Origin of the sequence: Streptomyces sp. 3214.6 (genome assembly GCF_900129855.1) — a bacterium.
Lineage (GTDB): Bacteria > Actinomycetota > Actinomycetes > Streptomycetales > Streptomycetaceae > Streptomyces > Streptomyces soliscabiei.
Window position 1 is genome coordinate 2,571,471 of the sequence record NZ_LT670819.1, and the last position, 115,343, is coordinate 2,686,813.

The following is a 115,343-nucleotide window of genomic DNA, read 5'->3' on the forward strand; positions in this document are numbered from 1 at the left end:
CCGACGTACAGGGCCGCCGGAATCCCGGCGACCGCCAGCGCCAGCACCTCGTGCGCCCCCGAGACGCCCGAGCCGCAGTACACGCCCACCTCGGCGCCGTCCTCCGCTCCCAGCGCCTTGAACCGGGCCTTCAGCTCCTCGGCGCTCAGGAAACGGCCGTCCGAGGCCACGTTGTCGTTCGTGGGCGCGGACACGGCGCCCGGGATGTGTCCGCCGACCCGGTCGATCGGCTCGACCTCACCGCGGTACCGCTCCCCCGCGCGGGCGTCGAACAGCACTCCGGCGCGGGCGAGCGCCGCGGCCCCGTCCGCGTCGAGCAGGCCGTCGGCGCCCGGCTCGGGCTCGAAGTCGCCCTGCACGCGCGCGGGGACGTCGACGGAGAGGTCCCCCTGCCACGACGGCAACCCGCCGTCCAGGACCCGCACGTCCGGGTGCCCCGTCCAGCGCAGCAGCCACCACGCGCGTGCCGCCGCCCAGCCCTGCCCGCCGTCGTACACGACCACCGGCCGGCCGGCGAAGACACCCGCGCGGCGCATCGCGGCGCCGAACTCCGCGAGGTCGGGCAACGGATGACGGCCGCGCCCGCCCGGCGCTCCCGCGAGCTCCCGGTCCAGGTCGACGTAGACCGCGCCGGGCACATGCCCGGCCTCGTAGGCGGCCCGGCCGTCGAAGGACGGCTCACCGGCCGCCTTCGCCACGCTGAGCTGCCAGCGGACGTCGAGGACGACGGGCGGATTCTCCCCCGCCAGGTCGCCGGCCAGTTCCGATGCGGTGATGATGGCGTTCATGGCCACCATCCTCGCGCACGGAGTGGCCCCATCGCTCATGTCCGGCTACTCTGCTCGGCCGGACAGGCTCGATCACGGGGCGTGCGGGATCGAGCACATGCCGTACAGGCGATCGACATACGGCGACAACCGCCCGTAAACCGATGAGAACCCCCCCATCAGGCATTCTCCGAGGGCGGAAGCGACGCGGCCCCCACGAAGGGCCGAGGAGAGAGTGACGATGACCGAGGCAGGTGGGTCGGCCGGCCCGATCGGTGCAGCACACACTCGGTATGCGCCCGGCACACCCTGCTGGGTGAGTCTGATGGCGCACGGGTTGACCACGACGCAGGAGTTCTACGGTGAGCTGTTCGGTTGGGAATTCCAACCCGGTCCGCCGCAACTCGGTCCCTACGCGCGGGCGCTGCTCGACGGCCGTGAGGTGGCCGGCATCGGCCAACTGCCCCCGGACCGCCATCTCCCCGTGGCCTGGACGCCGTATCTCGCCTCGGACGATGTGGACACGACGGCCGAAACGGTCAGGCTGTGCGGCGGCACGATCGGGGTGGGTCCCCTGGACGCCGCCGAGGACGGCCGTCTGGCGATCGGCTCCGATCCCTCCGGCGCCGTCTTCGGCATCTGGCAGGCGGCGGCCCACGTCGGCACGGCCGTCACCGGCGTGCCCGGCACGCCCGCCTGGTACGAACTGGCGACGTACGAGACCGCGAGCGTCCGCAAGTTCTACGAGACGGTGTTCGGCTACGACGAGGAGGCGATGGTGGCGTCCGCCGACTTCGACTATCTGACCCTGCACGTGGCGGGCCGCCCCGTCGCCGGCATCCACGGCGTGGGCGGCGCGCTGCCGCGGGACCTGGGGCCGCACTGGACGACGTACTTCGAAGTGGCCGACACGGACGCGTCCCTCGCCCGTGTCGCCGCGCTCGGCGGGCAGGTCCTCGGACCGGCCGAGGACAGCGCGCGCGGCCGCGTCGCGACCGTGGCCGACCCCGAGGGCGCCCATTTCTCGCTGATCCAGGTGCCGCGGTGAAGGACCACCCCTGAACGTTCCGCATCGGCAGCCCGTCCGGTCGCCTTTTCGGCATGGAGGTGCGGGTCGCGAATCCCGTCGGGATTGCCCATGGGCATTCGTAGCGCTTTTGGCCACAGCGGAGGATGAACCGGAAGAACTCGGCGAAGAATCGCAGGCGCTCGTTCTCTCCGTCGAGGAAATGGTGGAAGAACGGTGGGGAAGCTCGGAGTCCGGCGTGTGGGTCCGATGGGCGACTTCCCAGTACGCAGCGTCGGCGGACATGGAGCGGGCACGGAGCGGACGCCAGGAACAGGTTCGGCTGTCTGCTGGGGCTGCCGGAAACCCGCGAACGCGAGCTGGTGGAAGGGTGAGCCCGGCGCCTCGGCACCGGCACGAACCGGCTGACGCCGTGGGGCTTGTGCCGGCCGCCGGTCATGGACGCGCGTCGAGTGCCCACTCGTTCGTCATGACTTCGCGGAGGATGTCCGCCACGTCCTCGGCGCGCTCGTTGGTGAAGAAGTGTCCCCCGGGCAGCTCGTGCACGCGCAGAGTCGAGGTGGTGTGCCGCTCCCACGCCCGGACGCCGGGCGGGTCGGTGACCGTCCCCGCGGGCCGGGGCGAGCGCTTCGGCCACCTGGTCCGCGAGGACGTGCACATCGGTGAAGAGAGGCTCGCGTCCTCGTTCCGCCCGCCCCGGGTAGCGCACGCACGCCGTCCGGGCGGTGCCGGCCAGCCGCGCCGCAAGGTCCCGGTAGGAGTCGGCGGAGCCGCCCGAGTGCGGGAAGAAGAGGACCGTCCAGGACGTGGCGGGTGACGCGACGGAGGGAAAGGACCGTATCCACGGTTCGGCATCGAGCACGGCTACCGCTCTCTGGGAGGACGACGGACGACGACGCGGATCAGAGGGAGTTGAGCAGGGCCAGGGTCTGCTGCAGCTCGTCCCGCAGCGCCCGTCCGGCCGCCTCGGCATCCCCCTGCACAACGGCGTTCACCAGGACGGCGTGTCCCGCGTCGCCATGGTTCGGATTGTCGGAGCGCAGGCTGAGCAACTCGACGAGATCGAGCAGCCGTCTCTGGAGCACCGGCACGAACTCGGTGAACAGGCTGGTGAGGACCGGGTTGTGGGCCGCGGCGACCATGACCCGATGCAGGGCGATGTCGGCCTCGACGAACTCGGCGTTGCCGGCGTTCGCGGCGTCACGGCGTCTGGCCAGGGCATCGTGGAGGGCGGTGATGTCGTCCTCGGTCCGGCGCTGCGCGGCCAGCTGCGCGGCCTCCACCTCGAGGAGCATCCGCACCTCGTAGACGTCCGTGATGACCGCTTGGCGGAGCTGGGTGGACCAGTCCTCCTTGGGTTTGGTCGCGATGACGAAGACTCCGGCACCCTGACGTGCCTGCACCAGTCCCGCGCCGGCCAGTGCGCGCAGGGCCTCGCGGACGGTGGAGCGTCCCACGCCGAGGGACTTGGCGAGGGCGGTCTCGCCAGGGAGTTTCGTTCCCACGGCCCACTCGCCGCCGGTGATCTGCTCGCGCAGGTGTTCCGTGGCCTGTTCGACCAAGGGGGACGGCCGCAAGGCACCTAGTGACATGTGAGGTTCACCTTTCCACACCTCTCAGGTTGTCTGAGGAGCTGAGTTGTCGTTACTGTACCTCGCATGCTGCTGCACGAGCTCCTTCTCCTCGGCTGCCGCTGCGGGGCCTGACACGACCGGCACCCCGCAGCGGGGTTCGGGGCTGCGCCGGTCGCACGATGGCCGACCGAAAGAAGTTCAGCACACCATGGCTGCTCCCTCTCAGAGCACGGCGTTTCCCACCCTGCGCACCCCCGCCGGTGACGTCCCGGCGGACGCGCCGCGCTGGAACCCCCAGCGTCCGAGCGCGATGCCGCACCACCGTTACCAGCCCGCGCACCAGCGGGTCGCCCTGCCCCTGACCGAACGCACCTGGCCCTCGCGCCGGCTCGAGCGGGCCCCCCTGTGGGTGCCGGTCGATCTGCGCGACGGCAACCAGGCGCTGGCCGAGCCGATGGACACCACGCGCAAGCGCCGGATGTTCGACCTCCTGGTCACCATGGGCTTCAAGGAGATCGAGGTCGGCTACCCGTCCGCCAGCCAGACCGACTTCGACTTCGTACGGCACCTGGCCGACAGCGGCACCGTCCCCGACGACGTGACCGTCTCCGTGTTCACCGCGGCCCGCGAAGACCTGATCGACCGGACCATCGCCTCCGTCGAAGGCCTCCCCCGCACCCTCGTGCACCTCTACACCGCGACCGCGCCCACCTGGCGGAACGTGGTCCTGTCCCGCTCCCGTGCCGAGGTCCACCGGCTGATCCTGGACGCCGCCGGCTACCTGCTGCGCAAGGCCGAACAGCGGCCGGGCGCCGACATCCGGTTCGAGTTCTCCCCGGAGGTCTTCAACCTCACGGAACCGGACTTCGTCCTGGAGGTGTGCGACAGCGTGACCGAGCTGTGGGAGGCGAGCCCCGACCGGCCGGTGATCCACAACCTGCCCGCGACCGTGGAGATCGCCACGCCCAACGTGTACGCGGACCAGATCGAGTACATGGACCGTCACCTGGCGCGCCGCGACTCGGTGATCCTCTCCGTCCACCCGCACAACGACCGCGGCACCGGCGTCGCCTGCGCCGAACTCGCCGTGCTGGCGGGGGCGCAGCGCGTCGAGGGCTGTCTGTTCGGCAACGGCGAGCGCACCGGGAACGTCGACCTGGTGACCCTGGCCCTCAATCTGTACGCGCAGGGCGTGAACCCGATGGTCGACTTCTCCGACATCGACGCGGTGCGCGAGGTGGTGGAGCACTGCAACCGGCTGCCGGTCCACCCCCGCCACCCCTACGGCGGCGACCTCGTGCACACCGCCTTCTCCGGCACCCACCAGGACGCCATCGCCAAGGGCATGGCCCACCACGCCAAGCAGGCCGCCGAGCAGGGCCTCGCCGCCGAGGAGGCACCGTGGGCGGTGCCGTACCTGCCCATCGACCCGGGTGACATCGGCCGTACCTACGAGGAGGTCATCCGCATCAACTCCCAGTCCGGCAAGGGAGGCATCGCCCACCTCCTGCACACCCATCACGGGCTGGACCTGCCCCAGTCGATGCGCCCGGACTTCTCCCGCGCCGTGCAGCACGTCACCGACTCCACCGGCCAGGAGCTGAGCCACAAGGAGCTGTGGGAGCTCTTCCGCACCACCTACATCGCCCCGGCCCTGCACGGCCCCATCGCCCTGGCCTCCTGGAACGCCACGGAACCCGCCCCCGGCGAGCACCGGTTCACCTGTGCCCTGCGCACCGGTGGGCAGGAGCACTCCTGTCACGGCACCGGCAACGGACCGCTGTCCGCCCTCGCCGACGCACTGCGCACCGTGGGCATCACCGTCGACATCCTCGGCTACACCGAGCACTCCACCAGCACCGGGCCGGGCAGCCCCGCCGTGGCCTACGCAGAGTGCCGGGTGAACGGCATGACCCGCTGGGGCGCGGGCTGGGACACCTCCGTCCTGACCGCGTCGGTCCACGCCGTCATGGCCGCCGTCAACCGCTGCGAACAGGCCTCCTCGTGACCACAGCACCGGTACTCCACGCGCAGGACGTGGAGGTCGTCCGCGACGGCAGCGCGATCCTGAGCGGTGTGTCGCTGACCGTACGGGCCGGCGAGCACTGGGCGCTGCTCGGCCCAAACGGCGCGGGCAAGACCACCCTGCTGGCTCTCCTCGGGGCGCTCGCCCACCCCACGCGCGGCACCGTCGAGGTGCTGGGCCACCGGCTGGGACGGGTCGACATGCGCCAACTGCGCTCATCCGTCGGACATGTCAACCCGCGGCACGACCTGCGCTCGGCCCTCAAGGTCCACGACGTGGTGCTGACCGGCGTCACCAACTCCCTCGAACGCATCCCCCGATGGACTCCGGCCCCCGAGCAGGTCGCCCTCGCCGACCGCCTCATCGAGCTGCTCGGCCTCGGCGACCGCCGCGAGGCACGGTGGCCGACCCTGTCCCAGGGCGAGCGGGGCCGTGCGCTGATCGCCCGGGCGCTGATGCCCAGTCCGCGGCTGCTGCTGCTCGACGAACCCGCGACCGGTCTGGACGTGGCCGGCCGTGAGCAGCTCATCGAGCGGCTCGACACGTTGCAGCACAGCTATCCGGACCTCGCCTCGGTCCTGGTCACCCATCATCTGGAAGAGCTGCCCCCCGGGACGACGCATGTGCTGTTGCTGCGCGACGGGCGCCCGCTGGCCTCCGGGCCCGTCGAGGACGTCCTCACCAGCGACCAGGTCAGCAAGTGCTTCGACCATCCCATCCGGCTCACCCGCACCGACGGACGCTGGAGCGTGACGGCCCGCCGCGCGCCCCGGCCGCCCGCCGGCTGAGGCGGCCGGGAGCGGTGGTGCGCGTCCACCGGCGCGCACCACCGCGGCCCCGTCCCTCAGGCCAGCGACTTCGCGGCCTTCTCCACGGCGTCCTGTGCCAGGTCCCAGTCGCCGCCGAAGTGGTCCGCCAGCGCGTGCAGCCAGCGCTCGACCCCGAAGCCGACACGGCTGGTGGACGCCGGTTCGCCGGTCGGCAGCGAGATGGCGCACCGCTCACCGAAGAAGAGGAAGTGGGTGTTGACCGAGGCGATCGCCAAGCCCTTGTAGACCTACTCGTACTTGACCGGAAGCAGCTGCTGGAACGTGGCACGTTCGCCGGACTGGTCGAAGAAGGGGTCGGAGGCCGCCCGGCGTTCCAGCGGCAGGCCGATCTCGCCGGCCAGGGCGTCCAGGAAGCGCGTCGAGCGATCGAGGTGGTCCGTGACCTGGTCCGGGCTTCCCGGCGCCACGACCTCGCGCATCCGGAACGCCTTGAGCCGGCGGAGCCCGTCGAAGTGGTCCTCGTTGCGGAAGCGCTGCGCGACCACGGTCACCAGCTCTCCGTCCGGGGACACCTGCCGGTCGCGGTGGTGGAGGTACACGCCGTAGCAGGCGCTGGAGGGGAGGGCGAGGCCCGCGCCGCGCAGCGCCCCGGGACCGCACTCCCCGGCCAAGGCCTGCTGTTCGATCTGCCCGGTGCCGGCGGCGGCGACGTCCAGGGGCGAGGAGATGAGGGCGAGCTGGGGGAAGTTCCGGTAGACGTCGAGCGCGGCGAGGTCTGTGACCGGCAGCAGCGCGGGCACGGTCAGGGCGGTGGCGCCCGATGCCCTGGCCCACCGGGTGCAGAGGTCGTCCAGCGTCTCGGCGAGACGGGGCGGTGCGGGCGGTGACGCTCTCCGACGGGACGGTGCTGGAAGCCGACGTGGTGGTGTTCGCCGCGGGCGTCCGGCCGCGTGACGAACTGGCCGACACCGCCGGGCTCGAGCGGGGCGAGCGGGGCGGCTTCGTCGTCGACGATCTCTGCCGCACCGCCGACGAGCGGGTGTGGGCCGTCGGCGAGTGCGCCTGCGTGCGAGGACGCTGCCACGGCCTGGTCGCGCCCGGGTACCGCATGGCCGACAGCGTCGCGCGCCAGCTGGCGGGGCGGACCCCGGAGCCGTTCGACGGCACCGACACATCGACCGCGCTCAAGCTGCTCGGCGTACGGATCGCCACCTTCGGCGCCACGCGTCCCGACCATGGGCAGACGCTCGAAGCGGTCTCCACGGAGGACACCGACCGCTACATCGCCCCGCGGCACGCGATCACGCTGGCGGGCAAAGCCGCCGCGCACAGATCCGGGTTCTTGACGCGCCCGTGGCGGGCGGGGAGCCCGGTGCGACGGACGCCAGCCTGTCGATCATGGTCGGCCGGGACGCGGAGGACTTCGCAGCGGCGAAACCCGTCTTCGAGGCCCTCGGCAGGACCATCACGCACTGCGGTCCGAACGGCCGCGGCCAGACGGTGAAGGCCGCCAGCCAGCTGGTCCTCGCGATCAGCCTGCAGGCGTGCGCAGAAGCGGTGGTCTTCCTCGAGAAGTCGGGGGTGGACCTCGAAGCCGCCCTCGACGTCATCGGCGGCGGCATGGCGGGCTCCACCGCCCTCGCCCGCAAGAAGGCCAACCTCCTCAAGCGCGACTACACGCCCAGCTTCCGGATGGGCCTGCACCACAAGGACCCGGGCATCGTCACCGACACCGCCCGCGCGATCGGCGCCGCCATCCCCCTGGGCAGCGTCGCCGCCCAGCTCGTGGCATCGGCCGTGGCCCGCGGAGAGGCGGACCTCGACCACTCCGCCCTGCTCCGCGGCGTCGAACTCCTCAGCGGATACGACCACGAGGAGCAGTGACACGTCACTCAACACCCGTGCGGGCGGCGACAGTTCCGGTCTTCAGGTCTCCCGCGTGAGCTGCGTGCGCGCTCAGTCGGAGGTCATCGGCAGGACGTCCGGTGAGAGCGCGCCGGCATGGGCCGAGGCGCTCGTCATGCGGCGCAGATGGTGCCGCCGGCACAACACCTCGTAGCCGACCTCCGCGGTCAGGCCGTTCACGTCACCGACGACGACCTGTTCGCCTTCCACCACCATCTCACCGCCCACGGTGCGGGCATTGTGCGTGGCCCGCGCCCCGCACCAGCACATCGCCTCCACCTGGAGCGTCTCAAGGCGGTCCGCCAGCTCGATCAGCCGCCGCGAGCCCGGGAAGAGCTTGGTGCGGAAGTCGGTGGTGATACCGAAGGCGAAGACATCAAGGTTCAGGTCGTCCACGACCCGCGCCAACTGATCGATCTGCTCCGGTGCCAGGAACTGCGCCTCGTCCACGATCAAGTAGTCGACCTTGCCGCCCTGAGACACCCGGTCGACCACATAGGCATACAGATCCATCCCCGTCACCGCCTCGACCGCGTCGGTCACCAGCCCCAGCCGTGAAGAGAGCTTGCCCTCCCCCGCGCGGTCGTCCCGGGTGAAGATCAAGCCCTGCAGTCCCCTCGCCGACCGGTTGTGCGCGAACTGCAGAGCCAGCGTCGACTTCCCGCAGTCCATGGTTCCGGAGAAGAACACCAGCTCGGGCATGGGGAGTCGAGCGCCTTTCGGTGAAGGTGAAGGTGAAGGTGAAGGTGGGCTGGAGAAACGGTTCCGGGGCTTCAGGAGCGTACTTCGAGCAGGGGGACCAACTGCTCGGCAGGGGTCATCGAGCCGTGGTTGCCGACCATCGCCGACTCCTTGGGCTCCCGTTCGGAGGCGATGATCAGGACGTCGTCCCGGGCGGCCGCGACCACATCGCCGAGGCGCGCGTACACCCGCTCGTCGATCCGCGGCCCGAACCAGCCCGCGGCGATCGCCTCCTCCCGGGAGGCCACCCAGAACTGCTCGCCGAGCACCTCGCGCCAGCAGGTCAGGACGTCGTCCTCGGCGCCCGGTACGGCGTAGACGTGACGGGCGCGGCCCTCGCCGCCCAGCAGGGCGACCCCGGCGCGCAGCTCCCAGTCCGCGTCGAAGTCGATGCGGTGCTCCTCGTCGAAGGGCACGTCGACCATGCCGTGGTCGGCGGTGACGTAGAGCGCGCTGCGCGGCGGGAGTTGCTCGGCCAGGCGCTGGACGAGCCGGTCGACGTACATGAGCTGGCCGCGCCAGGTGTCGGAGGCGACGCCGTAGCGGTGCCCCGCGCCGTCCAGTTCGGCGTAGTACGTGTAGACGAGGGAGCGGTCGCCGGCGGCGAGTTGCTCGGCGGCGAGGTCCATCCGCTCCTCGCCGGTGAGACGCCCGTGAAACGTTCCGCCGCTGAGCGCGACCTTGGTCAGCGGGGTGTTCTGGAACGCCGGGGACGACACCTGGGCGGCGTGCACGCCCGCCTCGTGGGCGAGCTGGAAGACCGTGGGGTACGGCTGCCAGGCGGCCGGCGCGGTCCACGGCTGCCAGCGGAGCTGGTTCATCAGCTCGCCGGTGGCCGGGTTGCGCACGGTGTAGCCGGGCAGGCCGTGGGCGCCAGGCGGGAGGCCGGTGCCGACGGAGGCGAGGGAGGTCGCGGTGGTCGCCGGGTAGCCGGCGGTGAGCGGGCGTCCGGTGCCGCCGCGCGAGCCGGCGAGGAGCGCGTGCAGATAGGGCGCCTCGTCGGCGTGGTCCTTGATCTGCTCCCAGCCGAGGCCGTCGATGAGGAAGACGCAGTTGCGGTCGGCCGGGGTCAGTTCCGGGATCGCCGCGTTCGTGCCGGGTACGCCCATGCCCGCCGCCAGGGTGGGCAGCAGGTCGGCGAGGGAGCCGGAGCCGTACTCGGGGACGGGGGCGGAGCCGACGGCCAGCGGTTCAGGGTAGTCCCAGGGGGCGAACTGAGCCATCAGCGGGTGACGTCCGCGGTGGCCTCGGAGAGCGACTGCGCGAAGGCGAGCGCCTGGCGCACCGTCTCCGGGCCGTCCCCGGCCTCGCTGACGCGCAGACTCAGGTCGTCCGCCGTGGAGTTGCCGGTGTAGCCGTGGTCGGCGTCGCAGTTGGGGTCGCCGCAGGCGGCCGGTTCCAGGTCGATGCGGGAGACGGCGCCCCAGCCGATGGTCAGCACGACCTCGCGCGGCAGCGTGCCCGGCGCGTACGACTCCGGGTTGGCGACCACGCGGCTGAGCACGACCGAGGAGATCCGGCCGAGCTTCACGGACTCCGTCGACGTCGTGGCGTACGGCGTCGGGGAGGTGGTGTCGGCGGCCTGTTCGTCGGTGTGGCTGACGATGAAGCGGTTGCCGGTGAGCACCAGCACGGTCACGTGCCGGCGCACCTCGTTCTGGTCGAACGTGGTCTCCTGGTGGACCAGGAACGACCGGATCGGCTCGCCGCCCACAGCGGCCTCCACCGCCTCGGCCACGAGGGCCGGGTAGTAGCCGCTGCGCTCGATCGCCGCGCGCAGCCCCTGGGTCGTCGTACTGGTCTTGGCCATGCCCTCCATCCTACGGGGACCCACTGACTGCGAGGCACCGCTCGCGGCTGCTTCCGTCGGTCGGCGACGTCCGCCTGCGGCGCGCTCTCCTCAGTACGTCGGCGGGCTCAGTACGTCGGCAGGGTCCTCGGTCCGAGGTCGTCGCGCGCGGGCGGAGGCGCGAGGCGTACGGAGGCGCCGAGGACGCTCAGGCCGTGCGGGGCGACGACGACCGGCTCCAGGGTCACCGCGACGACCTCGGGGTGGTCGTCGACCAGCCGGGACACGCGCAGCAGCAGCTCCTCCAGGGCGGGGGTGTCGACGGGTGTCGAGCCGCGCCAGCCGAAGAGGAGGGGGGCGGTGCGGATGGAGCGGATCAGCGAGGTCGCTTCGCGGTCGGTGACCGGCACCAGCCGGTGCGCCATGTCGCCGAGCAGTTGCGAGGCGGCCCCGGCGAGTCCGAAGGACAGCACGGCGCCGGCCGCCGGGTCGATGACCGCGCGGACGACGGTGTCGACGCCGCGCGGGGCCATCGACTGCACGACCGGTCGGAGCTCCTCCGGCTTGCCGAAGAGTTCGGTCAACTCGGCGTACGCCCGGCGCAGTTGCTCCTCGTCGGCCAGGTCGAGGCGGACGCCGCCCAGGTCGGCGCGGTGGCGCAGATGCGGGGCGGTGGCCTTGAGGGCGACGGGGTAGCCGAGGGCGGCCGCGGCGCGTGCGGCCTCGTCCGGGGTGGGCGCGGGGATCGCCCGGCGGGTGCGGATGCCGTAGCGGCAGAGCAGTTCGCAGGTCTCGTCGGCGCCGAGGGTGAGGCCCTGTCCGCGCGCGAGGAGCCCGCCGATCAGTGCTGCGGCGCCCTTCTCGTCGATGTCCTCGTACTCGGGGACCTTGCCGGGGTCGGCCGCCTCGCGCCGCCACTGGGCGTACTTCACGGCCTCGGCGAGGGCGCGGACGGCGCGTTCGGCGGCGGGGAAGGCGGGGATCAGGTGTGCTCCCTCGGGCGCTTCCACGGGGGCCGGCCATCGGGTTCCGGTGGCCTCCGCCGCAGCACGCGCGTGGGGGGTCGCTTCGGCGCGCGGCGCGGTGCTCGCCGCAGCGGACAGGGCCGCCGCGAGCCCGCCGAGTTCCACGTGGACGACGAGCACCGGCTTGGCGGGAGCGGCGGCCGCGGCCGAGCGCAGGGCCTGCGCGAGTGCCGCGTCCCCGGGCGAGGCCTCCCCGATCGCCGGGATCGCCGTCACGACCACCGCGTCGCAGGTCTCGTCGGCCAGCGCCCGCGCGAGGGCCGCGTGGAAGTCCTCCGCGGACGCCTCCGTCGTCAGGTCCAGCGGGGGCAGCGGGCGCAGGCCTTCGGAGAGGCAGGCGTCGTACGTCAGCAGGCCCAGCGACTCGGAGTTGCCGAGGATCGCCACCCGCGGTCCCGTCGGCAGCGGTTGGCGGGCGAGCAGCAGGCCCGCGTCGACCAGCTCGGTGATGGTGTCCACGCGGATCACGCCGGCCTGCCGCAGCAGCGCCGACACCGTCGCGTGGGGCAGCCGCGTAGCCCGCACGGCGTGCCCCTGCGGGGCGGAACCGGCGCCCTGGACGACGACCAGGGGCTTGGCGGCCGCCGTGCGCCGGGCGAGGCGGGTGAACTTGCGCGGGTTGCCGATGGACTCCAGGTACATCAGGGCGACGTCGGTGTCGGGGTCGTCGTACCAGTACTGCAGGACGTCGTTGCCGGAGACGTCCGCGCGGTTGCCGGAGGAGACGAAGGTGGACACGCCGGTGACGCCGGTGACGCCTGCGCCGCGCCGGTGGAGGCGGGACAGCAGGGCGATGCCGATGGCGCCGGACTGGGCGAAGAGCCCGATCCGGCCGGGCCTCGGCATCTGGGGGGCGAGGGAGGCGTTGAGCCGCACCTGTGGGGAGGTGTTGATGACGCCGAAGGCGTTGGGGCCGATGATCCGCATGCCGTACGCGCGCGCGTGGCGGACGAGTTCGCGCTGGCGCTCGCGCCCGTCGGGGCCGCTCTCGGCGTACCCGGCGGAGAGGACCACGAGTCCCTGCACGCCGTGCTCGCCGCACTCGGCGACGGCCTCGGGCACGTGCTCGGCCGGGACGGCGAGGACCGCGAGGTCGACGGGCCCCGCTATGTCGCGCACCGAGCGGTGGGCGGGCACGCCGTCGAGCTCCTTCAGGTCCTCGGGGAAGGCCTTGTTCACGGCGTACAGGCGGCCGGTGAAGCCGGCCTCCCGGAGGTTGCCGAGGACGCTTCGGCCGACGCCGCCGGGCGTGCGGCCGGCGCCGACGACGGCGACCGAGCCGGGTGCCAGCAGCCGCCGTACGGAGTGCGCCTCCGCGCGTTGCTCCCGCGCGCGCTGCACGGCGAGGGAGCGCTCGGTGGGTTCGAGATCGAACTCCAGGCGGACGACGCCGTCCTCGAAGCTGCGCTTCTGGGTGTAGCCGGCGTCCGTGAACACCTTGATCATCTTGGTGTTGGCGGGGAGCACCTCGGCGGCGAAGCGGCGGATGTCGCGCTCGCGGGCGACCGCCGCGATGTGTTCGAGGAGCGCGGAGGCTACGCCGCGGCCCTGGTGGGCGTCCTGCACGAGGAAGGCGACCTCGGCCTCGTCGGCGGGCGCGGAGGCGGCCATGCCGTCGGCGCCAATGCGGTCATAGCGTACGGTTGCGATGAACTCGCCGCCGACGGTGGCCGCGAGTCCCACCCGGTCCACAAAGTCGTGGTGCGTGAAGCGGTGGACGTCCTTCGCGGACAGGCGCGGGTAGGGCGCGAAGAAGCGGTAGTACTTCGACTCGTCCGAAACCTGCTCGTAGAAGCTGACCAGGCGCTCGGCGTCATCGACGGTGATGGGGCGGATGCGTGCGGTGCCGCCGTCGCGCAGCACCACGTCGGCCTCCCAGTGGGCGGGGTACTCGTGCCGGTCCGACGCGCTCTGCATGGGGCCCAGAGTACGGCTCGCGTCCGACAACGGCGCGAGGCAGTCTGTGGAGGACGGATGCCGGATCGAGGCCGCGATCCGGCGACCGCGTGGGACGGGTCGTCATGGACCCGTCCCTCACACGCTTCACGTGTGGAACACTGGTCTAGACAACCTGAACCTGAAGGGCAGCATCACATGGCTGAGCGCCGCGTCAACGTCGGCTGGGCCGAGGGCCTTCACGCCCGCCCCGCTTCCATCTTCGTCCGGGCCGCCACGGCCGCAGGTATCCCGGTGACGATCGCCAAGGCCGACGGCAACCCCGTCAACGCGGCCTCCATGCTGGCCGTGCTCGGCCTGGGCGCCCAGGGCGGCGAGGAGATCGTCCTCGCCTCCGAGGCCGAGGGGGCGGACGTCGCTCTCGACCGTCTCGCGAAGCTGGTCGCCGAGGGTCTCGAGGAACTCCCCGAGACCGTCTGATCAACCACTGGTAATTGAGGGTTGCGGGGCTCGTCCGAATTATCGGGCGAGCCCTTCGCATTTCTCGTTCCCGGGCAGCAGAAATAATCCCCCGCGAATTATCTCCTCTTTGTATACGGCTCTCGTGTTAATGCCGCACGCTCGTCATGTTTACTGGAGGTTGCGAAGTCCTCACACGGTCGATGCGCTCCGGTCCGCCGGAAAAGCGCAGTCGGTGCGCGGCCGTCGTGCGTTCGGTGTGCAGCGCCGTGATCGCCCGCGCGCGCTCCTGGTCGCCGCGCGCCACGGCGTCCACGATCGCGCCGTGCTCCGCCCAGGACTCCACCGGGTTGACCGGCGCCTCCACCGCGTACATCCAGGCGATCTTGTGGCGCAGCTGGGTGAGCATCGACGTCAGGGCATGGCTACCGGAGGACTGGGCGAGCGTCTCGTGGAACCAGCCGCCCAGGGAGCGCAGATCCTCGCTGGTGCCCCTCCTGGCCCGCTCCTGGCCCAGCCGGACGAGGCCACGAAGCACCTTCAGATGGGCCTCCGTGCGCCGCTGGGCGGCCCGGGCGGCGCCCAGCGGCTCCAGGAGCATGCGCATCTCCAGCACGTCCGCCGCCTCCTGCTCGGTCGGCTCCGCGACGCACGCGCCCGCGTGCCGCCGCGTCACGACGAAGCCCTCGGCCTCCAGCGTGCGCAGCGCCTCCCGGACCGGGACGCGGGAAACGCCGTAGCGGCGGGCGAGGAGTTCCTCGGTGAGGCGGCTGCCGCGCTCGTAGACACCCGAGACGATGTCGTCCCGGACGGCCGTGCACACCGAGTGCGCCGGAATACGCATGACGGACCTCCGCCTTAATCCCCGTGAAACGTCGACGATTGACGTGTGTTCCGTGACTCTATTGCAATGAGCGGGAATTTCCGATGGCGGGCCGGAATCCATGGATATTTTTTGGACAGCAGGGCATCGAAAACGGCGAAAGCCCCGGCCGGGAGGGCCGGGGCTGGACGATCTGTCGCCGTGCGCCGTCAGACGTTCACACCGTGCTGGCGGAGGTAGGCGACCGGGTCGATGTCCGAGCCGTACTCCGCCGAGGTGCGGGCCTCGAAGTGCAGATGCGGACCGGTGACGTTACCGGTCGCGCCGGACAGGCCGATCTGCTGGCCGGGAGTGACCTGCTGGCCCACCGAGACGCCGATGGACGACAGGTGCCCGTACTGGGTGTACGTGCCGTCGTTCATCTTGATGACCACCTGGTTGCCGTACGACCCGCCCCAGCCGGCCTCGACGACGGTGCCCAGGCCGACCGCGTGCACCGTGGTGCCGGTCGCGGCGTGGAAGTCGATGCCGGTGTGACTGCCGGAGGACCACAGCGAACTGCTGGCGTGGTAGCCGGTGGAGACGTACGAACCCGTGATCGGCGGCACGAAGGCGTTGAGCCGCTTGCGCTCGGCCTCACGGGCGGCACGCACGCGTGCCTCGCGCTCCTCGACGGCCTTCTTGGCGGCCGCCTCGCGCGCGGCCTGCTCGTAGGCGGCCTTCTTCTGCACGGCGACCTGGTCGTCGATCTGGTCGGCGACGGCCTCGCCGGCGGTGACGACGGGGATCAGCCCGGTCTGTTCGGGGGTGGGCTCGGCGGCGAAGGCCGGGGCGGAGGCGACGGTGGCCATGACACCGGTGGTGGTGAGCGCCGCGACGCCCGCGGCGCGTGCGGTGGTGCGCTGCATCCGGCTGGGCCGACGGTGCTTCCCGGTGGCGCAGGTGAACGCCATGAAGTGGGGGGTGTCCTTTCCTTCCCTCTCGCCTACCGGGTTAGCTGACGGGTTCGGAGCAGGAAGGTCTCCTACGGACCCCCTCGCGGCTCGCGCGGGCGTCCGATTCACCCCAGGGACTTCACGTGGGTCCCCGGCTCCCCTGGCTCGCGCCGTACGGGGACTCGGCGATGACTGTCCGCTGCCGCGGCTGCGGCGCACTGCCTGACGAACAGCCCGGACGAAGCTAAGCGGGACGGGTTTCAATCCTCAAACGAATCCCGGTTTTTGTAGCGCATGCCACAGGGCAGACAGGCAACCTTCGCCTCAATTCGGACGCGCAGTGGCCCTGGTGACGTTTCCGTCGGCCAGGGCCCCTGCGCGTGCGTGCCGTTGGCGCGCCACCGCGCCCGCCGGTCCGCCTACTCGGCGGACACGACCTTCACCGCGCCGATGCCGAGGGCCTCCACCGGCTCCTTGATCCGGGCCGCGTCACCGACGAGGACTGTCACCAGCCGGTCCACCGGGAAGGCGTTCACGGCCGCCGCGGTGGCCTCCACCGTGCCCGTCGCGGCGAGCTGCTGGTACAGCGTCGCCTGGTAGTCGTCGGGCAGGTGCTGCTCGACCTGGTCGGCCAGCGTGCCCGCGACGGCCGCGGCGGTCTCGAACTTCAGCGGCGCCACCCCGACCAGGTTCTGCACCGCGACGTCACGCTCGGCGTCGGTCAGGCCGCCCTCGGCGAGGGTGCGCAGCACCTTCCAGAGGTCCTCCAGGGCGGGACCGGTGTTCGGGGTGTCCACGGAACCGCTGATGGCGAGCATCGCGGCGCCCGAGCCGTCCGGCGCGGACCGCAGGACCTGCCCGAAGGCGCGGACACCGTAGGTGTAGCCCTTCTCCTCGCGCAGGACGCGGTCCAGGCGGGAGGTGAGGGTGCCGCCGAGGCAGTACGTGCCGAGGACCTGCGCGGGCCACACGCGGTCGTGCCGGTCGGCGCCGATCCGGCCGATCAGCAGCTGCGTCTGGACGGCGCCGGGGCGGTCCACGATGACGACCCTGCCGGTGTCGTCGGCGGTGACCGGCGGCACGGGCCGCGGCTGGGCCGAGGAGCCCGTCCAGGCGCCCAGGGTGTCGCCGAGGAGGGCGTCCAGGTCCACGCCGGTGAGGTCGCCGACGACCACGGCGGTGGCCGTGGCGGGGCGCACATGCCTCTCGTAGAACGCGCGCACGGCGGCGGAGTCGATCTTCTCGACGGTCTCCACGGTGCCCTGGCGCGGGCGCGACATGCGCGCGGTGGCCGGGAACAGCTCCTTGGAGAGCTCCTTGGCGGCGCGCCGCGAGGGGTTGGCGAGCTCGTGCGGGATCTCGTCCAGTCGGTTGCGGACGAGGCGCTCGACCTCGCTGTCGGCGAACGCGGGTGCCCTGAGGGCGTCGGCGAGCAGACCGAGGCCCTTGGGCAGGCGCGAGGCCGGCACTTCGAGGCTGAGGCGGACGCCGGGGTGGTCGGCGTGCGCGTCCAGGGTGGCGCCGCAGCGCTCCAGTTCGGCGGCGAACTCCTCGGCGGAGTGCTTGTCGGTGCCCTCGGAGAAGGCGCGCGCCATGATCGTGGCGACGCCGTCGAGGCCGGCCGGTTCGGCGTCCAGGGGCGCGTCGAGGAGGATCTCGACGGCGACGACCTGCTGGCCGGGGCGGTGGCAGTGCAGCACGGTCAGGCCGTTGGCCAGCGCTGCGCGGTCGGGCGCCGGGAACGCCCACGGCTTGGCCTCGCCCGCCGCGGGCTGGGGGTGGAAGTCCATCGTGGCGAGCTCGGTCACCGGGCCGCCTCCTCGTTCTCGTCCTGGTCGGCGGGGGCTTCGGCGGCGGTCGGCTCGTAGACGAGCACCGCGCGGTTGTCGGGGCGCAGTCGGGCCTTGGCGACCTCCTGCACCTCCTCAGGCGTCACGTCCAGCACCCGCTGGACGGCGGTCAGGGCGAGCTGCGGGTCGCCGAACAGGACGGCGTAGCGGCACAGTTCGTCGGCGCGGCCGGCGACCGTGCCGAGCCGGTCGAGCCACTCGCGCTCCAACTGGGCCTGGGCGCGCTCCATTTCCTCGGCCGTGGGGCCCTCCTCGGCGAACCGGGCGAGCTCCTCGTCGATGGCGGTCTCGATGACGGGCACCTCGACGTCACCGGACGTCTTCACGTCCAGCCAGCCCAGGGAGGGCGCGCCGGCGAGCCGCAGCAGGCCGAAGCCGGCCGCCACGGCCGTACGGTCGCGGCGCACGAGCCGGTTGTACAGGCGGGAGGACTCGCCGCCGCCCAGGATGGTTAGCGCCAGGTCGACGGCGTCGCACGCGCGCGTGCCGTCCTCGGGCAGGCGGTAGGCGGCCATCAGGGCGCGGGCCGGCACCTCCTCCTCGACGATCTCGCGCAACTGCTCGCCGATGACGTCGGGCAGCGAGCCGTCGCGGGGCTCGGGCTTGCCGTCGTGGCCGGGGATGGAACCGAAGTACTTCTCGACCCAGGCGAGGGTCTCCTCGGGGTCGATGTCGCCGACCACGGACAGGACCGCGTTGTTGGGCGCGTAGTACGTCCGGAAGAACGCGCGCGCGTCCTCCAGGGTCGCCGCGTCCAGGTCGGCCATCGAGCCGATCGGCGTGTGGTGGTAGGGGTGGCCGTCCGGGTAGGCGAGGGCCGTCAGCTTCTCGAAGGCCGTGCCGTAGGGGACGTTGTCGTAACGCTGGCGGCGCTCGTTCTTGACGACGTCGCGCTGGTTCTCCATCGAGTCGTCGTCGAGCGCCGCGAGCAGCGAGCCCATGCGGTCGGCCTCCAGCCAGAGGGCGAGCTCCAGCTGGTGGGCGGGCATGGTCTCGAAGTAGTTGGTGCGCTCGAAGCTGGTGGTGCCGTTGAGCGAGCCGCCCGCTCCCTGGACCAGCTCGAAGTGGCCGTTGCCCTTGACCTGTCCGGAGCCCTGGAACATCAGGTGCTCGAAAAGGTGAGCAAGGCCGGTGCGACCCTTGACTTCGTGTCGTGAACCGACGTCGTACCAGAGGCACACCGCCGCGACGGGGGTCAGGTGGTCCTCCGAGAGCACCACGCGCAGGCCGTTGGCCAGGCGGTGCTCGGTCGCTGTCAGGCCCCCGGAGCCTGCCTGGGCTGTGGCCGTGTGACCCATGGGCATGTACGTCCCTTCCGATCGCGGACGCGGTCGTCGAAACCGCGGTTTTCCTGCCGGTCCTGCCACTGTATGCAAGCGTGTGGACGGTCGGCGAAGTTCCCGCGGGACATACGCCGAGAGCGAGATCGCGTAGCCTGCGGGCAGCCGTGCAGGAGGTGCCTCTGCGTGCGGGGCCCGACGGCCGACGCCGGGTCCTCGCCCGCGCTGTCAGTGGCACGGTCCACAATGGTCCGCGTCAGATCCCGTCACACGCCCCAGCAAGGAGCCGGCAGCGATGGCCCGCCGCAGCACGAAGACCCCGCCGCCCGACGACTCGTACGAGGAGCGGATCCTCGACATCGACGTCGTCGACGAGATGCAGGGCTCCTTCCTCGAGTACGCGTACTCGGTCATCTACTCCCGCGCCCTGCCGGACGCCCGCGACGGCCTGAAGCCGGTGCACCGCCGCATCGTCTACCAGATGAACGAGATGGGCCTGCGCCCCGAGCGCGGTTACGTCAAGTGCGCCCGGGTCGTCGGCGAGGTCATGGGCAAGCTGCACCCGCACGGCGACGCGTCGATCTACGACGCCCTGGTGCGCATGGCCCAGCCGTTCTCCATGCGCGTGCCGCTGGTCGACGGCCACGGCAACTTCGGCTCGCTGGGCAACGACGACCCGCCGGCCGCCATGCGGTACACCGAGTGCCGCCAGGCCGAGGCGACGAGCCTGATGACCGAGTCGATCGACGAGGACACGGTCGATTTCGCGCCGAACTACGACGGTCAGGAACAGGAGCCGGTGGCGCTGCCCGCCGCGTTCCCGAACCTGCTGGTCAACGGCGCCTCCGGGATCGCCGTCGGCATGGCCACGAACATGCCGCCGCACAATCTGGGCGAGGTCATCGCAGCCGCCCGCCACCTGATCCGCTACCCGGGCGCCGACCTGGACGCCCTGATGAAGTACGTCCCGGGCCCCGACCTGCCCACCGGCGGCCGGATCGTCGGCCTCTCCGGCATCCGGGACGCCTACGAGAGCGGCCGCGGCACCTTCAAGATCCGCGCCACGGTCTCGGTGGAGACGGTGACGGCGCGCCGCAAGGGCCTGGTCATCACCGAACTGCCCTTCACCGTCGGCCCCGAGAAAGTCATCGCCAAGATCAAGGACCTGGTCGGCTCGAAGAAGATCCAGGGCATCGCCGACGTCAAGGACCTCACCGACCGCGCGCACGGCCTGCGTCTGGTCATCGAGATCAAGAACGGCTTCGTGCCGGAGGCGGTGCTGGAGCAGCTCTACAAGCTGACGCCGATGGAGGAGTCCTTCGGCATCAACAACGTGGCGCTGGTCGACGGCCAGCCGCTCACGCTCGGCCTCAAGGAACTCCTGGAGGTCTACCTCGACCACCGGTTCAACGTTGTGCGGCGGCGCAGCGAGTTCCGCCGCGGCAAGCGCCGTGACCGGCTGCACCTGGTGGAGGGCCTGCTCACCGCCCTCGTCGACATCGACGAGGTCATCCGGCTGATCCGCTCCAGCGAGAACAGCGCGGAGGCGAAGCAGCGCCTGATGGAGCGTTTCTCGCTCTCGGAGATCCAGACCCAGTACATCCTGGACACCCCGCTGCGCCGGCTCACCAAGTTCGACCGCATCGAGCTGGAGGCGGAGAAGGAGAGGCTCAACGCGGAGATCGCCGAGCTGACCCGGATCCTGGACTCGGACGCGGAGCTGCGCAAGCTGGTCTCGGCCGAACTCGCCGCGGTGGCGAAGAAGTTCGGCACCGAGCGCCGTACGGTCCTGCTGGAGTCGTCGGGCACCACGGCCACCGCCGTACCGCTTCAGGTGGCGGACGACCCGTGCCGCGTCCTGCTGTCGTCCACGGGCCTGCTGGCCCGCACGGCGAACGGCGAGCCCTTCGGGGAGAACGCCGAGGACGCGGACGGCCGACGCACCAAGCACGACGTGATCGTCTCGGCGGTGCCGGCCACCGCGCGAGGGGAGATCGGCGCGGTCACCTCCTCGGGCCGGCTGCTGCGGATCAACGTCGTCGACCTGCCGCAACTGCCGGACACGGCGACGGCGCCGAACCTGTCGGGCGGCGCTCCGCTCGCGGAGTTCGTCTCCCTGGAGGGCGACGAGACGGTGGTCTGCCTGAGCACGCTCGACGAGTCGTCCCCGGGCCTGGCGATCGGCACGGAACAGGGCGTGGTCAAGCGGGTCGTGCCCGACTACCCGACCAACAAGGACGAGCTCGAGGTCATCACCCTGAAGGAGGGCGACCGGATCGTCGGCGCCGTCGAGCTGACCACCGGCGAGGAGGACCTCGTCTTCATCACCGACGACGCCCAACTGCTGCGCTACCAGGCCTCGCAGGTGCGCCCGCAGGGCCGGGCGGCGGGCGGTATGGCGGGCATCAAGCTCACCGAGGGCGCGAAGGTGATCTCGTTCACGGCCGTGGACCCCGCGGCGGACGCGGTGGTCTTCACCATCGCGGGCTCGCGCGGCACGCTGGACGACTCCGTGCAGACGACCGCCAAGCTCACCCCCTTCGACCAGTATCCGCGCAAGGGCCGCGCCACCGGCGGTGTGCGCTGCCAGCGGTTCCTGAAGGGCGAGGACTGTCTGTCGCTGGCCTGGGCGGGCCCCGTCCCGGCCAAGGCGGCGCAGAAGAACGGCCTGCCCGCCGACCTGCCGGAGATGGACCCGCGCCGTGACGGCTCGGGCGTGTCCCTGTCGAAGACGGTGTCGGTGGTGGCGGGGCCGGTCTAGGCCTCAGCCACCGACCTGAGCCTCGGCCTCGTGGAAGGGCTCGTCGTCGGGGTCCTGGACGTAGCGGAGGACGCCCCACATGCCGTGCTCGTCGGCGTGTGGGGCGTCGTTCCGCGACGCCTCGAGTTCCTTGCCGAGGGCGGCGGTGTCGATGCGGGAACCGATGAGGACGAGTCGGGTGAGGCGGGCCTCCGCGGCGGGCCAGGGCTCCGGGTAGAAGCGGAGGAAGCGGCCGACTGCGTGCACGGCGTACCGGTTGGCCGGGTCGTTCGGTCCGAAGTCGACGTACCCCTTGATCCGGTACAGCCCCTCGGGCCGGCTGTCGAGAAACCCCATCAGGCGGCGCGGGTCGAGAGGGGCCTCGGAGGTGAAGGAGAGGCTGTCGTAGGCGGTGTGAAGGTGGCCGACGTGATCGCTTCCGCCGCGGTTGTGCAGGTCGTGGTTGTGCAGGTCGTGGTCGTGCAGGTCGTGGTTGTGCAGGTCGTGGTTGTGCAGGTCGTCGAAGGAGAGCTGTCCGACGCGCTCCTCGCTCGGCCGGCAGTCGAAGAGGAACTCCGGGTCGATGCGGCCGTAGGTGGCGGGGACGACGGCGGCACGGTCGGTGAGGGACCGGACGAGCCCCAGGACGCGGTCGGCGTCGGGCGCGCGGTCGAGCTTGTTCACCACGACCAGGTCGGCGAGGGCGAGATGCCGGTCGACCTCGGGATGCCTGGCCCGGGTCGTGTCGAACTCCGCGGCGTCGACGACCTCGACGAGCCCGCCGTAGACGATGCCGGGATGCTCGCTGGCCAGCACCATCCGCACGAGTTCCTGGGGCTCGGCAAGACCGCTGGCCTCGATGACGATGACGTCGATGCCGGCGGCCGGCGCGGCGAGCCGCTCGAGGTAGACATCGAGCTCACTGGCGTCGACGGCACAGCACAGACAGCCATTGCCGAGGGAGACGGTGGAGTCGCCGAGCGCTCCGGCCACGGCCATGGCGTCGATCTCGATGGCGCCGAAGTCGTTCACGATCGCGCCGATACGGCTGCCGCCGCTGCGATGCAGGAGGTGGTTGAGCAGGGTCGTCTTGCCGGAGCCGAGGAATCCGGCGAGCACGACGACCGGGATCTGCTGCGGACTGCGACTCTGCGACTCCTGCGACACCTGCGACCTCTCCGACACCTGCGCGTGCGCCGGCCCGCGGCCCGGCGCACGTCCGAGGACTGACTGCGGCCCCAGAATACGAGCCGGAAGAATCCCCACGCAGTGAAGGATCGTCAGCAGCGCCGGCCGGACAGTCGTCGGCGACCGCCCTCCAGGGGTGCGGCCCGATCATGAGCGGGCCTTCGGGCACGCGCACGCGTGCTCGCGCGGCTGGACACCCGCCCCGCCCGGGCGAGGCCGGAAGCCGCTCCGCGTCAAGTCAGGTTAGGCTCACCTCTGTGAGTACGTGCGCGACCGTCTCGCGGGACCTCGACGAGCCCATTTCCGGAACCGCGGCCACGGCGACAACCTGGCTCCTCCTGGAACAGCCCGGGCCCTGGGGCGCGAAAGCGCTGGTCTCGAGCCACCTGGACCCCGTCCTGGGCCGGGCCCTTGAGGCCGCCGCGCAGGACACGGGCGTACGCGTCGCGCTCATCCGGCGTCCCGGACGCCATGCGGACCTCGGCGCCCCACGCCTGCGGCAGGTGTACGCGGCGCACACCGTCCCCGGCAGGGTGTGGCTGCACAGCGCCACGACCCACGACCCACGGCAGCTGCTCGGCCTCGACTTCGCCGCGCTGGGCCGGGGCGACCACCACACCTTCGACCGGGCGCTGCGGGGCCGGCCCCACACCGGGGACCCGCTCGCCCTCGTCTGCACCAACGGCAAGCGCGACCGCTGCTGCGCGCTTCTCGGCCGTCCGCTGGCCGCGGAACTCGCCGCCTCCGGGGTGCAGGGCGCCTGGGAGGTCACCCATCTGGGGGGTCATCGCTTCTCCCCCACCCTGCTCGTCCTGCCGCACGGGTACGCGTACGGCCGCGCCGAGGCACACGCCGTCAAGGAGGTCCTGCACGGCGTCCAGGAGGGGCGGATCGTCGTGGAGGGGTGTCGTGGGAGCTCGGCCTGGGAGCGGCCTGGTCAGGCGGCGGAGCTGGCGGTGCGCGCGGCCACCGGCGAAGACGCGGCGGAGGCGCTGAGCGTCGTGCGGACCAACGCCGTCCGGACCCTCGGCGGCGCGCCGCGCTGGGAGGTGACCGTCGCACACACCGACGGACGCCTCTGGCAGGTCGAAGTGGCCCAGAGCCACGCGGAGCCGCCCCGGCCGGAAAGCTGCGGCGCCTCGGTCCTCGGTTCACCTGCACGGATGGACGTGGTCGCGGTGCGTGAACCGGTGGGGAGGACGGCACTGGCCGTCTGAGATCCGCACCACCCACCCCTACGGCTGCACCGGCCCACCCACGTACCGTCTTGGGTATGAGCCCCACTCCCCCCGCCCGTCGCCTGCGCCTCGGAATGCCGCGGCGCATGTTCTCGCAGCTTCTGCTCATGCAGTTGGCGATCGCCGCGGGAGTCGTGGTGCTCGCCACCGGGCTGTTCCTCGCCCCGCTCAGCAATCAGCTGGACGACCAGGCGATGCGCCGCGCCCTCGCCATCGCACAGACCACCGCCGCGGTGCCGCAGATCGCCGAGGACCTGCAGCGCACGCGGCCGTCGGTCGACGGACCGGTGCAGCGGGAGGCCGAGCGGATCCGTAAGGCCAGCGGCGCCGAGTACGTCGTGGTGATGGACCTCAACGGCACACGCTGGTCGCACCCCGAGCCCGCGGAGGTCGGCGGCCATGTCTCGACGTCCCCGAGCAAGGCGCTGGCCGGCAGGACCGTCATGGAGATCGACAGCGGCACCCTGGGCCGCTCGGCCCGCGGCAAGGTGCCGCTGCGCGACAGCGACGGCCAGATCATCGGCGCGGTCTCGGTCGGCATCGAGTACGACAGTGTGCGGGCGCGTCTGATCCATGCGATCCCCGGGCTGTTCGCCTACGCCGGAGGCGCCCTCGCCGTGGGTGCGCTGGCCGCCTGGCTGATCTCCCGGCGGGTCCAGCGACAGACCCGTGACCTGGCCTTCTCGGACATCTCGGCGCTGCTCGCCGAGCGTGAGGCGATGCTGCACGGCATCCGGGAGGGTGTCGTCGCCCTGGACCGCGCCGGACGCGTCCGGCTGCTCAACGACGAGGCCCAGCGCCTCCTCGGTATCGGGGACGAAGCGGTGGGCGCATCGCCCGACCAGGCGCTCGGCGAGGGACGTACGGCCGACGTGCTGTCCGGCCGGGTGACCGGCACGGACCTGATCTCCGTCCGCGGCCAGCGGGTCCTGGTCGTCAACCGCATGCCCACCGACGACGGCGGGGCGGTGGCCACCCTGCGCGACCGCACCGAGCTGGAGCAGCTCGGCCGCGAGCTGGACTCGACGCACGGCCTGATCGACGCGCTGCGCGCCCAGGACCACGAGCACGCCAACCGCATGCACACGCTGCTGGGTCTGCTCGAACTGGAGATGTACGACGACGCCGTGGAGTTCGTCGGGGAGGTGGTCGGCGATCACCGGGCCACCGCGGAGCAGGTGACCGAGCGGATCGAGGATCCGCTGCTCGCCGCCCTGCTGGTCGGCAAGGCGACCGTCGCGGCCGAGCGCGGGGTCGCGCTGTGGGTCTCCGACCGCACCCGGTTGCCCGACCGGCTGATCGACCCGCGCGGGCTCGTCACGATCGTCGGCAACCTGGTGGACAACGCGCTGGACGCCGTCGCGGGCAAGCCGCACGCGCGCGTGGAGGTCGAATTGCGTGCGCAGGGCCGTGCCGCCGTGCTGCGGGTGCGGGACACCGGGCCCGGCATACCGGCCGAGCAGCGTGAGTTGATCTTCACCGAGGGCTGGTCCACGAAGAAGCCGCCGGCGCACGGCAAGCGCGGCATCGGGCTCTCCCTGGTGCGCAGGCTCGCCGAGCGGCAGGGCGGCAGCGCGACGGCCGGCGAGGCGGCCGGCGGGGGCGCCGAGTTCACCGTCGTCCTGCCCGACGCGCTGACCGAGCCCGAACCGGCGCCCGGCCCGGAATCCGACCAGGACTTCGGCCTGGGCTCCGGCCCGGCGTCGGGTTCGGCGTCGGGTTCGGCGTCGGGTTCGGTGTCCGGCCTGGAGCCCGCCTGGGCCGCTCCGGCGAAGAGCGCTGTCGAGGAGGAGTCGCGATGATCGAGGTCCTGGTCGTGGACGACGACACCAGGGTCGCCCGGGTCAACGCCGCCTACGTCGGGAAGGTCCCCGGCTTCCATGTCGCCGGCGAGGCCCACAGCGCGGCCGACGCGCTGCGCCAGCTGGAGCTGCTGCCCCGTCTGGACCTCGTCCTGCTGGACCACTACCTGCCCGACGAGACGGGTCTGGAGGTGGTGCAGGAGATGCGCCGGCGCGGCCACCAGACCGACGTGATCATGGTGACGGCCGCCCGGGACGTCTCGACGGTGCAGGCCGCGATGCGCCAGGGTGCCCTGCAGTACCTGGTGAAACCGTTCGCCTTCGCGGGCCTGCGCGCCAAGCTGGAGGCCTACGCCGACCTGCGTCGCACGCTCGACGGCGGAGGTGAGGCCGAACAGGCCGACGTCGACCGCATCTTCGGTGCGCTGTCCGCCCGCTCGGAGCCCGGGCTGCCCAAAGGGCACTCCCCCACCACCGCCGAACTCGTACGCCAGTCCCTGATGAACGCCGAGGGCCCGCTGTCGGCGCAGGAGATCGCCGACCGGACCGGAGTGAGCCGGCAGACCGCCCAGCGCTATCTGAAGCTTCTGGAGCGCACGGGACGGGCCCGACTGACCCTGAAGTACGGCGACGCGGGCCGCCCGGAACACCGTTACGTGTGGGCGACCCGCGCTTGAGGGCACGGCTCTTGGGGGCGGGGAAGGAACCGTGCCCTCGTGGGATACGGATCCCGACCCGCCGCCTGCTCGACCGTCAGCCCGTCGCCTGCTCGACCGTCAGCCCGTCGCCTGTGCGACGAACTCGGTCGTGTAGGTCTTGCTCAGGTCGACGTCGGCGTTCCGGATGTTCGTGTTGAACGCCTTGAGGACCTTCTCGACCGTCTCGGGACCGTTCTTGGGCATCACGCCGTCCTTGGTGAACATGGGCAGCGAGTTCTTGATGGCCACCGAGTACAGCAGCTTGTTGCCTTGCGAGTAGTCGGCCGGCATCTTCTCGGCGATCTCGGCGGCACTGTGTGTGGACATCCACTTGAGCGTCTTGACGAACGCGTTGGCCAGCTTCTGGACGGTGTCCTTGTGGCCGTTGACCCAGTCCGTCTGCATGTACAGGCTCGACGACGGGTACGGTCCGCCGAGCGCCTCCTGCGAGCCCTGCGGTGTGCGCATGTCGAGGAGGATCTTCCCGGCCTTCTTGTCCAGGACGTTCGCCACCGTCGGGTCGGTCGTCATGCCGCCGTCGATGGCGCCCTGCTGGAGCGCCGAGATGAAGGTCGGCCCCGCACCCACGGCGACCGGGGTGAACTCGCTGACCTTCACGCCGTTCTTGACGGCGAGGTACTTGGTGAGGAAGTCCGTCGAGGAGCCGAGGCCCGTGACGCCGAGCTTCTTCCCCTTGAAGTCCTTGGGCGAGGCGATGTCGCCCTCCGCCTTGGTGGAGACGATCTCTACCTCGCCGGGGGCCTGCGACAGCTGCACGACGGACTCCACCTCCTTGCCCTTCACCTGGAGGTCGAGCGTGTGGTCGTAGAAGCCGACGGCGCCCTGGACCTGGCCGGAGACGAGCGCGGTCTCGGCCTGCACACCGGCCGGCTCGCTCAGCAGTTCGACATCGAGCCCCTCGGCGTCGAAGTAGCCCAGCCGCTGGGTGAGCATCGCGGGCAGGTAGATGACCTTGTCCAGGCCGCCGACCATGATCTTGACGTTCGTGCCCTTGCCGTCCCCCTTGCTGCCGGATCCGCTGGAGGCGGTACTGGCCGCGTCGTTGGCGCAGGCGGTGAGCGAGGAGAGGGCGAGCAGGCCGGCGGCGGCCAGGGCCGCGTGTCTGGCGGTTGTGCGCATGCGCATGGCGGGTTCACGTCCTTGTGAGAGGGCGGGGCGGGGGTGAGGATCGTTCAACGAGGGGATGCAGGGATGCGGGGATGCAGGGATGCGGGGATGCAGGGATGCGGGGATGCAGGGATGCGGGGATGCGGGGAATGCGGGAATGAGGATCGTTCGACGAAGAGTCGGCTGCAGCCGGCCGAGGGGTCAGCTGTCGGAACCCGACGGCTTCCACCGGAAGATGCGGCGCTCGGCGAAGGTCAACAGCCCCTCGGCGACCAGTGCGACGGCGGCGAGGATGACCATCGCGGCGTACACACCGGCGGCGTTGAACGTGCCCTGTGACTGCGCGACGAGCAGGCCGATGCCCTTGGTCGCGCCGATGTACTCGCCGACGATGGCGCCGATGAGGGCGAAGCCGAAGCTGACGTGGAGGCTGGTGAAGATCCACGAGGTGGCGGACGGGATGACCACCTGAAGCGTCACCCTGCGGTCGCTCGCGCCGAGGATGCGGGCGTTGGCGACAAGGTTGCGGTCGACCTCGCGGGCGCCCTGGAAGGCGTTGAAGAAGACCGGGAAGAACACCAGGACCACGGCCGAGGCGACCTTGGAGGCGGGGCCGAGGCCGAACCAGATCACGAAGATCGGGGCCAGGACGATCCTGGGTATGGAGTTGAGCACCTTGATGTAGGGACCGAGGACATCGGCGAGAAAGGTGATCCGCCCGAGCGCGATGCCGCACACGACACCGGTGACCACCCCGATGATCCAACCGAGCAGGGCCTCGTAGAGCGTGTACCAGATCTGCTCGCCGAGGGAGCCCAGCGCGGTCCCGTGCGTGATCCAGGTCCAGATCTGGTCCCAGATCTTGGAGGGCATAGAGAAGTTGAACGGGTCGATGGTCTTGGCCCGCGAGAGCGCCTCCCACAGGGCGAGGACGGCCACCAGGAGGAGGACGCGGGCGGCCGCGACGACGATCTTGCGTCTGCGGGCGGCACGCGCGCGTGAGTGCGCGCGGTCCGGCGCCTTGACCGTGTCGACAACCGAAGTGCTGAGCACGTCAGGCGACATGGGCGGCACCTCTTTCACGGGTGATGCGGACCTCTTCACCGAGGGACTCCCAGATCTCGCGGTAGATCTCTATGAACCGCGGCTCAAGACGCACCGACTCGACCTTGCGCGGCCGCGGCAGGTCGATGTCGAAGACGTGCTTCACGGTGGCCGGCCCCGCCGTCATGACCACGACCTTGTCGGCCAGCGCGATGGACTCCTCCAGGTCGTGGGTGACGAAGACCACGGACGCGCCGGTGCCCTCCCACAGCTCCAGGAGCTCGTCCGACATCAGGGCCCTGGTCTGCACGTCGAGCGCCGAGAACGGCTCGTCCATGAGCAGGATCTCGGGGTCGTTGACGAAGGTCGCGGCGAGGGCGACGCGTTTGCGCTGACCGCCGGAGAGCTGATGCGGGTAGCGGTCCTCGAAGGCGGCGAGCCCGACCCGGGCCAGCCACTCGCGCGCCTTCAGCTTCGCCTCCGCCTTGGGCACTCCGCGGAAGCGGGGGCCGGCCATGACGTTGGACAGGACGGTGCGCCAGGGGAACGTGGCGTCCTGCTGGAAGACGAAGCCGACCTTGTCGCCGACGCCCCGCACGGGCTGCCCGGCGACCAGTACCTCGCCCTGAGTGGGCTCTTCCAATCCGCTGACCAGCGTCAACGTGGTCGACTTGCCGCAGCCGGTCGGCCCGACGACGGCCACGAACTCGCCGCGCCCGACAGTGAGGTCGAGGTCCCGCACAGCCGTGTGCGGGGCACCCGACGGGGTCCTGAAGACCTTGCTCGCACCCCGCAGCTCGATGGCGGGGCTGGTGTGTGCGCTCATGGCCGGGGACGGTAGAGGTGACCGGCGAGAGAGCATCAGCCTTCTGGGCGCATGCGCTTCTTTTGCCTGCAGTGGCCTGTTGTGCTCTTTTTGCTCGCGCTACAACAGCGAAGCCGAAACATGGGCTTAACGCCCACCTGGCCTGCACGGAGAGAGGCCCGATGATTGACGTCCTGGTCGTGGACGACGACTTCCGTGTCGCCGAGATCAACGCCAAGTACGTGGGAAAGGTTCCCGGATTCCGGGTGGCCGCCCGCGCGCACAGTGCCGCCCAGGCACTGGCCGCCGTCGAGCGCGGCACCATCGACCTGGTGCTGCTCGACCACTACCTGCCCGACCAGACCGGCCTCCAGCTCGTCCACCGCATGCGGCAACAGGGCCACGGCACCGACGTCATCATGATCACGGCGGCCGGCGACGTCACGACTGTGCAGACCGCGATGCGCCTGGGCGCCCTGCACTACCTGGTCAAACCGTTCACATTCGCCGCGCTGCGCACCCGCCTCGACTCCTACGCCGCCCTGCGCCGCACCGTGGACCGGGTGGGCGGGCATGGCATCGCCGGCCAGGAACAGGTCGACCGGATCTTCGGCGCCCTGCGCACCGCACCGGTACCGTCCGCGCCCGGTCTGCCGAGCGGCCACTCGGAGCCGACCACGGACCTGATCTGCGCGGTCCTGCACCGCGCGAACCAGCCCTTGTCGGCCCACGAGGTCGCCGCCGAGACGGGCCTGAGCCGCTCCACCGCCCAGCGTTACCTCCGCCACCTGGAGCAGGCCGGCCGCCTGCACCTCTCCCTGAAGTACGGCGACACCGGCCGCCCGGAACACCGATACGTGTGGGTGGCGCCGTAGCCGTGAGCGGAGCGGTGAAGGGTGAGGGGGGAGCGGTGAGGGGTGAGCGGTGATCCGGTTGCGGTACGGCGGTGGCGCAGCCACCCGCCCGGCCTTTCGCTCAGATCGCCTGATCGCTGGCCGAGCGTGCCGTTGGCTGGACGAAACCGCCTACGCGGCGCCCGCTCCCGTCAGTGACCGCACCTCCGTCTCCGCGTGTTTGGCCTCGTCCGCGATCTCGGCCGAGGTGACCGTGCCCAGCCAGCCCGCCAGGAAGCCCAGTGGAATCGAGACCAGGCCGGGGTTCTGCAGGGGGAAGTACTGGAAGTCCACGGTCGGGAAGAGCGACTCGGGGCTACCGGACACCACCGGCGACAGCACGACGAGCGCCAGGGCGGGCACCAGCCCGCCGTACACCGCCCACACGGCGCCCCGCGTGGTGAAGTCCCGCCAGAACAGCGAGTACAGCAGGACCGGCAGGTTCGCGGAGGCCGCGACGGCGAAGGCGAGCCCGACCAGGAAGGCCACATTGAGATCGCGGGCCAGCAGGCTGAGGGCGATCGCGACGACGCCGATGCCCACGGCGGCGGCCCGTGCCACCGCGACCTCGCTGCGAGGTTCGGCATGCCGACGGCGGAAGGAGGCGTACAGGTCGTGCGCCACCGACGCCGAGGAGGCGAGCGTGACCCCGGCGACGACGGCGAGGATCGTGGCGAAGGCGACGGCCGCCACGACCGCGAACAGGACGGTGCCGCCCGTGGAGTCGGCACCTCCGCCCAGATCGAGGGCGAGGAGGGGAACGGCCGTGTTCCCGGATGCGTTCGAGCCGCGTACGGCCTCCGGGCCGACGATCGCCGCCGCGCCGAAGCCCAGGACGATCGTCATCAGGTAGAACCCGCCGATGAGCCCGATCGACCAGACCGCGGACCGCCGGGCGGCCTGCGCGGTCGGCACGGTGTAGAAGCGGGACAGGATGTGCGGCAGCCCCGCCGTGCCCAGCACCAGCGCGAGCCCCAGGCTCATGAAGTCGAAACGCGCGGTCCAGTCCCCGCCATACTTCAGTCCGGGTGCCAGGTAGGCGGAACCGTGCCCGCTGCGCTCGGCCGCCGTACGCAGCAACTGGTCGAAGTCACCATGGAAACGCACCAGGACGAGTGCGGTGAGCACGACGGTGCCACCCAGGAGCAGAACCGCCTTCACGATCTGAATCCACGTGGTGGCCCGCATCCCTCCCAAGGACACATAGATCACCATGAGCGCACCGACCCCGATGACGGCCCAGAACCGGGCCGCCTCGCCGGTGTTCCCCAGGAGCAGCGCGACCAGGCTGCCCGCACCCACCATCTGCGCCACCAGATAGAGAACGGACACGGTGACCGAGGACGTTCCCGCCGCGATCCGCACCGGCCGCTCACTCATGCGCGCGGCGACCACGTCGGCGAGCGTGAACCGCCCACAGTTGCGCACCAGTTCGGCGACGAGGAACAGCACCACCAGCCAGGCCACGAGGAAGCCCACCACGTACAGCAGACCGTCGTACCCGTACAGCGCGATCAGTCCGGTGGCACCCAGGAAGGAGGCGGCCGACATGTAGTCGCCCGCGATGGCAAAACCATTCTCCATCGGGGAGAACAACCGCCCGCCCGCGTAGAACTCCTCCTGAGAACCCTGCCGGTTGCGGCCCACCCAGGTCGTGATGCCCAGCGTGACCGCGACGAAGGCGCTGAACAGCAGCAACGCCGGCGCTTGTTGGTTGCCGGTCACGACGCACCGCCCCTTGCTTCACGCGTCAGTTCCTGAGTGTCCCAGCGCAGTTCGAGCGCGGCGCGGTCCCTGTGCAGCCGTGCATGCCGGGCGTAGGCCCAGGTGAGCAGGAACGTGCTGAGGAACTGTCCGAGCCCAGCGAGCAACGCCACGTTCACCGCGCCGGCCACCGGCCGCGCCATGAACGCGGGCGCCGTCGTCGCGGTCACGACGTACGCCACGTACCAGACGAAGAACCCGGCGACCGCCGGCACCACGAACCGCCGGTACCTGCTGCGCACCTCCTGGAAGGCCGCGCTGCGCTGCACCTCGAGGTAGACCTGGGCCGCCGCGACGGCTCCGGTCCCCCGCTCCCGACGTGCCCCCGGGACCTCGGCCACCTCCGTGACCGTGGCCGACTCGCCCCAGCCCGAGGCGAGCGCGTCATACCACGGGTCCTCGTAGCGCATTTCTCCTGGCGCTTCGCCGAATGCCCGGACTTGACGCTGATGGTGCTCGTCCCCGTATGGCGTGGGACCGCCGACCTCGGAGCCGTCCCCGTCGGAGCGGGCACGGCCGTTGCTTGACTGCATGCCCAAGGATGGACAGAACGGGAAGATCCGCGACTCTTCTTCCCCGCACACTTCACCCCTTCAGGTGACCGACGGGCCGTTCACCCCGTCGGCGGCCGTACCAGTCCCATCCGATACGCGTAACGCACCGCCTGCGCGCGGCCCTTGATGCCCGTCTTGGTGAACATGTTGTTGATGTGGGTCTTCACCGTCGCGGTGGACACGCTCAGCCTGCGCGCGATCTCCTGATTGCTCAGCCCCTCGGCGATCAGCACCAGCACCTCCGCCTCCCGTGTCGTCAGCCCGTCGGGCACGGCAGCGGGCTCCGCCGGCTCCGGTTCGGGCGCCGACAGGCGCTCCAGCAACCTCCGCTGCACACTCGGCGACAGCCCCGCGTCCCCGGACAGCACGCTGTGCACGGCCCGGACGATCTCGTCCCCGCCGGCGTCCTTGGTGAGGTACCCCCGGGCTCCCGCTTTCAGCGCCGGGAACAGGGAGTCGTCATCCGCGTAGGTCGTGAGCACCACGACCTGGGTTCCGGGATGCTCCGACCGGATCCGCCGGGTCGCCTCCACTCCGTCGCAGCGGGGCATCCGCAAGTCCATCAGCACCACGTCGGGAGCCAGTTCGGCGACGAGCCGCACCGCCTCGTCCCCGTCCCCGGCGGCGCCCACGACCTCGACCCCCGGCAACAGCCCCAGCAGCATCACGATGCCTTCCCGGACGACCGTCTGATCGTCCGCGACCACCACCCTGGCGGGCTTCTTCTCCGCCTCCGCCGTCATACCGGCACCTTCAGCGTCACCACGAAACCTTCCTCGTCCGGTCCGGCAGAGAGCGAGCCGCCCAGCAGTTCGGCGCGCTCCCGCATGCCCAGCAGACCGTACCCGCCTCCCGCCTGGGCGAGTTCGCCCGGCGAACCCCCCGAGTCCCGCACGTCCAGGGTGACTTCATGCGGTCCGTACTCCAGCCGCACCCGCACCTTCGCGCCCGGAGCGTGCTTGCGGACGTTCGTCAGAGCTTCCTGGGCGACCCTTCGCACCGCCTGTGACGCCTCGGCCGGCAGGTGCCTGCGTTCACCCCCAACGGTGACCTCGGCACCGTCCGACGCGCGGACGAGGTCGGTCAGGAAGCTCTCCAGCGGCGTCAGATCACCGCGCAGCGCGGAGAGCGACTGTCTGGTCTCCTCGAGACCGTCGCGGGCCATCCCGCGTGCCGCCACCACGCGGTCGAGGATCTGCTCGCGGTCCGCGCCCCGTTCGATCAGCAGCCGGGCCGCTTCCAGGTGCACGAGCTGCGCCGAGAGACTGTGGGCCAGGACATCGTGGATCTCCCGGGCGATGCGGGCCCGCTCCGCGAGTGCGGCCGACTCGGCCTCGGCCGCACGCGCCGCACGCTCCTGAGCGAGCAGTCGCTGGGCGTTGCCCCTGGCTTCGGCGTCCAGGCGCAGCGTGTACCCGGCAAGGGCCATCCCGCCGATCGTGGCGGCTGTGGTCAGCCACACGTCGTTGTTCACGGCCGCATACGAGGCGAGCGCGACCGAGGCGACGGGCAGCGCCGCAGCCAGGGGCATCCGTTCCAGTGCCGCGACGCCGCAGCCGCACCACAGAACGAGGGCGGGTTCTCGGAAACCCACGAGCTGGGCGCCGACGGCCAGCGTGAGCAGGAGGAGGATGAGGGCCAGCGACGGCCAGAGCCGGTGCTGGAGCGTGGCCCGCCAGAAACTCCAGGCCAGCCCGCCCGCCAGGAGGACTCCCGCGGCGCCCGCCGCCGTAACCCAGCCGTGGATCCGGCTGTCGTGGAAGGCACTCCACAGGAGAATGCCGAGAAGCAGCAGCCGTACACCCCACGCGATCAGGCGTCGGGAGCGCGTCGTCCCCTCGCGGCCCAGTGCCTCCCGAGAAGGCCAGCGTGTCCAGGCGTTCTCCGTCACACGCGCTCCTTCCACGCCGACCGGGGCAGGTGGTCACCGTATGCCGTGGCCTCAGTGGCCTGACTCAGGGACTGTGTGCGCCAGATCAGTATCCCGGAGCGGACCAGCAGGGTGCCCGCGAGCCCCAGCATCAGGGCCGAACTGTGCTGGTGGACGCCCATCAACGCACCGACCGCGAAGAGGCCCGCCCGCAGACCGATGCCGACGGCCCAGACGGCCGCGCTCGCCTTCGTGCTCTTGCTCCACACCACGCCGTCCGGCTCCACCCAGATGCGCGTGGTCCATGCCCAGGCGGCTCCCATGAACAGGCCGACGATGACTTCGGCGCCGAGCACCAGGGCCGACTCGGTGGGGTGACGGGCGTCGAGGAGGTCGGGCTCGCGCAGCGCTATGACGGCCAGGATCCCGGGCAGCAGCCACCATCGCCGGTCCGTGTCGATGCGGCTTGCGCGGAACTGCCGCCCGATCACCAGCGCGGCCACGGCCACGATCACCAGTGCGTTGACGAGCCCGGACATCACAGCCTCCGTGAGCGGGAAGGGGATGCCGGCAGCGAGTGCTGCCGACGCCTTCGACGCTACGGAATCGCGAAGCTTCGCAGATCGGAGCGGGGGTGGATCATGGGTGGATATGCGAAGGTCCGGGTTCTCCACCCATGGGTGGAGAACCCGGACCCGCTCGTCCCGGCTGGAGAGCCGCCGAGCCGAGGCCGAGCCGAGGCCGACGGCTACGCGTCGATGCGGGACCGGTCCAGCGTCGCCGCCGAGCTGGAGATGAACTCCTTGCGCGGTGCCACGTCGTTGCCCATGAGCAGGTCGAACACCTGCTCCGCCGAATCCAGGTCGGAGAGGTTGATGCGCCGCAGGGTGCGGTGGCGGGGGTCCATCGTCGTCTCGGCCAGCTGGTCGGCGTCCATCTCGCCGAGACCCTTGTAACGCTGGATGGAGTCCTTGTACCGGACGCCCTTGCTCTGGAACTCCATGAGCTTGTCGCGCAGCTCGCGGTCCGAGTACGTGTACACGTACTTGTCCTGGCCCTTCTTGGGCTGGATGAGTTCGATGCGGTGCAGCGGCGGCACCGCGGCGAACACCCGGCCGGCCTCGACCATGGGCCGCATGTAGCGGTGGAACAGGGTCAGGAGGAGGGTCCTGATGTGGGAGCCGTCGACATCGGCGTCGGTCATCATGATGATCTTGCCGTAGCGAGCCGCGTCGATGTCGAAGGTGCGCCCGGAGCCCGCCCCTATGACCTGGATGATCGCACCGCACTCCGCGTTCTTGAGCATGTCGGTCACAGACGACTTCTGAACGTTGAGGATCTTGCCCCGGATCGGCAGCAGCGCCTGGAACTCGGAGTTGCGGGCGAGCTTCGCCGTACCAAGCGCGGAGTCTCCCTCGACGATGAACAGCTCGCTGCGCTCGACGTCGTCGCTGCGGCAGTCGGCGAGCTTCGCGGGAAGGGACGAGGACTCCAGTGCCGTCTTGCGGCGCTGTGCGTCCTTGTGCTGCCGGGCCGCGATACGCGTCCGGGCCGCGGCGACCGCCTTCTCCATGACGACCCGCGCCTGAGCTGCGGCATCGCGCTTCGTGGAGGTCAGGAACGCCTTGAGTTCCCTGGAGATCACGGTGTTCACGATGCGCCGGGCCGCCGAGGTGCCGAGGACCTCCTTGGTCTGGCCCTCGAACTGGGGCTCGGCGAGGCGGACGGTGACGACCGCGGTCAGGCCCTCCAGGGCGTCGTCCTTGACGATGTCGTCCTCTGCGACACGCAGCAGCTTCTTGGCCCGCAGCACCTCGTTCATCGTCTTGGCGACCGCCTGCTCGAAGCCGGCGACGTGGGTGCCGCCCTTGGGCGTGGCGATGATGTTGACGAACGACCGGAGCATCGTGTCGTAGCCGGTACCCCAGCGCAGCGCCACGTCGACGCCGAGCTCGCGGGTGACCTCCGTCGGGGACATCTGCCCGTGCTCGTCCAGGACCGGGACCGTCTCCTTGAACGTGCCCTGCCCCGTGAAGCGCAGGACGTCGCAGACGGGCTTGTCGGTGGCCAGGTACTCGCAGAACTCGCTGATGCCGCCGTCGAAGCGGAAGGACTCCTCGCCCTTGCTGCCGCCCTCGCCGAGGCCGTACTCGTCGCGCACGACGATGGTCAGGCCGGGCACCAGGAACGCAGTCTGCCGGGCCCGCTGGTGGAGGTTCTCCAGGGAGAGCCTGGCGTCCTTGAGGAAGATCTGACGGTCGGCCCAGTACCGCACCCGCGTGCCGGTGCGGTTCTTGGCGATCCTCTTGACCTTGCGCAGGCCGCCCGTCTCGAACTTGGCGTCGGGGCCGTCCGCGGCGAAGGCGCCCGGGACTCCTCGCCGGAAGCTGATGGCGTGGGTGTGGCCGCTTCGGTCCACCTCGACGTCGAGTCGGGCGGACAGGGCGTTGACCACGGAGGCGCCGACGCCGTGCAGACCGCCGGAGGCGGCGTAGGAGCCGCCGCCGAACTTGCCGCCAGCGTGCAGCTTGGTCATGACGACCTCGACGCCGGACAGGCCGGTCTTGGGCTCCACGTCGACCGGGATGCCACGGCCGTTGTCACGGACCTCGACCGAGGCGTCGTCGTGAAGGATCACCTCGATGTTGTCGCAGTATCCGCCCAGGGCTTCGTCGACGGAGTTGTCGATGATCTCCCACAGGCAGTGCATCAGACCACGGCTGTCGGTCGAGCCGATGTACATACCCGGGCGCTTCCGCACGGCCTCGAGGCCCTCGAGGACGAGCAGGTGCCGCGCGGTGTAGTTGGAACCGTCCCGGTCTGCTCCTGCCAGCAGCGCTGTGGACGGCACGGACGTTTCGGCGGTCACGCGGTTCGCTCCTCGCTGAATTTCAGTTGGGGCCCTTCTGGGTAAGGGCGCGGCTTGCTTCACCGCCAAGAGGGTACCGAGGCCTGGTAGAGCCGTTGTCACGCCACCCTCGTGTCAAACTCAGACTAGTCCAGCGTCGCATACGTGTTCGATCCCTCGATGGAGTGAAGTACATATCACGTTCCCTTCGAGGCATGAACCATTTAGGCTCCGGGCACGTCCTCATGAACAAACCGGCAAGCCAGCCGGGAGGATCGAACCATGACCGACAGCGCGAAACCGTAAGCACCACAGACCACGCAATACGGCACATTCGCCGCCAAACCGGCAGCAGACGGCCACCTCGGAAAGATTTTTTTCGAGGAGAAGCCACGAGCGGGAACGTTTTGGGGCTGGTTGGATGTTGACCCTGGTACGACAGCTCGTCGAGCTAGAGAAGAGGCGACGTGACTACTGTTCTGACCCCCGCGAGCCCGCTGACGGCCGCTGACCGCTGCGACCGCTGCGGCGCCCAGGCGTACGTGCGCGTCGTCCTGCTCAGCGGCGGAGAACTGCTCTTCTGCGCCCACCACGGCCGCAAGTTCGAGCCGGAACTCAAGAAGATCGCCGCCGAGATACAGGATGAGACGGAGCGGCTGACGACCGTTCCGGCGTCCGTCTCCGAAGAAGAGCGCTGATCCTGCGCGTCCACGACGAGCGAGAACCGGCACAGGCCGGTGTGCGGGCGGCCGTCCCTGCTCCCAGGGGCGGCCGCCCGTTCTCGTGTCGCGAAAGAGTCCCCGACCCTCGCCGCGGGAAGGCCCGCGCAGGCCCGCTCAGGCGCGCTCAGGAGCTTTGTGGGGTCTCCGAGTGGCGGCGCTCCAGCCCAGTGTCCGTACGGCGTCGGACACCCGGGTGTAGACGCCCGGGCTTCCCGGCCGCCCACAGCCGTCGCCCCACGACACGAGCCCGATGAGCCGGCCACCCGCGACCAGCGGACCTCCGCTGTCCCCCTGGCAGGCGTCACGGCCGCCCCGCACCTCTCCGGCGCAGACCATGCTCCGCGCGATGTACGTGCCGTCGGCCGATCCCGGATACGCCAGTTCGCAGAGTGTGTCGGACAGCACATGCAGGCTGGCCGCCCGCAGCCTGTGCGCGTACGCGCCGAACCCCGTGAGGTCACCCCAGCCGTAGACGACGGCGTCCGTGCCGGGCGCGTATGCCCGGTCGCCCTCGCCCGCCATGGCGATGACCGACGCCGCCGGGAGGGGCTCGGCCAGGGTGAGCACGGCGAAGTCCCCGGCGTTGCTGGAACTGTCGTAGCCCGGGTTCACCCAGACGCTGCGCACGGAGACCTCCCGGCCTGTGTCCGCGTACAGGTCCGTACGGCCCGCGACGACCTTCAGGTCGGTCGCCTTGGCCGACGGCACTCCCAGGACATCCTCGCCCATGCAATGGGCCGCGGTCAGCACGGTCGACGGGCCGACCGCCACGCCTCCGCAGAACTGCCCCGAGCGCATACCTCCGAACCGGTCACGGCTGGACAGCGCGACCGTCCACGGACTCTGGGAGACGTCGATCGGAAAGCCTCCCAGCACGACGCCGTCGGAGGCCGCCGGGGCGGCGGAGGCCAACGGTATGGCCATGGCCACGGCCGCCAGGATCAACGGCCGGGCCAAGGCCCGGACAAGGGGACGACGCATGCGCGCTCCTCACTCTGGAGTGGACGATGAACACCCAGAGTCATTCAGGGCACGGCGCCCCGCACCCGCGCGCCGACGACGAAGGCCCGGCTCCCCCAGGGGAACCGGGCCTTCGTGCCGTACGGCTACGACCTAGTCGAGGTAGTCGCGCAGCACCTGCGAACGGGACGGGTGACGCAGCTTCGACATGGTCTTGGACTCGATCTGGCGGATGCGCTCGCGCGTGACGCCATACACCTTGCCAATCTCGTCGAGGGTCTTCGGCTGACCGTCGGTGAGACCGAACCGCATGGAGACGACGCCTGCCTCGCGCTCCGACAGGGTGTCGAGGACGGAGTGCAGCTGCTCCTGCAGGAGGGTGAAGCTGACGGCGTCGGCCGGGACGACGGCCTCGGAGTCCTCGATGAGGTCACCGAACTCGCTGTCGCCGTCCTCGCCCAGCGGGGTGTGCAGCGAAATGGGCTCGCGGCCGTACTTCTGGACCTCGATGACCTTCTCGGGGGTCATGTCGAGTTCCTTGGCCAGCTCCTCCGGGGTGGGTTCGCGGCCCAGGTCCTGGAGCATCTGGCGCTGCACGCGCGCGAGCTTGTTGATGACCTCGACCATGTGCACCGGGATACGGATGGTGCGGGCCTGGTCGGCCATCGCGCGGGTGATCGCCTGACGGATCCACCAGGTGGCGTACGTGGAGAACTTGTAGCCCTTGGTGTAGTCGAACTTCTCGACCGCGCGGATCAGACCGAGGTTGCCCTCCTGGATGAGGTCCAGGAAGAGCATGCCGCGGCCGGTGTAGCGCTTGGCCAGGGAGACCACGAGGCGGAGGTTGGCCTCCAGGAGGTGGTTCTTGGCGCGCCGACCGTCCTCGGCGATGATCTCCAGCTCGCGCTTGAGCTTGGGGGCGAGCTTGTCGGCGTTGGCCAGCTTGTCCTCGGCGAACAGACCGGCCTCGATGCGCTTGGCGAGCTCGACCTCCTGCTCGGCGTTGAGCAGGGGGACCTTGCCGATCTGCTTGAGGTAGTCCTTGACCGGGTCGGCGGTGGCGCCGGCCGCGGCGACCTGCTGGGCGGGGGCGTCGTCCTCGTCCTCGTCGGAGAGTACGAAGCCGGCGCTCTCGGTGCCCTCGGGCTCGTCGCCGGTCTTGGGAGCGTCCTCGAGGACCTCTTCCTCGACCAGCTCGGCGTCGTCCTTCTTGGCGGTGGTCTTCTTGGCCGCCGTCTTCTTGGCGACGGTCTTCTTCGCGACCGTCTTCTTGGCGGGCGTCGTCTTCTTGGCGGCCGCCTTCTTGGCAGGGGCGGCTTCTTCTGCGGGGTCGTCCACAGCGGGTGCGACCGGGGCGGCCGCGGTGGTGGCGGTGGCCTTCCTCGTGGTCACCGTCTTCGCCGCGACCGTCTTGGTGGCGGTGCGCTTGGCCGGACTCTTCGCTGCGACGCTCTTTCGGGTGCGCTTGGGCTCCGCGGCACTGACCATCAGCGTCACACCCTCTTCCTCGAGGATCTGGTTGAGGCTGCGCAGTACGTTCTTCCACTGAGTGGCCGGAATCTGGTCAGCTTCGAAGGCCCGACGCACATCGTCGCCGGCGATCTGCCCCTCAGCCTTTCCCCGCTCAATGAGCGCCATGACAGAGACGGACTCGGCGATCTCCGGCGGGAGCGTACGGGATGTGCTGGCCGACACGAACAACCTCTCGGAACGTTGGAAAACGGCTTCCGGCCCCGTCCACGATGGACAGGAGCCGACCACCGGCCTGGGGGTGGGCCGACGGCGCGGGCGGGGGCCGGGAGGATGCACAGCGCCTTCAACGGCGTCCGTATTCCCTCCGCGGCTGTCACCTCTTAGGTCATCGCGTTGTTTCCACAAGCGTTACGCCCAATCTTCGTGGCCCGAGTCACACCCCGTAAGCGTGCATAAACGGTCAGACACGGGCAGAAGAGGTCACTTGTGGTGTCTACCCGAGCCGCCGTGACCGAATCCCACCACATCGACCGTCGGACCCCGCAGCCCCCGTTTCGGGTTCTGCGGGGTCCGACGGCAATGCGGGTGAACCGGCCGGGGATGACGCGGGAGGGGAAACCTCCCCGACCGCTCCCACCCGTCGGGTACCGTCAGTGCTCGCGTGGCGCCGGCACGACGCGCTCCACCTCGGGATGAACCGTGAGCAGCTGCCTCATGGCCGCTTCGGCCGCGGCGCCGTCGCCCGCGGCGAGAGCGTCGACGATCCTGCCGTGACACCCGAGCGACGCATCGTTCGGCCGGTCACAGCCTGTGACCGGGCCGCCGGAGACCTGGAGGGCGGACGACACGATCCCGGAAAGGTGCTCCAGCATGCGGTTGCCCGCGACCTGGATGAGCAGCGAGTGGAACTCGGCGTCGGCCCGGGAGTAGGTGAGCGCGTCGCCCTGCCCCATGGCGTGCGCCATGATCTCGACCATGTCGGACAGGCGCTGCTGGATGTCGGCGCGCCCGTGCCCGGCAGCGAGGCGGGCGGCGAGCGGCTCGATCGTCCAGCGCAGTTCGCTGAGCTCGCGCCGCTGGTCGTCGCGCTGGGGACCGAAGGCCCGCCACTCGATGATGTCCGGGTCGAGGAGATTCCAGTCGCTCACGGGACGCACGCGCGTGCCGACGTTCGGCCGGGCGCTGACCAGGCCCTTGGCCTCGAGGACACGCAGCGACTCGCGGACGACGGTGCGGGACACCTCGAACCGCTGGCCGATCTCCTCGGGCACCAGCGGACGGTCGGCACCCAGGTCGCCCGAGACGATCATCTGGCCCAGCTGCTGGACGAGTTGGCCGTGCAGTCCGCGTCCGCGGCTGCCCGCGGTGCGGCGGCCCACGCGGCCCAGCTCGGGGTCCGCGGTCTCCCAGACGGGAGCTCCGACGCGGTCGGCTGACGTGGCCTCGGCGTAGGGGTAGCGGTCGAGTTCGCCCGGGCCGGCCAGACCGGAGTCGGCGGAGCGGGCGGCGGTCATCATGGTGTGCGCAAGGGTACTCACGGATCCTTTGTCGGCGCTGCCTCCAACTCCCTTGAGGTCTTTGGTGAAAAGCACACGAAAGGGTGATCGCTCACCCCGTCGCAATTGACGCCTTATCGGAAAGAAATGGGCTTTCTCCGGGGAGTTGCGCACAGGCCCGGGCGGGATGGGCCCGGAGGGGCGTCATCGGACCCTGCTGCGCAGGGTCATGAACACATACGCGCACAGCAGAGCCGTCAGGGACAACGTCAGCGCCCCGCCGACGGGTTGGGCGAGCACGCGCGCCACGGCGAACAGATAGCGCTCTCCCCCGAAGGGCCATTGCACCAAAAGCGTCTCGCGCAACCGCATCGAGAGTCCCGCCGCCGCCCGCACCGACGTGCTCTCCACGGCCTTCTGTACGACGGGTACGACGACAACGGGCACGGCGACCACTGCCGCCAGTCCGGCCGTGGTGGACCGGAAGACGCCGGCGGCCAGGACACCGGCCCAGGCGCAGCCGACCGTGAGGCCGAGCCAACTCGCGCTCAGCGCAAGCCACTCCGCGGGAACCTGCGCGAGTTCCCGTCCGTAGACGAGATAGAGCGCTTCGGCATCGCAGCCCACCGTGAGGAAGGCCAGCATCAGGGCGGTGAGAGCGGCGACGAGGAGCTTGGCGGTGAGTACCCCCAGCCTGCGGGGCACGGTGCCGCGGTCCGCCGCCAGGGCGGGGTGGCGGAACTCGTCTCCGAAGGCCAGCGCACCGAGCAGTCCCGCGCCGAGCGCGGCGGGCGGCAGCGGCAGTTGCACGGGCCACGCGGCCAGCAGCCGCGCCTGCGAGGTATGGCCCACCCGGGCCAGGAGTACGGCGGCGAGGGCGGAGACGACCAGTACCGCTGCGCCGGTCAGGAATCCGGTGCTGATTCCGGCGGCTCGGCGGAGTTCGTAGCGGAGGGGCCGCAGGGGGCTGGGGGCGGAGCGCACGGAGATGGGGGGTGGCAGGGCGGGCAGGGCGTCGAAGGTATGGGAGGCGGAGGGACGCCGGGGCTGCCGAGCGGGGGGCACGGCGGCCGGCTCGGCATTGGGGGGGCGCTCGTCCACGACGGCCGCCTCGGTCGCCGTCGCGGTCCCGGACACGCCTGGGATGGTTTCGGCCGTGGCGCCGACAGCCGTAGCGGCGACACCGGGCGCGGAACCGCCGTCAGACGCCGGAAGGGCACCACGAGGGGCCACATCGGTCGGCCGGCCCGGCGCGGGGGAAGCCGACGGCTCGTCCTCGGGCGTGCGCGGCGCTTCAGCGGTGTCGGTCTCCTGGGTGCCGTTCTCCGCCGGCGCGTCCCCGAAGGCCTTCGGGCCTGCCATGGCCGACACAGGGACTCCCGCGGCGGCCGGCTCCTCCGCCGCGGGGGCCGACCCTGTTTCGGGGCGCGCCCGACGCGGAATCTGCGCTCCTGCCCCCGGCCCCATGTCGCCTGTCTCATCGGCGAGTTGGTGGACGAGAATGCCGTGCCGGAACGCCGCCTCGCCGACATGGGCGCAACTGCTGCCGTACACCGAGAGCCGGTTGCCGTCCTCCTGCACGACCTCGAGGGAGCGGTGCGCGGCCCGGGCCTCCTTGGCGAGCAGGTCGGCCAGGCGGGCGGCGTGTGGACTGCGGACGGCCACCCGGGGGCGCAGCCGGGTGCGGGCGAAGTCGGCGGCCTCCTGATCGGCGACGAGTCTGCCCTGGTCCAGGGTGACGACGCGGTCGGCGGTGCGGGCGGCCTCCTTGGGATCGGCCGTGGTCATCAGAACGGTGCCGCCCTGGTCCGCGTGCGCGCGCAGCATGCCGTGCAGCCAACGGTGCTCGCGCCCGGCGAGCCCGTCGGCCGGGTCGTCGAGGACGAGGGTGTGCGGGTCCGCGAGGAGAGCGCAGGCCAGGCCGAGCCGACGGTCCATGCCGCGGGAGAGGGTGCCGAGGCGTTCGTCGCGCAGGCTGACCAGGCCGACCACCTCGAGCACTTCGTCGGCCCGCCGGACCGGAACGCCGACGGCCGCGCACAGCATGCGCAGATGGCCGCGGACCGTGCGGGCCGGGTGCCCGGGCACATCGCCCAGGAGCACGCCGACCTCACGGGAGGGGTGGGCGATGCGATGCAAGGGGCGGCCTCTGAAGTAGGCAAGGCCGCGGCCCTGTTGGAGTTCGAGCAGGAGTCTCAACGCCGTGGTCTTGCCCGCGCCCGGCGCTCCGAGCAGTACGGTGACGCGGCTCGCGCGCGCCTCGAAGGAGACGTCGTCGACGGCGGGCGGAAGCGCCTTACGGGAGTTGCTGGTCAGTCCGAAGGCCTGGATCACCCGCAGCAAGATAGCACGCTATGTCCGTTTTACCCGAGTGCCGCACAGTCGTCCGCGCAGGCGATCGACGCGTTCGGGTTGCTGTCCGCACTTCAACGGCCACGGCAGGCCGGTGTCACACCTCGGGGCGCAGCATCGGCGGGTTGAGCAAGGTCGCACCGCCCGCGCGGAAGAGCTGCGCAGGCCTGCCACCCTGCCGGGTGGTCGTGCCGCCGGTGGGCACCAGGAAGCCGGGCGTGCCCGTCACCTTGCGGTGGAAGTTTCGCGGGTCGAGCGCCACTCCCCACACCGCCTCGTACACCCGCCGCAGTTCGCCGACCGTGAACTCGGTGGGGCAGAACGCGGTCGCCAGGGACGAGTACTCGATCTTGGAGCGGGCCCGTTCCACGCCGTCCGCGAGGATCTGCGCGTGGTCGAAGGCCAGCGGCGCGACCGGTTCCCCGTCCCGGCCGTAACCGCCGTGCTGGAGGAGTTCCTCGACGGGCGCCCAGCGCGCGTTGCTGGCATCGCCGCCCGCTCGCGGAGCCGGCAGGTCCGGGGCCAGCGCCAGGTGCGCGACGCTCACGACACGCATCCGGGGGTCACGCTTGGGATCGCCGTACGTGGCGAGCTGCTCCAGGTGGGCGCCGTTGTCCTGGGCGGGGACCGAAGGGTCGTGGGCGCGCAGTCCGGTCTCCTCGGCCAGTTCGCGGGCCGCCGCCTGGGTGAGGTCCTCGTCGGCCCGCACGAAGCCGCCCGGAAGCGCCCACCGCCCCTGGAACGGCGCCTCACCCCTGCGCACCGCCAGCGCGCACAGGGCATGGCGGCGCACGGTCAGCACGACCAGGTCCACGGTGACGGCAAAGGGCGGAAACGCTGACGGGTCGTAGGGCATGCGGCGATCATAGTCGTCTTCCTGACGATAAACACTCCCTTCGTCGGTCGCCCGGATGGCTGATCCCCTACGGTTGCGCGCGGCCGTCAGCATGCGCCCCGGCGTCCGTCCTGCGCCGCGTCGCACGAGGTCACACCCCCAGTTGCAACCCGTCGGCCGCCTCCTCCACCATGGCGAGTCCGAGCCGACTGACCCGTACGGAGAAGGGGGCGCCCGCCACCCGTAGGCCAGTCAGGGAGATCTCGCCCAGAGGCACGCTGGGCACAGGGCGCAGTGTGACGGTTCGGGCCGGGGCGTCGGGCCGGATGCCGGCCAGGGCGGTCAGCAGCAGAACCCCGGCCGCCGCAGCGGTGGCGGCGGGACGGCAGGCGGCCGGATGGGGGAGGGGAGCGCTGCCATCTCCGCGCTGCTCCCCCGCGTACATCTCCGGGAGGCGATGGCCGAAGGACTCGGCCGCCGCCAGTACGCCTCGCAGCAGCCCGGCGCTCTCCTTCTCGTAGCCCGCGGCGGCCAGGCCTGTGACGGCGATCGCCGTTTCGTGGACCCGTACGGCTCCGCTGCGGTGGCCGAAGGGGTTGTAGCCCGGTTCCTTCATGCCGAGACCTCGCAGCCCCCAGCCCGAGTCCATGACGGGGCTGCCGAGCAGCCGGGCGAGTTGTTCGGTCTGCACCTTGTCCAGCAGCCCGGGGGCGAGGACGCCGCCGCCCAGCAGTCCGGTGTCGAGGAGGTGGACGGCGGTCGCGCCGAGGTGGGGCAGCGGCCGCCCGTCCGGGGTGCGGGCGGCCGCGGGTCGGCCGCCTCCCCGGTCGTCGATCCAGAAGTCCCGCCGAAACACGGCACGCACGGCCCGCGCCCACTCCCGCAGACCGCCCGCGCCCGGTCTGGCGCAGGCGTCCAGCAGATCGGCGCCGAGCAGTGCCGCTCGGTGGGCATGGGCCTGTGTCTCGCAGCGGACGGGCCCGCCGGGCTGAGGGTCTCTCAGGTAGGGCCCGTCGCCGACCGTGGCGCGCAGCCAGGTCAGGCAGCGCTCGGCCGTCGGCAGCAGTTCCTCCGTCTCCTGGTCAGGCAGACCCCATCGTCGGGCCTCCGCGAGGAGTACCGGGAAGAGCAGCGTGGCCTCCGTCCCCGTACACCCCGGCGGCAGATGGGCGCCCGCGTCGCGCCGGGGGCCGGGGATCATGCCGTAGCGCGGACCTGGTCCCATGACCTGGGTGCGCGCCAGAGTGCGCAGGGTGCCCGCGGCGAGGCGGGTGCCGAGGGGCAGTGTCATGCGGGCCGCGGCAAGCGCCTCGGCCGGGGCCATACCGCAGCGCCACGGCGCCCCCGCGGCGAGGTGGATGTCGGCGGGGTGCGCGGGGTCGCGCACCAGCAGGGCCTGCAGATCCTCGAGGCTCGTCGCCAGGAGCGCCCGGACGCGTGGGTCGTCGCCCGTCGCGTGTGCCGAAGCCAAGGGGCTCGTAGCCGTCCGGCCCACGGCCCGGACCGGGCCCACCCCGTCCAGGCGAACCCTCAGCTCCACGCAGACGCTGCCGCCGGGAGGGACCTCGAAGTCCCAGCGCAGCAGCCCTGCGGAGGCGATGGCGTCGGCGGGCGGCGGGTCGGCCGTGACGTATGAGGTCCCGGTTGCGCAGGACCAACGCAGGCCGGAGTCGTGGACGCTGGCCGGCAGTTCGGGGCCCACGGCGCCGGAGGCGATCGCCCCCAGGTCGGCCAGGTCGGCGCCGAGGGCCACCTCGACCGGAAGCCGCAGCGGCCGTGCGGCGGCGCTGTGCAGGGTGATCCGCTCCGTGCCGTCCGCGCAGCGCGTCCGCTCCACGACGACGTCCGGGTCCGGGCCGCCGTGCGGGGTGACGCGCAGGGTGCCGACGAAACGGGCCCGGTCGGCCGACGTCATCCTCGCCTGGACCACCAGCGGTTCGCGTCCTGCCACCCGCACCTGGCAACGGGAGAGGATGCGCCGGCCCGCCCGGTAGAACCCCTCCAGTCCACGCCCGGTCAGCTGCCCCTGTTCCGTCGAGATCGCGAGGCCCGGCAGGGCGACGCAGATCATCGCCGTGTGGGCGGGCGGCAGGCCGGTGGCACGAGGTGGGGCGGGCGACCGGGGCGGTGGTGCCGCCCCTCGGGACGAGGGTGCTGACGACAAGCGGGATGGCTGCGGGCGGCGGGGCGCACCGGTGGGCTCAGGGATGGGCGTGCCCGGGATCCGCCCGTCCGCGGACAGGCCGGGGCCGCCCCCGGACCCGGCGACCGGCCGACGGCGCCGATCGTCTTCGGAGGGTCTGGCCTCTTGCGGAACGGGCCTGCCCGAAGGTGATCGGCCGACGCCCGCGCCATGGGCCGGCCCAGGGGTGTCGAGGGTGAAGCGGTCGTCGGCGGCGGAGGGCGGAGTCGGCTGATGCATGCGGTGACTTCCTCTGCTCTCTGTGCGCCTCGGGCAGGTGCGAGGCCGGGTGGAAGGCTCCGACAGGGCGGGTGCGCTGCGGCGGCACGACCGTGCCGGTGTTCCGCCACTCAGGTGAACGGGGCGGGACTCCCCCAGGTCACGCCCCCAAGGCTCAGGCCCCACCGAATGGCCTCCGGAACCGCGGATCCCGAACACGCCGGGCCGGACGTGCCGTTGCTCACCGGCAGACGACCGTCGTGCACCGGCACGCGGGGGCGTCACGCCTTCCCCGTGGCTTCGTCGCCGTCGGGCCGCGCACCTTCCGCGCCGCTCCCCCGACGTCGTGGGGAGGCCTTGCCTGCGGGGCGGGGGCGGGATCCTCCTCGGCTCGGCGGGGTGGGGTGCGTGGTGTGAGGGGTGTGCGAGCTCAGCGTGTGCGAGCGAAGGCCGTTCTTTCCCGGCGCTCGGCGTGGCGTTTCCTGCCCTTCCGCTGTGCCTGCCGCAGCCCGCTCATGGGCGACGCCCATACTGGGGCCCCCGGTACGGCGGCGCCTGCGGGCGGTCGTGAGCGGTGGCGTCGACGCGGGCCCCGATTCGCATGCGGCCGGGCCGTGAGGGCCCGAGTCCCGGGCCGCCTCGACCTCCTTGGCCTCCTTGGCCTCCTTGGCCTCCCTGGCCTCCCTGGCCTCCCTGGCCTCCTTGGCCTCCTTGACCTCCTCGGGACGGTCCAGGTCCCTGGGCATGTCCTCGGCGGCTTGCGGATCCTCCGTGCCCTCAAGGCCGTCGGGGTCCTTGACGTCCTTGACGTCCTTGGAGCGTTCGGAGCTCTCGGGCCCCTCGGCTGTCGCCGCGTTGCCCGGACTCTGCGCTGCTGTGTCCCGTCCGCGTTCCTCGCGCTCGGCGCGCAGGCAGCGTCGTACCGACTCGGGGTCGAGGCCTTCGTTGCAGGCCTGGTGGAGAAGGCGGGCGAACAGATATGCCGGGTCCGCGCCCAGGGCCATGGCAAGGGCCTCCCTCGCCTCGAGATCGTCACCGCTGGACCAGGCGACCCAGCCGGCGAGGGTGAGGGGTGCCGCCGCGTGTTCGCCGTAGGGCCCGACGCAGCGGCGTGCCAGTGCCCGCCACAGGCGCAGGGCGGGAGCCGCCTCGTCACCCTCCATCCACGCGGCGGCCCGGTCGCGTGTCACCCGGCCCTGAAGGCCGAGGATCAAAGCTGCCGCTTCGTCGAATCCGAGCAGTTCGTCGTCGCGGTGGTCCGACATGAGCATCCCCGACACGATGGGCGACTCGGCGAAGCGTCGCATGACCCGTCCGGCGAGTTCGAGCGTCTCCTCGCCCACCGCCGCGCGAGTCGACTCGTCCAGGATTTTCGGGATGAGCGCCATGCCGGCAGCGTCCAGGGCGACTTCCTGCTCCACTGCGGCAGCGGTCTCCAGGGGCAGCAGTCGGGCTCGCAGTTCGCGCAAGGTCCCCCGGACCTGGATCCCGGCATAGGTCGCGGCAGCCGCCAGTACCGAGGTCCCGGGCAGGCCCATCGGGACGCCCTCGACCGGACAGCAGCCCTTGCCACCGCAGCAGTACGACCAGAAATGGCCGTCGGAGATGCAGAGTGCCTCGATCACGGGGATGTCGAGGCGGCCGCATTCGACACGGAGTTGGTGGGCCAGCGACTGCAGCCGTTCCATGACCTGTCGGCCCGTCTCACCCTTCGCCGGCTCCTGGCAGAGGTAGGCGACCATCTGCGCGGGACGGTTGCCGCGGCGTTCGCTGCCCGCCACGAGACCCTGCGCCAACTGCCGGGCGACCGCTCCCCAGTCGTCCGGGTTCGCCGGAATGCCCAGGCGGGCCCGGCCCCCGAACCGGCCCCGTCCGCCCAGGTCGTGCAGGGCGACCAGGACGATGCTGTCCTCCGGCCGGTACCCGAGCAGGTAGGGCAACGCGTCGGCCAGTTCGCCCGGGGTGCGCAGGGTCACCTGGTGGGCGGCGGGGCTTGCGCCGTACTCGGCGTTTCCTTCGTACCTCGTGTGGCTCACGTACGCCGTGTGTCCGTCCGTGCGCCCGTCGGTGTGTCCGTCCGTGCGCCCGTCCGTGTGCCCGTCCGTGTGCCCGTCGGTGTGCCCGCCCGTGTACTCGTCCGAATGTCCCTCATCTCCCTCGCGTCCGGTGATGTCGCCGTTTTCGGAGGATCCAGTGGTTTCGCTGTGATTCGTCATGCGGAGACGATCTCGCGGATCCCAAGACTCCGCTTGACCTGTGGATAAGTCCGATCAGGGGCACGTCATCTGGACGAGTGCAGGGACGCGCATCCCGCCGAACACCGCGGCGCGCCCGGGCTTCGCGGGACGTCCACCGGGTCGGGATCGCCTGCACGAGCCCTGGACAGCCGCATCGAGCCCCTACAGCGGAATGATGATCAATAGGGCGACAAAAGACGTAGTTATGACACATCTGTTCACAGGACGGACTGATGATCGCTAGCTTCCTCTCGACCTTGTGCCAACGGGGAAGGACCTTCTGTGAACGCATCCCGTCGAAGAGCCGCGGCCACCCTGGCCGCAACCGCACTCTCGATCCCGCTGCTGCTCGCCTCCACCTCGCCCGCCGCCGCCCACAAGGACGACCCGGGCAAGGCGGCCGCCAAGCTCTCGAAGACACTCGTTCGTGAAGCGTCCGCCGAAGACGCCTACAAGCACCTTCAGAAGTTCCAGCAGTTAGCCGACTCGGCGGGCGGCGATCGCGTCGCCGGCTCACCGGGACACGACGCGTCGGCCGCCTACGTCTACAAGCTGCTACGAAAGGCCGGCTACCGCGTCTCGTACCAGAAGTTCGAGTTCGTCTACACGCAGACGCAGGCCGAGAAGATCTCGGTCCTCTCGCCCACACCCGGCGACGTTCAGATCAAGGCGCTGACGTACACCAAGTCGACGCCGGTGGGCGGCATCACGGCCGACCTGGCCGCTGTCCCGGTCGACGCCGACGGCACCACCGGCTGTGAACCCGGCGACTACGCCGCCGACGCGTACACCGGCAAGATCGCCCTGATCAGGCGGGGCGGCTGCTCGTTCGCGGCCAAGCAGGAACAGGCCGCCGCGGCGGGCGCGATCGGCGCCGTCATCTACAACAACATCGACGCGGGGTACGGCCCGCTGTCGGGCACCCTCAGTGACCCTGCCGCCGCCAGGATCCCCACCGGCGGGATCAGCAAGGCCGACGGCGAGAGGCTCGCCGCGGCCTCCGCCGAGGGCCCTGTGACCATCTCCTTCGAGATCCGCCAGTTCCAGGAGCGGCGCACCACCGACAACGTCATCGCCGAGACGCGCGGCGGCGACGCCACCGACACCGTGATGCTCGGCGCTCAGCTGGACACGGTGCCGGCGAGCCCGGGCATCAACGACGACGGCTCGGGCTCCGCCGGGCTGCTCGACGTCGCGCTGAAGCTGGCCGAGAAGGGGAAGCACCCACGCAACAAGGTGCGCTTCGCCTGGTGGTCGGCCACGGAGAGCGGCCTGGTCGGGTCCGACTACTACGTCGCGCACCTCACGCCGCTCGCGAAGCAGCAGCTCAAGCTCTACCTCCACTTCGAAATGATCGCCTCACCGAACTACGGCCTGTTCGTGTTGGACGGCGACGGCTCGGACGGCGCCAACACGCAGGACGTACCGCAGGGTTCGGCTCCGCTTGAGCGCGACATCACCGAGTTCCTCGGCCGTCGGGGTCTGCCGCACGCGGGCACGCCGTTCGTCAGCCGCTTCGACTACCGCGCCTTCGTCGACGCGGGCATCCCCTCCGGTGGCACGTTCAGCGGGGCGGAGGCCATCAAGTCCCCTGCCGAGGCAGCGAAGTTCGGAGGGACGGCGGGTGTCGCGTTCGACGTGAACTATCAAACGGCCGGCGACACCATCAAGAACGTCAACATGACGGCGTTCGACATCAACATCGACGTCATCGCCAACGCCGTGGGCACGTACGCGCACGACCTCAGCTCCCTGAGGAACCCGGCCCCCACGGTGCGGACGGGCAGCGGTCACGGCGGCGCGAAGGCGTCGGCGGCAGGTCCAACGGCCACGATGTGACCGAGTAACCCGGCTCAGGCCCCCGGTGCCGGCGTCCCGGTCGACGGACCCTGCAGCGGGGGTCGCGCCCGCTCCCCCTCCCCGCACGCGAGGGACGCTTACCCTGCCGCGGCGAGGACCAGCGGGAGGACCTCCTCGCAACCTGCCTGGCGGAGCAGGCGGGCGGCGACTGCGAGGGTCCACCCGGACTCGGTGCAGTCGTCCACGAGCAGAACGGGGCCGGGCGAGTTGGCCAGAGCTCCGGCCAGTTCCTCGGAGACCGTGAAAGCTCCGGACAGCGCCCTGAGGCGTTGGGCGGAGTTGCTGCGGCGCGCGACGTGGGCGCCGCTCGGCCCGGTGTAGGTCAGCGTGCCCAGGAAGGGGAGGCGGCCGACGGCCGCGATTCCCTCGGCAAGCGAACCGACCAGCCGTGGGCGGGAAACGGATGGCACAGCGACGACTCCCACCGGTCGGGCGGAGGCGTCCGGGGCATGAGACGCCCATCCGCCCGGGGAGCGCGCCCAGTCGGCGAGGACCGCCACCGCGGCCCGCAGGACGTCGTCGGGGACCGGCTCGTCGGGCGCGTTGTCCGCAAGCATCGGGCGCAGTCGGTTGCCCCAGCCGATGTCCGAGAGACGCCCCAGGGCACGCCCGGTGGAACACTGCTCCTTGGCCGGGATACGGCCCTTGAGGTCGATGCCCAGTGCAGGCATCCCCGTCGGCCACATGCGACGCGGCTCGATCTCCACGCCGGGGCGGTCCAGTTCCTTCGCCGCGCCGGTCAGCGTCTCCGCCGAAACAGAGGATTCGATCCAGGCCCCGGCGCAGTTGTCGCAACGGCCGCACGGAGCCGCGCCCTCGTCGTCCAGCTGCCGGCGCAGAAACTCCATCCGGCACTGGGATGTGCTCGCGTACTCGCGCATGGCCTGCTGCTCGGCCGCTCGCTGCTTGGCGACCCAGGTGTAGCGCTCGGCCTCGTACACCCACTCCGCTCCCGTGGCCGTCCAGCCGCCCTTCACCCGCTTCACCGCGCCGTCGACGTCCAGCACCTTCAGCATCGACTCCAGCCGGCTGCGCCGAAGGTCCACCGCCGCCTCCAGCGCCGGCACGGACAGCGGCCGTCCCGCCCCGGCGAGAGCCGAGAGGGTCTGGCGGACCTGCGCTTCGGGCGGGAAAGCGGTATCGGCGAAGTAGCGCCAGATGGCCTCGTCCTCCTTGCCCGGCAGCAGCAGCACATCGGCGTGGGCCACCCCGCGGCCCGCACGGCCCACCTGCTGGTAGTAGGCGATCGGCGAGGAGGGCGAGCCGAGATGGACGACGAAGCCCAGGTCCGGCTTGTCGTAGCCCATGCCCAGCGCCGAGGTCGCGACCAGCGCCTTGACCCGGTTCTCCCGCAGATCCTCCTCGGCCTGCAGCCGGTCGGCGTTCTCCGTCTTCCCGGTGTACGAAGCCACTCGAAAGCCGCGCTGCCGCAGAAAGGCGGTGGCCTCCTCGGCCGCGGCCACCGTCAGCGTGTAGATGATCCCGGAGCCCGGCAGCTCGTCCAGGTGCTCGGCGAGCCAGGCCAGGCGGTGCGCGGCGTCCGGCAGCCGGACCACGCCCAGCCGCAGGCTCTCCCGCTCCAGCGGGCCGCGCAGCACCAGGGCCTCTCCGGCGCCCGTGCCCAACTGCTCGGCCACATCGGCGGTGACCCGCGCGTTGGCCGTCGCGGTGGTGGCCAGTACCGGCACACCGGCGGGGAGCTCGGTGAGCATCGCCCGCAGCCGACGGTAGTCGGGACGGAAATCGTGGCCCCAGTCGGAAATGCAGTGCGCCTCGTCCACCACCAGCAGTCCGGTCGTGGCCGCGAGCCTGGGCAGCACCTGATCGCGAAAATCCACGGCGTTGAGGCGTTCCGGACTGACGAGGAGAACGTCGGTCTCGCCGCGCTCGACCTCCTCGTAGACGGTCTCCCACTCCTCCGGGTTGGCCGAGTTGATCGTGTGCGCCCGGATGCCGGCGCGGGCCGCCGACTCGACCTGGTTGCGCATCAGCGCCAGCAACGGCGAGATGATCACCGTGGGGCCGGAGCCACGCCGACGCAGCAGAGCGGTGGCGACGAAGTACACCGCCGACTTGCCCCAGCCGGTGCGCTGCACCACCAGTGCCCGCCGACGCTCCCGCACCAGAGCCGCCACCGCAAGCCACTGGTCCTCCCGAAGCCGCGCCGACCCCTCGGGGGCGCCGACGAGCTCGGCGAGGATGGCATCGGCTTCGGCGCGGAGCTCCAGATCGTCCATGCCCCCATGCAACAGGACGGCACGGACAATCGGCCAATTCGATCAACCCGACAACAGGCTCACGAACGGTCGTCGAACCCCTGCCTCAGAGTGACGGGCAGGACGTGAACTGTGGACGCACGCGTCGTCCCAGGAATCATGGGGTAGGGATATAAGACACTCACCGCCATATAACGGTCGGTGGCCCCAATTGCTCGTTGCCGCATCCAAGTTCGACAGGAAGAATTGAGGTCCGCTCCCCGCACGGCTCGCCCGTAGTCCGGTAGGGCTCTGTTGCGGTGCGCGCTCCCCCGAATCCGACCCGCCCGCTGTGTGGGCCGTAGCCGAAGGGAGGATCGTGACCTTCGGATTCGCTCCGTCCTCGGCGGCATCGTTGTCGACGTCCACGTCCGCCACCTCCGCCAGCCGACTGCTCGAGCCTGCCGAATGGGCCGCGGCCGGTATACCGCTGCTGCGCAACCCTCGGGAAGTGGTCAGCGGGCTGCACTCGCGGCACCGGCCACGGCCGGCCACCGCGATCGTGGCCGTGCTCGACCCCGACGAGCGGGTGCGGGCCAGCGCCTCGTTCACCCGGCGCCAGGCCTCGAGCGACGGCTGGATGTTCCGCAACGCCCTGCTCGCCCAGCTGCGTCGGGTCATCCCGCACGACCTGCGGCTGCGCACGCCGGTGCGCACCGCCGTGCTGCTCTACTGCCGTGAGGGCGACGCCCGTTGGACGGAGGAGGACGGGGCCTGGATGTGGGGCCTGCGTGACGCGTGCACGCTGCACGGGTTGCGCTGCGGGGCCTACATCACCCTGACCCGGGACGGCTGGCAGGTCCTCGGCGAGGGGCGCGGAGGCCGTCGGCCGCACGCGGATTCGACTCCGGAGCCGTTCGCCCTGTCCGAGGCCCCGCCCCTGCTGCCCCGGACCGGTGGCGCCGCCTCGGACGTACTGCGGCGCGCGGCCGCCCGCTGAGGCGTCCGGCCCCGAACGCCGGCCCCGAGCGCCGCGCAGAAGCGCGGAACCCCGGCCCCGACGACGCGGGAAGCCGCCGGAGTGCCGCCGCGCGGGGCCCGACACACGTCGGCCCAACGAAGCTCGACCCGACGCACGTCACCCGTACATCGTCACGCGGTGTACCGAACGGCCCTCGCCGATACGTAGGGTCATGGCTGCCGACAGCGGCCGTGACACGGTCCCTGTAGCCGCCGCCGAGGGCGCTTCTCCCGGGGCCGGCGGGCCTTGTCGGACGGAGCCCGTGGAGCCGCCCCGGGGCACACCGCAGAGGCGTCGCAACAGCGACGCCTCCGTCGGCCCCGGAGCCTCCCGGCCTACCGGAACCTGCTCAGACGCCCGCGCCCAGCACCGCGTTGATCTGCTGCGGGTCACCGCAGACGATCAGCAGCGCGGCGGCCCGAGTGAGGGCCAGCGGCAGAGCGGTGGCGGCCACGGTGTCGGCACCGCCGTTGACGGCGACCACGACGACGGGACGCACGCCCGCTCGGGCGGCCACGGCGGCATCGGCGTAGAAGACGTCGTCTCCCGCGTCGTGCTGCGCCCAGTAGGGCGCCTCGCCGAAGGACAGTTCGTGGGCGGCCCAGGGGTGCTGTTCGCCGGTGGTGATCACCAGCACGTCCCCCGGCGCACGGCCCGATTCCAGGAGGAGGTCCACGGCCTCCTCGGCGGCGTCCAGCGCGCCCTCGGCCGAGGCCGGGATCAACTGGACCTGAGCGGTCGCCGAAGCGGGCGCGGCGGCGGCAGGAGCGGCCGGGGCCGAGGGCCCGGGCTGGGCGGCCACGTCACGCGGTGCACGTTGCACCGGCGGCGTGGGCCGGAGGGGTCCGGGACGACCGGGACGCGACGGAGCCGCGGGACGGGGTCCGGGTACAGGTCGAGGGGTCGGCGCGGTGCGGCCGCTGGCCGGAGTCGCGCGGGGACCCTGGGCACTCTCGTGAATCTGAGGCTCCTCGGGAATGAGAGGCATGAGCTGTTATTTATCAAACGTTGGTGCGGCACGCGCCAGCGGGTGGCACATCGGTGCGGCCGGAATCGTCAGAAGTCGAAGCCGAGCTGACCTTCGATCTCCGCAGTGCTTCCGTTCGCCCAGCTGCGGGCCTTCTTGAGGTGCCGCCACTGGGGCAGCGCATCAAGATACGCCCACGACAACCGGTGGTACGGGGTGGGGCCCCGCTCCTCCAGTGCGGCCTTGTGCACGGGCGACGGATACCCGGCATTGTCCGCAAAACCGAAGTCTGCATGGTCGATACCCAGTTCGGCCATCATTTTGTCGCGCCGGACCTTGGCGATCACCGAGGCCGCCGCGACCGCCACGCACGAACGGTCGCCCTTGATCACCGTGCGGACCTGCCACGGCGCTCCGAGATAGTCGTGCTTCCCGTCGAGGATCACCGCGTCCGGGCGGATCGGGAGGGCCTCCAGCGCCCGCCCAGCGGCGAGCCGCAGCGCGGCGGTCATCCCCAGGTCGTCGATCTCCTCCGGGGAGGCGTGCCCGAGGGCGTACGACGTCACCCACTTCAGCAGTTCCTCGGCAAGCTCGGTGCGCCGCTTGACGGTGAGCAGCTTGGAGTCGGTGAGGCCCATGGGGGGTCGGCGGAGTCCGGTGACCGCCGCGCAGACGGTGACAGGTCCGGCCCACGCACCGCGGCCCACCTCGTCGACACCGGCGATGACCTTCGCTCCGGTCGTGGCGCGCAGGGAGCGCTCGACAGTGTGAGTAGGTGGTTCGTACGGCATGGCGCCCTTAGATTACGCCGACGGGATCCCCTCGCGACACCCCGGTCGGCGCCGGCCCCTCATGGGCCGGTGACCCGGACATCGCCAAGTCGCTCAAGGCGCGTCCGGTCGGAGCAGCGGCAGCATGAATCCGTCGATCATCTCCTCGAGATCGCGATCATTCCATTCGCATGCGCACATCTTCGATCGATACATCATCATGGCTGGAATGGCGTCGAAGACGAAGCCGTTCGCCGCGTCGGGCCGCACCTCGCCCCTCTCGATTCCCCGGCTGATGACCTCGTGAAGGAGCTTGACGGTCGGCTCCACCACTCCCTCGAAGATGACGGTGTGGAAGCGCTCGGTCTGGGCTGGATCGCATTCGTGAATCACCGAGCGCAGTGCGGAACCGGGCCGGGAGAACATCGCGTCACGCGCCTCGCGGCACAGCGCCACCAGGTCCTCACGCACGCTCCCCAGATCGGGCGCGGCATCCAGCCGGGGCAGCCCGGCTCGCAAGGCGTCCGCGACCAGGTCCTCCTTGGACGGCCAGCGGCGATAGACGGCGGCCTTGCCGGTCTGAGCGCCGGCCGCGACGCCTTCCATCGTGAGTGCGTTCCAGCCGACGGTGCCCAACTGCTCCAGTGCGGCATCGAGGATCGCACGTTCGAGCACGGCGCCGCGCCGACGGGGGGAGGTCGCCTGAGCAGGGGCGGCCGTCCAGCGCGAAGTAACCATCTGAGTGTCTCCAGCGAGCAGAGGGAGCGGGGATCACGGGGTGGAGCGGGGCAGTGCGCGGCCGCGACGGGGGACACGCCGAACGGCGACGCCGCGAGTGAACGCTTGCGTTCACTATGAGGGACTCACTACGGTTGACGGGCCAGTGAACGCCAGCGTTCACTAACGCTCTTGTGGGGGACCCATCGTGACAACCTCTCAGTTGATCCAAGACCAGAAACCGGGTGCGGCCCGCAGGGAGGGCCATCCCGGCATCGCGCTCACCGTCATCGCGGCCTGCCAACTCATGGTCGTACTCGACGCGACGATTGTGAACATCGCGCTCCCGCACATTCAAGAGGCGCTCAAGTTCAGCACCACCGACCTCACCTGGGTGGTCAGCGCCTACACGCTCACCTTCGGCGGTCTGCTGCTGCTCGGCGCCCGAGCCGGCGACATCCTCGGCCGACGCCGGGTGTTCATGGCCGGCATCCTGCTCTTCACCTTCGCCTCGCTGCTGGGCGGACTGGCCCAGGAACCCTGGCAGTTGCTGGCCGCGCGCGCCCTGCAGGGGGTGGGAGGCGCCATCGCGTCGCCCACCTCGCTGGCGCTCATCACCACCACGTTCCCCGAGGGTCCGGAGCGGAACCGGGCCTTCGGCGTCTTCGCGTCCGTCTCCGCGGGCGGCGGCGCCATTGGTCTGCTCGCGGGCGGCATGCTCACCGAGTGGCTCGACTGGCGCTGGGTGCTGTTCGTCAACGTGCCCATCGGAGTGCTCATCGCAGCCCTCGCGCCGCTGTACATCAGCGAGTCCGAACGGCACCCCGGGCGCTTCGACATCGCCGGCGCGCTGACCTCGACGACCGGCATGGCCTCCCTGGTCTACGCCTTCATCCGGGCCGCGGAGGAAGGCTGGCGGGACGGCCTCACCCTCGGCGCCTTCGGCGCCGCGCTGGTCCTGCTCGTCGCCTTCGTGTTCACGGAGATGCGGGCCAAGGAACCGATCACCCCGCTGAAGATGTTCGCCGACCGCAACCGCTCGGGTACATACGTGATCATGCTGAGCCTCGCTGCGGCCATGTTCGGCATGTTCTTCTACATCGTCCTGTTCGTGCAGAACGTACTGGGCTACAGCCCGATCAGGGCCGGTCTCGCCTTCCTCCCCGTCACGGTCGCCATCGCGACGGGCGCGGGTCTGTCGCAGCGGTTCCTGCCGGTCCTGGGCCCCAAGCCGTTCATGGTCACCGGCGCCTCGCTGGTGGTCGTCGGCCTCACCTGGCAGGCCTTCATCAGCCCGGACAGCACGTACGTCGGCGGGGTGCTCGGACCGATGGTGATCTTCGGGTTCGGCATGGGTCTGAACTTCGTGACGGTGACGGTCACCGCGGTCGCGGGTGTCGCCCAGCACGAAGCGGGCGCGGCATCCGGCCTGCTCAACGCCACGCAGCAGGTGGGCGGGTCGCTCGGGCTGTCCATCCTGACGACCGTGTTCGGCACGGCCAGCAAGGACGAGGCGGAGAAGCAACTGCCGAAGTTCCTCGCCGACGGATCCGCGGAGCAGAAGGCCGAGTTCGCCAAGACGCACCAACTGCCCGCCCCCTGGGGGCACGACGTACTCGCCCAAGGCATCTCCACCGCGTTCGTCCCGGCCGCCGCCATGGCCGCGCTCGCCCTTGCGACGGCCTGGTTCGTGATCCGCGTGCGCAAGAGCGACCTGGAAGCGCTGTCCGGTACGGCGGGCCCGGCCGTCGGCTGACGGGCGGGCCCCACGGGCCGACCTCGGAGGGTCTCCGCCTGCCACGACACAGGCGCGTCCACCGCTCCCCGGTCGGCCCGGTCGGCCTGCCCGGCACCGCTGCAGCACCAACATGATCACGAACAAGACGAACCACATGCCCACGCCCTACGCCCCCTATGTCGCTCCCACCGTCACCCGCCCTCCGCGCACGCACACTTCGCACAGCGGATGCCGGAAGAACGCACGAGCAGTCACGCAGAGTTCCCTTCGGACACGTAGAGTTGCAGAGGAAAAAACCACACTCCGCCCTTCGCGCCTCACAGCCCTCACCTCGCGTCCCGCGTTCCACCCGTCACACGGACGCCGGCACCCACCCCGGCAGCGCTTCCACCTGCTGCGCCCAGGCCGCCGGAGGCGTCCCCGTCTTCCCGGAGGCCAGCACGCCGCCCACGATGGCGCAGGTCGTATCCACGTCCCCGCCGACCTGCGCGGTCGTCCAGAACGCGGCCTCGTAGTCACCAAGGGCCCGGGCGGCCGACCAGATGGCGAAGGGGACGGTGTCATGGGCCGACGTGCGCCTCCCGCAGCCCAGCACCGCCGCGACGGTGGACGCGTCGGCGTAGTCGAGCATGTCCCTGGCGCGCCTGAGACCCGCGCCGACGGCGCTCTTCGGGACGAGGGCGATCACACCGTCCAACAGCGCCTCGGCGCTGGGCGGACCTCCGGGGGCACCGGCCAGCGAGGCGGCCGCGGCGACGGCCATGGCCCCGACCACGGCCTCCCGGTGCTGATGTGTGGGGTAGGCGGAGATCTCCGCCTGATGGGTCGCCTGCTCGGGATCGTCCGCGTACCAGGCGCCCAAGGGGGCGATCCGCATCGCGGCGCCGTTGCCCCAGGACCCCTGCCCGTTGAACAGGGCCGCGGACAGTTCGCGCCAGTCGGCGCCCTCCCTGACCAGTCTCAGCAGCCGGTTGACAGCCGGACCGTACCCGCGGTCGAAGTCATGGTGCTCCGCGAAGGCGTGGGCCAGAGCGTCCTGATCGATGCGGTGGTGGGCGGCCAGGACGGCCACGACGGAGCAGGCCATCTCGGTGTCGTCGGTCCACTGCCATGGGCCGGGAGGCAGCTCACGGCGCTGCAGCAGGGGGTAGTTCACCGGCACGAAGAACTGTGAGCCCAGCGCGTCGCCCACGGCGAGGCCGCGCAGGCTGGCCAGGGCGCGCCCCAGGCGCCCGTCGGAAGAGGAGTCAGCGGTCATCGCTCTGCCACTCTATCCGTGATCCCGTACGGTTCCGGGTCTCGCCAGCGGTTGAAGGGCCGGTCGAGCGTGTACCTGCCGTCGTCCCCGAGAACGAGCATCCGCATCTCGGCGTTCCCCGGATTGGCGAGGGACTCGAACTCGGCGACCGTCCAGTGGAACCAGCGCATGCAGAACAGCCGCATCGCCAGGCCATGGGTCACCAGGAGCACGTTCGGCGGGTGGTCGGGGGCCTCGAAGCTGCGGAACAGGCTCTCCAGGAAGCCGCCGACCCGGTCGTAGACGTCGGCTCCGCTCTCGCCCTGGGCGAAGCGGTAGAAGAAGTGCCCGTAGGCGTCCCGGTACGTCTTCTGCAGCCGTACGTCGTCGCGGTCCTGCCAGTTTCCCCAGTCCTGCTCGCGCAGCCGCGGCTCCTCGCGTACCCGTATGAGCTCGGGATCGAGGTGGAAGGCACGGAGCGTCTCGTGCGTGCGCCGGTACGGGGAGACGTACACGCTGACCCGCTCGCGGCCGAAGACCTCCCGCAGGTTCTTTCCCGTCTCCTCCGCCTGCCGCCGTCCCCGCTCGGTCAGGGCCAGTGCATGGTCGGGTTCACGCTCGTAGACGGTGTCATCAACATTGCCCGTTGACTCCCCGTGCCGGACAAGGACGATGCGCCGTGGTCGTGCCATGCCAAAACCCTAGATCGGATCACGGTCGATCGAGCACTCGTACGGCCTCCATACGGCGCAGGTCACACAGATCCCGCACCAGAAGGCACAAAACACCGCACCATTTCAAACCGTCCAGGTCGACTCGAGCTCCACGATGTCACCGGTGAGGGAGGAGATGTCCGCCTCCGTCTGGGCGCGCAGCGCGAGCCGCTCCACGCGCTCGGTGCGGTACTTTCCGTGTTCGGCCTCCGAGCGCCACATCGACAGCACCAGGAACTCGTGCCCGGGCGCCTCGGCGAACAGCCCTCGGATCATGCCGGGCGAGCCGGCCATGGCGGGGTTCCACACCTTCTCCTGCATCAGGGTGAAGTGCTCGGCGCGTTCCTCGTGGACCCGGCACAGGGCCACCCGCAGCAGGTCGGAGTCGGTGAATCGGGGCTCGAAGCCCGTCTTCACGTCGAAGCGGTAGTCGAACAGCCGCACCTGGGCGTCCTTGAAGGTGCCCGACTGCGTCGCCGCCAGCCGGTCGTGGGAGCGCGCCATGAAGGAGTCGTAGAAGGCACGGCTCTCCCAGAAGGCGAAGACATGCGCGACAGAGGGCCGCCCCCTGCTCCAGCCCCCGCCCTGTCCCCGAAACCCCGGCTCCCCCAGAAGCCCCGCCCACTTTCGCTGTCCCCGTTCGAAACCGCGGCGGTCCACCACGGTGCAGCGAATCCACTTGACCAGCACCGCGCCATGGTAAGGCCAGCGGGCGTGGCGTCGGTCACGCTTGGGGTCGGTGCAGCGCTGCGACGGCGCACGCGCGCGTGGCAGGATGGACAACCGGCCCTGATGGTCCGGCAGTTCGGGGCGACGGCAGACGGGGAAACGGGGAGGGGAGTTCGTGAGCGGCCTCAACAAGGGAATCCGCAAGATCGAGATGGCGCTGAAGTGGGACCCGAGTCCGGCGGGGCAGCCCCCCACGGATCTGGACATCGTGGCCGCGACGTACGTGGCGAGCGATTCCAGCGGCGCTCCTGCCTATGTCGTGCACTTCGACAGCCGTTCGCCCGACGGCACGATCTACCTCAACCGGGACAGCAAGGACGGCAAGGGTTTCGGCTGGGACGAGGTCATGACGCTGGAACTCGACCGGCTGGACGCGCGGTACGCGCGCGTGGTCGTCGGCGTCGTCATCCAGCAGAACCCGGAGCACCGCACCTTCGTCAGTGTGCTCAACCCCGCCTTCCGGATTCGAGAGGGCTACAACGTCCTGGACGAGGACGACTTCGCCGGTGTTCTCGGGGCGACCGCGGCGACGGTCGGGGAGTTCGTGCGGGAGACCGACGGGTGGTCGTTCCACGCCGGCGTCCAGGGCTTCGAGGACGACCCGGCGACGTTCACGAGGATCATGGGCCAGGTACGCCAGTCCTGACGCCAGCGTCCGCAGAAGCACATCGGGAGACGCCGAGAGACGCCGAGGGCGGTGGAGCCGACAACCGGTTCCACCGCCCTCGCCCACTGGTTCACCCCCAGCAGGTGTCCGACATCAGCTGCAACCGCTGGTCGAACCGCAGCCCTCGCAGATGTAGCAGGAACCGGCCCGCTGCATCTTCGTGCCGCAGGAGAAGCACAGCGGGGCGTCCGCCTGGATGCCCAGCTGCATCTCCACCAGTTCGGCGCTGGTGTGGGCCTGCTTCGGGGCGGGCTTGGCTGCCTCGACCTCGGCCTTCGGGGTGGCGACGGCCTTCAGGTCTGTCGGGCGCGGGGCGGACTGGGCGAGGCCCTCCACGTCCACGTCCTCCTCCTCGAGGGTCGGCTCGTACGAACCGGTCTCCAGGTGACGCTGACGCTCCTCGGCGGAGTGGATGCCGAGCGCGGAACGCGTCTCGAAAGGCAGGAAGTCGAGCGCCAGGCGGCGGAAGATGTAGTCGACGATCGACTGCGCCATCCGCACGTCCGGGTCGTCGGTCATACCGGCCGGCTCGAAGCGCATGTTGGTGAACTTCGAGACGTACGTCTCCAGCGGCACGCCGTACTGGAGGCCGACGGAGACCGCGATGGAGAAGGCGTCCATCATCCCGGCGAGGGTCGAGCCCTGCTTGGACATCTTCAGGAAGACCTCGCCGAGACCGTCGTCCGGGTAGGAATTGGCGGTCATGTAGCCCTCGGCGCCGCCGACCGTGAACGAGGTCGTGATGCCGGGACGGCCCTTGGGCAGGCGCTTGCGGACCGGGCGGTACTCGATGACCTTCTCGACCGCGGTGCGGATCGTGTCCTCGGCCTTCTCGGTGATCTCGGTCTTCTCCTTCTCCTTGGTCTTCGCGGAGAGGGGCTGGCCGACCTTGCAGTTGTCGCGGTAGATCGCGAGCGCCTTGACGCCGAGCTTCCAGGCCTCGAAGTAGATCTCCTCGACCTCCTCGACGGTCGCCGTCTCCGGCATGTTGACCGTCTTGGAGATGGCGCCGGAGATCCAGGGCTGGATCGCGGCCATCATGCGGACGTGGCCCATCGGGGAGATGGCGCGCTCGCCCATGGCGCAGTCGAACACCTCGTAGTGCTCGGGCTTGAGGCCGGGGGCGTCGATCACGTTGCCGTTGTCGGCGATGTGGGCGACGACCGCCTCGATCTGCTCCTCCTGGTAGCCCAGGCGGCGCAGGGCCTGCGGCACGGTGCCGTTGACGATCTGCATCGAGCCGCCGCCGACCAGCTTCTTGAACTTGACCAGGGCGAGGTCGGGCTCGACGCCGGTGGTGTCGCAGGACATCGCCAGACCGATGGTGCCGGTCGGGGCGAGCACGGACGCCTGGGAGTTGCGGAAACCGTTCTTCTCGCCGAGGCGCAGCACGTCCTGCCAGGCCTCCGTGGCGGCTGCCCAGACCGGGGTGTCCAGGTCGTCCATGCGCACGGCCGTGCCGTTGGCGTCGGAGTGCTGCTTCATGACGCGGTTGTGGGCGTCGGCGTTGCGGGCGTAGCCGTCGTAAGGGCCTACGACCGCGGCGAGCTCGGCGGAGCGGCGGTAGGCCGTGCCGGTCATCAGTGAGGTGATGGCGCCGGCCAGGGCGCGGCCGCCGTCGGAGTCGTAGGCGTGGCCGGTGGCCATCAGCAGGGCGCCGAGGTTGGCGTAGCCGATGCCGAGCTGGCGGAACGCGCGCGTGTTCTCGCCGATCTTCTGGGTCGGGAAGTCCGCGAAGCAGATGGAGATGTCCATCGCGGTGATGACGAGCTCGACGACCTTCTGGAAGCGGTCGGCCTCGAAGGACTGGTTGCCCTTGCTGTCGTCCTTGAGGAACTTCATCAGGTTCAGCGAGGCGAGGTTGCAGGACGTGTTGTCCAGGTGCATGTACTCGCTGCACGGGTTCGACGCGGTGATCCGGCCGGACTCGGGGCAGGTGTGCCAGTTGTTGATCACACCGTCGTACTGGATGCCCGGGTCGGCACAGGCCCACGCGGCCTCGGCGAGCTTGCGGAACAGCGCCTTGGCGTCGACCTTCTCGATGATCTCGCCGGTCATACGGGCGCGCAGGCCGAACTCGGTGCCGTTCTCGACGGCCGTCATGAACTCGTCGTTCACCCGGACGCTGTTGTTGGCGTTCTGGTACTGGACGGACGTGATGTCGTCACCGCCCAGGTCCATGTCGAAGCCCGCGTCGCGCAGAGCGCGGATCTTCTCCTCTTCCTTCACCTTGGTGGCGATGAAGTCCTCGACGTCCGGGTGGTCCACGTCGAGCACGACCATCTTGGCGGCCCGACGGGTGGCGCCGCCGGACTTGATGGTGCCGGCGGAGGCATCGGCGCCACGCATGAACGAGACCGGGCCGGAGGCGTTGCCGCCGGAGGAGAGGAGCTCCTTGGATGAGCGGATGCGGGACAGGTTCAGACCGGCGCCCGAGCCGCCCTTGAAGATCATGCCCTCTTCCTTGTACCAGTCGAGGATCGACTCCATGGAGTCGTCGACGGCCAGGATGAAGCAGGCGGAGACCTGCTGGGGCTGCGGGGTGCCGACGTTGAACCAGACGGGGCTGTTGAAGCTGAAGATCTGGTGCAGGAGGGCGTACGCCAGCTCGTGCTCGAAGATCTCGGCGTCGGCGGGCGAGGCGAAGTACTTGTGGTCCTCGCCGGCCTGCCGATACGTCTTCACGATGCGGTCGATCAGCTGCTTGAGGCCGGTCTCGCGCTGCGGGGTGCCGACGGCACCGCGGAAGTACTTGCTGGTGACGATGTTGACCGCGTTCACCGACCAGAAGTCGGGGAACTCGACGCCACGCTGCTCGAAATTGACCGAGCCGTCGCGCCAGTTGGTCATGACGACGTCACGGCGCTCCCAGGCCACCTCGTCGTACGGGTGCACGCCGGGGGTGGTGTGGATGCGCTCGATACGCAGGCCCTTGGTGGTCTTGGCGCCCTTGGCGCGGGAACCTCGTGCCGGACCGCTCGCCGTCTCTGTCATGCCGCCTCCCTGGTACGGGCGTAAACGCCCTGAAATGCCACGTTGTTCCCGTGACACGGTGTTCTGTCTTGTGCTGTGGGCACCCACGCGCTACCGCCCACAACAGGTCTTGGTCCGCCGCCCGCCCGGCCGTGCCCGGATCCTGTGGTCCGGGTTCGGCCCGTCGGTCAGTCGGCGGCGTGGGCGGGCTCGGGGACCTGTACGGTCCCTCCGCGTCCGCCGTCGTCTTCCCGGCTCCCCGCGACAGCCTCTGTGTCGCCCTCGCGGTCGTCGTCGTCCGCGGTGGGGCGTGCCGTCTGGTCCCTGAGTTCCGTGATCGCGGCCTCGAAGTCCTCGAGCGAGTCGAACGCCCGGTAGACGGAGGCGAATCGCAGATAGGCGACGAGGTCGAGCTCCTGCAACGGGCCGAGTATGGCCAGCCCCACGTCGTGGGTGGTCAACTCGGCGCTTCCGGTGGCCCGCACCGCCTCCTCGACCCGCTGGCCGAGTTGAGCCAGCGCGTCCTCGGTGACCGGCCGTCCCTGGCATGCCTTGCGCACACCGTTGATGACCTTGGTGCGGCTGAACGGCTCCGTCACTCCGGACCGCTTCACCACCATGAGCGAGCACGTCTCCACGGTCGTGAACCGACGGGAGCAGTCAGGGCACTGGCGGCGCCTGCGGATCGACGTGCCGTCGTCCGTCGTACGGCTGTCGACGACACGGCTGTCGGGGTGCCTGCAGAAGGGGCAGTGCATGAACTCCAACCCTCCTCACAGCAGACTCAATGGCCTCGCCAGGCCTCATGGGCCCCTCGAAGCAGCCCCCAGCATAGGCGATCCATGAGCATCCGAAGACACCGGGGACCACAACTTCTAGGCTGTTGATGCAATCCAACCACTAGATGTGGGGCTTGGCTCATACATCCAGGCTGCATCGCGTGTCGCCCCTGTCGAGCTCACCCCACGCGATCCCGCCGTCACGCCGAGCATATGGAATCCACCTCTGCACGCGCGCGTACGGCCGTATCGCCCCGGCACTTACGGCGATACCGTGGGCACCGCAAGGAGGAGAGGTGCGACTCTCGCGCAGAGCGGGACCGGTTCCCGGCGGGCGGAACACCGGGTGGCAGACTGGGCCCCGCCTCACAAGGTCATCGACCTCGGCGGTGAAGAGTACAACGACGAGCCTTTTCGTCCGCCTGGGACCGCGTTAGCCATACACCCAGACACATGATCAAGTCAGGCTATCCAGGCTTTTTCACTCGAACGTGTGTTTGGCGCAACCTTTCGAAAGCAACTACCGTTGTGCAGCAGGGAGACAACCGAGAGGGGCCGACGTGACCACCACCGCAGACAGTGCCACCATCACTGCCCAGGACCGCTCCCAGGGCCGACTCGAGCCGGTGCATGCGATGAACGAAGCCATGAATCCCGAGGCGCACAAGCGCTCGCTGCCGGGGCGACCTCCAGGCATCCGCGCGGACAGCTCGGGGCTCACGGACCGCCAGCGCCGAGTGATCGAGGTCATCAGGGACTCCGTGCAGCGGCGCGGCTACCCGCCGTCGATGCGGGAGATCGGTCAGGCGGTCGGCCTGTCCAGCACCTCCTCGGTCGCGCACCAGTTGATGGCCCTGGAGCGGAAGGGCTTCCTGCGCCGCGACCCGCACCGCCCGCGCGCGTACGAGGTGCGCGGCTCCGACCAGGCCGCCTCCGTGCAGCCCACGGACACCGCCGGCAAACCCGCCGCTTCGTACGTCCCGCTGGTCGGCCGGATCGCCGCCGGTGGCCCGATCCTCGCCGAGGAGTCGGTCGAGGACGTCTTCCCGCTCCCCAGGCAACTGGTCGGTGACGGCGAACTTTTCGTACTGAAGGTCGTCGGCGACTCCATGATCGAGGCCGCGATCTGCGACGGCGACTGGGTCACCGTCCGCCGCCAGCCCGTCGCCGAGAACGGCGACATCGTGGCCGCGATGCTCGACGGCGAGGCCACCGTCAAGCGCTTCAAGCGCGAGGACGGCCATGTGTGGCTGCTCCCGCACAACGCGGCGTACGAACCGATTCCCGGTGACGACGCGACCATCCTCGGCAAGGTAGTGGCCGTACTCCGCCGCGTCTGAGTGCGGCGGGGGACGGGCCTGCCCCGTTCACCCCCTGTGACTGGGCCCCGGGATCCCTGCGCCGGTTCCGGGGCCCTGTGTTGTGCTTGGGGACCTGTGAGGAGGCGGGTGCCGTCCCTTTGACCGGGATGACACCCGCCTTCGCCGCGTCTACACCGTCACTGCTGCCTTGCCGTCACTGCGGCCCTGTCGTCACTGCGCCTCCGTCTGCTTGGCCGTCGCGTCGATCGCCGCGAGCGACCTGCGGACCTGGTTGCGGTCCGTGGTGTACCAGAAGTCCGGCAGGGACGCCTTCAGGTAGCTCCCGTAACGGGCCGTCGCCAGTCGCTGGTCCAGTACGGCGACCACGCCGCGGTCCCCCGACGCTCGTACGAGGCGGCCCGCGCCTTGTGCCATGAGGAGCGCCGCGTGCGTGGCGGCGACGGCCATGAAGCCGTTGCCGCCAGCGTCCTCCACCGCCTTCTGGCGGGCGCTCATCAGGGGGTCGTCCGGGCGCGGGAACGGGATCTTGTCCATCACCACCAGCTGGCAGCTGGGGCCTGGGACGTCGACGCCCTGCCACAGCGACAGCGTGCCGAACAGGCAGGTCTTCGGGTCCGCCGAGAAGTTCTTGATCAGCTCACCGAGGGTCTCCTCGCCCTGGAGGAGGATCGGGAACTCGGGGATGCGCGTGCGCAGTTCCTCGGCGGCGAGCTGCGCGGCCCGCATGGAGGAGAAAAGCCCGAGAGTGCGCCCGCCGGCCGACTGGATCAGTTCGGTCAGCTCGTCCAGCATGTCGGCGCGGTCGCCGTCCCGCGCGGGACGCGAAAGGTGTTTGGCCACGTACAGGATGCCCTGCTTGCGGTAGTCGAAGGGCGAGCCGACGTCGATGCCCTTCCACTGCGGTACGTCCTCGCCCTGCGTGCCCTCCGGGGCCAGCCCCATCGAGGCGCCCACACCGTTGAAGTCCCCGCCCAGCTTCAGGGTCGCCGAGGCCAGGGTCACGGAGCGGTCCGCGAAGAGCTTCTCCCGCAGCAGGCCCGACACGGACATGGGGGCGACGCGCAGGGAGGCACCGAAGCGGTCGTGCCGCTCGTACCAGACCACGTCCCACTCGGAGCCGTTCGTGATCCGCTCCGCCACGTCGTGCACCGTCTCCACCGAGGCCAGTGCCTGCTTGCGGACCGCGTCCTCGTCCTGGACGGACTTGTCGCGGGTCGCGCCGATGGCCGAGATCACCGTCCGCGCGGCGTCGCGCAGCGCCATCAGGGCGTAGGCGAGGTCCTCGGGGATCTCCTCCAGGCGGCCGGGCAACGCCAGCTCCATGAGCCGCTCGAAGCCCTCCGCCGCGGTCTGCAGCTGGTCCGCCGCCTTCTCGTTGACCAGCTTCGCCGCCCGGCGCACGGCCCGGTTGACCTGGCCGGGAGTGAGCTCGCCGGTGGCGACGCCGGTGACCCGCGAGACCAGTTCGTGCGCCTCGTCGACGATCAGCACCTCGTGCTGCGGAAGGACGGGAGCGCCCTCGATGGCGTCGATGGCGAGCAGCGCGTGGTTGGTGACGACGACCTCGGCCAGCTTGGCGCGCTCACGGGCCATCTCGGCGAAGCACTCGGCCCCGTAGGCGCACTTGGTGGCGCCCAGACACTCCCGTGAGGACACCGACACCTGGGTCCAGGCCCGGTCCGACACGCCGGGCGTGAGGTCGTCGCGGTCACCGGACTCGGTCTCGTCCGCCCAGTCGCGCAGCCGCAGCAGGTCCTGGCCGAGTTTGCTGGTGGGGGCGGCCGCCTCGAACTGGTCGAAGAGGCCCTCCTCCTCGTCCTGTGGGACGCCTTCGTGCAGTCGGTGCAGACACAGGTAGTTCGACCTGCCCTTGAGCATCGCGAACTCCGGGCGCCGGCGCAGCAGCGGATGCAGCGCGTCGACCGTACGGGGCAGGTCCCGCTCCACGAGCTGGCGCTGCAGGGCCAGCGTGGCGGTCGCCACCACGACGCGCTCCCCGTGCGCGAGAGCGGGCACGAGGTAGCCGAGCGACTTACCGGTGCCGGTGCCGGCCTGGACCAGCAGGTGGGAGCCTTCGTCGATCGCCTCGGCGACGGCTTCGGCCATGGTCACCTGGCCGGGGCGCTCCGTGCCGCCGACAGCGGTGACGGCGGCATGCAGGAGTTCGGGGAGAGAGGGCTTCGTCATAGCGCGACCACCCTACGGCGCGGCACTGACAAACGTGTCGTCGAGGCGGACGGGAGGGCAGGGATCAAGTCGGTGGGTTCCTCGCTAGAGGTGGAAGCGGAGGTGCAAGCGGAGGTGAAAGAGCTGGACGTGAGTGGGAATCGGAGAGGCGCGAACGACGTTCCAGCAGTGAGGACACGATTACGGAGTGTCACGAAAGCGCGGGCGGCTCTCGGTCCCGGACCATGAGGGCGGCCCGTTTGGTAGGCAGGTCGACCTCGGCGAAGTGTCGGAAGCCTGCGCTCCGGAAGGTGGCGATGGACGGAATGTTGCGAAGGTCGGGTTCGGCGACGACGCGGGCACACGCGGGTCTCCTGTCGAGGACGAGGTCGGCGACGGCTCTGAGCAGAAGGCTGCCGAGCCCTCGCCCGCGGTCGGCGACGCCGCCGATGAGGAGGTGGATCCCGGTGTCGTGCGGCCGGGCCGGGTAGTGCCGCGCCAGCGGGTCGAGGTCCGCCCGGTAGATCTCCCAGTAGCTCATCGGCCGGCCCTCCAGCACACCGAGGCACGGGACACTGCGCCCGGCGTCGGCGAGCTGGCGGCGCAGGTGTCGCCGGGTCACGGGCTCGGGTCCGGCCAGTTCCCAGAACGCCGCGACAGCGGGGTCGTTCATCCACCGGCCGACGAGGGTGAGGTCCCGCTCGATCCGTACGGGGACGAGGCGGAACGCCCCCACGGGGGTGGCGGTGGGCCCCCAGTCGCCGATGCCGAGGGCAGGGGCCGGGCGGGGGTTGGCGTCGGTCTCGACGGGAAGCACGGCGGTCTCCTCTCGGACGGCTCAGATACGCAGGGGGTTGGCGATGGTGACGTAGACGGACTGGGTGTCCACCGGGCCGACGAGTTCGTCGAGGCCGTGCAGGCGGGTCAGCAGGTTGGCCTTGCAGCGCAGGGAGGGCGAGTCGAGGAGTAGGGCCGGCAGCGAACTGTGCAGCGGTTCGGGGCCGGAGGCAGCGTCAGCGAGGAATCGCCGGAAGGCGGCGAGCAGCAGTTGCTCGTCGGCGAGCCGCTGGGAGCCGAACGCGCCGATGAGTCCGAACACGTTGTTGATGCCGAGGTAGTAGGCGAACCGCTCGTCCGTGACCTCGTCGGAGACGAAGGTGTCGCTGCGCTCGCCGATGCCGGGCAGCAGGGCGTCGAGGCCCGCGCGGCCGGACTCACGGAAGTAGTAGCCCTGGTTGTCCCGGTAGCGGCCACCCATGGGCCAGCCGTCGGGGTCCAGGAGGAGAAGCGTGTTCTGCTGGTGCGCCTCCAGGGCGATCCCCGCCTCGCCGTCGAGCCAGAGGACGGGACGGACGACCTGCTCCAGGTAGCGCAGGAACCACTCGGCGGCGACCGCTCCCAGCGGCCGACCGGTCCGTGCGGCGAGGTGGGTGACGATCGAGGCCAGCCGGGAGCGGTGGGCGTGAGCCCGGTCCGGGGAGGCTGGACGGGCCTCGGGCGTCGAGGCGTCCCATCCCGCGGTGCCGCGGGCATACGGCCGGGGTGCGACGAGTCCGGCGACGCAGGAGACGTCGTCCGCCGGGGCGAACGGGTTGTGGCGGATCATCACATCGAGGCCGGTCAGCGGAAGGCCATCCGTTCCGTCGACGGCGAGCCAGGCCGGGTCCCGGACGATGTCGAAGCCGGGGTGGGCCGCCAGCCACCGCTTGGACAGGCCGGCGCGCAGGAGGCGGTGCACCTCGACCCCGCGGTGGAGTTCCTTGCGGAGGTTCTCGCGCCGGGAGTTGGTGATGCGCAGGCCAAGCGACAGTTTGAGCATCGCGGGGGCGCCGGACCGGTGGACGGTGCGTACGGAGGAGGTCGGATGCCACGGAAGGCCGTGCGCGCCGAGGTCCTGGAGCAGTCCGGCGGCGAACAGAGCCTCGACCTCGGGACGGTGGCGGACCTCGCGCAGTTGCCAGGGGTGCACCGGCAGCACGGCGACGCCCTCAGGCAGCGACGGCAGTCCGGCCCCCGCGAGTCGGGCCGTCAGCCGGGCGGCGGGGACGGGACGGCCGGCTTCGGTCCAGGCGGAGTCGGTGGCGAGCGCGGTCGGAGCGACAGCGAGCCAGTGAAGGGGGAAGGAGCCTCGCGACTCGGGCGAGTAACGGTGCGCATCGCCGTCCGAGAGGCCTTCGCGGCTCTTCGGAGTCGGGTGCAGCGGATGCCCGAGCACCAGCGCCTGTTCGGCGGTCAGGAACAGGTCGGTGCCGTCGGCGGGGCGGTGCCTGCGCTCGCCGATGAAGACCGCGGTGCGGCGCACGGAGTCGGCCACACGCGCGACAAGGTCGTCGCCCGCACCGCTGGTGGTGGAGGGAGCGGCTGTCGGGAGAGCGCCGTCGTGGGCCTGGTGGGCCGTCGCGGCTTCGGCGATTGCGGCGGACGGGCCGCCCCCGGTGGGTGTCTCGCGGGCCAGGAGGGCCGCGAGAGTCACGGCGTCCGCGGGCGGGGACTGCTCGGGTGCGCCGGCCAGGCGCGGGAGGCCGAAGCGATGCCAGCCCGTCGGGGACCAGTAGTGGACGGCGGCGAGCAGGGTGACGCCGCTGGCGGGCAGCGGCACACGGAGGGTGCCGTCTTCGGGGGCGGTCAGGCCCGCCTCGCGTACCCAGCAGCGCAGCAGATTCTCGACGGCCGCGGCCTGGGACGCCGTACGGGGATCGGGGTGTTCCAGGAGATCGGCCGGGAGATCGGTGGCGCGGTGGCGCGGCGGTTCGGCGCGGGGGGTCTCCTCCTGCGGCCGGGGGACCGGGACCGAAGGTGTGGAGGAGTCGGAGTCGACGGGCTGCGGGGAGGTGGTCAAGGTCGTTCCTCGTGAAGTGGTGGGGCCGGCCGCGGTCAGGCACTGTGCGCGGATTCGGCTGGGTCGCCCTGGCGGGGGACCTGGCCGGGCTGCCGCCGGGACCGGTTTTGCCGGTGCGCCTGAGCGTGGTCGCCGGGACCCGTATCGCGGATCTGGCCGTGGACCTGACCGCGGGAGACCGCCGCCATCGCGTCCGCCAGCCGGTCGAGTACCGCCGCGGCCTGCTCGTCGGTGATGGTCAAGGGGGGAAGCAGCCGTACGACACTGGCGTGCCGCCCACCGAGTTCGACGATCAGGCCGCGCCGCAGGCACTCTCGCCGCACGGCGAGGGCCAACGCGGGAGCGGCGGCAGGACAGGCGGCCTGCGCCGGGATCGAACGTGATGGCGTGCTGGGCATGGCAGCACCGGCACCCGCACCCACCCCGGCACCGGTACCGTCGACTTCGGTGTACGCGTCGAGTCCGTCATCGGCGCGACCGGCGACCAGCGGTGAGCCGATCCCTCCGGGCCCGCTTTCCGCCTCGGGGTCCACCATCTCGACCCCGATCATCAGCCCCCGGCCGCGCACGTCGCCCATACCGGGGAACTCCCGGGCCAAGCACCGGAGCCCGTCGAGCATGCGGGTGCCCAGGGTGGCCGCGCGTTCGGCGAGGCCGTTCTGGCGGACGTAGGCGAGGGTGGCCGTGCCGGCGGCCATGGCGAGTTGGTTGCCGCGAAACGTGCCCGCGTGGGCGCCCGGTTCCCAGACGTCGAGGTCGTCGCGGTAGACGATGACGGCGAGCGGCAGGCTGCCGCCGATGGCTTTGGACAGGACCATCACGTCAGGGGTGACCCCGCTGTGCTCCACCGCCCAGAAGGCGCCGGTCCGCCCAACGCCCGTCTGGACCTCGTCGGCGATCAACGGGATCGAGCGGTCGGCCGTGATCTGCCGCATACGGCGCATCCAGGCGTCCGGCGCGGGAATCACGCCACCCTCGCCCTGAACGGGTTCGAGGATCATCCCGGCGGGCAGCCGTACGCCCGACTTGGGATCGTCGAGGACGGACTCGGTCCAGCGGGCGGCGAGTTCGGCGCCGCGTTCGCCGCCGACGCCGAACGGACAGCGATAGTCCTGCGGATAGGGCAGCCGGGCCACCCGTACGTCGAAGGCGCCCCCGGACGCTTCGAGAGAGCCGGTGGTCATCCCGTGGTAGGCGCCGGTGAAGGCGAGGACGCCGGTGCGGCCGGTGGCGGCGCGGACCAGTTTGAGCGCGGCCTCCACGGCGTCCGTGCCGGCCGGTCCGCAGAACTGCACGCGCGCGTGGTCGGCGAGACCGGCCGGCAGGGTGCGGAACAGCTCGGTGATGAAAGCGTCCTTGACGGGCGTGGCGAGGTCGAGCACGTGCAGGGGCGCGCCCGAGTCGAGGACCTTGCGGATGGCCTCCAGCACGACGGGGTGGTTGTGGCCGAGCGCGAGGGTGCCGGCGCCCGAGAGGCAGTCGAGGTAGCGGCGGCCGTCCGCACCTTCGATGGTCAGCCCGCGTGCCCGCACCGGAACGATGGGCAGGGCCCGCGCATACGTGCGCGCCGCCGACTCGCGTGCCGACTGGCGCCGCAGGATGCCCTCGTGCGCCGGTTGCGCGCCCGACGAAGCGGCGACGATGGCCGTCCCGGCGGGGAACGCTCCGGCGGGGAACACTCCGGCGGAACGTCCCAAGGGGACCTCCTCGGGCACTGGCTCGGTCACGGCCACGGCTCCCTGTCCTCCCGCAGTTCAGAGGGCCGGGCGCGGACAGCGGACCCCCCACCGCTACCAACCCCGGACGGCTCTCCTGGTTACGGGTTGCCTCAAGATCCTTGCTGTGACCGAACAGTTGCCGTTCCGTCGGAAGTCCCCCACAGCGACCGCATATCGTGTGGTGGCATCGCACCTGGCCGTGAGACCCGCCTGAACTCGTCATGAGATCACCATGAGTTCCGCCCCGGGCGGAACGGCCGGTGTTTCAAGTTCGTTGACAGCAGGGGGAGTCAGACCATGCGATCCATACGGCCGTCGTTCACCGCTCGTCGGAGGAGGAACGCGCGCCGCAGAACCTCCCCCGTGCTGGGCGCCGTGGCCCTCGCCTCGGTGCTCGCACTCACGGCGACCGCCTGCGACTCGGGCGGCACCGACGCGGAAGGCCGGGCCGGCGCGACCGCGTCGGCCGCCGGCGACGGAAAGATCACGATCCCGGACGACATCAAGGACAAGCTCAAAGAGCACGGGATCGACCTCGACAAGTGGAAGAACGGCGCCTGGAAGAACTGGGACAAGGACGACTGGCTGCGGGAGGCGCAGGACTACATCAACCCGATCATCAAGGGGCTGTGGGACCCGGACCGGATGCGAAAGGCCGAGGACCCGGACCGGGCCGTCGACGACGGCGACCTCTCCGGTGACCAGGGCGTGACCGACCCGACGCCGGCGGCGGTGGACGCGAAGGCCGTGCCGACGACTTACCACGCCAACGCCCCCGAGGCGGGCAAGGTGTTCTTCGACTCCCCCGAGGGCACGATGGTGTGCTCGGCGACGGTCGTCCAGGACCCGGCGCACCCCGGCAAGTCCAACCTGGTGTGGACGGCGGGCCACTGCGTGCACGCCGGCAAGGGCGGCGGCTGGTACCGCAACCTCGTGTTCGTGCCGTCGTACAACGACAAGGGTCTGTCGGCCGAGCAGCTGCAGACGGCCACCAAGGAGCAGGCCGCTCCGTACGGCGTCTGGTGGGGCGACTGGACGAAGACCTCGGACCAGTGGATCGCGCAGGGCGGACAGACCGGCGGCAACGGCGCCTCGTACGACTACGCCGTCATCCATGTGACGCCGGAGGAGGGCGGTTCCGGCAAGTCCCTGGAGGAGACGGTCGGTTCGGCGCTGCCGGTGGACTTCAAGGCCCCAGCGGTGCCGAAGATCGACAGCATCACGGCGACCGGCTATCCGGCGGCGGCGCCCTACGACGGGCAGAAGCTGTACCAGTGCCAGGACAAGCCGGGGCGGTTCTCGATCAGCTCCTCGGACCCGACGATGTACCGCATCGGCTGCACGATGACCGGCGGCTCGTCGGGCGGCGGCTGGGTCGCGGCCGGGTCGAACGGCAAGCCCGCGCTGGTGTCCAACACCTCGATCGGCCCGGTGAAGGCCGGTTGGCTCGCAGGACCGCGGCTGGGTGACGTGGCCAAGGGTGTGTACGACTCGGTGAGTGACAAGTTCGCCGGTCAGTAGCCGGATCGGCGGTGGGATGCCTGTCGGGAACCTTCACCATCCCACCGCCGTTCGTCCCGAATTCCCCGGGCATAGTGGGGTGTCGCCTGCGCGCGGTCGTCGTACGGACTCGACCGACCGCATGACAGGCGCATGACATGGCGGGGCCCATGAGCCCTGCCGATTCCCACGCTCCGACGATCCACGCGCTTCGACGGATCCACATGCTTCAACGGGGGACATCGCACCATGCGTTCCACACGTACGCCCATCGCGCACCGGCACGGCCGGCGGCGCACTCTGCTCGCCGCCGGGCTCGTCACCGCCCTGGCACTGACGGCGACCGCCTGCAACGGCTCGGACGAGGACAAGGCCGGCGCCGGAGCCTCCCGGACCGCCGACGCCGGCTCCGGTGACGGCAAGGTCAAGGTTCCCGCCGACATCGCCGGCAAGCTCAAGCAGCACGGCATCGACGTCGACAAGTGGGCCGACGGCGGCTGGCAGGACTGGGACAAGGACAAGTGGCTCAGCGCCGCCAAGGACTTCGTCAACCCCGTGATCGAGGGCCTGTGGAAGCCGGAGCGGATGCAGTCCGCGAAGGAGGCGAACAAGACGGTCACGACCAAGGACGCCGCCGCCGACCAGGGCGTCAGCGACCCGGAGCCGGCGGCCGTCCAGGCGGCGGCCGAGAAGACGCCGTATCACGAGAACGCGGCCCCGGTCGGCAAGGTCTTCTTCGACTCGCCCGCGGGGGCGATGGTCTGCTCGGGCACGGTCATCAAGGACGTGAACCACCCGGGCAAGTCCAACCTCGTCTGGACGGCCGGTCACTGTGTGCACGCCGGCGGCGCCGGCGGCTGGTACCGCAACCTCGTGTTCGTCCCGGCCTACAACGACCTCGGCAAGAGCGAGGCGCAGCTCGGCAACGCCACCGCGGCGGAGATCTCCCCTTACGGCAACTGGTGGGCGGACTGGGCGTCGACCTCGAACGAGTGGATCGCCGGCGGCTCGGAGACGGGCGGCGCGGGTGCCGCCTACGACTACGCCGTCTTGCACGTGACGCCGGAGCAGGGCTCCAAGTCGCTGGAGGAGACGGTCGGCGGGGCGCTGGACGTGGACTTCTCCGCGCCGCCCGCGACCGAGGTGAACACGATGGGAGCCTGGGGCTACCCGGCTGCGCCGCCCTACAACGGGCTGAAGATGTTCAAGTGCCTCGACCGGCCCGGACGGTTCTCGCTGAGCACCTCGCTGCCGGCGATGTACCGCATCGGCTGCACGATGACCGGCGGTTCCTCCGGCGGCGGCTGGTTCAGGGTGGTCAACGGCAAGACCGAGCTGGTCTCCAACACCTCGATCGGCCCCGCCGACAACACCTGGCTGGCGGGCCCGCAGCTCGGCCGGGAGGCCGAGGCGCTCTACCAGAACATGAGCAAGACCTACGGCGGCGAGTGAGCCGTGCACGCCGAAGGCCCGCCCCCTGCGATCACTGCGATCAGCAGGGGGGCGGGCCTTCGGGCGTTGGGCCTTCGGGCGGTCCGCCATGGGCGGTCCGCCGTGGCGACTCAGGCAGCCGGCGCCGGAACGTACGGCGCGAGGTCCGCCGCCAGTTCCTCATGCACCCGTACCTTCAGCAGGGTGCCCTCCGCCGTGTGCTCCGCGGAGATCACCTCGCCCTCGGTGTGGGCGCGGGCGACCAGCTTGCCGTGGGTGTACGGCACGAGCGCCTCGATCTCGACCGAGGGCCGCGGCAGCTCGTTGTCGATCAGCGCGAGCAGCTCGTCGATGCCCTGGCCGGTGCGGGCCGAGACGGCGATGGAACGCTGCTCGATCCGCATCAACCGCTGGAGCGTCAGCGGGTCGGCCGCGTCCGCCTTGTTGATGACGACGATCTCGGGCACCCCGGTGGCGCCGACGTCCCGGACCACCTCGCGCACGGCGGCCAACTGCTCCTCCGGGTTGGGGTGCGAGCCGTCCACCACGTGCAGGATCAGGTCGGACTCGCCGACCTCCTCCATGGTGGAGCGGAACGCCTCGACCAGGTGGTGCGGCAGGTGCCGGACGAAGCCGACCGTGTCCGCCAGCGTGTACAGGCGGCCGCTGGGCGTCTCCGCCCGGCGCACGGTCGGGTCCAGGGTCGCGAACAGGGCGTTCTCGACCAGGACGCCCGCGCCCGTGAGGCGGTTGAGCAGGGACGACTTACCGGCGTTGGTGTAGCCCGCGATGGCGACGGACGGCACCTTGTGGCGCTTGCGTTCTTGGCGCTTGATCTCGCGGCCGGTCTTCATCTCCGCGATCTCCCGGCGCATCTTCGCCATCTTCTCGCGGATCCGCCGCCGGTCCGTCTCGATCTTGGTCTCACCGGGGCCACGGGTGGCGAGGCCGCCGCCCTTGCCGCCGCCCATCTGACGGGACAGCGACTGACCCCAGCCGCGCAGCCTCGGCAGCATGTACTGCATCTGCGCGAGCGCGACCTGCGCCTTGCCCTCTCGGGACTTGGCGTGCTGGGCGAAGATGTCGAGAATCAGGGCCGTACGGTCGATGACCTTGACCTTGACGACGTCCTCGAGGTGGATCAGCTGCCCCGGGCTGAGCTCACCGTCGCAGATGACGGTGTCCGCGCCCGTTTCGAGGACGATGTCGCGCAGCTCGTCGGCCTTGCCGGAACCGATGTAGGTGGCCGCGTCGGGCTTGTCGCGGCGCTGGATGACGCCGTCGAGGACGAGGGCGCCCGCAGTCTCCGCGAGGGCGGCCAGCTCCGCGAGGGAGTTGTCCGCGTCCTGTGCGGTCCCCGTGGTCCAGACGCCGACGAGCACGACCCGCTCCAGGCGGAGCTGGCGGTACTCGACCTCGGTGACGTCCTCGAGTTCGGTGGAGAGGCCGGCCACGCGGCGCAGGGCCGCGCGCTCGGTGCGGTCGAACTGGTCGCCGTCCCGCTCTCCGTCGATCTCGTGGCTCCAGGCGACGTCCTCTTCCATCAGGGCATCGGCCCGAAGACCTTCGGGGTAGGCGTGCGCCATGCGCTTGGTGTCCTGGGAAGGGGAAGAAGAGGAGGTCATTGGGTCCTTACGTCGTTGGGGATGCCGGATCGGCGGCCTTCATGGATCTCAACGCACGAGTGTCCCGGGAGATTCCCGGGCCCGTGCCGCGCCGACCTCACGATGGTCGCACGGTACGGCCCGTCTCGTCACGGCCTTATTCCGCGGTACGCGGGGCCTTCGGGACCGCATGCGGCGCGGCTTCCGGGCCGGCTTTCGGGAGGGTCTTCGAGTCGGTCTTCGAGTCCGCGTCGGCCTTCGGGTCGGCCTTCGCGATCGGTGCCGCCGACTTCCAGTCCGGGTGGCCGGGCATCGGCGGGGTCTTCTCGCTGTACAGCCATTGCTTGAAGAATCCGGCGAGATCGCGTCCGGAGATCTTTTCGGCGAGGCGCTCGAAGTCGGCCGTGGTCGCGGTGGAGTCCCGGTGGTCGTGCACCCACGCCCGCTCCAGGTGCTTGAACGCGGGCCGGCCGATCTCCTGGCGCAGGGCGTAGAGGACGAGGGCCGCACCGTCGTAGACGTTGGGGCGGAAGATGCTGATCTTCTGGCCGGGCTTGGGCGCCTTGGGCAGCGCCGGTGGGCCGCCCGCGGCGCGCCAGCGGTCGGAGGCGCCGTACGCCGCCTTCATGCGCGCCTGGAGTGTGCGGCCCGCCTTCTCCTCCGCGTACAGCGCCTCGTACCAGGTGGCGTGTCCTTCGTTGAGCCACAGGTCGGACCAGGTGCGCGGGCTGACGCTGTCGCCGAACCACTGGTGGGACAGCTCATGCACCATGATCGACTCGAGGTACCACTGGGGGTAGCTAGGCTCGGTGAAGAGGTCTCTCTCGAAGAGGGAGAGGGTCTGCGTCTCGAGTTCGAACCCGGTGGAGGCCTCGGCCAGGAGCACGCCGTACGCCTCGAAGGGGTAGGGGCCGACCTTGCCCTCCATCCAGGCGATCTGGTCGGGGGTCTTCTTCAGCCACGGTTCGAGGAGCTTGCGGTCCTTGGTGGGCACGACGTCCCGGACGGGCAGGGCGTGCGGCCCCGCGCGGTGCACGACGGTGGACCGGCCGATGGACACCTGGGCGAGTTCGGTGGCCATGGGGTGCTGCGTGCGGTACGTCCAGGTGGTCGCCCTGCCGACCCGGTCCATGCCGGTCGGCAGCCCGTTGGCCACCGCCGTGTAGCCGTTGGGGGCCGTGATCCGGACGGTGAACATCGCCTTGTCGGAGGGGTGGTCGTTGCACGGGAAGACCAGGTGGGCGGCGTCCGCCTGGTTGGCCATCGCGAGACCGTCCGTGGTCCTGATCCAGCCGCCGTCCCGGTCGGCGGGGCTCACGGGGTCGCTGGTGTGCCGCACGGTGATCCGCATCCAGCTGCCCGGGGGCAGCGCGTCCTTGGGGGTGACCACCAGGTCCTCGCCGGCGCCGGCGAAGGCGGCGGGTTCGCCGTCGACCTCGACCGAGTCGACCTTGCCGTGGGCGAAGTCGAGGTTGATCCGGTCGAGGGCTGTCGTGGTCCAGGCGTCGATGGTGGTGACCGCCTGGAGTGGCTTGTCGTTGGCGCCGGAATAGGTGAAGGACAGGTCGTAGGACGCGACGTCGTACCCGGGGTTGCCCAGGTCCGGGAAGAGGCGGTCGCCGACGCCGAGCGGGGTCGGCGGAGCGCTCGCGGCGACCAGGCAGACGGAGACGGCCGAGGCGAGCAGCGCGGATTTCAGCCGACGGGAGGGTCCGGGTCGGGCGGACGGGGCTCGCGGGGTCCGGGCGCGGGGGGTGAGCAGCATGCACCACCGCTACCAGCGCACACGGGCGCCGCGTCGGCGACGCGCGCCCGCCCCACCCGAACGGGTTGCCCACGTGCGCGTGCGTGACGCCGGCGAGCGGATCCGGCGCGACGCGTGCACGCGCGCGTGGGGATGCCTACATCGTCCCCGAGGAGGAGGACGAGGCGTGGTGCTGCGCGCGGTCCACGTCGTACACCCCGGGCACGTTGCGCATGGCGCGGATGAGGGTGGGCAGGTGTGCCGCGTCCGGGAGTTGGACGGTGTAGGTGTGGCGCACCCGCTGCTGGCTCGGGGGCTCGACGGTCGCGGAGACGATCTCGGCACCTTCCGAGGCCATCGCCTCGGTGAGGTCCGCGAGCAGATGGGGGCGGCCGAAGGATTCGGCGACCAGGGTGACCCGGCATCCGGTGGTGTCGCCCCAGCGCACGTCGACCTCTTCGCGCCCCGCGTTCGCCATGCGCGCCACGGCCGCGCACTCGGCGCGGTGGACGGTCACCACTCCCCCGCGCACGGCGAAGCCGGTGATCTCGTCGAGCGGCACGGGCGTACAGCATCCGGCGAGCCGGACGCTCGCGTCGGGCCGGTCCACGACGGTGATCGCGGCGCCGGGCCGCGCGGCGGACGCGTCGGCCGCGGGCGCGTCGGCCGGGTTCCGCGGGGTCGGCTCGGCGGCCTTGGGAGGGCTCACGGTCCCCGAGCTCGCTGCGGGTTCGGGGTGCTCGTGTTCGGCCGGGGCCGGGTGCGTCGCCAGCCATCGTTGGATGGCGATCCGGGCGGCGGGGGTGTGGGCGTGCTCCAGCCACTCCCTGGAGGGCTCCGAGGCGGGGTCCTGGCCCATGAGGAGCTGGACGGTGTCGCCGTCCCGCAGGACCGTGCTGAGGGTCGCCAGGCGGCCGTTCACGCGGGCGCCGATGCAGGCGTGGGCGTCCTCGCCGTACTGCGCGTACGCGGCGTCGACACAGGTCGCCCCCTCGGGCAGGCCGAGCGTGCCGCCGTCGGGGCGGAAGACGGTGATCTCGCGGTCCTGGGCGAGGTCCTCGCGCAGGGTGGACCAGAAGGTGTCGGGATCGGGTGCGGCCTCCTGCCAGTCGAGGAGGCGGGAGAGCCAGCCGGGCCGGGTGGGGTCGACGCGTTCCCCGTCGGCGGGGGCTCCCTCCCGGGTCTGCTCCTCGGCGAGAGCCGTGTAGGGGTTGCCGAGCGCGACGACGCCGGCCTCGGCGACCTTGTGCATCTGGTGCGTGCGGATGAGGACTTCGGCGACCTGGCCGTCCTCGCGGGCGACGGCGGTGTGCAGCGACTGGTACAGGTTGAACTTCGGGACGGCGATGAAGTCCTTGAACTCCGAGACGACCGGCGTCATACAGGTGTGCAGTTCGCCGAGGACGGCGTAACAGTCGGCGTCCTCGTTCACCAGCACCAGCAGGCGGCCGAAGTCGGCGCCCCGCATCCGGCCGCGCTTGCGGGCCGCGCGGTGCACGGAGACGAAGTGCCGTGGCCGGATGAGGACTTCGGCCTGGATGCCGGCGTCGCGCAGGACCGTGCGCATCGCGTCGGCGAACTCGGCGAGGGGGTCGTCCGCACGGGAGGCGTTGTCGACGATCAGCTCGCGGGTGTGCTCGTACTCCTCTGGGTGGAGGATCGCGAAGACCAGGTCCTCCAGTTCGGTCTTGAGCGCCTGGACGCCGAGGCGTTCGGCGAGCGGGATGAGGACGTCGCGGGTCACCTTGGCGATGCGCGCCTGCTTCTCGGGTCGCATCACCCCCAGGGTGCGCATGTTGTGCAGCCGGTCGGCGAGTTTGATCGACATCACGCGGACGTCGTTGCCGGTGGCGACGAGCATCTTGCGGAAGGTCTCGGGCTCGGCGGCCGCCCCGTAGTCGACCTTCTCCAGCTTCGTGACGCCGTCGACGAGATAGCGCACCTCGGCGCCGAACTGCTCACCGACCTGATCGAGCGTCACATCGGTGTCCTCGACGGTGTCGTGGAGCAGAGAGGCCGTCAGGGTCGTGGTCTCCGCGCCGAGTTCGGCGAGGATCAGGGTCACGGCGAGCGGGTGGGTGATGTAGGGCTCGCCGCTCTTGCGCATCTGGCCGCGGTGCGAGGACTCGGCGAGCACGTAGGCGCGGTGCAGCGGTTCCAGGTCGGCGTGCGGATGGTGGGCGCGGTGGACCTCGACCACGTGACCGATCGCGTCGGGCAGTCGGCCGCGGGAGGTGGGACCGAGCAGCGCGGCCCCGACCAGGCGGCGCAGGTCGATCCGGGGACGGCTGCGCCTGCGGGGCGTGGCCGGTACTACCGGGCCTGGGGTCGCAGGGTTCGTGGCCTCCGCACTCATGGGCACCTCCGGCTGCGTGGACCGGCGGACGGGGTGTCCCAGGGCGGACACGGCTCAGGGGACTGGTTATGGTCCCCCGTCCGGGCCGGTGCTTGATGCTACCGAGCCCATCACGCGCGACTGACCGCCTCTCGCCGAGCGTGAAACGGATCACCCCTTCGAGCGACGGATAAGAGGTTTACGGTTTTGAGCCACCCGACCGAGGGGCGGTCGCGCATTCGAACCCACGACCGGCCCCCGGGGCGTGCTCCCGCCTGCCATCAGACCGTCCCGGCCTCCGATGCCATGCCGTGTCGGGATCAACGGGCGACTGTTTCCAGCCACTCGGGATCGATCTCTCCTGTGGCGACGATCACTGCGGGCCCGGTCATCTCGATCTCCCCGTCGGGCCGCTCGGTGATCAGCAGTCGGCCACCGGGCAGGTCGACGGTGTAGGTGACCGGCGTCCCGGTGGCCGCCGGGTCGATGCCGTCCCTGCGCGCGGCCGCCACGGCGACGGCGCACGCGCCCGTGCCGCACGAGCGGGTCTCGCCGGACCCGCGCTCGTGCACGCGCAGGGCGACGTGCCGCGGGCCGCGGTCCACGACGAACTCGACGTTGACGCCGTCCGGGTAGGCGGAGGCGGGGCTGAAGGGCGGCGGGGAGAACAGGTCGCCGGCGTGGGCGAGGTCGTCCACGAAGGCGACGGCGTGCGGGTTGCCCATGTTGACGTTGCGCGCGGGCCAACTGCGCGGGCCGACGCTCACCGTGACGTCCCCTTCGGGGAGCCGGGCCCTGCCCATGCCGACCGTGACGTCCCCGTCCTTGGCGATGTGCACGCTCTTGACGCCCCCGCGCGTGGCGACCGCGAGGTCGCCCTCGGGGACGAGCCCGGCCCGCTGGAGATAGCGGGCGAAGACGCGGACTCCGTTGCCGCACATCTCGGCGACGGAGCCGTCGCCGTTGCGGTAGTCCATGAACCACTCCGCCTCGGCCGCCATGTCCTTCGCCTCGGGGTGTGCGGCGGAGCGCACGACGTGCAGCACTCCGTCGCCGCCGATGCCCGCGCGACGGTCGCACAGGGCGGCGACCGCGGCCGGGGTGAGGTCGATGGCGTTCTCGGCGTCCGGGACGATCACGAAGTCGTTCTCGGTGCCGTGACCCTTGAGGAAGGCGATCCGCGTGCTCATTCCTCGATCGTACGGGGTGGGCGAGCGCGACGGTCAGCGCAGCCGGGCGACCCGCCAGACGGCCAGGGCCACCACCGCCGCGACCATCACGACGTAGGCGAGGACGACCCGCCAGTCGGGCCGGCGCCCGGAGCCGCGCTGGGGCAGGCCGGGCCACGTGTAACCGACGCGGCGGGCGGCCGTCATTCCCCAGCCGGCCGCGCAGAAGCAGATCAGCAGCCCGAGCATGGCGATCATGGCCCCGCTGTCGCCGAAGTCGAAGGCGAGCGGGAAGGCGAACATCAGGGAGCCGATCGCGGCCAGGGCCACGATGGGCGCGAGCTGCCAGATCCGCAGCCGTCGCTGCGGGCGCAGCTCGACCTCGACCTCGGGGCCGCTCGCGAACATCTCCTCCGGCTCGGGACCGTCGTCGCTCACACCGCCCTGGGTGTCGTCCTCGTCCGGCCCGTCAGGGCTCAGACGGCTCTCCTCGGGCTCCGGTTCAGCGCCCTCGACGGTGCGGTGCTCGGTGCCTTCTGCGGTGTCGCGAGGGCCGGCCTCCATCGCCACGCGCCCTCCCAACTCGGACTCCACTTGTCGATCGAAGCTCGATGATGGCACGGCACCGGAGGCCCGGATGACGGCCTGGGCGTCCCGATGCCATGACGTGATCAGGCTGTAACCGGTCGTTCCACCAACGCCAGCGCGAGCTCCGGAAGTTCTGTGAGATCAGCCGCAGCCCCACTCAACCAGTGCACCCGCGGATCGCGCCTGAACCACGAATCCTGACGGCGCGCGAAGCGCTTGGTGGCACGCACGGTCTCCGTGCGCGCCTCGGCCTCGGTGCACTCGCCGGCCAGGGCCGTGAGGACCTGCTGGTAGCCGAGCGCGCGCGAGGCCGTGCGCCCCTCGCGCAGGCCCTGCGCCTCCAGCGCGCGGACCTCGTCCACAAGCCCCGCGTCCCACATGCGGTCGACGCGGCGGGCGATGCGCTCATCGAGTTCGGGGCGCGCCACGTCGACCCCGATCTGGACGGTGTCGTAGACGGAGTCATGCCCCGGCAGGTTGGCGGTGAAGGGCTTGCCGGTGATCTCGATCACCTCGAGGGCCCGCACGATCCGGCGGCCGTTGCCGGGCAGGATCGCGTGCGCGGCCTCGGGGTCGGCGGCGGCCAGCCGGGCGTGCAGCGCTCCCGAGCCGCGCAGCGTGAGCTCCTCCTCGAGGCGGGCGCGGACCTCGGGGTCGGTACCGGGGAACTCCAGGTTGTCGACGGCGCCACGGACGTACAGCCCGGAGCCGCCGACGAGAATCGGCCACCGGCCCTCGGCGAGCAGGGCGTCGATCCGCGCACGGGCCAGCCTCTGGTACTCGGCGACGGAGGCGGTGACCGTGACGTCCCAGACGTCGAGGAGGTGGTGCGGGACGCCGCCGCGCTCCTCGGGCGTCAGCTTGGCGGTGCCGATGTCCATCCCTCGGTAGAGCTGCATGGAGTCGGCGTTGACGACCTCGCCGCCGAGTCGCTGGGCCAGGAAGACGCCCAGATCGGACTTTCCGGCCGCGGTCGGTCCGACGACGGCGATGACGCGGGGGGCGGGGGGTGCGCTGCTCACTGCACCAGTCTCGCAAACCTCGACCCCCGCCCTCGAACGAGTTACGTGACGGCACCGGCCCGGAGTCGTTGCCCGTTGCGAGATTCCCGTCGCCCTTCGCAGGGGCGGCGGCCCCGGTGGCGCAATCGGACGCACCGGCCAACGCGGGATTTCGCCCGCACGAGTACCGTATGGAGTGGATATGGGCGTTTTGGCGCGACTTTTCCGGAGGTCGAAGGTCACGGAGGAGGCGGCTGCCGAGGAGGCGACGAACGCCGCCGAGGCGCCGGGCGGTACGCCGCAGGACGGCACCGACGGGGAACCGGCTGCAGAGGTCACCCAGGAGGCGACCGAAGCCGAGGACGGCACGGCGGCAGAGGCGGAACCGGCAGCGGAGCCGGCCGCCGCCGACGACGGCGTCGAGATTCCCCGGCAGCAGTCCGCCGAGGAAGCGGCCGACAGCGAGGCCGGCGAAGGCGCTCGCACGTAGGGAACCCGCGAGGGAAGGTGACCCATGGGTCTTTTGGACAATTTGAAGGCCAAGCTCGCCCCGGCCAAGGGCAAGGTCTCGGACCTCGCGCACCAGCACGGGGACAAGATCCAGCACGGTCTCGACAAGGCCGCGCATGTCGTCGACGAGAAGACCAAGGGCAAGTACAGCAACAAGATCCATACGGGCACCGACAAGGCCAAGGGCGCCATGGACCGGATCGCGCACAAGGACGAGCCTCCAGCGGGCGGCGGGGACACGTTCACTCCGCCGACCCCGCCTCCACCGGCTTCCTGAACCGCGCGTGAAACGGCGGACGGCCGCGGAGCGGAGACGCTCGCGGCCGTCCGCCGTTTCACGCCCTCCGGCCCGTCCGCTACGACCAGGCCGCGACCACGTATCCGACGCCGTACGGCGCGTCCTCGTACAGCAGAGCGCCCGTCAGCCCGGCGTCCTCGGCGGCGCCCGCGAGCACCTGCCAGGGCGCCCGGCCCGACGCCTTGAGCTCGTACGCCAGCTCCGCGTCCAGCGCCTGGAGAGCCGTCACGTCCGCCGTGCCAAGCGCCCGTGCGACCTCCGCGTCGAAGGGGGCCGCGCGCTCGTCGAGGTAGCCCGGCGCCTTCAGCGTCCGGCACGCGCTGGAGTCGCCCATCACCAGCAGCGCGACCCGCCCCGGCATCGCGCCGATCTCCCGTCCGACCTCGACGCACCGCTCGCCCACGAGCGGTTCCCCCACGCCCAGTCCCTCCACGGGGGCAGCCGACCAGCCGGCGCGCGCCAGCAGCCAGGCGCCGACGGCGAGGGACGGCGGCAGGTCGCGTCCGGGCTGCGCGTCACCGCCGTCACGGCCCAGCCGTACGGCGAGGTCCACCCCGAAGCCGCGGAACGAGCCCCGCGCACCCTGCGGGTACGGTCCCCGCCCGGCCTGCTCGGTGGGCCCGACGACGACGAGACGGTCCGGCCGGGCGGCCGCCAGCACGGACAGCGCGTCGGAGCAGGCGGTACGCGCCGCGTCCAGCTCGGGAGCGGCGCCCGCGGCGACCTCGGGCACCAGGAGAGGCGGACAGGGGCAGACTGCGGCGGCGACAAGCATGATCGGCAGGGTAGCCCCGCACGTGATCGGCGGGGCACCCCGACGGGTGTCGCGCCGGCCGTCAGTCGCAGCCGCAGCCGCTGCCCGTGGCCACCGGGAGCGGGGCGGGCACCCCGATCTTGGGCAGCCCCAGCAGGACACCGGCCGGCTTCGCCGCCTTCTCCGCGGTGCGCTTCTCCCATGCGTCCCCCGCGCGCGTGCGGCGCACGTCCAGGACGGCGCCCTCGGCGAGGAGGTGGTGCGGGGCGGCGTAGGTGATCTCGACCGTCACCACGTCGCCCGGGCGCACCTCCTGCTCCGGCTTGGTGAAGTGGACCAGGCGGTTGTCGGGGGCGCGGCCGGAGAGGCGGTGGGTGGCGCCGTCCTTGCGGCCCTCGCCCTCGGCGACCATCAGCTCCAGGGTCCGGCCGACCTGCTTCTTGTTCTCCTCCCAGGAGATCTCCTCCTGGAGGGCGACGAGGCGCTCGTAGCGCGCCTGCACGACCTCCTTGGGGATCTGGTCCTCCATGGTCGCGGCCGGGGTGCCGGGGCGCTTGGAGTACTGGAAGGTGAAGGCCTGTGCGAAGCGGGCCTCGCGGACCGTGTGGAGGGTCTGCTCGAAGTCCTCCTCGGTCTCGCCGGGGAAGCCCACGATGATGTCGGTGGTGATCGCCGCGTGCGGGATGGCGGAGCGGACCTTCTCGATGATCCCGAGGTAGCGCTCCTGCCGGTACGACCGGCGCATCGCCTTCAGGACCGTGTCCGAACCCGACTGCAGGGGCATGTGCAGCTGCGGCATGACATTGGGCGTCTCGGCCATGGCGGCGATGACGTCGTCGGTGAAGTCGCGCGGGTGCGGGGAGGTGAAGCGGACGCGCTCCAGCCCCTCGATCGCGCCGCACGCGCGCAGCAGCTTGCTGAAGGCCTCACGGTCGCCGATGTCGGAGCCGTAGGCGTTGACGTTCTGGCCGAGCAGCGTGATCTCCGAGACGCCCTCGCCGACCAGCGCCTCGATCTCGGCGAGGATGTCGCCGGTGCGACGGTCCTTCTCCTTGCCGCGCAGGGCCGGGACGATGCAGAAGGTGCAGGTGTTGTTGCAGCCGACGGAGATCGACACCCAGGCCGCGTAGGCGCTCTCGCGCCGCGTCGGCAGCGTGGAGGGGAACGCCTCCAGGGACTCGGCGATCTCGACCTGCGCCTCTTCCTGCACGCGCGCACGTTCCAGTAGGACCGGCAGCTTGCCGATGTTGTGCGTGCCGAAGACGACGTCCACCCAGGGCGCCTTCTTGACGATGGTGTCGCGGTCCTTCTGCGCGAGGCAGCCGCCGACCGCGATCTGCATCCCGGGACGCTTCGACTTCATCGGCGCGAGCCGGCCGAGGTTGCCGTAGAGCCGGTTGTCGGCGTTCTCGCGGACCGCGCAGGTGTTGAACACGACGACGTCGGCGTCGCCGTCCGACCCCTCGGGGGCGCGCACATAGCCGGCCTCTTCGAGCAGCCCGGACAATCGCTCGGAGTCATGGACGTTCATCTGGCACCCGTAAGTGCGGATTTCATAGCTCTTGGGTGCGTGAACGTCCACTGCGAGGCTCCGGTCGCTGCTGCTGGTCATGGCTCAAGGGTAGGCGCTCCCCGGAGACCGCCCGCCTCCCCTTCGTCGCGGGGGAGGACGACAGCCGGAACTCTGCGCACGCCCGGCTTCGCGGGCTCGTTCTCAGGGGTCGATGAGGCCGGCGCGGATCGCGTAGCGGGTGAGCTCCAGGCGGTCGCGCATGCCGAGCTTGTGCAGGAGGTTGGCGCGGTGCCGTTCGACGGTCTTGGCGCTGATGAACAGCAGCGCGCCGATCTCCCTGGAGGTGTGGCCCTCCGCCACGAGCTTGAGGATCTCCTCTTCGCGTTCGGTGACAGGTCGCTCGGGCAGGCCCTCCACGCCGTCGCCTCGGTGCAGTCGGTCCAGGTAGGAGCGGACGAGGGCCCGCTCGGCGCCCGGATAGATGAACGGCTCGTCGCGCACCACGGCCCGGCAGGCCTCGACCAGGTCCCGGTCGGCGACCGACTTCAGGACGTACCCGCCGGCTCCGGCCTTGAGGGCCTCGAAGAAGTACTGCTCGTTGTCGTACATCGTGAGGATGAGCAGGGGCAGCTCCGGGAGGCGGCGGGAGAGTTCACGGGCCGCCTGCAGACCGGTCATCCGGGGCATGGCCACGTCGAGGACGGCCAGGTCGATGTCCCCCGCCCGGGCGCGCTCGACCGCCTCGGCCCCGTCCCCGGCCTCGGCGACCACCGTCAGATCGGGCTCGCCGTCCAGGATGAGCCGCACGCCCCGACGAACGAGTGTGTGATCGTCGGCGAGGAGGACACGGGTCGGCGCGGCGGGTGACCCGTGCGAGGCTGGTGCGGTGGGCGAGGCCCCTGCGGTGGGTGGCATCGGTGCGGTGGGCGAGGGCGGTGCGGTGCCGTCCGTCATCCGTGGTCTCCGGGAGGGGCCGGGAGCGTGGCGTCCGCCCGGTCGGCGCCCGTCGCCGCCCGCAGCCGTACGTCTGTCCCACCTGCCGACGCCCCGTCCGTCCCACCGGCCGTCCCGCGGGCCGTCGCGACCCCGCCGCCGTCCGCCCTCGACGAGACGCTGAGGGTCGCCCCGATCAACAGGGCCCGTTCGCGCATCCCCCGGATGCCGGCGCCCTTCCCGGCCGCCGCGTCCAGGCCCCTGCCGTTGTCCCGTACGAGGAGTTCGACGCCGTCGGCGACGGGGCTCAGCCGGAGTTCGGCGCGGTCGGCGCCGGAGTGCCGGGCGGTGTTGGTGAGGGCTTCCTGGGCCACGCGGTAGAGCACGAGTTCCGTCTCCTCGGTCAGCGGGGGCAGACCGGTGCGCAGGTCGTGGCGCACCGTCAGTCCCGGGGTGGTGAACTCTGCGGCCAGTGAGCGCAGCGCGCTGAGCAGGCCGAGCTCGTCGAGGACGCCGGGGCGCAGCCGGCGGGCGATGCGGCGGATCTCGTCGAGGCCCGCCCGGGTGGCCTCCTGCGCCTGGCTCAGGTCCTCGCGCAGGTCCTCCGGGGCTCGGTCGGCGACCCGTTTGAGCTGGAGCAACACGGCGGTGAGGGTCTGGCCGACCTCGTCGTGGAGTTCGCGGGCGATGCGGTGGCGCTCGCGTTCCTGGGCGGACAGCGCCCCGGCCGTGCTGGCGGCCCGTTCCGCCTCCAGCCGGTCCAGCATGGCGTTGTACGTGGTGATCAGCTCGGCCGTCTCGACCGGTCCGGAGACCACGGCACGGGCGCCGGGACGCAGCAGGTCGGCGTCGGCCATGGCCCGGCCCAGTCGTCCCAGCGGGGCCAGGCCGATGCGCAGCACGACCGCGTTGACGGTCAGCAGGGCGACCAGTCCGGCCACGACGACGAGCACCTCGCCCGGCAGTATCGGCGTGGAGACGGTGACCGGACCCAGCAGCAGTGCGGCCGCCACGACCAGAGCGACGGCGTTGAGGACGAAGATCCGCCAGAACAGCGACACGTGCGCGGCTCCTCCCCTTCCTCCCGTTCTCCCAGTTCCGGCTGTTCCTGTTGTTCCGGCCGTTCCTGTTGTTCCGAATGTTCCGGCCGCTCCGGCCGCTCCGACGCCGGCTCCTACCGCCGTGACCAGCCTCTCCGGCCGCCGCCCGCCCTGTCCATCCGTCACGACACCCATGTCGTCACCGTACGGGTGGATGGCAGCATGGCGACTCCCGGCACCCGACCAGCAAGGGGAAGAAACGTGTCTGCGCCACGCCTCCGGACGACACCGCTGCCAGGAATCGGGGTCCAGTACGACCTCGTGACGCGGGAGCAGCGCCACCTGTCGGTGGTGGCGCACCGCGACGGCACTCGAACGGTCAGCGTGTACCGGGCCGACGATCCCGACTCCTGCGCGCAGTCGCTGCACCTGACCGGCGCCGAGGCGGGCTCGCTGATCGACGCGCTGATGCCGTCCCATCACAGCGCGAGCCTGCTCTACACCACGGACCTGGGGCTGGTCGCCGAGCGCGTCGAGGTGGCGGCGACCTCGCGCTGGAACGGGCGGCTGCTGGGCGACACCCGGATGCGCACGGAGACCGGTGCCTCGATCGTGGCGGTGCTGCGGCGGGCCGAGGCGATTCCGTCCCCGGCGCCGGACTTCCGTCTCGCGGGCGGAGACACCCTCATCGTCATCGGCACCCGCGAGGGCGTGGACGCGGCCGCGGCGATACTCGGGCGGGAGTGATCGAGTGCACTCCGCCGTCCTGTTGATCGAGTTCGGTTCCATCATCCTGGGCCTCGGCCTGCTCGGCCGGTTCGCCGCCCGCTTCAGCTTCTCGCCGATCCCGCTGTACCTGCTGGCCGGCCTTGCCTTCGGCGAGGGCGGGCTGCTGCCGCTCGGCGCGAGCGAGGAGTTCGTCGCCACCGGCGCCGAGATCGGCGTGATTCTTTTGCTGCTGATGCTCGGCCTGGAGTACACGGCGAGCGATCTGGTCTCCAACCTCAAGGCCCACTATCCGGCGGGGCTCGTGGACTGCGCCCTGAACGCCGTGCCGGGTGCGGCCGCCGCGCTGCTGCTGGGCTGGGGGCCGGTGGCGGCCGTGGTGCTCGCGGGCGTCACCTGGATCTCGTCGTCCGGGGTGATCGCCAAGGTGCTGGGCGACCTGGGCCGGGTCGGCAACCGGGAGACGCCGGTGATCCTCAGCGTGCTGGTCCTGGAGGACCTGGCCATGGCGGTCTACCTACCCATCGTCACCGCCCTGGTGGCCGGGGTCGGGCTGGCGGCCGGCAGTGTGACCCTGGCGATCGCGCTGGGCGTCGCGGGGCTGGTGCTGTTCGCGGCGGTGCGGTACGGCCGGGTCATCTCCCGTTTCGTGTCGAGCGACGACCCGGAGAAGCTGCTCCTCGTCGTGCTGGGGCTGACGATCCTGGTCGCCGGTGTGGCGCAGCAGCTGCAGGTGTCGGCGGCCGTGGGGGCGTTCCTGGTGGGCATCGCGCTGTCCGGGGAAGCCGCGGAGGGCGCGCACACCCTGCTGAGCCCGCTGCGGGATCTGTTCGCGGCCATCTTCTTCGTCTTCTTCGGACTGCACACCGACCCGGCGAGCATCCCTCCCGTCCTCCTGCCCGCCCTCGCGCTGGCGGCCGTCACCGCCGCGACGAAGATCGCCACCGGTTACTGGGCGGCGCGGCGGGCCGGGATCTCGGTCAAGGGGCGCTGGCGGGCGGGCGGTGCGCTGGTGGCGCGCGGGGAGTTCTCGATCGTCATCGCCGGACTCGCTGTCACCGCCGGAATCGAGCCGTCCCTGGGACCGCTGGCGACGGCTTACGTCCTGATCCTGGTCGTCCTCGGCCCGCTCACCGCCCGCTACACGGAGCCACTGGCGGCTCGGTGGGCTCGGCGCCGCAGGCCCCGCGACGGCGGCACGGCGGAGCCGCTGCCCGAGGCACGGCACCAGACCCCGGTGGGCGACTGACGTCCCGTCGAAGGCACGGCGTGGACCGCGGACCGTGGCGCGCGCCACCGGACGGCGCCCGCCGCCCCCGCTTCAGGCCGCGCCGCCGCGTATCCAGCCCTGGCGGCGCAGCACCGCGGACACGTCCGGCGCCTCGTAGTGCTCCCCCTTGAGGACCTTGCCGTCGGCGCGGCGGGCGACCTGGCCGTCGGGGCCCAGCTTGGTCACGTTGGAACGGTGGATCTCGGCGAGCACCGCGTCGAGATCGATGCCGTGCACCAGGGCCGTGCCGTACGCGACGTAGACGACGTCGGCCAGCTCGTGCGCGAGCCGGTCCAGCGGGCCGCTCACCGACACCTCGGCGACCTCTGCGGCCTCTTCGGCGAGCAGCTCCCCGCGGTGCGCGGCGAGGCCGGCCGCCACCTCCGTGGGCGTACTGCGGGCGTCGAGGCCGAAGGCGCGGTGGAACTCACGGACCAGGTCGGCGGGCGAGGAAGAGCTCATGCACCGACTGTAACGACGCCCACTGACAATCCCGTCCGGCCCGTCCGCAACCGGCTGGACGGGCCATGCGCTGGTCAGCAGGGTGTGCCGGCTGGCAGGATCGCGCCCATGTCCAAGGTGTTCTCGCGTGTCGGCAGGCGCCGTGCCCTGCAGGGCGCGGCCGTCGGTGCCGTCGTCCTCGGGCTGTTGCTGTGGTGGCTGCAGCCGCTGGGCGAGGAGCCGCCGCACGGGTCGATCACCTTCAGCACGGGCACGACCAGCGGCGTCTACTACGAGTACGGCACCCGGCTGCGCGCCGAGCTCGCCAGAGACATGCCCGACCTGAATGTGAAGCTGACGACGAGCAACGGATCGCAGGAGAACGTCGCGCGCGTGGCGGCCGGCCAGGCCGACTTCACCATCGCCGCGGCCGATGCGGTGGAGACGTACGAGCGGCAGCACCCCGGCTCGGCTGCCCGACTGCGCGGGGTGGCCCGCCTGTACGACGACTACGTCCAGCTGGTGGTGCCGCGCGACTCGGCCATCCGGTCCGTCGCGGATCTGCGGGGCAGGACCGTGGCGACGGGGCTGCCCCGCTCAGGTGTTCGACTGATCGCCGAGCGGGTGCTTCAGGCGGCGGGCCTGGACCCGTCGAAGGACATCAAGGCCGAGTCGGAGGGCATCGACACCGGTCCGGAGAAGCTGAAGCAGGGCAAGATCGACGCGTTCTTCTGGTCCGGCGGGCTGCCGACGGCCGGCCTGGAGACGCTGGCCGACAGCTTCAACTTCCGGTTCGTGCCGATCGGCCCCGAGCTCGTCGCCCTGATGCACCGCAAGGACGACTCCACCGGCTACTACCGGGCCACGAACATGCCCGAGTCGGCCTACCCCACCATCCAGGACGGCTCTACCGTGGCGACGATCGCGGTGTCCAACCTGCTGATGACGCGCACGAACATGGCTCCGCGACTCACGGAATGGCTGACCCGGACCGTGATCAAGAGCCGGGACGGCATCGGCGCGCATGTGCACTCTGCCCAGCTGGTCGATCTGCGCACGGCCATCTACACCGACCCTCTCAAGCTGCACGAGGGCGCCCGCCGCTACTACCGCTCGGTCAAGCCATAGGCCGTATCTGAACCGCAGGCCGTATCTGAGCCGTAGGCCGTCTCAGAGCCACAGCCCCGTCGCTACGACGTCGGCGTCCTGGGCACCGACACCGTCGCCGTCAGGCCACTGGGCTCGTGGTGTGCGTAGGACAGGCCGCCGCCGCCCGCCGCGAGCAGGGCCTTGGAGATGGACAGGCCCAGGCCCGAACCCTTGATGTTCTGGTGGCGCCCGCTGCGCCAGAAGCGGTCGCCCACGCGCGCGAGTTCCTCATCGGTCAGCCCGGGCCCGTTGTCGGTGACGACGACGGTCGAGGTCTCGCCGTCGGCCGCCACCGTGACCTCGACGCTCTTCCCCTCCGGGGTGAACTTCACCGCGTTGTCGATCACCGCGTCCAGTGCGCTGGACAGCGTCACCGGGTCGGCCCACGCGGTGGTGGGCGGGCAGTCGCCCACCAGGCGGACGCCCTTGGCCTCGGCGGTGGGCGCCCAGGCGGCGACGCGTTCGGCGGCCAGCGCGCCGATGTCGGTGACCCGCAGGTCGGCTTCGGCGTGCTCGGCCAGCGCCAGGTCGAGCAGGTCGTCCAGGACCTGGGCCAGGCGTTTGCCCTCGCTCTGGACGGAGGCGATCTCCTCGTTGCCCTCCGGGAGTTCGTAGCCCAGCAGTTCGATGCGCAGCAGCAGGGCGGCGAGCGGGTTGCGCAGTTGGTGCGAGGCGTCGGCGACGAAGGCGCGCTGTTGCTCCAGCACGTCCTCGACGTTGTCCGCCATCTCGTTGAACGATCCGGCCAGCCGCCGTAGTTCGGGCGGCCCGCCGGCCACCGCCACCCGGGATTTCAGGCGGCCGCTCGCGATCGAGTGGGTGGTGGCGTCCAGCACGCGCACGGGCTTGAGCACCCAGCCGGTCAGCCGCAGGGCGGCGCCGATGGCCAGCAGCAGCGCGGCAATCTCGCCCGCGCCGATGACCAGCCAGCCGTGCAGGATGCGCGACCGCATGGCCCCGGTGGGCGAGTCGGTGACGACGACCGCGACGACGTCGCCGTCCCGGATGACCGGCGACGCCACGACGAGCCGATGGCGCTGCCATGGCCACACCTGCTGCGGGTCATGGCTGCGACGGCTGAGCAGCGCCTCCTCGAAGGCTTCCCGCACCTCACCCGTTTCGGGGAGGTACCAGTCCCTCGGGGCATGAGCCATGGGGGTGTCGTTGCCGTAGAAGACGCCGGCACGAATGCCGTAGACGTCGTAGTAGCTGTCGAGCTCCCGGCCGAGCGTCTCGCGTCGCTCGTTCGTGGGCGTCACCGCGGGGTCGCCTGTGTCCGAGGAGGCGGTGACGAACTGGGCGAGCGCCGCGAAGCGCGCGGTGTCGTCGATGCGGTCGACGACCACCTTCTGCTGCTGGGCGCCCGCCACGCTGACGGCCAAGGGCACGCCCAGGGCCAGCAGCACGGCCGCCATCAGGACGATGAGCAGCGGCAGGAGACGTGTACGCAAGCGTGGTCCCCGCTACGCGGCCGGGGCGACGAGCCGGTAGCCGACGCCGCGCACGGTCTCGATCAGCGCGGGCATGCGCAGCTTGGCGCGCAGGGAGGCCACATGCACCTCCAGGGTGCGCCCGGTTCCCTCCCAGCTGGTGCGCCACACCTCGCTGATGATCTGCTCCCGGCGGAAGACCACACCGGGGCGCTGGGCGAGCAGCGCCAGGAGGTCGAACTCCTTGCGGGTCAGTTGGATCACCGAACCGTCCACCGTGACGCGTCGCGTGGGCAGCTCGATCTGCACGGGGCCCAGGCGCAGCGCGTCCTCGCCGCCCGCGGCCGGGTCCTCGTGGACCGTGCGGCGGCTGACGGCGTGGATCCGGGCGAGCAGTTCCCCGGTGTCGTAGGGCTTCACCACGTAGTCGTCGGCGCCCAGGTTGAGGCCGTGGATACGGGAGCGCACGTCGGAGCGGGCGGTCACCATGATCACCGGGGTGGCGGTGCGCTTGCGGATCTTGCCGCAGACCTCGTACCCGTCCTGGTCGGGCAGTCCCAGGTCGAGCAGCACGACCCCGAAGCCGGGCCCCTCAGGCACGAGCGCCTGCAGGGCCTCCTCGCCACTGCGCGCGTGTGTGACCTCGAAACCGTGCCGTTTCAGGACCGCGGACAGGGCGGCGGCGACATGGTTGTCGTCCTCGACGAGCAGCAGTCTCATCCCGTCCTCCTCCGGTTCATCGGGCATACGGTCTGACTCACTAAAACGGGCGTACGGTTCTCGTGAGTGAAAAAACGGGGCACACGCGTGCGTGCATCATGGCAGTCACGCTGATGGACGAGGACGCCGTCAAGTGAGTTCCGGTTGCATGCGGCTTCCGTTATCCGGCCGATACGGGCGCAGGTCACAAGTGCTACGACACGTGTCCGATTGCTATCGGATCGTGATGCTCAGATTCCCCTCAGATGTAATGACGCTGATCGCAGCAGGTCACTACTGTCCTCCGAAACCGAGGAGGACGGAGCCCCAGAGCGATGACCGAAGTATCGGTGGCCAAGGAAGACATGGTCGCGAGCGGTGAACTGGTCGTCCTGAAGAGCGTCAACAAGCACTTCGGCGCGTTGCACGTTCTCCAGGACATCGATCTGACGATCGCGCGCGGCGAGGTCGTCGTGGTCATCGGACCCTCCGGGTCCGGTAAGTCGACCCTGTGCCGCACCATCAACCGCCTGGAGACGATCGACGAGGGCACGATCACGGTCGACGGCAAGCCGCTGCCCCAGGAGGGCAAGGAGCTGGCCCGGCTGCGCGCCGACGTCGGCATGGTCTTCCAGTCGTTCAACCTGTTCGCGCACAAGACGGTGCTCGAGAACGTCATGCTCGGCCAGATCAAGGTCCGCAAGGCCGACAAGAAGAAGGCCGAGGACAAGGCGCGCGCCCTCCTGGACCGGGTCGGCGTGGGCACCCAGGCCGACAAGTACCCGGCGCAGCTGTCGGGCGGCCAGCAACAGCGCGTCGCCATCGCGCGGGCGCTGGCGATGGACCCGAAGGTCATGCTGTTCGACGAGCCGACGTCGGCCCTGGACCCCGAGATGATCAACGAGGTCCTCGAGGTCATGCAGCAGCTGGCCCGGGACGGCATGACCATGATCGTCGTCACCCACGAGATGGGTTTCGCACGATCGGCTGCGAACCGCGTGGTGTTCATGGCGGACGGACGCATCGTCGAAGAGGCTGCGCCCGACCAGTTCTTCAGCAATCCGCGCAGCGACCGCGCCAAGGACTTCCTGTCGAAGATCCTTCACCACTGACGGAACTCAGCCCCCGCTCGCAGTACTTCACCACTCTTCTCAAGGAAGTCACCATGAAGCTTCGCAAGGTCACCGCCGCCTCGACCGTCGCGCTCGTCCTCGCCCTGACCGCCACCGCGTGCGGCGGTGACAACAAGGACGACGACTCCAGCAGCTCCAGCGGCGGCAGCGGCGGCGGAAAGATCAAGATCGGCATCAAGTACGACCAGCCCGGTCTCGGCCTGAAGAAGCCCGACGGTTCCTTCGCCGGCTTCGACGTGGACGTCGCGACGTACGTGGCCAAGCAGCTCGGCTACGACAAGGACAAGATCGAGTTCGTCGAGACCAAGAGCGCCGACCGCGAGAACGCCCTCGCGCGCGGTGACGTGAAGTTCATCGCGGCCACCTACTCGATCAACGACAAGCGCAAGGCGAAGGTCGACTTCGCCGGCCCGTACCTGCTGGCCCACCAGGACCTGCTGGTCAAGACCGACTCGAAGATCAGCAAGGCCGCGGACCTCAACGGAAAGAACCTGTGTTCCGTGGTCGGCTCGACCTCGGCGCAGAACATCCATGACACGATCGCCCCGAAGGCGAACCTGAAGGAGCTGAGCTCCTACTCGGAGTGCATCGCCGGCCTGCAGAGCGGTGCCGTGGACGCGGTCACCACCGACGACTCGATCCTCGCGGGCTTCGCCTCTCAGGAGCAGTACAAGGGCAAGTTCAAGCTCGCGGGCCTGAAGCTGAGCAACGAGAACTACGGCATCGGCGTCAAGAAGGGCGACACCGCGACCGTGGACAAGATCAACAAGGCGCTGGAGAAGATGGTCAGCGACGGCTCCTGGCAGAAGGCCGTCGAGGCCAACTTCGGCCCGGCGAACTACAAGAACGAGCCGGCCCCGAAGATCGGCGTCATCGTCAAGTAACCGCCTCCCGCGGCCCAGCCATGCGGGGTTCCCGCGGTGCGCCGCCGTCCGTCGCGATCACGGCGGCGGCGCGCCCCGCCCTCCTCATACGCCACCCACCCGGAAGCGCGGGAGATCGTGTTCGACTTTCTTGAAGGTTACGACGTCCTAGGGGCGTTCTGGATGACGGTGAAGCTCACCGCCCTCTCCGCCGTGGGCTCCTTGATCTGGGGCACCCTGCTGGCCGCGATGCGGGTCAGCCCGGTCCCGCTGATGCGGGGGTTCGCCGCCGCCTACGTCAACATCGTCCGGAACATCCCCCTGACGGTCATCATCCTGTTCAGCTCACTCGGCCTCGCCGACGTCTTCGGTATGACCCTGGGGGCCGAGGACTTCAAGGTCCAGGGCTTCCGGCTCGCCGTGCTCGGTCTGGTCGCCTACACCGCGGCCTTCGTGTGCGAGGCGATCCGCTCCGGCATCAACACGGTGCCCTTGGGACAGGCGGAGGCGGCCCGGGCCATCGGGCTGACGTTCAGCCAGACCCTCACGCTCATCGTCCTGCCGCAGGCCTTCCGTTCGGTCATCGGACCGCTGGCCAACGTCCTGATCGCCCTGACCAAGAACACCACGGTGGCGGCCGCCATCGGCGTCGCCGAGGCCGCCTATCTGATGAAGACGATGATCGAGAACGAGGCGCAGACGCTGCTCATCGGCGCGGTCTTCGCATTCGGGTTCGTGGTACTGACCCTGCCGACCGGCCTCATCCTGGGCTGGCTCAGCAAGCGACTGGCGGTGAAGCGATGAGCTCGGTCCTCTACGACACCCCCGGCCCCCGCGCCAAGCGGCGGAACGTCGTCTTCTCGGTGGTCTTCGTCGTCCTCCTCGCGCTGTTCGCGTGGTGGGTGTGGCAGAAGATGGACGAGAAGGAACAGCTCACCTCGGCCCTGTGGAAGCCGTTCACCGAATCCGAGGCCTGGACGACGTACCTGCTCCCCGGCCTCGCCAACACGCTGAAGGCCGCGGCCCTCGCCATGGTGATCGCCCTTCCGCTGGGCGCCGTCTTCGGTATCGCACGCCTGTCCGACCACCGGTGGGTGCGCGTCGTGGCCGGAACAGTGGTCGAGTTCTTCCGCTCGATCCCGGTGCTGCTCCTGATGCTGTTCGCCAACGAGTTCTACTCCCGCTCCACGAACGTCAGCAGCGAGGACCGGCCGCTCTACGCGGTCGTCACGGGCCTGGTGCTGTACAACGCCTCGGTCCTCGCCGAGGTCGTTCGGGCCGGCATCCTCTCCCTGCCCAAGGGGCAGACGGAGGCCGCGTACGCGATCGGCCTGCGCAAGGGCCAGACGATGAGCAGCATCCTGCTCCCGCAGGCGGTCACCGCGATGCTCCCGGCGATCGTCAGCCAGCTCGTGGTCATCGTGAAGGACACCGCGCTGGGCGGTGTGATGATCGGCTTCACCGAGCTGCTCAACTCGCGCGGCACCCTCGCGGCCAACTACGCCAACGTCATCCCGAGCTTCATCGTGGTCGCGGCGATGTTCATCGTGCTGAACTTCATCCTGACCAGCTTCGCGAGCTGGCTGGAGAAGAGGCTGCGACGCAGCAAGAAGAGCACTGGGGCGGTGCTCAGCGCGGAGGACATGGAGGAACTCAATCCGGCGGCAGTCGGAGGCTCCTTCGGGACCGGGGGCGAAGGCGGCGGCCTCCCCGGCACAAGGACCTACACCTGACGCACGGTCAAATAGCATGAACGACGAGAGGGCAGCGGCATAATCGCCACTGCCCTCCGTCACTTGACGCAAACAACGACAATGGGTTGCATACGTTCTGTGATCGTGCACCCTGCTCCAACCTTTTGTTCACTCACATCCCTGAGGACACCGTCGCGGGCAGGGGGCGGCACGCCGTGGACCCGGTGATCATCGTCGGAGCGGGGCCGGTGGGGCTCACGCTCGCCCTGGCGCTGGCGCGCCAGCAGGTGCCGTCCGTGGTCCTCGACGAGGGCCCCGGAAAGGACGAACCGCGGCTCGCGCGCACCGTCGTGCTGCGCGAGGACACCGCCGCGCTGATGGAGCGGCTGACCGGGGCGCCCCTCGGCGAGGCCGGGGTCCACTGGGCCGGATGGCGGTCGATGCGGCGCAAGCAGGTGACCCGGCGGATCGCCTTCGACGACACGACCGACCCCGCCCCTCTGCACATCGCCCAGCACGTGCTCACGAGCGCCCTGCGCGCCGCCCTCGCGTCCGAGCGACTGGTGAAGATCGCCGTGGACAGCCGTCTGGACACCATCGAGCAGGAACCGTCCGGTGTCACGGCGCACACCCGCGGCCCTAACGGCACCTGGTGGCGCGGCAGCCACCTGGTCGGCTGCGACGGCCCGCGCTCCACGGTCCGCAAACTCCTCGACATCCGTTTCCCCGGCCGTACGGCGGTGGAGCGACACGCCGTGGCCGCGCTGCGCACGGAACTTCCATGGGCGGATGAGGCGTTGCTCCATCGGACGCCCCCGTGGCGGACGACCGGTCCCTCCGCCGGGGAGATCACCGGACGCCCGCTGCCGGACGGCGTCTGGCGTCTGGACTGGCTGCTGCCGCCCGGCAAGGACCTCGTCACGCCCGAACTGCTCGTGGCCCGCATCCGCGAGACCCTCGCGGGCTGGAGCGAGGGCCCCACACCCGCGTACGAACTGCTCGACACCGGCGTCCACACCGTGCACCACCGGCTCGCCCGCCGCTGGCGTGTGGGGCGCGTCTTCCTTGCCGGGGACGCCGCGCACCTGCTCGGCGCGCTCGGCACCCAGGGCCTCGACGAGGGCCTGCGCGACGCCGACAACCTCGCCTGGAAACTGGCCCTGGCCTGGCACCACGGGACGCACGAGGCGCTGCTCGACAGCTACCAGGCGGAGCGGCGCGCCGCCGTCGCCGCCCGGCTGCGCGCCGCCGACCAGGCGCTGCCGCTGCTGCGCGGCGGCGGGGGCCTCAGGGCGTACGTCCCCGGCGCGGCCCGCGGCCACGACGTGCTGCTCACCGACGGCCACCTGGGACGCGGCCCGCTGGGCGCGCCGGGCAGGTACGACGACTCCCCGCTCGCCCCCCGCCACCTGGAGGCCGAGGTACCGGTGACGACGCCGCCCGGCGCACCGGCCGAGGATGTGCGCGTGACGGCGGAGGACGGCTCGTTCGTACGCCTGCGGGAGCGGCTCGGCCGGGGCGCGCTGCTCGTTCTGCTGATCGCGCCGGGCACGGGTGTGTGGGAGCGCAGGCACTGGGTCGGCGCCGGCATCATGCCCCGGCTCGCGGCCGCGGTGACGGCCCTGCCGAGCCCGGCCGAGCTGCTCGTCGCCGAGACCTACCCAGGCGCGGCCGCCCACACCGTCCTGCTGATCCGGCCCGACGGCCATCTGGTCACCGCTCTCAACGGGGTCCGCGCGGCCGACCTGTACGCGGCGGCGGAGGCGGCGGTGGGCGGGCCGCCGGAGGCGCAGGAGGCGTCCCCGGCGGGAGCCACGGCGGGCTCAGCGGCCAAGTGACGTACTGACTGTCACCGTGTGGTCCACATGGTGACAGTGAGTTGACCGGGTTGCACCGGCGTGGTGTACTCCCGATCGTGACCGACACCGATGTGCACCTGTGGCGGAGGGTCCATATGGACCTCGTCCGCTATGCGGGCTGCGTGTGTCGTCCGTCCTGCTGACTTCGCATCCCTCTCCCCCACCGGCGCGCGCCGCCGCTGCGCACCCGCGCTCTCTCATGGCCGCGCGCTCCCCGCGAACCTTCTCAGGACGGTGTCCGTGTCTGTCTCCCCCTCCCTGCCCACCGCCGTCGCCGCGCCCACGCAGGCCGACCTCCTCGACTTCGTCCGGCGTACGGCCGCCGACACCGAGCTGATCTCCTCGCTGCCCCTCGACCCGGAGGGCCGCACCTGGGTGCGCCTGGAGGGACCCGGCGGCAGCGAGGCCTGGCTGATCGGCTGGCCGCCCGGCACCGGCACCGGCTGGCACGACCACGCCGACTCGGTGGGCGCCTTCCTCACCGCGCGGGGCGAGCTGAAGGAGTACTCGCTCACCGCGCGGCTGCCCACCGACGGCTGGACGACCCTGGAGCTGACGGACGGCATCGACCGCGAGCGCACCCTGTCGGCTGGCCGGGGCCGCTCCTTCGGACGCCATCACGTCCACGAGGTCCTCAACGAGTCCACCGAGGAACACGCCGTCTCCGTCCACGCCTACTACCCGCCGCTGCCGCGCATCCGCCGCTACAGCCGTACCGGGCAGGTGCTCCGGCTTGAGCAGGTCGAGCGGCCGGAGGACTGGCAGTGAGCGGCGCGAACCCGCCTCAGGAGGAGCGGCCGGACGGCGAACGGCCACCCGGCATAGACGAACTGCTCGATCGGGTGCGCGCGGGGTACGCGCGCGTGGAGGCACGGGAGGCGTACGAGGCCGCCCGCGCGGGTGACGCGCTGCTCGTCGACATCCGGTACGCGGCCCTGCGTGAGCGGGACGGGCTGATACCCGGGGCGCTGGTCGTGGAGCGCAACGAACTGGAGTGGCGGCTCGACCCCCAGGGCAGCCATCGCCTCCCCGAGGCCACGAGCCACGACGTGCGTGCCGTCGTGATCTGCAACGAGGGTTACGCGTCGAGCCTGGCCGTCGCGTCCCTGCACCAGCTGGGGCTGCACCGGACGACCGACCTCGTCGGCGGTTTCCAGGCTTGGAAGGCGGCGGGGCTCCCGGTGACCTCTTGACTTGCTCCTCGGGCTGAAGCCCCAGGATTCTGGCCGTCCTCACCTGTTGCTGTGCCGCTACGCGGCACGGGTTCGGGTGGGGGTTCCATGGCTTCCTGTTTCTTCGCGCTGTGCCGGGACAAGTCCTGGTCTTACCGGCGCTCCGCAGGCCGATGCCGCCAGTCCGGCGGCCCGTTTGACGTTGATCGCAGCGTTGTGGTCCCGGTCGTGGACGGTGCCGCAGGCGGGGCAGGTCCACTCCCGCACGTGCAGGGGCTTGGGCCCGTCCCGGTGGCCGCAGGCCGAGCACGCCTGACTCGTAGGCTCAAACCGGCCGATCTTCACGAAGGTCCGCCCGTAGCGTTTCGCCTTGTATTCGAGCATGGTCACGAACTGCGACCAACCCGCATCGTGCACACTCTTGGCCAACCGGGTGCGCACGAGCCCGGATACCGCCAAGTCCTCCACCGCAACCGCTTGGTTCTCGCGGATCAACTGTGTGGAGAGCTGATGGTGGAACTCCTTGCGCGCATCGGCCACAGCCGCGTGGGCACGGGCGACCTTCAACCGGGCCTTATTGCGGTTCTTCGATCCCTTCTGTCTGCGGGACAGCTCCCGCTGGGCCTTCTTCAGCTTCTTCTCCGCCCGGCGCACGAACCGCGGCGAGTCGATCTTCGTGCCGTCGGAGAGGACCGCGAAGTGCGTCAGGCCCAGATCGATGCCGATCGCCCCCTCGGGGTCCGGCTCCGTCCAACGGGCCCGGTCGGTGTCCGGGTCGGTGTCGATGACGAAGCTGGCGAAGTACCGGCCCGCCGCATCTAGGATCACCGTCACACTCGATGGCACGGCGGGCAGGATCCGTGACCACTTGACCTGCACGTCACCGATCTTCGGCAGGGACAGCCGCCCGCCCTCGGTGATCTTCCAGCGGGCGTTAGCGGTGAACCGGATCGCCTGCCGGGCATCCTTGCGTGACCTGAAACGCGGCGCACCCACCCGCTTACCCTTGCGCTCGCCCTTCAGCGAAGCGAAGAAGTTCCGGTACGCGGCCTCCACATCCCGCAGAGCCTGCTGCAGGACGACCGAGGAGACCTCACCCAGCCAGGAACGTTCGGGGGTGTTCTTGGCCCGGGTGACCAGTTGCCGGGACAGGGCGGCGGTACTGGGGTAGGGCTGCCGAGCAGCGTGGGCATCCTCACGGGCGCGTACCGCGTCGTTGAACACAACGCGGGCGCACCCGAACGCCCGTGCCAACGCGGCGCGTTGACCAGGCTCCGGGTACAACCTGAAGGCGTACCGAAGCTGCATTCGGTGATCGTACGAACACACGCCACTCGATGTCGCCGGGAACACCCGTTCCCCGCCTCACCCCTATGACCGCAGTGTCCGGCTCCGCCGGAACGACACCGCGACGCTCCGCGCCGCAATCACGAGATTCGCTTCACCACCGGGCTGAAGCCCAATGCACTACGAATGAAAGTCGGTAGCCGGGGTCACTCCTTGGCCGTCGCCACCGTCACCGCGCGGACCCTGAGCGCCACCCGCCCCGGCAGAGCGGTGGCGACGAGCGCGAGGAGCCCGGCTCCCGCGACCACCGTGGCGTACACGAGCGGTACGACCGCCGGGGCCGCCCGGCCGGTCATGCCGACGCTGAACGCGGTCAGGACGGCCAGGGCGACCGCAGTGCCGAGGGCCGCGGCGAGGAGGAGAACCGACAGGGCCTCGGTGCGCAGCATGCGCAGCACCTGACGCCGGGTCGCCCCCGCGAGACGCAGCAGCGCGAACTCCCGGACGCGTTCGGAGACCGACATGGCGAGCGTGTTGACCACGGCGATGGCGGTGAACGCCAGGACGAGCCCCATGGCCAGGAAGTTGACCTCGGCGTTCGCCTGCTGCCGCTCGGCCTGCAGCGAGTCGGCAGTGGCCGGAGAAATCACCGCGAGTCCCGGGAACTCACGCAGCGTAGTCGAGAGTTGTGTCTGTGTACGGGCCGTGCTGACGAGGAGGGAGGAGGAGAGCGGGTTGTCGACGTGGCGGGCGACCAGGTCGTGCGCGAAGGTGAGGTCTCCGAAGCCGAGGCCCCTGGCGTAGACGGCGGCGACGGTGAGTGTGGCGGGCGTGCCATCGCCGAGCGTGAGCTTCAGGGTGCTGCCGGGCGTCAAGTGAAGCTGGTCCGCGGCCAGTTCGCTGACGGCGACGGTGTCCTCGGCGAGTTCGCCGAGGGAGCCGGCGGTGACATCCGGGTCCCAGGTGCGGGCGAGCCCGGCCGGAGTGACGCCCTGGGCCGCGTACTTGTCGAGGCCGACCCGGACGGTGGTACGGACCACTTCGGTGACGACGTCGTCCTGCGCCCGGAGCCGTCGTGCCGCATCGCCCGGGACGCCGGGCCCCTGGGAGGCGACGACCCAGTCGGCGCGGACGCCGTCGCGGGCCTGGGCGCGGGCCGCGTCGCCGAGGGTGGGCTGCACGAACAGCACCGTGCAGGTCATGCCGATGAGCAGAGTGAGAGGGGTGACGACGGAGGCCATACGGACCGCGTTGCCACGGAGGTTGGCGGTGGCGAGCCGGCCACCGGGACCGGTCAGCCGCAACGGTCCGGCCAGGAGAGCAGCGGCCGCCCTGACCAGCAGCGGCGCGAGCAGAGCGACGGAGGTGGAGAGCACGACGACAGCGAGGAACGTCACGGGCGTCGAAGCGGGCTCGGTGCGCAGGACAGTGAGCAGCGCCACGAGGACGGCGCCACCGGCGAGCAGCAGCACACCTGCGAGGAGCCGACCCCAGGCGGGCCGGGTCCGTTCGGTGCGGGCCTCGGCGAGCGCCTCGGCCGGGCGGATCCGGGCCACCCGGCGGGAGGCGATGCGTGCGGAGGCCCACGCGCCGAACAGGGTCGCGGCGACGGCGGCGAGCGGCGGGAAGACGCTCACGGTGTGCTGGAGCGTGGCGGGTACAGCACCCAGGGCGACGAACCTGCCGTGGAGCCAGGCCCCCAGGGGAAGCCCCAGGAGAGCTCCGGCCGTGCCCGCGGCCAGCGCGACGATCAGGGCCTCCCGCCCGAGCAGCCGGCGGATCTGTCCGGAGGTCGCGGCGACGGCACGCAACAGGGCCAGTTCGCGTTCGCGTTGCTGTACGGAGAGAGCGAAGGTCCCGACGACCACGAGGACCGCCACGAGGAGCGAGGTGCCGCCCATCGCTCCGCCCATGCTGATCAGCTTGGTGCGGGCCGCGGCGGCGTCCAGGAACTCGACGGGCCCTCGGCCGTCGCCGGCGCTGACCTGGGCGCCGGTGCCGTGCAGCGCCGTGGCCACGGCCTGCCGGAGCGGGCCCGTCCCGACGCCCGTCTTCGGCAGCACGCCGAACGCGGTGACCTGCCCGGGGTGGGCGGCGAGCCGGCGGGCCTCGGCGGCCGAGAAGAACAGGGCCCTCTGGTGGCGTACGGCAGTGGCGGGGGCGGCGATACCGGAGACGCGGTAGGTGCGCGGGGCCTGCGTCGACTGGACGGTGAGCCGGTCGCCGGGCACGAGGCGGGCGCGTGCGGCGAGGTCGCCGTCGACGACCACATCGGTGGCGGCTGCGGGAGCGGCGCCCGCCGTGAGCCGGTACGGCGTCAGCACCGCGGACTCCCAGGCATGCCCGTAGGCGGGCACGCCGTCGGCGACCGGGCCGCCGTCGGGTGTCAACGGTTCGGCGAGGAAGGTGAGTTCGGGGATCACACGGGCGACACCGGGTGCGGAGACGAGCCTGCGCTCCAGGTCGGCCGGGAGCCACGCACGCTCGGCGATGGGTTTGGCCTTGTGCTTGACCTTTGTCTTGCCCTTCTTGTGCTTGACGGTCGTCCGGTGGACGTTCTGGTCGGCTGAGACCACGACCGGGGCGGCCGCGTAACGCTCGGTACGGATCGCGCCCCGCAGCCCCGTCTCCAGGAGGGTGCCGCACGCGGTGATCAGGGCGGCCGCGCACAACAGCGCGAGGAAGGCGCCCAAGAAACCCGCTTTGCGGGCGCGGACGGTCTTCAGGGCGTAGCGCAGCATCATGAGGGATCCGTCTCTCTCGCGGGGGCGGGGAAGGCCAGGAAGCGGGTGAGCAGGGTGCGTGCGCCCGGTGGGGTCTCGGCGTCGGATCGCTTGTAGCGGTTGAGGAGGGCGATGTACTCCTCGAAGAACTCCCGGAGTTCGGGCAGGGTGAGCCGGATGGTGCCGCGCGAGTAGGGGAACGCGTCCGCCCACGGGTCGCCGTCGCCCGCGTCCCGCTGAAGCCGCTCGAAGAGGTCCAGGTCGGCTGCGTAGGCATGGTGGTTCAGCTCGTCCATGACGTGCCGCAGTTCGGGACTCTGACGGCTGCGCGGCGGAAACCTGAGGTCGCCCGGGACCGCCCGCCACCAGCGCTCCCGGTGCGCGGACAGCTCCGCGCGCCCGGCCTCGGCCATCTCCTCGACGAAGCCGTACCGGGCCAGCTCACGCAGGTGGTAGCTGGTGGCTCCGGTGTTCAGGCCGAGGGCTCGGGCGAGAGTCGCCGAGGTGGCCGGGCCGTGCAGGATGAGATGTTCGAGCATGCGCTGACGGCGTGGCTGAGCCAGCGCCTTGAGCGCGGCGAGGTCGCCGAGTTCGACGGGAGACGCGGGGGCAACGGGGGCCGCGGGGGCAACGGGGGCCGCGGGGGCCATGGGCGGGTTCTTCGGCTCTGGCGGCCTCTCGGGTTCCGCTTCTGAGAGCTCGTCAACGCCGGGTTCCTGGGACATGCGTACACAGTCGCCTGTGCACAGATGCTTGTGCACTGCGGTGGTCCGGCGTCCTCAGTGGGGGGTTATCCCTACCGCCTCTCGGCGGGGAGGTCGGCGCTGCCACCGGTTTCCCTCTCCCCCCTTCCCTCCCCTCCCCCCTCCCCCCCGCTTGCCCTTCAATGGGCTCAGTTCCCGTCCCCCTCCATGAACTCCGTGTCCTCGCCCTCCTCCTCCAGTGCCTGCCGGACCACCCGTAGGGCCATGCCCTCGGGGTAGCCCTTGCGTGCGAGCATGCCGGCGAGACGGCGCAGTCGTTTGTCGCGGTCGAGGCCGCGGGTCGAGCGCAGCTTGCGGGCGACGAGTTCGCGCGCCGTCTCCTCTTCCTGCTCGGAGTCCAGCTGGGCGACGGCGTCCTCGATCAGCGCCGCGTCGACTCCCTTGGTCCGCAGTTCCTGGGCGAGCGCGCGTCGGGCCAGTCCCCTGCCGTGATGTCGTGACTCCACCCAGGCGTCCGCGAAGGCACTGTCGTTGATCAGCCCGACCTCCTCGAACCGCGAGAGCACCTCCTCCGCCACGTCGTCCGGGATCTCTCGTTTGCGCAGGGCGTCGGCGAGTTGCTTGCGTGTGCGCGGGGTCCCGGTGAGCAGGCGCAGGCAGATCGCCCGTGCCCGCTCAGCCGGGTCCCCTGAAGGCTCCCCCTGCTCGGCCCTCGACGAGGAGGGGGTGCCTCCGTCCTCGGCGGACGGTTCTCCGAAGCCGCGCCGACGGCGCCCACGCCCGCCACGTGGGCCGCCCTCGCCACCGCGTCGCGCCCGGCCGCCACGGGGCCGGGCCTCGCGGGCTTCGCCCTCCGCCCCCTCGGGCGAGTACGAGCCACCGTCCGACCAGCTGTCCGACCAGCCGTCGCCGCCTTGGGCAGGGCCGCCGTCGGCCCCGCCCCCGCCCCCCGCCCCCCGTTGGGTGTCGGGGTGGACGTACTCGGCCCAGTCCGTTCGTCGCGTCACGGATCAGCTCTTGACAGCCGCGGCCTTGGTCTTGGCTGCCTTGGCGGCGGGAGCCGGAACCGCCTTGGCGGGGTCGTCCACAGGCGTGCCCGCGGCTCCCGCTGCGTCCGCGCCCGGTTCTGCGGCGGGCTCCTCCGGACGTACGCCGACGCCCAGCTTCTCCTTGATCTTCTTCTCGATCTCGTTGGCGAGGTCGGGGTTGTCCTTCAGGAAGTTGCGGGCGTTCTCCTTGCCCTGGCCGAGCTGGTCGCCCTCGTACGTGTACCAGGCGCCGGCCTTGCGGACGAAGCCGTTCTCCACGCCCATGTCGATCAGGCCGCCCTCGCGGCTGATGCCCTGGCCGTAGAGGATGTCGAACTCGGCCTGCTTGAAGGGCGGCGCGACCTTGTTCTTGACGACCTTGACGCGGGTGCGGTTGCCGACGGCGTCGGTGCCGTCCTTCAGCGTCTCGATGCGACGGATGTCGAGCCGCACCGACGCGTAGAACTTCAGCGCGCGGCCACCGGTCGTGGTCTCGGGGGAGCCGAACATCACGCCGATCTTCTCGCGGAGCTGGTTGATGAAGATCGCGGTGGTCTTGGACTGGTTGAGCGCGCTGGTGATCTTCCGCAGTGCCTGGCTCATCAGACGGGCCTGCAGACCGACGTGGCTGTCGCCCATCTCGCCCTCGATCTCCGCGCGCGGGACGAGCGCGGCGACCGAGTCGATGACGATCAGGTCGAGGGCGCCGGAGCGGACCAGCATGTCCACGATCTCCAGGGCCTGCTCGCCGTTGTCGGGCTGGGAGAGGATGAGGTTGTCGATGTCGACACCGAGCTTCTTCGCGTACTCGGGGTCGAGGGCGTGCTCCGCGTCCACGAAGGCGACCTGGCCGCCCGCCTTCTGCGCGTTCGCCACGGCGTGCAGCGTCAGCGTCGTCTTGCCGGAGGACTCCGGGCCGTACACCTCCACCACGCGGCCGCGCGGCAGCCCGCCGACACCGAGGGCGACGTCGAGTGCGGTCGACCCGGTGGGGATGACCTCGATGGGCTCGTTCGGCCGCTCGCCGAGGCGCATCACGGCGCCCTTGCCGAACTGCCGTTCAATCTGTGCGAGTGCGGCATCAAGAGCCTTCTCGCGGTCGGTTCCTGCCATGGGTTCCACCCGATTTGCTTGAGTCGATCGCTTCACGTCAATGACGCTAACGCCTGCCACTGACAATGCGCCCCGACGCCGGTCCGGCCTGTGGATAACTCAGGCACTTATCCATCCCAATCGGGACGAATTCCCTGCGGGGAGCCCCACCAGAGCCTCACCGGAGCCCTCATAAGAACGGATGTTCGATTTTTGTGTCAAGTGCACCACGCGGCACTTCCGAGGCTACGTTCACGGTCCCCGCTCACGGCTGCTCCGCCGGGCGTACGGCGGATGTCTTCGCCCGGACGACGACGGCGTACGACGCAGCCGAGAGGCTCGGTGCATGCACGAGCAGACGACCACGATGCCCCTCCGCGCAGCCGAACCCGCCCGTCCGAGCCCTCGGCTGCTGTACCGCCTCTACGGGGCGACAGCGCTCCTGCTGATCCTCTCCGGCCTCGTCCACCTGGTGGTGTTCGCCGTCGACGGCGGCCCCTGGGACGGACCCGTCTCCTGGCGCAAGCCCGTCACGTTCGGGCTGTCCTTCGGGGCGACGCTGATCGCGATCACCTGGGTCACGTCGTACGTGCGGGTCGGACCGCGGTTGCGGACCGCGCTGCTCGGGGTGTTCGCCGCCGACTGCGTCGTGGAGGTCGGGGGCATCACCCTCCAGGCATGGCGGAGAGTGCCCTCGCATCTGAACATGCAGACGCCCTTCGACACGGCGGTGTCCATGATGCTCGCGGTGGGCGGCGGCGTCCTCGTGGTGCTGCTCACCGTGTTCGCCGTGGCGTCCTTCCGACGCCGGCCGACGGGCCCGGCCGGGATGGCCCTCGCGGTGCGCGCCGGTTTCGCGATCCTGCTGGTCGCGCTCGCCTCGGGGGCGGCGATGATCGCGCGCGGTGTGGTGCTCACCCGCACGGGGCACCAGGAGGCGGCGTACCACTCGACGGCTCCGCTCAAGCCCCTGCACGGGATCGGCCTGCATGCCGTTCTGGTGCTGCCGGCGCTGGCCCGACTGCTGGTCCCCACGCCCTGGAGCGAGGCCGTGCGGTGGCGGATCGTGGCCGCGGCGGTGGGGTGTTACGTGGCCGCGGTCGCCGCGGCCGGGGTGTGGGCCGTCCTCGCGTACTGACGCTCGCTTCGGCCGTCAGCCGGCCCCTTCCCGCGACCCGCTGCCCGCCCGGTCCCGTAGGCGCGCCCACAGCGACCGCGCGCGGGTGAGCGGTCCCGGCCCCTCGCCGCGGCCCCGGTGACCGTGGACGCGGGGGTCGTCGGTGACGTCGTAGCGCTTGACGTAGGCACCCAGGAAGGCCTGGAGCGTGGCGACCGCCGGGATGGCGATCAGCGCGCCGACGGCGCCCAGGAGTGCGGTGCCGGCGATGACCGAGCCGAAGGCGACGGCGGGGTGGATGTCGACGGTCTTCGCGGTCAGCTTGGGCTGCAGCATGTAGTTCTCGAACTGCTGGTAGACCACGACGAAGATCAGCACCCACAGGGCGTACAGGGGCGAGACGGTGAAGGCGATCAGCATGGGCAGGGCACCGGCGAGATACGTGCCGATGGTCGGGATGAACTGCGAGACCACGCCCACCCAGACGGCGAGCACGGGCGCGTACGGAATGCCAAGGACCTCCAGCAGTACGTAGTGCGCCACACCGGAGATCAACGCCATCAGCCCGCGCGAGTACAGGTATCCGCCGGTCTTGTCGACGGCGATCTCCCACGCGCGCAGCACCTCTGCCTGCTTGGCGGGCGGCAGGACGGAGCACAGTCCGCGACGCAGGCGAGGGCCGTCGGCGGCGAAGTAGAACGAGAACAGGGCGATCGTCAGCAGTCGGAAGAGACCGCCGAGGACCTGCGTGGAGACGTCCAGCACACCGGCGGCACTGTTCTGGGCGTACTTCCTCAGCCAGCCGGAGTGCAGCAGCCCCTCTTGGATGTCCACGCGCCTGAGGTCGGTGTGGAACGTGGTGTTGACCCAGTTGATCACGGAGTCGAGGTACTCCGGGAAGCCCTCGATCATCTTGATGATCTGCCCCGCGAGCATCGAGCCGAGGAGCGTGAAGAAACCGGCGACCACGATCAGCAGGCCGAAGAAGACCAGGAAGGTGGCGAGCCCCCTGCGCATCCCGCGGGCAGCCATTCGGCTGACCGCGGGTTCTATGGCGAGAGCCAGGAAGAACGCGATCAGGATGTTGAGCAGCAGGCCGATGAGCTGGTGGAAGGCCCAGGTGCCCAGTTGGAAGGCCGCGACGAGAGCGAGCGCGAGCACCATGGCGCGCGGAAGCCAGCCCGGCATGCGGGCACCCTGAGCGGTGCCGCCGTCGGCCGGGGGCGGCCCGGTGGGCGGCGTCGTGCCGAGCGGGGATGGGTGCCGGGCGATATGCCCGGTCTCGTCAGTGGGTGCCACGGACCAAGTCTCGCCTACGCCACTGACAACCGGACAGCCGCCTGCGATCTTCGTGACGGATCAGCGCATCTCCTGCGGAACGTTCATCACCACGCACACCACGCGCCACACGTCCTTGGCTTCCCAGCCGTGCGCCAGCGCCTCGTGCACCGTACGTCCGCCGAGTTCCGCCATCACATGATCGCGCGCGAAGGTTTCGGCGTATCCCACGCCGAAGTGCTCGTCCATCCGCTGCCAGAAGACCGTCAACCGCATGACACCAGTATCCCGCGCCCGGGGGTGCCCCCTGCCGGGACCGCCTGTCGAGACCGCTTTCCGCCCTACGGTCTGACCATGGCCGAAACTGGAGCATCCCCACTCCCCCCGACGCCCCCGGCGCACTCCCCGCTCTTCCGCGCCGAGCACTTCGTGTGGCTCACCGCGCGCGTGCTGGAGCAGCGGCTCTTCGCGCACGACTTCCTCCACGGCTCCGCCGACCCCGTCGAGACCGCTCTCGACGCCTACCGCAATGAGGACGGCGGATACGGCCACGCTCTGGAGCCCGATCTGCGCGGTCCCGTCAGCCAGCCCCTGCACACCGTGCGCGCGTTGCGCGTCCTGGACGCCATCGGGCGCCTCGGCGGGCGGCGCGTGGAGCGGGTGTGCCGTTATCTCACGTCCGTCTCCGCGTCCGACGGCGCGCTGCCGGCGATCCATCCCAGCCAGCGCGGCTATCCGGCGGCCCCCTTCATCCCGATCGTGGACGATCCGCCCAGCGAACTGCTGTCCACGGGGCCGGTGGTGGGCCTGCTGCACCGCAACGAGGTGTGGCACGCCTGGCTGTTCCGGGCCACGGACTTCTGCTGGCAGGCGGTGGACTCCCTGGAGCGGTCCCATCCGTACGAGGTCGAGGCCGCGGTGGCCTTCCTGGACTCCGCCCCCGACCGCCCGCGGGCGGAGGCGGCCGCCGACCGTCTCGGCCGCCTGGTGCGCACGCAGCGGCTCGCCGCGCTGGACCCGGACCAGCTGGACGCGTACCCGGTCGCGCCCGGCTACGCGCCGGGCGAGCACCACTTCCCGTACGACTTCGCGCGGACACCGCACTCGCTCGCGCGCGCGTGGTTCACCGACGACGAGATGACACGCTGCCTGGACCATCTCGCCGACGAGCAGCAGAAGGACGGCGGCTGGCCGATCCGATGGCGCCGCTGGGCGCCGGGCACCGCCCTGGAGGCACGTCCCATGGTGACGATCGAGGCGCTGCGCACCCTGAGGGCCTACGGCCGCACCATCGGCTGACCCGGACGGGATCCCGGCCCCCGCGCCTGGCACGCACTTTCCGGCTCCCCGCCTTCGCCCCAGGTCGGCTGTGCCGTGAGGGCGGCGAGCGGGGCGACGGGAAGCAGGGCGGCGGATCGCCTGCCCAGAGGCCCCTCGAGAAGACCCGGTGCGAACGGGCTGGCCGCCAGGGTCACCGGCCAGTTGTTTACAGCGTAGGCGGGTCGACCGGACGCTCCTCCGGCACGGCAAGGCACGGCCGGGGCACGGCACGCGCGCGGCGATCCATGCCCCGGCCGTCCGCACCTCACGCTGTGGCAGCGCCCCGCCGTTGAGTCGCAGCAACCGCGTCCCAGCCCCCGCAGCAAGGGTCGGCGGCCTGCGGAAGTATTCGTGGGTGTGCCGCACGGAGGTTTGCGGATGTACCGGGCGCGCCGCAGATCGACACCGGCCCAAGACCCGCAGGTCAGAGCCATTGTCAGTGGCGGGGTGCAGGATGGACGCATGGTCAGCTCCGCACACCGAGCCCTCGACGGCTTCTCCCCCGCGACCCGCGGCTGGTTCACGGGGGCGTTCTCCGCGCCCACCGCGGCCCAGGCGGGGGCGTGGCAGGCCATCGGCGAGGGTGCGGACGTGCTGGTGGTCGCCCCGACCGGCTCCGGCAAGACCCTGGCCGCCTTCCTCGCCGCCCTGGACCAGCTCGCCTCGACGCCGCCGCCCGCGGACCCGAAGAAGCGCTGCCGCGTCCTGTACGTCTCTCCTCTCAAGGCCCTCGCGGTCGACGTGGAGCGCAACCTGCGCAGCCCCCTGACCGGCATCCGCCAGGAGTCCGTGCGCCTCGGCCTGCCCGAGCCGGAGGTCAAGGTCGGCATCCGCTCGGGCGACACTCCGCCCGCCGAGCGCCGAGCGCTGTCCACGCGCCCGCCGGACATTCTGATCACGACCCCCGAGTCCCTGTTCCTGATGCTGACGTCGGCCACGCGCGACGCACTGACCGGCATCGAGACCGTGATCCTGGACGAGGTGCACGCGGTCGCCGGCACCAAGCGCGGCGCACACCTCGCGCTCTCCCTGGAGCGGCTCGACGAACTGCTGCCGAAGCCGGCCCGCCGCATCGGCCTCTCGGCGACGGTCCGCCCGGTCGACGAGGTCGCCCGCTATCTCTCCCCGCACCGCAAGGTGGAGATCGTCCAGCCGAAGTCCGGCAAGGAGTTCGACCTTTCGGTCGTCGTCCCCGTGGAGGACCTGGGCGAGCTGGGCGGCTCCCCGGTCGCCGACGGCTCCGAGGGAGCGGAGCGCCCGTCGATCTGGCCGCACGTGGAAGAGCGCATCGCGGATCTGGTCCAGGCCCACCGTTCCACGATCGTCTTCGCCAATTCCCGCCGCCTGGCCGAGCGCCTGTGCAACCGCCTGAACGAGATCGCCTACGAGCGGGCCACCGGTGAGCCGCTGGACGAGCATCACGCTCCCGCCGAGCTGATGGGCGGCTCGGGCGCGGCCCAGGGCGCCCCGCCCGTCATCGCGCGCGCCCACCACGGCTCGGTCTCCAAGGAGCAGCGTGCCCTGGTGGAGGAGGACCTCAAGGCGGGCCGTCTCCCCGCGGTGGTCGCCACCTCGAGCCTCGAACTGGGCATCGACATGGGCGCCGTCGACC

General features: G+C 71.0%; 96 protein-coding genes, 3 pseudogenes and 1 riboswitch (2 of these 100 cut by a window edge). Of the genes and pseudogenes, 35 read left to right on the forward strand and 64 right to left on the reverse strand.

Features of this window, described 5'->3' with window-relative positions:
- A protein-coding gene (locus tag B5557_RS11475; RefSeq protein WP_079659025.1) for a sulfurtransferase crosses the window boundary here: on the reverse strand, nt 1-788 show its 5' portion. 64 nt of this gene lie to the left of the window's left edge; the window shows 788 of its 852 coding nt (coding positions 1-788); the start codon lies at nt 786-788; its stop codon lies off the left edge, out of view.
- 220 nt (nt 789-1,008) lie between these two features.
- On the opposite strand from B5557_RS11475, the gene B5557_RS11480 reads away from it, so the two are divergent.
- Nucleotides 1,009-1,815 (forward strand): VOC family protein, encoded by an 807-nt coding sequence (locus B5557_RS11480; protein WP_079659026.1) that lies wholly within the window; start codon nt 1,009-1,011, stop codon nt 1,813-1,815.
- Between the two features lie 414 nt (nt 1,816-2,229).
- Here the strand turns inward: B5557_RS11480 and B5557_RS11485 are convergent, their stop codons facing one another.
- The 3 genes and pseudogenes from B5557_RS11485 to B5557_RS11495 all read right to left on the reverse strand — a co-directional run bounded on the left by B5557_RS11485 (nt 2,230) and on the right by B5557_RS11495 (nt 3,386).
- Nucleotides 2,230-2,454, reverse strand: a complete 225-nt coding sequence (locus tag B5557_RS11485) for a hypothetical protein (RefSeq protein ID WP_079659027.1) — start codon at nt 2,452-2,454, stop codon at nt 2,230-2,232.
- Nucleotide 2,455: 1 nt separating this feature from the next.
- Nucleotides 2,456-2,767 (reverse strand): annotated as a pseudogene (locus tag B5557_RS11490) (thioesterase domain-containing protein); the annotation flags it as partial.
- Nucleotides 2,697-3,386 (reverse strand): FadR/GntR family transcriptional regulator, encoded by a 690-nt coding sequence (locus tag B5557_RS11495; protein ID WP_099935795.1) that lies wholly within the window; start codon nt 3,384-3,386, stop codon nt 2,697-2,699. The pseudogene B5557_RS11490 and the gene B5557_RS11495, both read right to left, overlap by 71 nt.
- 190 nt (nt 3,387-3,576) lie before the next feature.
- Between B5557_RS11495 and leuA the strand changes: the two genes are divergently transcribed.
- Both leuA and B5557_RS11505 read left to right on the forward strand, forming a co-directional pair.
- Nucleotides 3,577-5,376, forward strand: coding sequence for a 2-isopropylmalate synthase (gene leuA / locus B5557_RS11500; protein WP_079659029.1), 1,800 nt, complete (start codon nt 3,577-3,579; stop codon nt 5,374-5,376).
- Entirely contained in the window at nt 5,373-6,182 is an 810-nt protein-coding gene (locus B5557_RS11505) for an ABC transporter ATP-binding protein (protein ID WP_173877666.1), read from the forward strand. Before leuA ends, B5557_RS11505 begins: the two co-directional genes overlap by 4 nt.
- A gap of 56 nt (nt 6,183-6,238) precedes the next feature.
- On the opposite strand, the gene B5557_RS42775 is transcribed toward B5557_RS11505, so the two are convergent.
- Nucleotides 6,239-6,439, reverse strand: coding sequence for a hypothetical protein (locus B5557_RS42775; protein WP_099935798.1), 201 nt, complete (start codon nt 6,437-6,439; stop codon nt 6,239-6,241).
- A 12-nt stretch (nt 6,440-6,451) separates the two neighbouring features.
- Complete coding sequence (locus B5557_RS11510) at nt 6,452-6,964, reverse strand: hypothetical protein (protein WP_079659030.1); 513 nt, start codon at nt 6,962-6,964, stop codon at nt 6,452-6,454.
- A 20-nt stretch (nt 6,965-6,984) separates the two neighbouring features.
- On the opposite strand from B5557_RS11510, the pseudogene B5557_RS45025 reads away from it, so the two are divergent.
- A pseudogene (locus B5557_RS45025) lies at nt 6,985-7,176 on the forward strand (FAD-dependent oxidoreductase); the annotation flags it as partial.
- Between the two features lie 320 nt (nt 7,177-7,496).
- Nucleotides 7,497-8,048, forward strand: a pseudogene (locus B5557_RS11515) (NAD-binding protein); the annotation flags it as partial.
- Nucleotides 8,049-8,120: 72 nt separating this feature from the next.
- Here the strand turns inward: B5557_RS11515 and B5557_RS11520 are convergent.
- The 4 genes from B5557_RS11520 to B5557_RS11535 all read right to left on the reverse strand — a co-directional run bounded on the left by B5557_RS11520 (nt 8,121) and on the right by B5557_RS11535 (nt 13,541).
- The gene (locus tag B5557_RS11520) at nt 8,121-8,771 is read right to left on the reverse strand and encodes a thymidine kinase (protein ID WP_079659031.1); all 651 of its coding nucleotides are present in this window, start codon (nt 8,769-8,771) and stop codon (nt 8,121-8,123) included.
- Nucleotides 8,772-8,842: 71 nt separating this feature from the next.
- The gene (locus tag B5557_RS11525) at nt 8,843-10,033 is read right to left on the reverse strand and encodes an alkaline phosphatase family protein (RefSeq protein ID WP_079659032.1); all 1,191 of its coding nucleotides are present in this window, start codon (nt 10,031-10,033) and stop codon (nt 8,843-8,845) included.
- Nucleotides 10,033-10,629, reverse strand: coding sequence for a DUF5998 family protein (locus tag B5557_RS11530; RefSeq protein ID WP_079659033.1), 597 nt, complete (start codon nt 10,627-10,629; stop codon nt 10,033-10,035). The genes B5557_RS11525 and B5557_RS11530 overlap by 1 nt, the downstream gene beginning before the upstream one ends.
- A 98-nt stretch (nt 10,630-10,727) precedes the next feature.
- Nucleotides 10,728-13,541: a bifunctional acetate--CoA ligase family protein/GNAT family N-acetyltransferase gene (locus tag B5557_RS11535; protein ID WP_079659034.1), complete on the reverse strand. Its 2,814-nt coding sequence runs from the start codon at nt 13,539-13,541 to the stop codon at nt 10,728-10,730.
- A gap of 177 nt (nt 13,542-13,718) precedes the next feature.
- On the opposite strand from B5557_RS11535, the gene B5557_RS11545 reads away from it, so the two are divergent.
- Complete coding sequence (locus tag B5557_RS11545; RefSeq protein WP_079659035.1) at nt 13,719-14,000, forward strand: HPr family phosphocarrier protein; 282 nt, start codon at nt 13,719-13,721, stop codon at nt 13,998-14,000.
- 127 nt (nt 14,001-14,127) lie between these two features.
- On the opposite strand, the gene B5557_RS11550 is transcribed toward B5557_RS11545, so the two are convergent.
- From B5557_RS11550 to B5557_RS11565, 4 genes are all read right to left on the reverse strand, one after another.
- A complete protein-coding gene (locus B5557_RS11550; RefSeq protein ID WP_079659036.1) occupies nt 14,128-14,823 on the reverse strand; it encodes a GntR family transcriptional regulator in 696 nt (231 codons plus the stop codon).
- A 188-nt stretch (nt 14,824-15,011) separates the two neighbouring features.
- On the reverse strand, nt 15,012-15,755 hold the full coding sequence (locus B5557_RS11555) for a M23 family metallopeptidase (protein WP_079659037.1): 744 nt from the start codon (nt 15,753-15,755) through the stop codon (nt 15,012-15,014).
- Between the two features lie 14 nt (nt 15,756-15,769).
- Nucleotides 15,770-15,935, reverse strand: a riboswitch (cyclic di-AMP (ydaO/yuaA leader).
- A gap of 221 nt (nt 15,936-16,156) precedes the next feature.
- Nucleotides 16,157-17,545 carry a M16 family metallopeptidase gene (locus tag B5557_RS11560; protein WP_079659038.1) on the reverse strand — a complete coding sequence of 463 codons (1,389 nt, stop codon included), beginning with the start codon at nt 17,543-17,545 and terminating at the stop codon, nt 16,157-16,159.
- Complete coding sequence (locus B5557_RS11565; protein WP_079659039.1) at nt 17,542-18,891, reverse strand: M16 family metallopeptidase; 1,350 nt, start codon at nt 18,889-18,891, stop codon at nt 17,542-17,544. Before B5557_RS11565 ends, B5557_RS11560 begins: the two co-directional genes overlap by 4 nt.
- 271 nt (nt 18,892-19,162) lie before the next feature.
- On the opposite strand from B5557_RS11565, the gene B5557_RS11570 reads away from it, so the two are divergent.
- Complete coding sequence (locus B5557_RS11570) at nt 19,163-21,628, forward strand: DNA gyrase/topoisomerase IV subunit A (protein WP_079659040.1); 2,466 nt, start codon at nt 19,163-19,165, stop codon at nt 21,626-21,628.
- 3 nt (nt 21,629-21,631) lie between these two features.
- On the opposite strand, the gene B5557_RS11575 is transcribed toward B5557_RS11570, so the two are convergent.
- Entirely contained in the window at nt 21,632-22,774 is a 1,143-nt protein-coding gene (locus B5557_RS11575; RefSeq protein ID WP_079659041.1) for a CobW family GTP-binding protein, read from the reverse strand.
- Nucleotides 22,775-23,052: 278 nt separating this feature from the next.
- On the opposite strand from B5557_RS11575, the gene B5557_RS11580 reads away from it, so the two are divergent.
- From B5557_RS11580 to B5557_RS11590, 3 genes are read left to right on the forward strand one after another with little or no spacing between them, the layout of a single operon-like run.
- Nucleotides 23,053-24,012, forward strand: a complete 960-nt coding sequence (locus B5557_RS11580; protein WP_079659042.1) for a sucrase ferredoxin — start codon at nt 23,053-23,055, stop codon at nt 24,010-24,012.
- A 56-nt stretch (nt 24,013-24,068) separates the two neighbouring features.
- Complete coding sequence (locus B5557_RS11585) at nt 24,069-25,835, forward strand: ATP-binding protein (protein WP_079659043.1); 1,767 nt, start codon at nt 24,069-24,071, stop codon at nt 25,833-25,835.
- Nucleotides 25,832-26,512 (forward strand): response regulator, encoded by a 681-nt coding sequence (locus B5557_RS11590; RefSeq protein ID WP_079659044.1) that lies wholly within the window; start codon nt 25,832-25,834, stop codon nt 26,510-26,512. Before B5557_RS11585 ends, B5557_RS11590 begins: the two co-directional genes overlap by 4 nt.
- A 99-nt stretch (nt 26,513-26,611) precedes the next feature.
- Here the strand turns inward: B5557_RS11590 and B5557_RS11595 are convergent, their stop codons facing one another.
- The 3 genes from B5557_RS11595 to B5557_RS11605 form a co-directional block, all read right to left on the reverse strand.
- A complete protein-coding gene (locus tag B5557_RS11595) occupies nt 26,612-27,673 on the reverse strand; it encodes an ABC transporter substrate-binding protein (RefSeq protein WP_079664727.1) in 1,062 nt (353 codons plus the stop codon).
- Nucleotides 27,674-27,862: 189 nt separating this feature from the next.
- The gene (locus B5557_RS11600; RefSeq protein ID WP_079659045.1) at nt 27,863-28,726 is read right to left on the reverse strand and encodes an ABC transporter permease; all 864 of its coding nucleotides are present in this window, start codon (nt 28,724-28,726) and stop codon (nt 27,863-27,865) included.
- On the reverse strand, nt 28,716-29,531 hold the full coding sequence (locus B5557_RS11605) for an ABC transporter ATP-binding protein (protein WP_079659046.1): 816 nt from the start codon (nt 29,529-29,531) through the stop codon (nt 28,716-28,718). The genes B5557_RS11600 and B5557_RS11605 overlap by 11 nt, the downstream gene beginning before the upstream one ends.
- A 161-nt stretch (nt 29,532-29,692) precedes the next feature.
- On the opposite strand from B5557_RS11605, the gene B5557_RS11610 reads away from it, so the two are divergent.
- Nucleotides 29,693-30,385, forward strand: a complete 693-nt coding sequence (locus B5557_RS11610) for a response regulator (RefSeq protein ID WP_079659047.1) — start codon at nt 29,693-29,695, stop codon at nt 30,383-30,385.
- A gap of 150 nt (nt 30,386-30,535) precedes the next feature.
- Here B5557_RS11610 and B5557_RS11615 read toward each other — a convergent pair whose 3' ends face one another.
- The 6 genes from B5557_RS11615 to B5557_RS11640 form a co-directional block, all read right to left on the reverse strand.
- The gene (locus tag B5557_RS11615) at nt 30,536-32,128 is read right to left on the reverse strand and encodes a solute symporter family protein (RefSeq protein WP_079659048.1); all 1,593 of its coding nucleotides are present in this window, start codon (nt 32,126-32,128) and stop codon (nt 30,536-30,538) included.
- On the reverse strand, nt 32,125-32,700 hold the full coding sequence (locus tag B5557_RS11620) for a DUF485 domain-containing protein (RefSeq protein WP_079664728.1): 576 nt from the start codon (nt 32,698-32,700) through the stop codon (nt 32,125-32,127). Before B5557_RS11620 ends, B5557_RS11615 begins: the two co-directional genes overlap by 4 nt.
- Nucleotides 32,701-32,780: 80 nt before the next feature.
- Nucleotides 32,781-33,464, reverse strand: coding sequence for a response regulator transcription factor (locus B5557_RS11625; protein ID WP_079659049.1), 684 nt, complete (start codon nt 33,462-33,464; stop codon nt 32,781-32,783).
- Nucleotides 33,461-34,612, reverse strand: a complete 1,152-nt coding sequence (locus B5557_RS11630; RefSeq protein WP_079659050.1) for a sensor histidine kinase — start codon at nt 34,610-34,612, stop codon at nt 33,461-33,463. Before B5557_RS11630 ends, B5557_RS11625 begins: the two co-directional genes overlap by 4 nt.
- On the reverse strand, nt 34,609-35,130 hold the full coding sequence (locus B5557_RS11635) for a DUF1453 family protein (protein WP_079659051.1): 522 nt from the start codon (nt 35,128-35,130) through the stop codon (nt 34,609-34,611). Before B5557_RS11635 ends, B5557_RS11630 begins: the two co-directional genes overlap by 4 nt.
- A 209-nt stretch (nt 35,131-35,339) precedes the next feature.
- Nucleotides 35,340-37,460, reverse strand: coding sequence for a DNA gyrase/topoisomerase IV subunit B (locus B5557_RS11640; protein ID WP_079659052.1), 2,121 nt, complete (start codon nt 37,458-37,460; stop codon nt 35,340-35,342).
- Between the two features lie 446 nt (nt 37,461-37,906).
- Here B5557_RS11640 and B5557_RS11645 point away from each other — a divergent pair, with 446 nt between their 5' ends.
- Nucleotides 37,907-38,137, forward strand: a complete 231-nt coding sequence (locus B5557_RS11645) for a DUF7455 domain-containing protein (protein ID WP_079659053.1) — start codon at nt 37,907-37,909, stop codon at nt 38,135-38,137.
- 138 nt (nt 38,138-38,275) lie between these two features.
- Here the strand turns inward: B5557_RS11645 and B5557_RS11650 are convergent, their stop codons facing one another.
- The 7 genes from B5557_RS11650 to B5557_RS11680 all read right to left on the reverse strand — a co-directional run bounded on the left by B5557_RS11650 (nt 38,276) and on the right by B5557_RS11680 (nt 49,894).
- Entirely contained in the window at nt 38,276-39,142 is an 867-nt protein-coding gene (locus B5557_RS11650; protein WP_079659054.1) for a serine protease, read from the reverse strand.
- Nucleotides 39,143-39,274: 132 nt separating this feature from the next.
- A complete protein-coding gene (locus B5557_RS11655) occupies nt 39,275-40,816 on the reverse strand; it encodes an RNA polymerase sigma factor (protein WP_079664729.1) in 1,542 nt (513 codons plus the stop codon).
- Between the two features lie 428 nt (nt 40,817-41,244).
- Complete coding sequence (locus B5557_RS11660) at nt 41,245-42,132, reverse strand: FadR/GntR family transcriptional regulator (RefSeq protein ID WP_079659055.1); 888 nt, start codon at nt 42,130-42,132, stop codon at nt 41,245-41,247.
- Nucleotides 42,133-42,294: 162 nt separating this feature from the next.
- Entirely contained in the window at nt 42,295-44,424 is a 2,130-nt protein-coding gene (locus B5557_RS11665) for an ABC transporter ATP-binding protein (RefSeq protein WP_079664730.1), read from the reverse strand.
- A gap of 115 nt (nt 44,425-44,539) precedes the next feature.
- Nucleotides 44,540-45,298 (reverse strand): NUDIX hydrolase, encoded by a 759-nt coding sequence (locus B5557_RS11670; protein ID WP_079659056.1) that lies wholly within the window; start codon nt 45,296-45,298, stop codon nt 44,540-44,542.
- A gap of 130 nt (nt 45,299-45,428) precedes the next feature.
- The gene (locus tag B5557_RS11675) at nt 45,429-47,348 is read right to left on the reverse strand and encodes a glycogen debranching N-terminal domain-containing protein (RefSeq protein ID WP_079659057.1); all 1,920 of its coding nucleotides are present in this window, start codon (nt 47,346-47,348) and stop codon (nt 45,429-45,431) included.
- A gap of 611 nt (nt 47,349-47,959) precedes the next feature.
- Nucleotides 47,960-49,894, reverse strand: coding sequence for a DUF4192 domain-containing protein (locus B5557_RS11680; protein ID WP_079659058.1), 1,935 nt, complete (start codon nt 49,892-49,894; stop codon nt 47,960-47,962).
- Nucleotides 49,895-50,197: 303 nt separating this feature from the next.
- Between B5557_RS11680 and B5557_RS11685 the strand changes: the two genes are divergently transcribed.
- On the forward strand, nt 50,198-51,754 hold the full coding sequence (locus B5557_RS11685) for a M28 family peptidase (RefSeq protein WP_107472582.1): 1,557 nt from the start codon (nt 50,198-50,200) through the stop codon (nt 51,752-51,754).
- A gap of 98 nt (nt 51,755-51,852) precedes the next feature.
- Here the strand turns inward: B5557_RS11685 and B5557_RS11690 are convergent, their stop codons facing one another.
- Nucleotides 51,853-54,012 (reverse strand): RecQ family ATP-dependent DNA helicase, encoded by a 2,160-nt coding sequence (locus B5557_RS11690; RefSeq protein ID WP_079659059.1) that lies wholly within the window; start codon nt 54,010-54,012, stop codon nt 51,853-51,855.
- Between the two features lie 337 nt (nt 54,013-54,349).
- Between B5557_RS11690 and B5557_RS11695 the strand changes: the two genes are divergently transcribed.
- A complete protein-coding gene (locus tag B5557_RS11695; RefSeq protein WP_079659060.1) occupies nt 54,350-54,970 on the forward strand; it encodes a hypothetical protein in 621 nt (206 codons plus the stop codon).
- Between the two features lie 370 nt (nt 54,971-55,340).
- Here the strand turns inward: B5557_RS11695 and B5557_RS11700 are convergent, their stop codons facing one another.
- From B5557_RS11700 to B5557_RS11710, 3 genes are all read right to left on the reverse strand, one after another.
- Nucleotides 55,341-55,979, reverse strand: coding sequence for a hypothetical protein (locus B5557_RS11700; protein WP_079659061.1), 639 nt, complete (start codon nt 55,977-55,979; stop codon nt 55,341-55,343).
- A gap of 68 nt (nt 55,980-56,047) precedes the next feature.
- Nucleotides 56,048-56,749: a ribonuclease HII gene (locus B5557_RS11705; protein ID WP_079659062.1), complete on the reverse strand. Its 702-nt coding sequence runs from the start codon at nt 56,747-56,749 to the stop codon at nt 56,048-56,050.
- 93 nt (nt 56,750-56,842) lie between these two features.
- A complete protein-coding gene (locus B5557_RS11710; RefSeq protein WP_079659063.1) occupies nt 56,843-57,466 on the reverse strand; it encodes a TetR/AcrR family transcriptional regulator in 624 nt (207 codons plus the stop codon).
- 187 nt (nt 57,467-57,653) lie between these two features.
- On the opposite strand from B5557_RS11710, the gene B5557_RS11715 reads away from it, so the two are divergent.
- Nucleotides 57,654-59,201 (forward strand): MFS transporter, encoded by a 1,548-nt coding sequence (locus B5557_RS11715; protein WP_079659064.1) that lies wholly within the window; start codon nt 57,654-57,656, stop codon nt 59,199-59,201.
- 334 nt (nt 59,202-59,535) lie between these two features.
- Here B5557_RS11715 and B5557_RS11720 read toward each other — a convergent pair whose 3' ends face one another.
- The 3 genes from B5557_RS11720 to B5557_RS11730 all read right to left on the reverse strand — a co-directional run bounded on the left by B5557_RS11720 (nt 59,536) and on the right by B5557_RS11730 (nt 61,823).
- Nucleotides 59,536-60,441: an ADP-ribosylglycohydrolase family protein gene (locus B5557_RS11720; RefSeq protein ID WP_079659065.1), complete on the reverse strand. Its 906-nt coding sequence runs from the start codon at nt 60,439-60,441 to the stop codon at nt 59,536-59,538.
- Nucleotides 60,438-61,112 carry a histidine phosphatase family protein gene (locus tag B5557_RS11725; RefSeq protein WP_079659066.1) on the reverse strand — a complete coding sequence of 225 codons (675 nt, stop codon included), beginning with the start codon at nt 61,110-61,112 and terminating at the stop codon, nt 60,438-60,440. Before B5557_RS11725 ends, B5557_RS11720 begins: the two co-directional genes overlap by 4 nt.
- A gap of 105 nt (nt 61,113-61,217) precedes the next feature.
- Nucleotides 61,218-61,823 carry a YdbC family protein gene (locus B5557_RS11730; protein ID WP_079659067.1) on the reverse strand — a complete coding sequence of 202 codons (606 nt, stop codon included), beginning with the start codon at nt 61,821-61,823 and terminating at the stop codon, nt 61,218-61,220.
- A 154-nt stretch (nt 61,824-61,977) separates the two neighbouring features.
- Between B5557_RS11730 and B5557_RS11735 the strand changes: the two genes are divergently transcribed.
- On the forward strand, nt 61,978-62,508 hold the full coding sequence (locus B5557_RS11735) for a TerD family protein (protein WP_079659068.1): 531 nt from the start codon (nt 61,978-61,980) through the stop codon (nt 62,506-62,508).
- Nucleotides 62,509-62,622: 114 nt separating this feature from the next.
- On the opposite strand, the gene B5557_RS11740 is transcribed toward B5557_RS11735, so the two are convergent.
- Together B5557_RS11740 and nrdR are read right to left on the reverse strand one after the other, a co-directional pair.
- Nucleotides 62,623-65,523: a vitamin B12-dependent ribonucleotide reductase gene (locus B5557_RS11740; RefSeq protein WP_079659069.1), complete on the reverse strand. Its 2,901-nt coding sequence runs from the start codon at nt 65,521-65,523 to the stop codon at nt 62,623-62,625.
- Nucleotides 65,524-65,690: 167 nt separating this feature from the next.
- The gene (nrdR, locus tag B5557_RS11745; RefSeq protein ID WP_079659070.1) at nt 65,691-66,260 is read right to left on the reverse strand and encodes a transcriptional regulator NrdR; all 570 of its coding nucleotides are present in this window, start codon (nt 66,258-66,260) and stop codon (nt 65,691-65,693) included.
- A 581-nt stretch (nt 66,261-66,841) separates the two neighbouring features.
- Between nrdR and lexA the strand changes: the two genes are divergently transcribed.
- Entirely contained in the window at nt 66,842-67,621 is a 780-nt protein-coding gene (lexA, locus tag B5557_RS11750) for a transcriptional repressor LexA (RefSeq protein ID WP_079659071.1), read from the forward strand.
- A gap of 192 nt (nt 67,622-67,813) precedes the next feature.
- Here lexA and B5557_RS11755 read toward each other — a convergent pair whose 3' ends face one another.
- From B5557_RS11755 to B5557_RS11770, 4 genes are all read right to left on the reverse strand, one after another.
- Nucleotides 67,814-69,790, reverse strand: coding sequence for an ATP-dependent DNA helicase (locus B5557_RS11755; protein ID WP_079659072.1), 1,977 nt, complete (start codon nt 69,788-69,790; stop codon nt 67,814-67,816).
- 190 nt (nt 69,791-69,980) lie between these two features.
- Complete coding sequence (locus tag B5557_RS11760) at nt 69,981-70,586, reverse strand: GNAT family N-acetyltransferase (protein WP_079659073.1); 606 nt, start codon at nt 70,584-70,586, stop codon at nt 69,981-69,983.
- A 21-nt stretch (nt 70,587-70,607) separates the two neighbouring features.
- Nucleotides 70,608-72,608, reverse strand: coding sequence for an IucA/IucC family protein (locus B5557_RS11765; protein ID WP_107472583.1), 2,001 nt, complete (start codon nt 72,606-72,608; stop codon nt 70,608-70,610).
- 35 nt (nt 72,609-72,643) lie between these two features.
- On the reverse strand, nt 72,644-74,251 hold the full coding sequence (locus B5557_RS11770) for a diaminobutyrate--2-oxoglutarate transaminase family protein (protein WP_231976430.1): 1,608 nt from the start codon (nt 74,249-74,251) through the stop codon (nt 72,644-72,646).
- Nucleotides 74,252-74,623: 372 nt separating this feature from the next.
- Here B5557_RS11770 and B5557_RS11775 point away from each other — a divergent pair, with 372 nt between their 5' ends.
- Both B5557_RS11775 and B5557_RS11780 read left to right on the forward strand, forming a co-directional pair.
- On the forward strand, nt 74,624-75,847 hold the full coding sequence (locus B5557_RS11775; protein ID WP_079659075.1) for a trypsin-like serine peptidase: 1,224 nt from the start codon (nt 74,624-74,626) through the stop codon (nt 75,845-75,847).
- Between the two features lie 228 nt (nt 75,848-76,075).
- Complete coding sequence (locus tag B5557_RS11780; protein ID WP_079659076.1) at nt 76,076-77,278, forward strand: trypsin-like serine peptidase; 1,203 nt, start codon at nt 76,076-76,078, stop codon at nt 77,276-77,278.
- A gap of 110 nt (nt 77,279-77,388) precedes the next feature.
- On the opposite strand, the gene hflX is transcribed toward B5557_RS11780, so the two are convergent.
- The 6 genes from hflX to miaA all read right to left on the reverse strand — a co-directional run bounded on the left by hflX (nt 77,389) and on the right by miaA (nt 85,719).
- Nucleotides 77,389-78,882, reverse strand: a complete 1,494-nt coding sequence (gene hflX, locus B5557_RS11785; RefSeq protein ID WP_079659077.1) for a GTPase HflX — start codon at nt 78,880-78,882, stop codon at nt 77,389-77,391.
- Nucleotides 78,883-79,018: 136 nt separating this feature from the next.
- A complete protein-coding gene (locus tag B5557_RS11790) occupies nt 79,019-80,626 on the reverse strand; it encodes a M1 family metallopeptidase (protein ID WP_079659078.1) in 1,608 nt (535 codons plus the stop codon).
- A 136-nt stretch (nt 80,627-80,762) separates the two neighbouring features.
- A complete protein-coding gene (locus tag B5557_RS11795) occupies nt 80,763-82,961 on the reverse strand; it encodes a RelA/SpoT family protein (protein ID WP_079659079.1) in 2,199 nt (732 codons plus the stop codon).
- A gap of 299 nt (nt 82,962-83,260) precedes the next feature.
- Nucleotides 83,261-84,130 (reverse strand): diaminopimelate epimerase, encoded by an 870-nt coding sequence (dapF, locus tag B5557_RS11800; RefSeq protein ID WP_079659080.1) that lies wholly within the window; start codon nt 84,128-84,130, stop codon nt 83,261-83,263.
- A gap of 33 nt (nt 84,131-84,163) precedes the next feature.
- On the reverse strand, nt 84,164-84,673 hold the full coding sequence (locus B5557_RS11805) for a hypothetical protein (RefSeq protein ID WP_079659081.1): 510 nt from the start codon (nt 84,671-84,673) through the stop codon (nt 84,164-84,166).
- 107 nt (nt 84,674-84,780) lie between these two features.
- Nucleotides 84,781-85,719, reverse strand: coding sequence for a tRNA (adenosine(37)-N6)-dimethylallyltransferase MiaA (gene miaA, locus B5557_RS11810; RefSeq protein ID WP_079659082.1), 939 nt, complete (start codon nt 85,717-85,719; stop codon nt 84,781-84,783).
- 181 nt (nt 85,720-85,900) lie between these two features.
- On the opposite strand from miaA, the gene B5557_RS11815 reads away from it, so the two are divergent.
- Together B5557_RS11815 and B5557_RS11820 are read left to right on the forward strand one after the other, a co-directional pair.
- Nucleotides 85,901-86,188: a hypothetical protein gene (locus B5557_RS11815; RefSeq protein ID WP_079659083.1), complete on the forward strand. Its 288-nt coding sequence runs from the start codon at nt 85,901-85,903 to the stop codon at nt 86,186-86,188.
- A 24-nt stretch (nt 86,189-86,212) separates the two neighbouring features.
- Nucleotides 86,213-86,485 (forward strand): antitoxin, encoded by a 273-nt coding sequence (locus B5557_RS11820; RefSeq protein WP_079659084.1) that lies wholly within the window; start codon nt 86,213-86,215, stop codon nt 86,483-86,485.
- 79 nt (nt 86,486-86,564) lie between these two features.
- Here the strand turns inward: B5557_RS11820 and B5557_RS11825 are convergent, their stop codons facing one another.
- The 4 genes from B5557_RS11825 to B5557_RS11840 form a co-directional block, all read right to left on the reverse strand.
- Complete coding sequence (locus tag B5557_RS11825) at nt 86,565-87,281, reverse strand: class III extradiol dioxygenase subunit B-like domain-containing protein (RefSeq protein WP_079659085.1); 717 nt, start codon at nt 87,279-87,281, stop codon at nt 86,565-86,567.
- 61 nt (nt 87,282-87,342) lie between these two features.
- Complete coding sequence (miaB, locus tag B5557_RS11830; protein ID WP_173877667.1) at nt 87,343-88,872, reverse strand: tRNA (N6-isopentenyl adenosine(37)-C2)-methylthiotransferase MiaB; 1,530 nt, start codon at nt 88,870-88,872, stop codon at nt 87,343-87,345.
- Nucleotides 88,873-88,974: 102 nt separating this feature from the next.
- A complete protein-coding gene (locus tag B5557_RS11835; RefSeq protein WP_079664733.1) occupies nt 88,975-89,688 on the reverse strand; it encodes a response regulator in 714 nt (237 codons plus the stop codon).
- 35 nt (nt 89,689-89,723) lie between these two features.
- Nucleotides 89,724-90,767 carry a sensor histidine kinase gene (locus B5557_RS11840; protein ID WP_079659086.1) on the reverse strand — a complete coding sequence of 348 codons (1,044 nt, stop codon included), beginning with the start codon at nt 90,765-90,767 and terminating at the stop codon, nt 89,724-89,726.
- 240 nt (nt 90,768-91,007) lie between these two features.
- On the opposite strand from B5557_RS11840, the gene B5557_RS11845 reads away from it, so the two are divergent.
- Together B5557_RS11845 and B5557_RS11850 are read left to right on the forward strand one after the other, a co-directional pair.
- A complete protein-coding gene (locus B5557_RS11845; RefSeq protein ID WP_079659087.1) occupies nt 91,008-91,493 on the forward strand; it encodes a TrkA C-terminal domain-containing protein in 486 nt (161 codons plus the stop codon).
- 4 nt (nt 91,494-91,497) lie between these two features.
- Nucleotides 91,498-92,721, forward strand: coding sequence for a cation:proton antiporter (locus B5557_RS11850; protein ID WP_079659088.1), 1,224 nt, complete (start codon nt 91,498-91,500; stop codon nt 92,719-92,721).
- A gap of 72 nt (nt 92,722-92,793) precedes the next feature.
- Here the strand turns inward: B5557_RS11850 and B5557_RS11855 are convergent, their stop codons facing one another.
- Entirely contained in the window at nt 92,794-93,204 is a 411-nt protein-coding gene (locus tag B5557_RS11855; RefSeq protein ID WP_079659089.1) for a MazG nucleotide pyrophosphohydrolase domain-containing protein, read from the reverse strand.
- A 108-nt stretch (nt 93,205-93,312) separates the two neighbouring features.
- Between B5557_RS11855 and B5557_RS11860 the strand changes: the two genes are divergently transcribed.
- Nucleotides 93,313-94,311, forward strand: coding sequence for a TAXI family TRAP transporter solute-binding subunit (locus tag B5557_RS11860; protein ID WP_079659090.1), 999 nt, complete (start codon nt 93,313-93,315; stop codon nt 94,309-94,311).
- Between the two features lie 62 nt (nt 94,312-94,373).
- On the opposite strand, the gene B5557_RS11865 is transcribed toward B5557_RS11860, so the two are convergent.
- The gene (locus B5557_RS11865) at nt 94,374-95,783 is read right to left on the reverse strand and encodes a sensor histidine kinase (protein ID WP_079659091.1); all 1,410 of its coding nucleotides are present in this window, start codon (nt 95,781-95,783) and stop codon (nt 94,374-94,376) included.
- 12 nt (nt 95,784-95,795) lie between these two features.
- On the reverse strand, nt 95,796-96,482 hold the full coding sequence (locus B5557_RS11870; protein WP_079664734.1) for a response regulator transcription factor: 687 nt from the start codon (nt 96,480-96,482) through the stop codon (nt 95,796-95,798).
- A 314-nt stretch (nt 96,483-96,796) separates the two neighbouring features.
- On the opposite strand from B5557_RS11870, the gene B5557_RS11875 reads away from it, so the two are divergent.
- From B5557_RS11875 to B5557_RS11905, 8 genes are all read left to right on the forward strand, one after another.
- A complete protein-coding gene (locus tag B5557_RS11875; RefSeq protein WP_079659092.1) occupies nt 96,797-97,573 on the forward strand; it encodes an amino acid ABC transporter ATP-binding protein in 777 nt (258 codons plus the stop codon).
- 53 nt (nt 97,574-97,626) lie between these two features.
- Complete coding sequence (locus B5557_RS11880) at nt 97,627-98,478, forward strand: glutamate ABC transporter substrate-binding protein (protein ID WP_079659093.1); 852 nt, start codon at nt 97,627-97,629, stop codon at nt 98,476-98,478.
- A 117-nt stretch (nt 98,479-98,595) separates the two neighbouring features.
- Nucleotides 98,596-99,261: an amino acid ABC transporter permease gene (locus B5557_RS11885; RefSeq protein ID WP_079659094.1), complete on the forward strand. Its 666-nt coding sequence runs from the start codon at nt 98,596-98,598 to the stop codon at nt 99,259-99,261.
- Complete coding sequence (locus tag B5557_RS11890) at nt 99,258-100,190, forward strand: amino acid ABC transporter permease (RefSeq protein WP_079659095.1); 933 nt, start codon at nt 99,258-99,260, stop codon at nt 100,188-100,190. The genes B5557_RS11885 and B5557_RS11890 overlap by 4 nt, the downstream gene beginning before the upstream one ends.
- A 176-nt stretch (nt 100,191-100,366) precedes the next feature.
- Nucleotides 100,367-101,989, forward strand: a complete 1,623-nt coding sequence (locus B5557_RS11895) for an FAD-dependent monooxygenase (protein WP_079659096.1) — start codon at nt 100,367-100,369, stop codon at nt 101,987-101,989.
- Nucleotides 101,990-102,081: 92 nt separating this feature from the next.
- A complete protein-coding gene (locus B5557_RS46240) occupies nt 102,082-102,153 on the forward strand; it encodes a putative leader peptide (protein ID WP_311710492.1) in 72 nt (23 codons plus the stop codon).
- A gap of 97 nt (nt 102,154-102,250) precedes the next feature.
- Nucleotides 102,251-102,778 carry a cysteine dioxygenase gene (locus B5557_RS11900; protein WP_443031347.1) on the forward strand — a complete coding sequence of 176 codons (528 nt, stop codon included), beginning with the start codon at nt 102,251-102,253 and terminating at the stop codon, nt 102,776-102,778.
- Nucleotides 102,775-103,203 carry a rhodanese-like domain-containing protein gene (locus tag B5557_RS11905; protein WP_079659098.1) on the forward strand — a complete coding sequence of 143 codons (429 nt, stop codon included), beginning with the start codon at nt 102,775-102,777 and terminating at the stop codon, nt 103,201-103,203. The genes B5557_RS11900 and B5557_RS11905 overlap by 4 nt, the downstream gene beginning before the upstream one ends.
- A gap of 57 nt (nt 103,204-103,260) precedes the next feature.
- On the opposite strand, the gene B5557_RS11910 is transcribed toward B5557_RS11905, so the two are convergent.
- The 5 genes from B5557_RS11910 to recA all read right to left on the reverse strand — a co-directional run bounded on the left by B5557_RS11910 (nt 103,261) and on the right by recA (nt 110,037).
- Nucleotides 103,261-104,490 (reverse strand): RNA-guided endonuclease InsQ/TnpB family protein, encoded by a 1,230-nt coding sequence (locus tag B5557_RS11910; protein ID WP_079659099.1) that lies wholly within the window; start codon nt 104,488-104,490, stop codon nt 103,261-103,263.
- A gap of 185 nt (nt 104,491-104,675) precedes the next feature.
- Nucleotides 104,676-107,213, reverse strand: a complete 2,538-nt coding sequence (locus tag B5557_RS11915) for an ABC transporter permease (RefSeq protein WP_079659100.1) — start codon at nt 107,211-107,213, stop codon at nt 104,676-104,678.
- Complete coding sequence (locus B5557_RS11920) at nt 107,210-107,842, reverse strand: ArsR/SmtB family transcription factor (RefSeq protein ID WP_079659101.1); 633 nt, start codon at nt 107,840-107,842, stop codon at nt 107,210-107,212. The genes B5557_RS11915 and B5557_RS11920 overlap by 4 nt, the downstream gene beginning before the upstream one ends.
- A 242-nt stretch (nt 107,843-108,084) precedes the next feature.
- The gene (gene recX, locus B5557_RS11925; protein WP_079659102.1) at nt 108,085-108,903 is read right to left on the reverse strand and encodes a recombination regulator RecX; all 819 of its coding nucleotides are present in this window, start codon (nt 108,901-108,903) and stop codon (nt 108,085-108,087) included.
- Nucleotides 108,904-108,906: 3 nt separating this feature from the next.
- The gene (gene recA / locus B5557_RS11930) at nt 108,907-110,037 is read right to left on the reverse strand and encodes a recombinase RecA (protein ID WP_079659103.1); all 1,131 of its coding nucleotides are present in this window, start codon (nt 110,035-110,037) and stop codon (nt 108,907-108,909) included.
- A gap of 346 nt (nt 110,038-110,383) precedes the next feature.
- On the opposite strand from recA, the gene B5557_RS11935 reads away from it, so the two are divergent.
- Nucleotides 110,384-111,154 carry a hypothetical protein gene (locus B5557_RS11935; RefSeq protein ID WP_079664735.1) on the forward strand — a complete coding sequence of 257 codons (771 nt, stop codon included), beginning with the start codon at nt 110,384-110,386 and terminating at the stop codon, nt 111,152-111,154.
- Nucleotides 111,155-111,169: 15 nt separating this feature from the next.
- On the opposite strand, the gene B5557_RS11940 is transcribed toward B5557_RS11935, so the two are convergent.
- Both B5557_RS11940 and B5557_RS11945 read right to left on the reverse strand, forming a co-directional pair.
- A complete protein-coding gene (locus tag B5557_RS11940; RefSeq protein ID WP_079659104.1) occupies nt 111,170-112,432 on the reverse strand; it encodes an AI-2E family transporter in 1,263 nt (420 codons plus the stop codon).
- Nucleotides 112,433-112,492: 60 nt separating this feature from the next.
- Complete coding sequence (locus tag B5557_RS11945) at nt 112,493-112,687, reverse strand: DUF3046 domain-containing protein (RefSeq protein ID WP_079659105.1); 195 nt, start codon at nt 112,685-112,687, stop codon at nt 112,493-112,495.
- 78 nt (nt 112,688-112,765) lie between these two features.
- Between B5557_RS11945 and B5557_RS11950 the strand changes: the two genes are divergently transcribed.
- Nucleotides 112,766-113,710 (forward strand): hypothetical protein, encoded by a 945-nt coding sequence (locus B5557_RS11950; RefSeq protein WP_079659106.1) that lies wholly within the window; start codon nt 112,766-112,768, stop codon nt 113,708-113,710.
- Between the two features lie 483 nt (nt 113,711-114,193).
- Nucleotides 114,194-115,343: the start of an ATP-dependent helicase gene (locus tag B5557_RS11955; RefSeq protein ID WP_079659107.1), read on the forward strand. 3,815 nt of this gene lie beyond the right edge of the window; only the first 1,150 of its 4,965 coding nucleotides appear in the window; its start codon is at nt 114,194-114,196; its stop codon lies off the right edge, out of view.

Excerpts from the sequence above, each read along its gene's own strand:
- B5557_RS11480 (WP_079659026.1), top strand. The coding sequence starts at position 1,009 with ATGACCGAGGCAGGTGGGTCGGCCGGCCCGATCGGTGCAGCACACACT.
- B5557_RS11485 (WP_079659027.1), bottom strand. The coding sequence starts at position 2,454 with ATGTGCACGTCCTCGCGGACCAGGTGGCCGAAGCGCTCGCCCCGGCCC.
- B5557_RS11495 (WP_099935795.1), bottom strand. The coding sequence starts at position 3,386 with ATGTCACTAGGTGCCTTGCGGCCGTCCCCCTTGGTCGAACAGGCCACG.
- leuA (WP_079659029.1), top strand. The coding sequence starts at position 3,577 with ATGGCTGCTCCCTCTCAGAGCACGGCGTTTCCCACCCTGCGCACCCCC.
- B5557_RS11520 (WP_079659031.1), bottom strand. The coding sequence starts at position 8,771 with ATGCCCGAGCTGGTGTTCTTCTCCGGAACCATGGACTGCGGGAAGTCG.
- B5557_RS11525 (WP_079659032.1), bottom strand. The coding sequence starts at position 10,033 with ATGGCTCAGTTCGCCCCCTGGGACTACCCTGAACCGCTGGCCGTCGGC.
- B5557_RS11530 (WP_079659033.1), bottom strand. The coding sequence starts at position 10,629 with ATGGAGGGCATGGCCAAGACCAGTACGACGACCCAGGGGCTGCGCGCG.
- B5557_RS11535 (WP_079659034.1), bottom strand. The coding sequence starts at position 13,541 with ATGCAGAGCGCGTCGGACCGGCACGAGTACCCCGCCCACTGGGAGGCC.
- B5557_RS11545 (WP_079659035.1), top strand. The coding sequence starts at position 13,719 with ATGGCTGAGCGCCGCGTCAACGTCGGCTGGGCCGAGGGCCTTCACGCC.
- B5557_RS11550 (WP_079659036.1), bottom strand. The coding sequence starts at position 14,823 with ATGCGTATTCCGGCGCACTCGGTGTGCACGGCCGTCCGGGACGACATC.
- B5557_RS11555 (WP_079659037.1), bottom strand. The coding sequence starts at position 15,755 with ATGGCGTTCACCTGCGCCACCGGGAAGCACCGTCGGCCCAGCCGGATG.
- B5557_RS11565 (WP_079659039.1), bottom strand. The coding sequence starts at position 18,891 with ATGCCCATGGGTCACACGGCCACAGCCCAGGCAGGCTCCGGGGGCCTG.
- B5557_RS11570 (WP_079659040.1), top strand. The coding sequence starts at position 19,163 with ATGGCCCGCCGCAGCACGAAGACCCCGCCGCCCGACGACTCGTACGAG.
- B5557_RS11585 (WP_079659043.1), top strand. The coding sequence starts at position 24,069 with ATGAGCCCCACTCCCCCCGCCCGTCGCCTGCGCCTCGGAATGCCGCGG.
- B5557_RS11590 (WP_079659044.1), top strand. The coding sequence starts at position 25,832 with ATGATCGAGGTCCTGGTCGTGGACGACGACACCAGGGTCGCCCGGGTC.
- B5557_RS11595 (WP_079664727.1), bottom strand. The coding sequence starts at position 27,673 with ATGCGCACAACCGCCAGACACGCGGCCCTGGCCGCCGCCGGCCTGCTC.
- B5557_RS11600 (WP_079659045.1), bottom strand. The coding sequence starts at position 28,726 with ATGTCGCCTGACGTGCTCAGCACTTCGGTTGTCGACACGGTCAAGGCG.
- B5557_RS11605 (WP_079659046.1), bottom strand. The coding sequence starts at position 29,531 with ATGAGCGCACACACCAGCCCCGCCATCGAGCTGCGGGGTGCGAGCAAG.
- B5557_RS11610 (WP_079659047.1), top strand. The coding sequence starts at position 29,693 with ATGATTGACGTCCTGGTCGTGGACGACGACTTCCGTGTCGCCGAGATC.
- B5557_RS11620 (WP_079664728.1), bottom strand. The coding sequence starts at position 32,700 with ATGCAGTCAAGCAACGGCCGTGCCCGCTCCGACGGGGACGGCTCCGAG.
- B5557_RS11625 (WP_079659049.1), bottom strand. The coding sequence starts at position 33,464 with ATGACGGCGGAGGCGGAGAAGAAGCCCGCCAGGGTGGTGGTCGCGGAC.
- B5557_RS11635 (WP_079659051.1), bottom strand. The coding sequence starts at position 35,130 with ATGTCCGGGCTCGTCAACGCACTGGTGATCGTGGCCGTGGCCGCGCTG.
- B5557_RS11650 (WP_079659054.1), bottom strand. The coding sequence starts at position 39,142 with ATGCGTCGTCCCCTTGTCCGGGCCTTGGCCCGGCCGTTGATCCTGGCG.
- B5557_RS11670 (WP_079659056.1), bottom strand. The coding sequence starts at position 45,298 with ATGCCCTACGACCCGTCAGCGTTTCCGCCCTTTGCCGTCACCGTGGAC.
- B5557_RS11675 (WP_079659057.1), bottom strand. The coding sequence starts at position 47,348 with ATGATCTGCGTCGCCCTGCCGGGCCTCGCGATCTCGACGGAACAGGGG.
- B5557_RS11680 (WP_079659058.1), bottom strand. The coding sequence starts at position 49,894 with ATGACGAATCACAGCGAAACCACTGGATCCTCCGAAAACGGCGACATC.
- B5557_RS11690 (WP_079659059.1), bottom strand. The coding sequence starts at position 54,012 with ATGGACGATCTGGAGCTCCGCGCCGAAGCCGATGCCATCCTCGCCGAG.
- B5557_RS11700 (WP_079659061.1), bottom strand. The coding sequence starts at position 55,979 with ATGCCTCTCATTCCCGAGGAGCCTCAGATTCACGAGAGTGCCCAGGGT.
- B5557_RS11705 (WP_079659062.1), bottom strand. The coding sequence starts at position 56,749 with ATGCCGTACGAACCACCTACTCACACTGTCGAGCGCTCCCTGCGCGCC.
- B5557_RS11710 (WP_079659063.1), bottom strand. The coding sequence starts at position 57,466 with ATGGTTACTTCGCGCTGGACGGCCGCCCCTGCTCAGGCGACCTCCCCC.
- B5557_RS11720 (WP_079659065.1), bottom strand. The coding sequence starts at position 60,441 with ATGACCGCTGACTCCTCTTCCGACGGGCGCCTGGGGCGCGCCCTGGCC.
- B5557_RS11725 (WP_079659066.1), bottom strand. The coding sequence starts at position 61,112 with ATGGCACGACCACGGCGCATCGTCCTTGTCCGGCACGGGGAGTCAACG.
- B5557_RS11740 (WP_079659069.1), bottom strand. The coding sequence starts at position 65,523 with ATGACAGAGACGGCGAGCGGTCCGGCACGAGGTTCCCGCGCCAAGGGC.
- nrdR (WP_079659070.1), bottom strand. The coding sequence starts at position 66,260 with ATGCACTGCCCCTTCTGCAGGCACCCCGACAGCCGTGTCGTCGACAGC.
- B5557_RS11755 (WP_079659072.1), bottom strand. The coding sequence starts at position 69,790 with ATGACGAAGCCCTCTCTCCCCGAACTCCTGCATGCCGCCGTCACCGCT.
- B5557_RS11775 (WP_079659075.1), top strand. The coding sequence starts at position 74,624 with ATGCGATCCATACGGCCGTCGTTCACCGCTCGTCGGAGGAGGAACGCG.
- B5557_RS11780 (WP_079659076.1), top strand. The coding sequence starts at position 76,076 with ATGCGTTCCACACGTACGCCCATCGCGCACCGGCACGGCCGGCGGCGC.
- hflX (WP_079659077.1), bottom strand. The coding sequence starts at position 78,882 with ATGACCTCCTCTTCTTCCCCTTCCCAGGACACCAAGCGCATGGCGCAC.
- B5557_RS11790 (WP_079659078.1), bottom strand. The coding sequence starts at position 80,626 with ATGCTGCTCACCCCCCGCGCCCGGACCCCGCGAGCCCCGTCCGCCCGA.
- B5557_RS11795 (WP_079659079.1), bottom strand. The coding sequence starts at position 82,961 with ATGAGTGCGGAGGCCACGAACCCTGCGACCCCAGGCCCGGTAGTACCG.
- dapF (WP_079659080.1), bottom strand. The coding sequence starts at position 84,130 with ATGAGCACGCGGATCGCCTTCCTCAAGGGTCACGGCACCGAGAACGAC.
- B5557_RS11805 (WP_079659081.1), bottom strand. The coding sequence starts at position 84,673 with ATGGAGGCCGGCCCTCGCGACACCGCAGAAGGCACCGAGCACCGCACC.
- B5557_RS11815 (WP_079659083.1), top strand. The coding sequence starts at position 85,901 with ATGGGCGTTTTGGCGCGACTTTTCCGGAGGTCGAAGGTCACGGAGGAG.
- B5557_RS11820 (WP_079659084.1), top strand. The coding sequence starts at position 86,213 with ATGGGTCTTTTGGACAATTTGAAGGCCAAGCTCGCCCCGGCCAAGGGC.
- B5557_RS11825 (WP_079659085.1), bottom strand. The coding sequence starts at position 87,281 with ATGCTTGTCGCCGCCGCAGTCTGCCCCTGTCCGCCTCTCCTGGTGCCC.
- miaB (WP_173877667.1), bottom strand. The coding sequence starts at position 88,872 with ATGACCAGCAGCAGCGACCGGAGCCTCGCAGTGGACGTTCACGCACCC.
- B5557_RS11835 (WP_079664733.1), bottom strand. The coding sequence starts at position 89,688 with ATGCCACCCACCGCAGGGGCCTCGCCCACCGCACCAGCCTCGCACGGG.
- B5557_RS11855 (WP_079659089.1), bottom strand. The coding sequence starts at position 93,204 with ATGAGCTCTTCCTCGCCCGCCGACCTGGTCCGTGAGTTCCACCGCGCC.
- B5557_RS11860 (WP_079659090.1), top strand. The coding sequence starts at position 93,313 with ATGTCCAAGGTGTTCTCGCGTGTCGGCAGGCGCCGTGCCCTGCAGGGC.
- B5557_RS11870 (WP_079664734.1), bottom strand. The coding sequence starts at position 96,482 with ATGAGACTGCTGCTCGTCGAGGACGACAACCATGTCGCCGCCGCCCTG.
- B5557_RS11875 (WP_079659092.1), top strand. The coding sequence starts at position 96,797 with ATGACCGAAGTATCGGTGGCCAAGGAAGACATGGTCGCGAGCGGTGAA.
- B5557_RS11880 (WP_079659093.1), top strand. The coding sequence starts at position 97,627 with ATGAAGCTTCGCAAGGTCACCGCCGCCTCGACCGTCGCGCTCGTCCTC.
- B5557_RS11890 (WP_079659095.1), top strand. The coding sequence starts at position 99,258 with ATGAGCTCGGTCCTCTACGACACCCCCGGCCCCCGCGCCAAGCGGCGG.
- B5557_RS11910 (WP_079659099.1), bottom strand. The coding sequence starts at position 104,490 with ATGCAGCTTCGGTACGCCTTCAGGTTGTACCCGGAGCCTGGTCAACGC.
- B5557_RS11915 (WP_079659100.1), bottom strand. The coding sequence starts at position 107,213 with ATGATGCTGCGCTACGCCCTGAAGACCGTCCGCGCCCGCAAAGCGGGT.
- B5557_RS11920 (WP_079659101.1), bottom strand. The coding sequence starts at position 107,842 with ATGGCCCCCGCGGCCCCCGTTGCCCCCGCGGCCCCCGTTGCCCCCGCG.
- recA (WP_079659103.1), bottom strand. The coding sequence starts at position 110,037 with ATGGCAGGAACCGACCGCGAGAAGGCTCTTGATGCCGCACTCGCACAG.
- B5557_RS11935 (WP_079664735.1), top strand. The coding sequence starts at position 110,384 with ATGCCCCTCCGCGCAGCCGAACCCGCCCGTCCGAGCCCTCGGCTGCTG.
- B5557_RS11945 (WP_079659105.1), bottom strand. The coding sequence starts at position 112,687 with ATGCGGTTGACGGTCTTCTGGCAGCGGATGGACGAGCACTTCGGCGTG.
- B5557_RS11950 (WP_079659106.1), top strand. The coding sequence starts at position 112,766 with ATGGCCGAAACTGGAGCATCCCCACTCCCCCCGACGCCCCCGGCGCAC.